Consider the following 109,829-nt stretch of genomic DNA (forward strand, 5'->3'; position numbering starts at 1 on the left):
GCGAAAAGATCGACATGCCTTATCCTGTTTCGCCCGCCGTCCCCTCGCGCGCGTGCCGGGGCGAGGCGGTATCCTGGTTCGCTGGTCCGTGGCCCCCGCTTCCTTGCCCCTTGCAGCGCAAAAAATATGAGGTTCGCGGCTCGCGGAAAGCGCTCGCTTGGGCTAGTCCCTAATCAATGTCAATACGCCGCCTGCCCGAACATCTGGTCAATCGTATCGCTGCCGGTGAAGTGGTCGAAAGACCCGCCAGCGCGCTCAAGGAAATCGTTGAAAACGCGCTCGATGCGGGTGCGACTCGGATAGCGGTGCGCTTGTCGAACGGGGGGCTCGACCGGATCGAGGTGAGCGACGACGGCTGCGGCATGGATTCCGCCGAGATGGTGCTGGCCCTGGAACGACATGCCACCTCCAAGCTGCCCGACGACGCGATAGAGAATGTCGCGACGCTCGGATTCCGGGGAGAAGCGCTACCGTCCATCGCCAGCGTCGCGCGCCTTTCGATCGACAGCCGTCCGCGTGGAGGCGAGGGGTGGAACCGCACCGTCGACAACGGCCAGCTGGTCGCCGAGGGGCCTGCCGCCTTGCCGCCCGGCACCCGTATCGCCGTGGAACAGTTGTTCGCAAGAGTCCCCGCGCGGCGCAAATTCCTGCGGTCGCCCAAGGCCGAATATGCCGCCTGCCTCGACGTGATGCGTCGTCTCGCCATGGCGCATCCGGCGGTCGCGGTATCGGTCGAGCATGACGGACGGCGCGTGCTGGGCGTGCAGGCCGGGGAGGCGCGGGAGGATCGGGTCGCGGCGCTCACCGACCGCCAACTGGCCGACAATCATGTCATCGTGTCGCTTGAGCGGGAGGGGATTCGCCTGTCGGGCGTGGCGTCGCTGCCGACATACAACAGGGGCGTGGGCGATCATCAATATCTGTTCGTAAATGGCCGTCCGGTGCGAGACCGCCTTTTGATCGGCGCGGTGCGGGGGGCCTATGCCGATATGTTGGCGCGTGACCGGCACCCGGTGGTCGCACTGTTCCTCGACGTGCCGGCGCAGGAGGTGGACGTCAACGTCCACCCCGCTAAGACCGAAGTGCGCTTTCGCGATCCCGCGCTGGTGCGCGGCATGATCGTATCGGGCGTGCGGCGCGCGCTCGACGCCGAGGGATTCCGCGCTGTTCAGATGGCGGACCCGGCGGCGCTGGCGGCGTGGCGGCCCGAGCCGGTGTCGCCCACGCCCATCGGCGCGATGCCGATCTTCGAGGCGGCGGCCCAGCCCGTCAGCTACAATCCGCTGTTCCCATCCGTCGTGGCGGATCGCAGGCCCTCCTTCATGGCGCCCCCTCCGCAGGCGCGCGCGGAACCCGCCGCCGCGCCCGCGCCCGAGGGCAACAGCTTCCCCTTGGGCGTGGCGCGAGGGCAGGTTGCGCGCACCTATATCGTGGCGGAGGCGGAAGACGGCCTCGTCATCGTCGATCAGCACGCCGCGCACGAGCGGCTGACGCTGGAGCGTATGCGACGCGCGATGGAGGGGCAGGGCGTCGCGAGCCAGGCGCTGCTGCTCCCCGAAGTGGTCGAATTGGACGAAACCGCTTGCGACCGGTTGGAAGCCCGCATTGCCGAACTGCGCGATTTCGGGCTGGAGCTGGAGCGGTTCGGGCCGTCCGCCATGCTGGTGCGCGCCGTGCCCGCGATGCTGGGGCAGTCGGATGTGCAGGGGATGGTGTCGGACTTGGCGGACGATCTGGCAGCTTACGATACCGCGCTTTCGCTGAAAGAGCGGCTCGACCTCGTCGCCGCCACCATGGCCTGCCACGGGTCGGTACGCGCGGGGCGAATACTGAGCGTGGCGGAGATGAACGCTCTGCTGCGCGAGATGGAAGTGACGCCACGGTCGGGCCAATGCAATCATGGCCGTCCGACCTGGGTCAAGTTGGGCCATGGCGATATCGAAAAGCTGTTCGGGAGGAAGTAGAATGATGGGTCCGCTCCTGATGCTAGCCGCTGCGTCCGGCGCGGTCGATTGTGCGGCGGCGCCGCCACTTGCCGAACCGTGGACGAGCTGGACGCAAAGCTGGACAGCCATGGCGGGAACGCAGCAAAGCGGCGCGCCGCCGCTGCTGCTGGGAAAGCCGGTGACGGCCATGCTCAACCCAGCGGACTATGTGCATTTCGCCGCCGATCCGGGAAAAGACGGCAAGCAGGGTTTCGGCGGCATCTTTACCCTTTCGGTAAAGCAAGCCGCGCGCGTCGGCATCGCGCTGTCCGGTCGGGCGTGGGTCGATGTGGTGAGCGGGACGGAAAAGCTGACGTCAGTCGATCACGGCCACGGGCCGGACTGTTCTGAAATGCGCAAGATCGTGTGGTTCGACCTTCCGCCCGGACGCCATATAGTGCAGGTCGCTGGAGCGAAAGCGCGGGAAATCCGGATTATGGCGGCGGACGCAAACGCCAACCGGTAGCGCCGCCTTAGGCCGGGCGGGTGCGCCACATGGCGATGGGGATCATCGTCAAAACCGGTTCGTCCAGCTGATTGACGATGGTGACCTTGTTCCGGACGATGCCCATTTCCGGGCGGCTTCTCGAAACTTTCGTTTCCAGGACGACGCTCGTTCCCCGCAGCGTGTCGCCGGGGCGCACCGGGCGCAGCCAGCGCAGTTCGTCCACACCCATCGCGCCGAGGCTTGCGGCCTGACGACCGGGTTGACGCTGCATTTCGGCGACGAACATCTTCATGAAAAGCGCGGTCGTGTGCCAGCCGCTCAAAGAAATCGTCCCGAAATGCGTGCCCGCAGCCGCTTCGTCCGACAGGTGGAAGGGCTGGGGATCGAATTCGGCGGCGAAGGCGACGGCCTCCTCCCTCGTAACCGTCGCAGGGCCGAAGTCGAAGCTGTCGCCGACGCGGATATCTTCGAAATAGACGATGTCGTCGACCATGGCTCTCTCCGTCGGGTGGCTGGAGCGAGCCTTATAGTCGGTTTCCGTTTACGTCAATGTCAGGTGATAGCGATAGAGGGCTGTCCGCGCGGGACCGTCAATGTCGCGCGGGTGCTGATCGCCCCGCCGGGCGTCGAAACGCGGTCGATGACGCGCATCTGGCTGGCCCACGCGTCCGGCGTCACTTCGCAAATCATATAGCCGCGCTGGTCGTTCAGGAATTTGAGCTGCGGATTGTTCTTCATCATGATGTCGCTGCCAGCCCGCAAATCCGACCCGTCGCCCCCCGACGCGATCGAGGTGGAAACGAATTCAACCGCCACCGGCTTGCCCTCGCTTTCCAGCAGACCGGCGAAATTCTGATGCTCGTCCCCGGTGAGGACGATCACATTGTCCAGCCCGCGCATCCTTGCCAGCAGCCGCTTGCGCGCAACTTCATATCCGGCCCAGCTGTCGAGATTGTAGATCTTGACCTTCTCATCGGCGTAGCGGCGGCGGTCGAGCGACATCATCATCACCTGTTGCGCGACGCAGTTCCACTTCGTCTGGCGGCGGGTCAGGTTGCGGTCGAGCCAGCTTTCCTCATCGGGCGACATGACCTGCGCCTTGGGATCGTCGATCCCGGCGCAGAACGTCTTGAACCCGTCATCGCAAGGCTGATCCGACCGGAAAGAACGGGTGTCGAGGAAGTCGATGGAGAGAAGGTCGCCGAAGCGGGCCTCGCGATACATGTTGGTGATGATGCCGTTCTTCGGCAGCATAGCGGCACGGACCGGCATATATTCATACCATGCCTGCAACCCGGCCTGGCGACGCAGGCGGAACACATCGGACGGCGCATCTTTCCAGTCGAAGTCGCTGACCCAGTTATTCTCGACCTCATGATCGTCGAAGGTTGGGAACCATGTATGCCGCGCTCGGGCGGCCTGAAGGTCGTAATCGCTCAGATACTGCGCATAGCGCAGGCGATAGTCGGTCAGGTCGAAACAGTCCTGCCCGACATGATGGCGGACCTGATCGACCGGCAGGTCATCCTTGTCATAGTCCGGCGCGCGCTGCTGATATTCGTAGATGAAGTCGCCATAATGGAACACGAAGGCGAGATCCTCCTCCCGTGCCAGATGCCGGAAGGCGGTGAAATAGCCGTCCTCGTAATTCTGGCATCCCGCCACGCCGAATTTGAGAGTGGAGAGGCTGGCCGACGCGAGCGGCAATGTGCGTGCCCGACCGCGCGGCGACCGGTCGCTTCCCACCGCGAAGCGATACCAATAGGGGCGGTCGGGTTGCAGGCCCGCCACCTCGACATGGACGCTGTGGCCCAGTTCGGGGCGGGCGGTCGCTTCCCCTGAGGCGACGACGGTCTTGAAGCGATCGTCGCTCGCGACTTCCCACTTCACCGGTAGCGGAGTCATCGACATCCCCCCGTGCGGCTCCAGCGGTTTCGGCGCGAGTTTGGTCCAGATGACGAAACCGTCAGGCGCCGGATCGCCGGATGTGACGCCGAGCGAAAAGGGATAGCCGGCAAACCAGGTCTGCGCCTTCAGGATGGCGGGTGCAGCGAGGGTGGGCGCGATGGTGGCGCTAGTCAGGATCTGGCGGCGGGTGAACATGGAGCGACCTTCGGATTCGGAAATGGTTGATCGGTGTCTTAGCCCGGTGTCTTAGCCGCGCAATATGACAGGATGGCGCACGGCTTCAGGCGACCCAGCCGCGCAGCGCGGCCCACGCTTGCGCCTTCCTCTCGCGAGTCATGCTGGCATAGGCGCCGCTGGAGGAAGGAAGGTCGATAAGGGCGAGGCCGGGGCGTTCGCCCAACTGCCTGCGGCCATGCGTCGCGGCGGTCCTGCCGTTGAACGCGACGGCCCGGAGCGCGGGAAGCCGGGCGACGAACAGACCAAGGTCGCGCAGTTCCGCGTCGCGAATGCTGCTGTCCAGGCTTCCTTCCCGCTCGGCGCTTTCGATCGCGTCCCACAGGCCGACACCGCGCGTGCGCATGCGCTTTAGCCGCATGGCGTAGGGGAGGGCGCGCAAATCCTCGTCCAACACTCCGCCCAGAAGATGCCAGAACGCATTGCCGCGATGGGCGTAATATTCGCCCTGTCGGATCGACGCTTCACCCGGCAGGCTGCCCAGGATCAGCAGGCGCGTGTCGGCATCGACGCTGGGCGGAAACGCTGCCTTGCGCTGGGCTGGCATCTGGCCGGGGCGCAGCGCCACGACGTCAGACGTTGAAACGGAACAGCATGATGTCGCCGTCCTGCGTCACATACTCCTTGCCTTCCGAGCGCCACTTGCCCGCTTCCTTCGCCCCGGTTTCGCCGTTGAACTGGACATAGTCGCCATAGGCCATGGTTTCGGCGCGGATGAAGCCTTTTTCGAAATCCGAATGGATCGCGCCTGCCGCCTGCGGGGCCTTGCTGCCGCGTGCGACGGTCCATGCCCGTGCTTCCTTGGGGCCCACGGTGAAGAAGGTGATGAGGCCGAGCAGTTCGTAGCCTGCACGGATGATGCGGGCGAGACCCGCTTCGGTAAGGCCCAGCGCCTCGAGATATTCGGCGCGTTCCTCCACCGGCATGGTGACGAGTTCCGCCTCGATCGCGGCGGAGACGATAACGGCCTTCGCTCCTTCGGCTGCCGCCTTTTCGAACACGCGGGCGGAATGGGCGTTGCCCTGAGACGCGGCGTCCTCCTCCACGTTGCAGACGTAAAGGACGGGCTTGGCAGTCAGCAATTGCGCCTGCGCGAAGATACGCTCTTCCTCGACATCGCGGGGCTGTGCCAGGCGGGCGGGCTTGCCTTCGCGCAACAGGTCGAGCGCTTGTCCCAGAACGGCGGCGGCGACCTTGGCTTCCTTGTCGCCCTGCGCTGCCTTCTTGGCGAAGGCGGGGACGCGCTTTTCCAGGCTTTCGAGGTCGGCGAGCATCAGTTCGGTTTCGACCGTCTCGGCATCGGCGATGGGATCGACCTTGCCTTCGACATGGGTGATGTCGTCATCCTCGAAGCAACGCAACACATGGACGATGGCGTCCACTTCGCGGATGTTTGCGAGGAACTGGTTGCCAAGGCCCTCGCCCTTCGACGCGCCGCGCACGAGGCCCGCAATGTCAACGAAGCTGAGCTGCGTTTCGATGATCTTGGCCGATCTTCCGATCTTCGCGATCACCTGAAGCCGTTCGTCGGGTACGGCGACGCGGCCCTCATTGGGTTCGATGGTGCAGAAGGGATAGTTTGCCGCTTGCGCTGCCTGCGTTTCGGTGAGCGCATTGAACAGGGTGGACTTGCCCACATTGGGAAGACCGACGATACCGCAACGAAAACCCATCTGATTGCCTTACACGATACGAGAATGACTGGATGCCGCGCCGATAGCGCTTCCCCGCGCGAAAGGCCAGCCTTGGGTCAGGCAGGCAAGCGTCCCGGCGCGGGGTGGACAAAAGGCGCAATTGCAATGGGCCATCGCGTCCCGACATGGGGGCGGACAGGAGAATATATGGACGATCACGGCGAACAATGGTGGACGGACGGCGCAGGCAAACGCTGGAAGAAGCGTCCGCCGTACGAGACGGGCGTCCTCGGCCGCTGCCCGCGATGCGGTGAGGGGCATATCTTCAAGGGGTTCCTGACGGTTCGCGATCATTGCGAGGTGTGCGGCCTCGATTACAGCTTTGCCGATCCGGCGGACGGTCCCGCGGTGTTCGTGCAATTGTTCGCCTGCGTGCCTGGCGTCATCTTCATCCTGATGCTGGAGATTCTGGCGCGTCCGCCGATATGGGTGCATATCGTCGTAGGCGTGCCCGTGGTGATCCTGACCACCGTTCTGCCGTTGCGCCCGATCAAGGGATGGCTGGTCGCGGCGCAGTTTACGACCCGCGCGCGGGAGGCTGGCACCAGCGCGCTGTGGAAGAGGCTGCACGGCGACGGGCGGCCCGATTAGCCGCCCTCCAACCTATATGTCCTGCGCGATGCGGGTGTAAAGTTCGGGGCGGCGGTCGCGGAAGAAGCCCATGCCCGCGCGGTGCGTCCTGGCCCTGACGAGGTCGAGCGTGGCGACCAGGGCGCCATTGTCCTTCGCATCCGCTTGCGCGAGAAAGTCGCCCCACTCGTCCGTGATGAAGCTGTGGCCGTAGAATTTCTGGCCTTCCTCGTCCCCGATGCGATTGGCCGCGATGACCGGCATGCAATTGCTGACGGCGTGGCCGATCATGGCGCGCCGCCACATGCGGCTGGTGTCGAGGTCGGCGTCATAGGGTTCCGATCCGATGGCGGTCGGGTAGAAGAGCATCTCCGCGCCCATCAGCGCCATGACGCGGGCGGTTTCGGGATACCATTGGTCCCAGCAGATGCCGACGCCTACGGTGCCGTAGCGCGTGTTCCACACCTTGAAGCCGGTATTGCCGGGGCGGAAATAATATTTCTCCTCATAACCCGGCCCGTCGGGAATGTGGCTCTTGCGATAGACACCCATGATCTCGCCCTCGTCGTCGATCATCGCAAGCGAATTGTAATAATGGTGGCCGTCGCGTTCGAAGAAGCTGGTCGGGATGTAGACGCCCAGGTCCTTCGCCAGCTTGCGCATTTCCTGCACCGCCGGGTGGCTGTCGACCGGCTGGGCGGTGGAGAAGAGCGCTTCGTCCTCGACCCGGCAGAAATAGGGGCCTTCGAACAGTTCGGGCGGCAGGATGATCTTCGCCCCGCGTATGGCCGCCCGGCGCACATGGTCGGCGACCATGGCGATATTGTCGTCCATGTCGTCCGAAAAGGCGAGTTGCAGGGCGGCGACGGTTACCTGGGTCATTCTTCGGGTCCGGTGAGGTCAGAGGGAAGGCATCTGCTGGCTGCAACAATGGAAGCTGCCGCCGCCCGACAATATGGCGTCGCTGCGCAGTCCGACAATGTCCCGCCCCGGAAAGAAGGGCCGAAGCGCGTCGAGCGCCGCCTGGTCGTTAGGCCGACCGTAGACGGGAACGATGACAGCAGCGTTGCCCACGTAGAAGTTCATGTAGCTGGCCGGAATCGCTTCGCCATCCACCTCGACACGACCGGGCGAGGGGATGTCCACCACCTCAACCCCATGCGCCTTCGCGCGGGTGCGGGCGTCGGCGTAGATGGCGGCGTTGGGATCGTCGTGCGTCGTCGCGACCGGAAGCGCGAGCTTGCCCGGCGCGACGAAACGGGCGAGGTTGTCGACATGGCCGTCCGTATGGTCGTTGAGCAGACCGTCGCCCAGCCATAGCATGTCGGACAGGCCGAGCGATCCGGCCAGCAACGTTTCGATCTTGCCGCGATCGAGGTTCGGGTTGCGGTTTGGGTTGAGCAGGCATTGTTCGGTCGTGACGAACAGGCCAGTGCCATCGGTGTCGATCGCGCCGCCCTCGAACACCCAGTTCTGCGTTTGCACGGGAAAGCCCGTGGTCGCCGCCAGCCGCGCGCCGATATCCTCATCGCCCGCCATCCGATATTTGCCGCCCCAGCCGTTGAAGCCGAAATCGACCAGCGCACGTGCCTTGTCCGCTGTTCCGTTCATCACGGCGATGGGGGCGGTATCCCGCAGCCATACGTCGCCCAGATGCGCGACAACGATGTGGACAGCTGCATCGACCATTGCACGCGCCGCTAAGGCGTCTTCTTCGTTGTCGACGACAAGTCGCACCTCCTCGCCCTTGCCGCCCGCGTGAAGCGCGTTGGCGAAAGCGGCGATCTGCTGCCGGGCGGCGTCGAACGCGCCGGGCCATTCTGCAGGATCGGTCGGAAACCCGATCCAGGTCCAGTCGTGCGGTGCCCATTCGGCAGGCATACGGAATGTCATCGGAACGGCCTTTTCATAACGGAACGGGGTGACGCTCCCTTTAGCAGCCGCAGGCCGCCAGGGGGAGCGTCTTGTCGTCGCTTATTTGCCAGCGCGGTCCTTGTCGCGAATGGCGCGGAACTCGTCGCCCGGGACCCAGTTGGGCCAGTCCGCTGAGGTCGCCAGATCGCGTCCGACCGCATAATAAAGCTTGAGGTCGGCCAGCACGCCGCTCCAGTCCCAGTTGGGATCATATTCGTCCTTGGGGCCGTGGTAGCGGTTTTGGGTATAATCCTCCGCCGCGGCGATGCCCGCTGCCGTGCCGCCCTTCACCAGATCCTCGCCGCCCTCGAAATAGAGCATAGGCACGCCATGCTTGGCGAAGCTGAAATGGTCGGAACGATAGTAGAAGCCCTTTTCCGGGGTCGGTTCCTCCGTCGCGACACGGCCCTGCGTCTTGAGAGCACGGTCGAGATAGGCGTCGAGCTGCGACTTGCCCTTGCCGATCACGACGACGTTCCTCGCAAGGCCAGCGACACTGAGCGCGTCCATGTTGACGCCGCCCACGGTCTGGCGGAACGGAAAGACGGGATGATCGCCATAATAAGCGGAACCCAGCAGGCCCGATTCCTCACCGGTGACGGCCAGGAACACCTGGCTCCGGTCGGTCGGTCCGGCCTTCACATTGGCTTCTGCCAGCGCGACCAGCGCCGCCGTGCCGGTCGCGTTGTCCACCGCGCCGTTGCAGATATCGTCACCGTCGGGCGCCGCCTTGCACCGGCCGAGATGATCCCAGTGCGCGCTGTAGAGTACATACTCCTGGGGACGCGTCTTGCCCGGCAGCAGGGCGACGACATTCTTGCTGTTGTGTTTGCGCAAGGCGTTGTCGAAGGACACGCTCGCCTTGACGCTGGCCAACGGCACGGCCCTGAAGCCCTTGCGCTTGGCGGCCGCCATCTGCTCTTCGAGATTGAGACCGGCGCTGGCGAAAAGAGCGGCGGCCTTGTCCTTCTGAATCCAGCCGATCGCCTTGCTCTGACCCGCATTGCCGTTGGCGCTGTCGGCGACCTGCTGCGCGCCGGTCCAGCTCGACTGGACGACGTTCCAGCCATAGGCGGCGGGGACCGTGTCATGGACGATGATCGCGGCGGCGGCGCCCTGACGCGCCGCTTCCTCGAACTTGTAGGTCCAGCGGCCATAATAGGTCATCGCGCGCCCGTTGAAAGGACCGGTCAAGCCCTGCGTCTCATAGTCCGGATCGTTGACGAGGATGACGACCGTCTTCCCTTTCACGTCCAGTCCGGCATAATCGTTCCAGCCCTTTTCGGGCGCATTGATGCCGTAGCCTACAAAGACGACGGGGCTGTCCTCGACCTCGATATGCGGTTGCGCGGTGCGGTAGGTGCCGATCACCATCTCCGGCCCGTAGGCGGCGTTCACCGTGCCCTTGCCCCCGGAGAAGGTCAGCGGCGACACATTCTTCGCCGCGATCTCCACCAACGGCACGTCCTGAAACCAGCTGCCCTTGTTGCCGGGCTTGAGGCCGAGCCTGCCGAATTCCGCCGATAGCAGGGCCAGTGTCTTTTCCTCGCCCGGGGTGCCCGGAGCGCGGCCTTCGAACGCGTCGGAAGAAAGCTCCTTCACCAGCCGCTTCATGGTGTCGATGGAAGGTTCGGCACCAGTCGCGGCAGCGGGCTTTTTAGCAGCCGGGGCCGCAAGGGCCGGCGAGGAAAAGGCGAGAATGGCGGCGATGGCCGCGACGGAGCTGCGCATGAGTGGTCCCCTTGTTCTACAGAGGGCAGGTGATGCCACCGCGCGTGCGGGCGCGCAAGATTGTTGCGCGCAGGAAAAAGGGCGGCTCCCTTGCGGGGCCGCCCTTCCTATATTTCGTGCGTCCGAGAACTTAGCGCGAATAGAATTCGACGACGAGGTTCGGTTCCATCTTCACCGGATAGGGCACTTCGTCGAGCGTGGGTACGCGGACATAGGTGACCTTGGCGGTGCCATCCGGCGACACATAGTCGGGGATGTCACGCTCGGGCAGGCTCTGCGCTTCGAGCACCAGCGCCATTTCCTGCGCCTTCTTGCCGAGCGTGATTTCGTCGCCGGGCTTCACCAGACGCGAGGCGATGTTGCACTTCACGCCGTTCACATAGATGTGGCCGTGCGAAACGATCTGACGTGCGGACCAGATGGTCGGCGCGAACTTCGCGCGGTAGACGACCGCGTCGAGGCGACGCTCCAGCAGGCCGATCAGGTTCTGGCCGGTGTCACCCTTCATGCGGGCGGCCTCGACATAGTTCTTCTTGAACTGCTTTTCGGTGATGTCGCCGTAATAGCCCTTGAGCTTCTGCTTGGCGCGCAGCTGGATGCCGTAGTCCGACATCTTGCCCTTGCGGCGCTGACCGTGCTGGCCGGGGCCATATTCGCGCTTGTTGACCGGGCTCTTAGGGCGACCCCAGATGTTTTCACCCATCCGGCGGTCGAGTTTGTACTTGGCGCTGGAGCGCTTCGACATGATAATTCCTTACAAAAGCTTTTGACGTTCGTTCACCGTCCGAAGATGGCGAATGTGGTTTCCGGTATCGCCTGCTTGCCATGTTTCAGGGGCAGGGCCGCCGCTTCACCGGAGTTCGGAGCCCATTGCGAAGGCGCGCCTATGACGAGGCGGGACCGTGCTGTCAACCCCTCGACATGCCGTCGTACGGGGCTTAATTCAGCTTATCATGAACCCCGAAAACTACTCCACCATGGAACAGGTGCGCGCAGGCGTCGACAATCTCGACCGTCAGATCGTCGCCCTGCTGGCCCAGCGCTTTGCCCATATGCGCGCGGCGGCGCGGATCAAGAACGGGCGCGAGGCTGTGCGGGACGAGGCGCGCAAGGCCGAAGTCATCGCCAACGCCAGCGCCGAGGCGGAGGCTGCTGGCCTGCCGGGCGACATGATCGCGCAGCTATGGGACCAACTGGTCGAACTGTCCATCGCCTATGAAATGGAAGAGTTCGACCGCACGCGGACCTAACGTCGGCGGGGCGTTCCCAGCGAGGACAGAACCCCGCGCAGGGTGCGCACCTCCAGATGATTCCAGCCGGGCTTGGTCAGCAGGTTGCGCAAAGTCCGTTTCGTGGCGGGCGCGCGGTCGGGCGGGAAGAAATAGCCCGTGCCCTCCAGCAGCGTTTCGAACTGGACGATCATGCCCTCCAGTTCCTCCTGCGGCGCAGGTTCGCCAAGGTCCGTGAGCGTGGGTTGGACGAGGCTGGCCTGTTTCGACCATTCGTAGGCGCACAGGATGACGGCCTGCGCCAGGTTGAGCGAGCCGAACTCGGGATTGATGGGCACGGTCAATATCTTGCGAGCGAGCGCGACATCGTCGGTTTCGAGCCCAGAACGTTCCGGCCCGAAGACGTAGGCGCTGCGGCCCTCGACACTATGGATTTCCCGCGCGGCTTCCTCCGGGGTCACGACCGGTTTGGTGACGCCGCGCTTGCGCACGGTGGTCGCGTAGACATGCGCGCAATCGGCCACCGCATCGGCCAGTGACGCATATACCTGCGCATTGTCGAGCACCATATCCGCCCCTGCCGCAGCGGGGCCTGCGTCGGGGTTGGGCCAGCCATCGCGGGGCGTGACGAGGCGCATTTCGGTCAGGCCGAAATTGAGCATCGCACGCGCCGCCTTGCCGATATTTTCGCCCAGTTGCGGGCGGACAAGGACGATGACGGGCGGCGGGGTCACGGCATCATTCACGCGCGACCTCCTGCACCGTGCCGGCGAATTCCTCGAAATCCTTGGCGTCGGTGAAATCCTTGTAGACGCTGGCGAAGCGTATGTAGGCGACGCTGTCGAGGCGCTTCAGCCCCTCCATCACCATTTCGCCGATGGACCGCGCTGGCACTTCGCTCTCGCCGCTGGTTTCCAACTGGCGTTGTATGCCCGAGATCAGCTTTTCCAGACGACTGGGGTCGATCGGACGCTTGCGGCAGGCGATGCCGATGGAGCGGGCCAGCTTGTCACGGTCGAACGCTTCCTTGCGGCCTTCGCTCTTCACCACCCATATGTCGCGCAGCTGGATGCGTTCGAACGTGGTGAAGCGCGCGCCGCATGCTTCGCACTGGCGGCGACGGCGGATGGCGGCACCATCCTCCGTCGGCCGACTGTCCTTCACCTGGCTGTCTTCATGCGAGCAAAAAGGGCAGCGCAAGGGCGATCAGCCCTGATAGATCGGGAAACGTGCGGTCAGTGCCAGCACCTTTTCGCGCACATGCGCCTCGACCTGGCCGTCGCCTTCGTCCCCGTTGCGGTTGAGGCCCTCCACGACTTCGGCGATCAGGCGGCCGACTTCGCGAAACTCCTCTTCGCCAAAGCCGCGCGTCGTGCCCGCAGGCGTGCCGAGGCGAACGCCAGAGGTGACGAACGGGCTGGCGGTGTCGAACGGCACGTTATTCTTGTTGCAGGTGATGTAGGCACGGTCGAGCGCCTTTTCCGCCGCCTTGCCGGTCGTATTCTTGGCACGCAGATCGACAAGCATCAGGTGGTTGTCGGTGCCGCCCGAAACGATAGAGAGGCCCGCGTCGGCGAGCGTTGCCGCCAGCGCCTTGGCGTTGGCGACGATCTGGTGGGCGTAAGCCTTGAACTCGGGCGTCAGCGCTTCCTTGAAAGCGACGGCCTTGGCCGCGACGATGTGCATCAGCGGACCGCCCTGGAGGCCGGGGAAGATCGCGCTGTTGAGCTTCTTGGCGATGGCTTCGTCGTTCGAGAGGATGATGCCCGAGCGGGGACCGCGCAGCGACTTGTGCGTGGTGGTGGTCGTGACATGCGCATGCGGCACGGGCGAGGGGTGCGCGCCGCCCGCAACGAGACCCGAAAAGTGCGACATGTCGGCGAGCAGATAGGCGCCCACTTCGTCGGCGATCTCACGGAAGCGTTCGAAATCCCATACCCGCGAATAGGCGGTGCCGCCGCAGATGATGAGCTTGGGCCGGCTTTCGCGCGCGATGCGGGCGACTTCGTCCATGTCGATGAGATGGTCGTCCTTGCGCACGCCATAGGCGACCGGGTTGAACCATTTGCCGCTCATATTGACAGGCGAACCGTGCGTCAGATGACCGCCAGAGGCCAAGTCGAGCCCCATGAAGGTGTCGCCCGGCTGGAGCAGGGCGAGGAACACGGCCTGGTTCATCTGGCTGCCGCTGTTGGGCTGAACATTGGCGAAGTTGGAGCCGAACAACTGCTTCGCCCGGTCGATGGCGAGGTTTTCGACGATGTCGGCATATTCGCAGCCGCCATAATAGCGCTTGCCCGGATAGCCTTCGGCATATTTATTGGTGAAGATCGATCCGGCGGCTTCGAGAACCGCCTTGGACGCGATATTTTCGGACGCGATCAACTCGATCTTGTCCTGCTGGCGCTTCAGCTCCTTGCCGATCGCGTCAAAGATTTCGGGGTCCGCGTTGGCGAGATTTTCGCTGAAGAAGCCTTCCTGGCGGATGGCGGGCGAGAGAGTGTCGGTGCTCATCGAAAATCCTTTCAGAGCGCGGGATGGGATAGCTTGTCGACGCGGGGTCCGTGGCGACCGCCGCCGAAATCGGTGGAAAGAAACGCGGAGACGCAGGCTATGGCCATGTCGATCCCGGTCAGACGCGCGCCCATGGCAAGGACATTGGCATCATTATGTTCGCGCGCCAGCGCGGCGGAGAGCGGTTCGCCCACCAGCGCGCAGCGGCAGGCGGGGTTGCGATTGACCGCGATGGAAATTCCGATGCCCGATCCGCACAGCGCGACGCCGCGCTCCGCCGCGCCGGACGCGACCGCCGTCGCAAGCTTGTAACCATAATCGGGATAATCGACGCGGTCGGCGGTCGCCGGGCCGAGATCGTCCACGTTATGCCCTTCGTCGCGCAGCCACTGCGCCAGTTCGGCCTTCAATGCGATGGCAGCATGGTCGGAAGCGATGGCGATGCGCATGGGATACTCGCGACAGGTGATTCGGGTGCTGGCGCCTATCTAGTGTCGCGGGCGGCATTTGACCACGATGTCTTGAGGGGACGGCCCGTTCGGGCGCACGGAGCAGGGACGATGACCCGATGGGCAGCTTCAACGCGCGACCGTGCCGTCCTATGCGGTTGGGATGATCGAACCGCGTCTGCCCCGCCTGCTGGGGTTCATGGGCCTGTTGCCGCAGGTATTTGCGCTCTTCATCCTGTGGCTCGACGACCCGGCATGGTCGTTCGCGGCGCTGGCGCTCAGCTATTTTTATGCAGCCACGATTCTGTCTTTCCTCGGCGGCATGTGGTGGGGGATGGCCGCCCGCGCCGATCGTCCGCCGGGCTGGATTTTCATCGCCGCCGTGCTGCCGCAACTGATCGCCTTCTTTTCGGCGTGGCCGTGGGTGGTGGGCGCAGCCTGGCCGCAGCCTTCGATGATCCTGTTGGGCTTTGCCATCGTCGCCACGTTACCGGTCGACTGCGCCCTCTACCGAAGGGGAATTGCGCCCCTCTGGTGGATGAGCCTGCGCATGCCACTGTCGATAGGGCTTGGCCTTCTGACCGTCATCGGTGCATTGCTGCCCGCACCATGAGCGATATCATCCTATCCATCCTGATGCTGGCGGGGATCGTCCTGACCGGCGGCGGCATCCATGTCATCGTCAAGCGCAAAGACCGCAAACGCGGAGCTTTGATGATCGTGGCCGGGTTGGTCATGTTCGGTAACGTCGCCATCGGCGCCATACCGGGACGCGACCTTCCCGTGCTGGAGCGACGCCCTTAGAGCACGTCGCCGAACATGAACCAGATGAGGGCGAGCCATGCGATAAGCCCGACGACGCCTATAATGATGCCGAAGCGGGCGCGGATCGCGGGCCAGAGGCCGCCCTGTTCGTCTTCGGCATCGTGCTGCATCCCTGTCGCCTAGCGGCAGGGCGCGGCGGGTTCAACCCGCCGTCGCCTCGGGCTCCGCCGCGGCGGCCTGTCCGGCGGCGGTGAGGCGGCCGGTGAAGGCTTCCCGCCACCAGCGTATGTCCTGTTGCTCGACGCTGTCCATCATCGCGCGCCAGCGGCGCTTGCGCTCGTCCAGCGGCATGGCGAGCGCGCGAAGGATGGCGTCGGACATTTCCTCGGGACTGTACGGATTGATGAGCAGCGCATCGCGCAATTGCATCGCCGCCCCGGCGAACCGTGACAGGATAAGAACCCCGGGATCGTCGGGATCCTGCGCCGCCACATATTCCTTCGCGACGAGGTTCATCCCATCGCGCAACGGCGTCACGAGGCCGATACGCGCCGCGCGATAGATGCCCGCCAACTCGTCGCGCGGGTAGCCCTGGTTCACGTAGCGGATCGGGGTCCAGTCCACGTCGCTATATTCGCCGTTGATCCGCCCGGCCAGCGCATCGAGCGTGGCGCGGATATGCTGGTAGCTCTGCACGTCCCCGCGCGAGGGCGGCGCGACCTGGGTCAGCACGATCTTGCGATGATGTTCGGGATGGTCTTTCAGGAAGCGGGCGTAGCCGTTGAAGCGTTCCTCCAGCCCCTTGCTGTAGTCGAGCCGGTCCACGCCCACGATCAGCGGGCGGTCCTGAAGCGAAGCGCGGACCTTGTCGAACATGGAGCGTGCCGTTTCGCTGGCGGCGGCGTCCTTGAAGTCCTGCGCGTTGATGCCGATGGGACAGGCGATGGCCTGGATCGTCCGGTCGCCGACCGTCACATAGTCGCCGTCCACGGTCCCGCCCATTTCGCGTTCCACATAATGGCGGAAGGATTCGAGCCATTCTTCGGTGTGGAAACCGACCACGTCATAGGCGAAAAGCGTGCTGACCAGTTTGCTGTGATGGGGCAGCGATACCAGCAGGCGGGTCGGCGGCCAGGGGATGTGGAGAAAGAACCCCATGCGGTTCTTGAGGCCGCGATCGCGCAGCATCTGGCCGAGCGGGATCAGGTGATAATCATGTATCCACAGAATGTCGTCGGGTTCGATGAGCGGACTGGCGGTTTCGGCGAACCGTTTGTTTACGCGATTATAGCCGCCTTCGAAATCGCGGGCATATTCGGCAATGTCGATACGGAAGTGAAACAGGGGCCAGAGCGTCTTGTTCGCGTAGCCGTTATAATATTCGTCGACATCCTGTTCCTCCAGATCGATCGTGGCGGTCTTGACGCCCTGATCCTCGGAAAAGGCGATGTGGCCGGTGAAGCTGTCCGTCGTTTCCCCCGACCAGCCGAACCACATACCCCGGCTTTCGCGCAAGGCCTGCGCAAGGGCGACCGCAAGGCCGCCCTGATTGCCGGCCTTGTTGGGCCGGCTGACACGGTTGGATACGACGATCAGGCGGCTCATCGTATGGCGCTCCATGGTTTGCTCAGCAAGACGGCGCAGTTGATGATGCCGACCAACGAATAGGTTTGCGGGTAATTGCCCCAGAGTTCCCCGTTCTGGGGGTCGATGTCTTCCGAAAGGAGACCGGCGGCGGTGCGGCGGGACAGCATTTCCTCGAACAGGGTGCGCGCTTCTTCCGTCCGGCCGGTGCGGTACAGTGCCTCGATCAGCCAGAAGGTGCAAACGTTGAACGCGGTGACCGGCTCGCCGAAATCGTCGGGCGCGCTATAGCGCAGCATGTCATTCCCGCGCCGCAAGTCAGCCTCCAGCGCGGCGAGCGTGCCGACGAACTTGGGATCGTCCGCCGTCAGGAAGCGCAGGTCGAGCAACTGGAGCAGCGAGGCGTCGCGAGCGTCGTCCTCGAAATTGGCGGAGATGGCCTGGCTGTCCTCCCGCCATGCCTTGTCTAGGATGCGCGCCTTCATCGTCTCGGCGCGGTTCTGCCAATGGACCGCGCGTAGGTCGAGGCCAAGGGCGGTCGCCGCGTGGGCCAGCCGGTCGCACGCCGCCCAGCACATGACAGCGCTATAACTGTGGACATGGGCGCGGGTGCGCAGTTCCCACAGGCCCGCGTCGGGCTGGTCATAGACCTGCCAGGCCCGTTCGCCCACAGCTTCCAGCGCTTCGAAATCGGCATGGCCCGCCATGCGCAGAAGGCGGCGGTCGATGAACCCCTGGACCGAGGACAGGACGATCTGCCCATAGGCGTCGTGCTGGACCTGGCTATAGGCGGCGTTCCCGACGCGCACCGGCCCCATGCCGCGATAGCCGGGCAGACTTTCGGCCTCCCATTCCGTCAGCGTCGCGTTGCCGCGCACGTCGTAAAGCGGTTGGATATGCCCGCCCTTGGCACCGTCGACGATGTTGCGCAGATAGACGAGGTAGGTTTCCAGCACGTCGAGCGCACCGAGCCGATTGAGCGCCTCCACGGTGTAATAGGCGTCGCGCACCCAGCAATAACGATAGTCCCAGTTGCGCCCGCTGTCGGCATGTTCGGGAATCGACGTGGTGAGCGCTGCGACGATGGCGCCGGTTTCTTCATGCTGGCACAGCTTCAGGGTAATGGCGGACCGGATCACCGCTTCCTGCCATTCGGCGGGGATCGCGAGGCCGCGAACCCATATCTGCCATTCGTTGATCGTATCGTCGAGCATCCGCTCGATCGCCGGGCGCAGCGCGTCGGAGAATCCTTCGTCCGGCCCCATGAAGAAATGCATGTCCTGTTCGAGGCGGAACCAGCTTTCCTGGCTAATGAGGCCGATGGGCGCGTTGGTGGACACCCGCATCGCCATGTAGGACAGCACCATACGAATGTGGTTGGAGCCGTAGTTGATCGGCACCTTGTCTGCATTCCAGCTGGTCGAGGGGCGCAATTTCACCCGGATGCGTGCGGACCCCGATACCGGGCGGACGATGCGCGCGAAGGCGACCGGGCGATACATCCGCCCCTTGTGCCGATGGCGAGGGCAGAAATCGATGATCTCTATCGCGTTGCCTTGCGCATCGGACTGTCGAGTGACGAGGATCGGCGTGTTGCGGATATAATGCTGTTCGACCGCAACGCAGTTTTCCAGCTCGATGGCCCAGAATCCGCGCGATTGCTCATCATCCCAGTGTTTGTCGTCGAGCAGGGCGGAAAATACGGGGTCTCCATCGACCCGGGGGACGCATGCCCACACCATGCGCCCGGCACGGTCGATAAGAGCGGAGGCCTGGCAATTGCCGATGGGCCAAAGGTCCAGGGTGCGGGCGGCATCGCCCATCGGTCCTGCGGATGAACTTTCGGGATTGGTGCTGATAGGTCTGCCCCTTGCGCGGTGTTCAAGCGTATGGGCCGCCTATCGGCCGAGCCGGGCAGCCTCCTGCCCCAGATAATGCCTGACGGCCTCAACCTGTTCCAGCGAAAAGCTTGCAGCCGTATCGCGCGACGGGCCGACCAGGATGCCGTAACCACCGAGGCCCGTCACCGCATCGAAGCCTTCCTCGTCGGTCACGTCGTCCCCGAAGAAGACGGGAACGCCGTCCGTGAAAGGCGCACGCCGCATCAGGCTAAGCACTGCGCTGCCCTTGTCGGCTCCGCCCGGCCGTACTTCGAACAGCATCTTCCCGCGCTGCACCACCAGGTCATGTTCTGCAGCGAGCGAAACGGCGAGCGCTTGCGCGGCATCGGCGCTGGCGGGCGCGCCGCGATAATGAAGGCCAACGCTGATCGACTTGCGTTCCACCAGCACGCCCGGCCAATCGGCGGCGAAATCCCTGAACCGGGTTTCGATGGTGTCGATCGCCGTCAGCCGGTGAGGCGCCTCTACCGCCCCACCGGGCGCCGCGAATTCGAGACCGTGTGTCCCGGCCAGCATGAAATCGCCAAGCCCCATCGCGCGCAAGGCATCTACCGACCGTCCGCTGACGATGGCGAGGCGGCCTGCCAGCCCTTCTTGCAGCACGGTCAACAGGTCCAGAAGGGCTTGGTCCGCCGCGACATCGTCCGGACTGTCGGCGATGGGCACCAGCGTTCCGTCGAAATCGAGGAACAGCGCCGCACCGTCAAGGAGGGCGGGCGGCGGCAGGGGAAGGGTGAGTGTCGGCAAGGGGGAGGATGAGGTCACGGGGGCAAAGTGGCATCCCCGCCCGATTTGACAACCCCCGTTCTGACCCGACCGGCAATTTCCTTGCGACCGCGGCATCCAGTGGCGAAACCGTTTCCGTTTCGCCCCCGCTTTGCTATCCGATCCGCGATGAGTGATTTTCGCGACCCGTTCGACGCTATCAAGGACCATCCCTTCGACGAGGCGCTGTCGCAGCGCTACCTCGTCTATGCGCTCTCGACCATCACGGCGCGATCATTGCCGGACCTGCGCGACGGGCTGAAGCCGGTGCACCGGCGACTGCTCTGGGCGATGCGCCTTCTGCGGATGGAGCCGGGCGGCGCGAACCCGGACGTGCTGGTCGCCAATCCCGCACGCAATACGACGCCGTACAAGAAATGCGCGCGCGTCGTGGGTGACGTGATCGGCAAGTATCACCCGCATGGCGATGCGTCGGTGTATGACGCGATGGTGCGGTTGGCGCAGGATTTTTCGCTGCGCACGCCGTTGGTCGACGGGCAGGGCAATTTCGGCAATATCGACGGCGATAACGCGGCAGCGATGCGCTACACAGAAGCGCGCCTGACGCAGGCCGCCGCCGATCTGATGGCGGGGCTGGACGAAGGCACCGTCGATTATCGCCCGACCTACAATGGCGAGGACGAGGAGCCGGAGGTTTTTCCCGGCCTCTTTCCCAACCTGCTCGCCAACGGTGCAAGCGGGATCGCGGTCGGCATGGCGACGAGCATTCCGCCGCACAATGTATCCGAACTGATCGACGCCGCCAACCTGCTGATCGACGATCCCGATACCGATCATGCCGCCTTGATGCAGGTGGTGCGAGGCCCCGATTTCCCGACCGGCGGCGTGCTGGTGGACAGTCCGTCCATCATATCCGAAGCCTATACCACCGGGCGGGGCGCGTTCCGAACGCGGGCGCGCTGGCACAAGGAAGATGGCGGGCGCGGCACCTGGATCGCGGTCGTCACCCAAATTCCCTATCAGGTGCAGAAGTCCAAGCTGATCGAGCAGATCGCCGTGCTCATCAACGACAGGAAGCTGCCGATCCTGGCCGATGTACGCGATGAGAGCGACACGGAAATCCGCATCGTCATAGAGCCGCGCGCCCGGACCGTGGACGAACAGGTCCTGATGGACAGCCTGTTCCGGCTGACCGATCTGGAAACGCGTTTCCCGCTCAACCTCAACGTATTGGACGCGACCCATACGCCGCGCGTGCTGGGCCTTAAACCGCTGCTGATCGAATGGCTCAAGCATCAGATCGACGTTCTGGTGCGCCGGGCGCAGCACCGGCTTGCCAAGATCGCGGATCGGCTGGAACTGCTCGACGGCTATATCATCGCCTACCTCAACCTCGACCGAGTGATCGAGATCATCCGCACCGAGGACGAGCCCAAGGCGGTGATGATGGCTGAGTTCACGCTGACCGATCGGCAGGCCGAAGCGATCCTCAACATGCGCCTGCGATCGCTGCGCAAGTTGGAGGAGATGGAATTGCGGCGCGAACATGATGCGCTGCTCAAGGAAAAGGACGAGCTGGAAAAGCTGGTCGAAAGCCCCGCACGGCAGCGGACGCGCCTGAAGAAGGACCTCGCTGCCCTGCGCAAGCGCTACGGTCCGGAAACCGACATGGGTCGGCGGCGCACGCTGGTGGAAGAGGCCGCGCCCGCGCGCGAAATTCCGTTGGAGGCGATGATCGAGCGCGAGCCGATCACCGTTATCCTGTCGGAACGCGGATGGATCAGGGCGATGAGCGGGCATCGGGATCTGGCGGCGGCCGACACCCTCAAATTCAAGGAAGGCGACGGACCGCAATTCGCTTTCCACGCCTACACGACCGACAAGCTGTTGATGGCGACCGTGAGCGGGCGCGTCTACACGCTGGGGTCGGACAAGCTGCCGGGCGGACGCGGCTTCGGTGACCCGGTGCGGTCGCTGGTCGACATGGACAATGAAGGATCGATCGTCGCGCTGATGCCCGCGCGCGTGGGCGGCGAGTTGCTGCTGGCGTCATCGGACGGTCGCGGCTTTATCGCCGCGACGGGCGACATCATGGCGGAAACCCGCAAGGGCAAGCAGGTGGTCAATATTCGCGCCGGCGCGACGCTCAGCGTGATCCGGCCCGTTCCCTCCGAGGCGGACAGCGTCGCTGTGATCGGCGAGAACCGCAAGCTGCTCGTCTTCGCGCTGAGCGAAATGCCCCGCATGACGCGGGGACAGGGCGTGCAGATGCAGCGCTACCGCGACGGGGGACTGTCCGATGCGATTGCGTTCCGCCTGGCGGACGGCCTGAGCTGGACGATGGGGGGAGACACGGGCCGTACCCGAACGGAAAGCGATATGCTGCCGTGGAAGGTTGCGCGCGGGGCGGCGGGGCGGATGCCGCCCACGGGCTTCCCGCGCGACAATAAATTCTGACGCGCACGCAAGCGTGTAGCGTTTCCCGAAAATTTACTTCTTGCCGATAAAGCGGACGGATGGATTCCGTTTCGGTCCGCAATTGGACGGTCGATCCGACCGACGATACGCCTCTGCCCGGGGAGGTGGAGGCGCATCCTGACCAGAGCGCACCCTTCGCCGATTGGTTGGGAGCCTTGCCGCAGGCCGCCGCAATCCTGACTTGCGACGACCGCGGCATCACGTCGCTGAACGGCAACAAGCGGTTCCGTGCCGCAGTCGGTGAATCTGCCGGTCGTCGTCAGGCGGACAAGGCGGCAACCGAATGGCGCGACCGCATTCTGGCGTTCGCGCGGTCGGAGCGGGCGTCCGACAGTTTCGAAATGCGTCGCGAAGGCAAGCTGGGTCCGGAATATTTCCTTTGCACGATCGGGCGATTGCCGGGAACGCAAGGGGGCGAGACGCAATATCTCTTTACTGCCATCGACCGCACGACCGAGCGCACGATCGAGAAGAATCTCCGCCGTGAGCTGTTGTCTGACGGGCTGACCGCTCTTCCCAACCGCACCGGTTTCGGGGAGGAGATCGACGACCGGATCGCCAATTCCGCCTGGCCCGAAAATGCGCAGTTCGGGATCATCGCCATCGACCTTAGCCGCTTCAGCCGGGTGAACGAGTCGCTGGGCCCCATGGCAGGCGACGAATTGCTCATCACGGTGGCCAAGCGGCTCAAGTCCAGTCTGCGGCAGGGAGACGTGCTGGCGCGGATCGGCGGAAACGATTTTGCGATTTTCGCGCGGCTCAACAACGGGCTGTCGGACGCGCTGCATATCGTCCAGCGGATCCGCGAATCGATGAGCATGCCGATCCGTCTCAGCGATCTTCAAATCCGGGTCGACTGCGCCATCGGCTGCGCGCTGTCGATCAACCAGGACGACGACCCGGATGATGTGGTGCGCAAGGCGCAGGCCGCGGTGAAGATCGCCAAGCGCACCGGCAAGGTCGAAATATATCGTAACGGGGTTCTTAAGGAAGCACAGCGGCGTTTCTCCATCGAGAGCCGGTTGCGCGACGCGCTGGCGCGGGGCGGGCTGACGCTTGCGTTTCAGCCCCTCATTCACCTGCCCACGGGCGAGATTACGGGGTTCGAGGCGCTTGCGCGCTGGCAGGACGAGGAATTGGGCTTCGTGTCGCCTGCCGAATTCATACCGGTAGCGGAGGAAAGCGGCCTTATCACGCCGCTCGGACGCTGGGCGACCTATGAAGCGGCGCAGGCCTTGTCGCGCTGGGACGCAAAGTTCGGGCAGGTGCTGCCGGTCGGAATCAACGTCAACCTGTCGCCCATCCAGATGGCGCGCGACGATGTGGCGTCGATGTTCGAGGAAGCGCTGCGCTATTCGGGCGTAGCCGGCAATCGCCTGACCGCCGAAATTACCGAAAGCGCAATCGTCGCCGACCCCGACAAGGCGCGCAAGCTGCTGGTGGCATTGAAAGACCTGCAGATGCCGATCGCCATGGACGATTTCGGCACGGGCTTTTCCAACCTCGCCAGCCTGCACAGCCTGCCCATCGACATTCTGAAGATCGACCGGAGCTTCGTCACGTCGATGCTGGAGGATCATGACAAGCGGGTGATCGTCCGCACGATCCTGTCGCTCGCCGAATCGCTGAACCTCAGGGTAACGGCGGAAGGAATCGAGACACAGCAACTGGCCGACGCTCTGCAACAAATGGGCTGCTGGCAGGGGCAGGGCTATTATTTCGCAAAAGCCATGACCGAGGCAGAAGCCTATGACTATTGGCGGGCGCGCTGGAATTTCGAGACGATCTGATCCGCGATAGCATCGACCCGGTTCGCATCGGGAAAGCCTTCCGCAACCCAGGTCCGTTCAACCTCCTGCAACGCTTTCGCCACGTTCGGGCCAGGCGCTATCCCGCGCGCGATCAGCGCCCCTCCGCCTATGGGTAGCTGCGGCGGAATCCAACCATCGATTTCGGCGGCTTGCGCCGGATCGCGCGCCGGGTCCAGCAGGATACGGTCAACGGCACTCTCCGTCCCGATGCGATGGGCCAGCGCGCGGGCAGGTTCATAAGCGTCCAGGCCAACCGCAAACACGAGCCGCTTGCGCGCCTTGTTCGATAATTTGAGACGCGCGCCGACATGATCCGCGACGATGGGATCGGCGGGAAGGAGGGCGGCGAGGCGGCGGATGGCGGACCCTTCCGCTCCGGCAGCGCTTTCGCGTGCGACGAGGCGGTCCAGTCGCGCGACGCCCTCCGCTGTCACTTCGGGCAGGACCGGGGCGAGGATCGCCCCGTCGACCATCAGGCGGATGGCATGCACGGGGCTCTTGCCACCCAGCAGTTTAAGCAGTTCGTCCGCAATTCGCTCACGCGACAATGCCATGAGGCTGTTCGCCGCCTCCTTGCACGCATCGTAGGCGGCGGCGTCCAGTTCGTCTCCGCCGTAACGGGCGAGGAAGCGGAAATACCGCAGGATGCGCAGATGATCCTCCGCGATGCGCGCGGCTGCGTCTCCGATGAAACGCAGCCGTCGGGCCTTGAGGTCGTCCACGCCGCCGAAATAATCGCTGATGGCGCCGCTGACCGGATCGGCATAGAGCGCGTTGACGGTGAAGTCGCGCCGCGCGGCGTCCTCCCGCCAGTCGTCGGTGTAGGCGACGGTCGCGCGTCGTCCGTCGGTGCTCACATCGCGCCGCAGGGTCGTGATCTCGACGGGGCCGTCCGGCAGAATCGCGGTCACGGTGCCATGATCGATCCCGGTCGGCACAGCCTTGATACCGGCGTCCTTCAGGCGGTCGACAACGGCATGCGGATCGAGCGTGGTCGCGATATCGACATCGTTGACGGGAAGGCCGAGCAGGCTGTCGCGCACCGCTCCGCCGACAAAGCGCGCTTTGCCGGCCGGAGCGTCCAGCGCGGCCAGCAGGCCGTCCAGTCCGGGGCGATGCCGCCAGGGCATGTCAGGCAGGCGGTCGGTCATGGCCCAGCCTCCGCGACAGGTTGGCGAGAATGGCGGCGGTAATCCCCCAGATGCGGCGGCCTTCCCACATGATCTCGTAATAATGGCGCGTGCTGCCGCCAAATTCCATTTCGCGCCGGACGCGATTGGCCGGATCGAGCGCATAGGCGAGCGGGAGTTCGAAAAGGTCGGCGACTTCATCCTCCTGCGCGCGCAGCGGCAGGTCGGGGGGGATGACGCCGAGCACGGGAACGATATCGAATCCGGTAAAGGTCGGATAGCGGTCGGACGTGCCGACGATGTCCACGCATTCGGGGGGAAGGGCGATTTCTTCCTGCGCCTCCCGCAGCGCGCCTGCGATCTCGTCTGCGTCTCCGGCGTCGACACGGCCCCCGGGAAAGGCGATCTGACCAGCATGTTTGCGCAACGAGGATGACCGCTCTGTCAGGATGAGGCCGGGGTTCGTTCGGTCCGTCACGGCCACGAGCACCGCCGCGGGCGCAAGCGCGATGTCGCCGGTAATGCGGGGATCGCGCAGTTCCTCGGGTGGCAGGCTGAACCTGCTGCCTTCCCTCAACGCGGCACGCAGCCGGTCGGCGAGGGTCATGCCGCTCCATCCAGGGGGAAGAACGCGCCGCCGCTCCACAGGCCGACATGTTCACCCTCTTCGTCGAGGGCGAGGTTCATGAGTTCATAATAGACGCTGCGGACGATCAGCGCCTCCATGCCGCCCCTGACATGGAGATAGGGGTGCGGGCCATCGGGCGTTTCGCGTAGGACAAGCCTGTGATCGGACCCGGCGGTCACGAAATCGCCGCTGTTGAGGCGAAAGGCGAGCGTCCGGTCGCGGCCTTCGCCCTCGCTCCTGAGTTCGACGGCAACGAAGGGCGCGTCGTCCACCGCGATGTCGAGCTTTTCGACGGGCGTCACAAGGACGTGGCGACCGTCCGGCTCCCGCCGCAGGATGCTGGAAAAGAGGCGCACCATCGTTTCCCGTCCGATGGGCGATCCCTGATGATACCAAGTGCCATCTCGCCCGATCCGCATTTCGCTGTCACCGCAATGGGCAGGATTCCATTGTTCCACCGGCGGCAGGCGTTTTTCCTGCGCCAGCCGCGCGATGTCGGTCAGGGACAGAGTGGACAGGTCGGGGAGGGGCTCCATGGGCATGGGGCGGAGATAGGAGCGTCCTTGCCCGAACGCAAAGGGGGAATCAGGCGACGACCGCGATTCGGGGCGCAAGCATTCCCTGCCCGCCGACCGCACGTCCGTCGACAGACAGGGCAAGCAGGCGATGCCGCTCGAACGGGCCGGGTGCGTCCCAGCCGCCTGTTTCCGCCGCCGAAAAGCCCCAGAAGCGACCGTAATATTCGGGATCGCCGATCATCATCAGCGGCTCTGTGCCAAGGTTTCGGGCGGTATCGACCACCGCGTCCATCAGGGCCCGGCCATGGCCGCCTTTCTGGTGCGCGGGTGCGACCGCGACGGGCCCGACCATGATGAGTGGAACCTGCCTGCCCGCTGCGTCGGTCAGCGCCACGGGCCAGCTTTGCAGCGTTCCGACCAGCCCGTCGATATCGTCCGTCATCGCAAAGGAAAGGGCAGGGAGCCATGGCATTCCCGCCCGGATACGATAAGCGGTGCGGCCATGGCGATCCGGTCCGAACGCGCTGTCGAGCAACGCCTCGATCGCCGCGTCGGGCTGACTGTCCAGGGGCAACAGGTGAGACACGACTTGCCGTTCCGCCATTGATGGCGCATGGGGCAGCGCCGGAGCGGGGGGCTTTAGCGCCCCTTCCGCAAAATGAAAGATCAAAGAGGCCCTGCTCCCGATGACGGGCATGGGCCGCATGTGGCAGGCTATGCAGACTGGATTTGACGATTTTCTGACGCTGGAGGTCAATGACCTGCATGTCGACGTACTGACCGGCATCTATTCGGAGGAGACCCATCTCCCTCAGCCGCTACGCATTTCGATCCGTGCGCGATTGCGAATCGCCGATCATTACGAACCGACAACGCCGCTCAACCAGTCCAAAAACTATATGGACCTGAAGCACGCCGCGTCCACCGCTCTGCCCGAGGGCGTCCACTTCACGCTGATCGAGGCGGTGGCCGACCATATCGTCGACACGATCTTCCTGCAGGACGACAAGGTCAGCCATGTCGAGGTGAAGATCGTCAAGCTGGCGCTGTCCGAGCGTGGCGAGGAAATCGGCATCACGCTCGGACGCGGGCGGAAATAACGATCAACCCTTTTTGATGAGGCCGATCTCGATCAGCCGCTCTGTCAGATAATCGTGCGCGCTGATCGGCGGGTCGCGGCGCGGATTGTCGTCGCTCACGCACTGGGGCAGCGCATCGATCATGAAGTCCGGGCGCAGGTGGAGGAAGAACGGCATCGAATAGCGCGAATGTCCGCGCCGCTCCGGCGGCGGGTTGACGACGCGATGGCTGGTCGACGGGAGCACATGATTGGTGAGCCGCTGGAGCATGTCGCCGACATTGATCGCAAGTGCGCCGGGCGGCGGCACGACCGGCAACCAGTTGCCATCGCGATCCTTGAGTTCCAGCCCGCCTTCCTCGGCCCCGAGCAACAGGGTGATGAGGTTGATATCCTCATGCGCGCCTGCCCGGATGCCGGGCGCTTGCGGCGATACGGGCGGATAGTGAAGCAGGCGAAGGATCGAGTTGCCGTTTTCGACCGGACCGTCGAACCAGCGTTCGGGCAGGTCCAGATAGAGTGCGATCGCGGAAAGCAGTTCCGCGCCCACCCGATCGAATTCGCGATAGAGCCGATCGAAAACCGGCCTGAATTCGGGCATTTCGGTAGGCCACATGTTCGGCGGCATCGTGTCGGCCAGCGGGTCGCCGGCAGGCAGGTCACGGCCCACATGCCAGAATTCCTTTAGGTCGTTTTCGCTCGCGCCCTTTGCGATTTCCGTCCCGAAAGCGGTGTAGCCGCGCTGGCCGCCATTGGCCTTCGCATCGTAGCGCCGCTTCACATCCTCAGGTAGCGCGAAGAAACGCCGCGCCAGCGTCCACCCTTCGTCGATCAGATCCATGTCCATGCCGTGATCCCTGACCATGGCGAAGCCGAAGCGTTGGAAGGATTGGCCGAACGCCTGAGCGAAATCCGCTTTGGGCAAGTCCGCCATGGACAGGACGGGCACCTGTTCCAGCACCGTTTGCGACACGTTTCTATCTCCAGATTCCAGGGTCGGGCTCGCCCGCCAAAGATGCGGACGCCCGTGCATGGCCGCATCCTTGATCGCGGCGGGCCGCTGATGCAAGGAGGCAAAATGAACTACTGGCTCATGAAATCCGAACCCGATGTCTTTTCCTACGACGATCTGGTCGAAAAAGGGAAAGCCGAATGGGACGGCGTGCGCAACCATGCCGCCCAGGGACATATGAAGGCGATGCGGAAGGGGGATCTTGCCTTCTTCTACCATAGCAATATCGGGGTCGAGGCCGTGGGCATCATGACCATCGTCGAGGAGGCGGCCCCTGACAGCACCGACGACACCGGGAAGTGGATCGCGGTCCATGTCGCGCCCAAGGAGAAGCTGGCAAAGCCGGTCACGCTCAAGGCGATGAAGGCCGATTCGGCGTTGGCCGACATGGTCATGTTGCGCCAATCCCGGCTATCGGTATCGCCCCTTACCAAAGCGCAGTTCGAGCATATTGTAGGTCTGTCAAAGGCTTAGTCTTCGGTTTTCGAGCGGTTGCGCGCGATGCAACCGGCGCGACGCTGTTTGCGATTGTGGCCTTCGGGCAACGACCTAAACCGGGTGGCAAGAGAACAAGAAGATTCAGAGGTGTTTGATCGGCATTCACAAGGAGAAAACCCATGCGAATGCTGTCCAAGTTCATGATCGCGACCGTTGCCGTCGCTGCTTCCACCACCGCCGTCCGTGCCGAAGATGCGCCCAAGCAGCGCTTCACGCACGAGGGTTACACCTATGTTTATCAGGTGAAGGATACGAAGACCGGTCGCGTGATTTCGGGCCGTCGCTATCCTGACGCCGTGGCGTTCAATCTCGCCGTCAAGGGCGACAAGGTATCGGGTGTTTCGGGCGGCCAGCAGGTGCGTTTCGATGTCGAGGATGCGCGCGGCGCGGCTTCGAACTGACGCTCGTTTTGTTGAATGGAAAAGGGGGCGGAGCCATACGGTTCCGCCCCCTTTCTTATGACTTCGCCATCAGCGGCAGCGGCGCTTGCTGTCGATGGACTTGCCCAGAAGAGCGCCGCCCGCTGCGCCCAGCACAGTGCCGGTGGTGCGGTCGCCCCTGGAGTCGATCGCGCGTCCGACAAGAGCGCCGCCGACGCCGCCCACGATCAGGCCGGTTGTGCCGTTCGATTTGCGGCAATATTGACGACCGTCGCGGCCGCGCCATTCCTTGTAGCGATAATCGCGGCGGGCCTGCGCTCCATCGGTGGGGACCACCATCGAAACGGGAACGGCCAGCGAAACGGCGGCCAGTGCCATAAGGGTTTTACGCATAATATCTCCTCCATCAGCGCAATTGTCGTTTGAACCCCCCAAACTTGACCGAGGTTGCATGAACCTGCGGCAACGAGCCGACAAACCGAAATATAGGCAGGAGGCGTTCGGGTTGGGAGCGCGGCGAGCAGGGCACGCCGATGACTTATCCACAACTATCCACAACTTTGTCGAAGCGTTCTCCCGCCGGGCGTGTCTTTTCGCTTTGCACGACTCACGGCGGGTGACAGCATCGCTCTATCGGAACGGGGACGGACCAGTCCAGCCCAGGGCAAGAAACTGAGAAATCAGGTTTTTCCCAGCGTTCCGATCGTCGGAGCCGGGACGTTTTTCAGACGCATCAGAGCGAAGACGGGTCGTTGAAGACCGATGCCGGGTACGCGCGAAAGTGAACGTCGGGCAACGGAGGGATAGGACCGGCGAAGGGTAAGAAGCCCATACTTCGAACCCTGAGCGAAGCCCTGACCGCGCCCCTCCATGAGGCAAAGGAATGGGATACGCCGAGCCGATGATCGCATTCCTTCACAGGAACGCGGATCGCTAGACTGGGCGGAAGTGGGGACCGGCAGCGATGCCGGCCCCCATTTTGTTTCGGGGGCTGACCGGTCGTGCCGCGCAAGGAACTTTTCGACATGGTGCCGGCTGACCGGCATTGCCATTAAAGCCCCTCGTATTGCTGTCTTGCTAGGTTGATAATCTCGGCCATGCGGCCTTTCACTTCGACATCCACGCCTCGTCCTGCCGCTTTGGGAGTCAGGACGATCACGTCGATCAGGGCGCGGATCGCGGCAGCGGCTTTCTCGCGCGCCGGGCCGTCAGTCGCCAGGGCGGCGTCCAATTCAGCCACGAACGCGCGGTAGCGCTCGCCAAGATCCACAGGAGCTTGGATAGGGGTTTCAGCGACCAGGCTGGCCAGTTGGGCTTCAGCGTCGGCCAATTCTGCCTTTGCGGTGCGAAGCCGGTCGCGGATCTCGGGAAATTCGTTGCCGCCATCGGCGACCGCGTCGATCAGTCGGCGAACGCGCGCGCGCATGTCTTCCATCTTGCGCTCAAGCGGCGCCCGCATTGTCGCTGCTTCGGCCAGTCGACGCTTCAGGCTCGCATTGTACCGATCGAGGAAGAGGGCCGTTGCGTCCGTATCGAGCAGGATTGCCTGCAGCTGGCCGAGGACGCGACGTTCATATTCCAGCGCGGAAATAGACCGGCTGTTGGAACAGCCGCCACGCGTCTTCCAGTCGGAGCAGCCCCATTTGTCTTTCGAGTAGACAATCCAGTTCGCGCCGCACACGCCGCATCGGCCGAGGCCGGACAGCAGGCGCTTGGGTCTGCGCTGCTTGGAGGCGATCACGCCGTCGAACTGGGCGAAGCGGTGCTGCACGTCTTCCCACTGCTCGTCGGAGACGATCCGCAGATGAGGGACGTCGATAGAGCGCCATTTCGCCAGCGGATTGGAGCGGATCAGACGCCGGCGGGTCTTGTGATGGTAGACCTTGTGGGTCCGCTCGTAGACCATCACCCCGCGATAAAGATTGTTGCGCAGGATCCCGTTGGCACGCACCCGGTCGCCGTTGATCGTGCTGACCCGCCACTTGCCGCCCGAGGGCGACGGCACGCCCTCACCATTCAACCGCTTCACGATCGCATAAGCTGACATGCCCGCGACGATCTCGTCGAAGATACGACGCACAATCGCCGCCTCTTCCTCGTTCACCTCCAGCATGCCGCGTATGACTTCGCCGTCCGGGCCGATCGGCTTGATCACGCGATACCCGTAGGCCCGGCCGCCGGTGTTGAAGCCCCGGCTGTGCTGCCCGCGCTGGCCGCGCCTAATGCGGTCAGCCAGATCCTTGAGGAATCGGGCGTCCATGAGCCCTTTGATCGTGCCTACAATCTCGTCGACATGCCCGTCCGCCAGCGTGAACAGGCGCGCGCCATGGAATTCCAGATGCTCGCGGACGGCGTGCGCGTCGCCGGGGTGGCGCGCGATGCGGTCGGTCGCCTCGGCCAGTACCTGATCGATGTCGCCGCGCTCGATGCGGCCCAGCATGGCATTGAGGCCGGGACGCTGCATTTCTTCGATGCCGGCGCGACCGCTGATCTCGTCATCGAAATAGGTGTCGACGATCGCCCAGCCTTCGCGATCGGCGCGTTCACGAAGCGACGAAAGCTGATCAGCTGTGGATCGCGGGTTCTGCAGGTCGCTGGAATATCGGGCGTAGATGATCGTGCGCATGGGTCAGGCCCGTCCGCGCAGCGCGAAGATCGCGTTCTGCCATGAGATCGGCAAGCGCTTCCACAACCCGCGCGAGCGCGGGATCAATCCGTTGGTGCTGTCCCATTGGTGGGCTCCTTCCTTCAAAGTCGGCGCGCTCCCGCCGATCGTGCATTTCGCCGGGCGCGAAAGGCGGTGCTGTGCTCCGGGCAAAGATGCTTCTCCGGGGCTGGCGTCGTGGCGCAGTTCACGCAGATCGGCGCGTCGCAGGTGCCGCTGCGGCGTGTGCTGACCTTCCAGTCGCAGAGGAATGGCGCGCGGCCGCCGCAGGCACAGCGCTTTGCCCTGCCTGACGAGCAGACGATGGCGTTGCCGCCGCCCGCGAGAGGCAGAACCTCACATGGCATGGTGCGGCCTCGATGCCGGTTGCCGCTGGTGGCGGCAGCCGACGTCGCCGCGCACCCCGCATTTGAAGCAGGGGTCACGGTGGATCGTGAGCGGACCCGCCTCCGGCTGGGGCACGGTCTCACCGCGTCTGCTTGGCACCGGCGTGTCGATACCCTGGCGGCGTGCGATGGCGCGTCGTTGGCCGTTGGCAAGCGCCTCCAACCCAGTGTCCCGTTGCAAGCCCCCGCTCATGCCGGTTGCCTCCGGCGCAGGTGCTGCAACTGGTCCACCCAATCGGCGTCTTCGGCACCCTTCGTATCGGGTTCGACCTTGCGGAAGTTGACGGCGAGCCAATGGCGGGTTTCGGGCTTTCCCTCGAAATGCAGGAAAAGCCCGTCGCAGCACACATGATGGACCCGCAGTAGATCATGCTCTTTCGGGTCCCATTCGTCGCGCATCGTTCCCTTGGTCGTCACGCAGATCGCGAGATCGCCCGATTTCCAATCCTCCGGGGAGCGGGGGAGACCGGCTAGAATGACGGCGCGGATGATGTCGAACAGAGAGCTCATTCCGCCGCCTCCCGAAATTCGGCCGCAGGAAGTGGCGGGCGGGGCGCAAATTGCATCAAGGGATGGACCCACCTCTTCGCCCTGCGCAGGGCGCGGGTGACGGGGGCGATGAGTTCGCCAGCCTTCAGCTTGTCCCAGCTGGCAAACGCCATCTTGTCGACATGCGGCTTGGCCAACGCGAGGCGATGGGAGCGCGGGAAAAGGTCGACGATTTCCTCGGTCGGTTCCACGTAGGTCGCGATTTCACGATCGCTGAAGCCGGTGCCGTCAGCGAGGACATCGTGCAGCGGCACCTGGTAACCAGGCGCATTCAGGCTCCGCTCAAGCATCAAGCCTGCCAGCAGCGCCGCCGCCTTGTTCTTCCAGATCGACGTTTCGTCGTGAAATGCCTGAAAGGCTGCGGGCAAATCGTCGAGAGCCATGGATGAATGCTCGCGCATCTGCGCGATCTCTCGGCTCCAGCGCATCCCGGCGATGGCTCGCTTCACATGGGGGCCTACAGCTTCGCTGACGCTGACGTTCGTTTCATAGCCGCCAGCCAAACGGCGCGCGCCCAGTGCGTAACCGCTCTCACCTTTCAGGTCGGCCCGCAGGAGGGACCAGACAGCATAGTCGCTGCCATGCGTACCCTGACCGGCGGCGTCATCGAGGAGCGCGCAGCGGAGCGCCTCCCGACGGAGCGCGCGCATGATCTGCACACCGTCGGCCGTGAGCCCATATTCATCCTTGATGGCCGCATCGGCAGTTTGCCTTGCTCCGTATCCGTAGCTCTGATCGATGGCCTGACCGCCAGTTGGCGGTTTCGGCATCAGGCTCCGCCCCGGTTCGGGCACTTCAGGTTTCGGGATAGGACCTAGAGACGCGGGTCTTGCAGCGACCGGCGGCTTTTCCGCCGCCCGCTTCGCCTTGCGCGATGCCCACCAGAACCGCACGTCCAGTTCGCCGTCCTGCTCGATTTCCAGCGTCGCGAAGATATCGCCATCGGGCAGCGCGAGCGATCGGCGCGCATCGATGGCGGCCAGTTCCAACTCCAACGGGTTGTAGTCGACGTCGATCGCCGCGATCGCCGCATCCTTCGCGGCACGATCCAGGGCCTCGTCGGCGAGAATGATGGTGGCGCGCTTTTCGAGCTCCGCCATTTCGTTCTGGACGTATGCCGACCGTTCGGCGTCAGCGGGATCTACGTCAGCGGCCTCGACCGCGATCTCAAGATCGCGCGCGACGCCGCCATAATTGCCGTCGCGGGGCGGATTGGATTCGAAGCGAAGGTCGCGATGGGCGGCATGGTTCTTCAGCTGCTGCCGCAGAAGCGTGCGGGTTTGCTCCAGCTTCGCCTCGACCAACTTCATCAGCAGGCCTTCGTCGCATACGCGGCCGCGCTCCTCCGATTGGTCTGCGAACAGGTCGAGCTCATATCGGCCGCCTGCGTCCGTGTAGGTTTTCTCGCCCACGAAGTGCAGCAGCTTGGTCTGTTCGCTGTCCCCGACTTTCAGCAGCCTGCGGATGATGGCCGGAGCATGTTGCTGATCGCGATCGCCGCGCTGCATGAAGGCGGCGAACGCGTGCAGCTGCATGTCCTGGTCGTCCGTCGCGCCGAACGCCATCGCGTGGCGTGTGCCGATCTCGCCCGCCTCCAGCGCGGCGAAGATGGGCTTTGCGAGATTGCCCAAACGATTCCACTGGCGAATGACTTCGACCGTCTGCCCGTTGGTGTCGGCAATTTCCTGAAAAGAGCGACCCTTGCGATGGGCGGCGGCGACGGCGGCATATTTCTCGTAATCGCGCAGATCGCGGCGGACGATGTTCTCGGCGAGGCTGAGCTCGCGCAATTCGCCTTCGTCGCTGATGTCGCGGACGATGACGTCGATCGGATGGCTCACAGGCAGTTTTCCCTGCGTGATGAGCAGGCTGAAGGCACGGTAGCGGCGTCCGCCCGCGAGCGCGCCGTAGGTTTTCTTCCTGCCGCTTTTCGCGGGCATGGGGTGAACCACCAGCGGATAAAGCTGGCCCCGCGTCAGGAGCGATTCCGCCATGCCGGCGATGGAATTCGCATCGGCCTCGTTCGTGCGGACATTGTAAGGCGAAACACATAGCTCGCCGATCGTCATCGTCTTAAACATGGGACTTCTCCTGAGTTGATTCTCCTTGGTGGGGAGGTTTCGAAGGGAGGGTTCCCCGCGCCGGGACAGGGCACACGCCCGGCGCGGGGTCGCATCGCCTGCCGTCGACTTCGGGGGGAGGGCAGGCGAGCGATCAGGGCGGGCCGCGATCAGCGCCAGCTGACGGCCCTCGTTCGGAAATTCGGCGTCGAGCGCGCGGCATTCGGCGCAGACGCAGACAGCGGGCGCGATCGTTCGGGCCCTCGGCATGGCTACATGCCCTCCATCTGCGCTTCGATGGACTGAAGTCCGGCGATCAGCCCGCGCAGGCCGCGGCGGCTCATGAGCAGGGCAAGGGCTTCGCCGGTCGGGGCGAACGGGTTGCCGCCCCAGATTGCGATCAGCGCCTTGTTAAATTCCGGTATCGGTGCCCATCCCAGCGCCGCGCCCTCGCACAGGGGCAGATGCTGAAACAGCCCGGGACGGAAACCGTCCGGGATCCACGCGAAGCCCGCCTCGTCCAGCAGGATCGGAAATGGAAACGGCTCGACGGGTGCGTCCTCGATGGGGGGGAGCAGTTCGACGGAGGGGGTCATGGGCGCGCGCTTTCCTGACGGGCCGCGCGCCGGGCGAGCGTGAACAGGCGATTTCGGACGCTGCTGGGCGCGCGGCTCAATCGACGCCCGATTTCGCAGAGGGATGCCCCCGCCGCCTCGAGCTCCAGCAGCGTGCGATCGTCCTCCGGCGTCCATGGCCGCACGAGGCGACCACTGCGCCGGTAGGTGGCCTGGAGGTCGAAGCAGCGTCCACGCAGCCGGGGTGGAACGTCCGCGCCGAGCCGCTTGCAATGCCATGCGACCGAAGATCCGCTGATCACGATGCCGACCGTCGCAAAATGATCGACGATGCGACCGATCCCCCACCCACGCTCACGCATGGCGGCCATGTCGTCCAGCTGATCCGGAGAGAGGATCGACGGGCGCCCCTTCATGATTGCCCCCGCGCTACGTTCGCGCGCAGCTGCCGGGGCATGGTTTCGATCAGGCGGTCGCGGGTTTCCGTTTCCAGTACGGAAAGGGCGGAGGCGAGGCCGTCGACATGAAATTGAACGATGCCGAGCGCGACGGCGACCGGGCTGATCTGCGGATCGTTGAACAATGGCGTCAGGATCGCGTCGCTGGCGTGGCCGAGCCCGGTTCGAAGCGCCTGGCTGACGACGATGACGGATTGGGCCTCCTGTCGGGTGAGGGGCGTGGTCACCGGGCAGTCATCCAGTAGAGGACGCTTGGGCCATATTTGCCCGCAGCAAGGATGCCCGCGACCCACATCGCAGCCACAGCGCCCTTTTGCATGGCGCTGATTTCGTCCGGGCCGGTAAGCCGGTCGGCGAAGCGGACGGGGGCGATGTCGACGCAGCGGACGCAGCTGCATTGCATGGAATGGATGACTTCATGCCGCATGAGGAAGATCCTTTTCTGTGCAGGCGGTGCAGCTGTCGGCGCCGGACCAGGCGCAATTGCGTTGGGCCTGTTCATCGCGACAGGCGTCGAGGTCCGTGCAGCCGCACAGGTGGCAGATGCGCGGCTCCTCGCCCGCGTCGGGGCCGTAGCTTCGCAGGGTGATCAGCTTGAGCAGCACCTGCCGGGAAAATCGGAAGGCGTCGGACAGCGTGGCGATGACGTCGGGGCTGAGCGCAGCGATGTCCCGCTCGATCCGGTCAATCCATGCAACCTTGTCGATTTCCCCATAGCGGGGATTGGTCGACACCATCGCCGCCACGTCCATGATCGTCAGGCCAGCGGCCACGCGGCGCAATTTGAGGTAAGTGCCGGGTGTCATCATGAGCACATCTTTCCGGGCAGCACGAAAGCCCTCCCGGAAGCGCATCAGACGCTCACCAAGCTGGCTGGTTCTTTTGATCCGTTGGTGTCGATCCGGCTGCTCGCCCGCCTAAAATGGCGGCTTTTTGGGCTTTGCCGTCATTGATCGGGTTTTGATCGGCGGCGTCCCGCCCGTCAGTCAGGGAGGCGCGCGTTGGCGTCCGGCGAGGCGAGCGAGAATGCGCTGTCCCCATTGAACGACTTGAAGGAGCTCACGCTGCGCGATGGCTTCTTCGGCAGCACCGGCGCCTGGCATACTGGCTTCCAGCAGGGCGGTTTCGGCCTCGCTGTTTTCCTTCATGAAGGCGATGGTGTCGCGTTGCAGTTCCTGCCGGTCGCCGAACGCCGCGCTTTCGGCGACGTCGACGAGCAGGCCGTAGGCTTCGAAGATCGGACGTCCGATGCCGCCCGCCGCCTGATAGGCGATGTCCAGCTTCACGGCCGCGCGCATGGGAATGTCGCGTGCGTCGTTGTCACCCGGTTCCGCGATGTCGAACGCGCCCCATTTCTCGCATTGGCGAGGATGGGCGTAACCGGTCACGCGCGCGACTTCCGCCCAGCTGCCCAATTGCCCCATGATGCGGGCGATCGCGGCGTCGAGCGACAGGGGCGGGCGCGGGATCGTCATTGTCCGGCTCCCGCGCCCAGGTCTGGAGAGGCGTGAGGGCGCAGGTTGGACGTCGCGCGCGGCCACGCAGCGTTCGGTCCAGGGCGGCCGGAGCGCCCAAGAAGAAGGACCGCCGCCGGACAGTTGTTCACGGGTTTTCCGGCGGCGGCAGGTTGCCCGGCGGAGTCTGCATGGGAGCCGGGGGTGCAGGGGTTTGGGGCGGAACGCGAAATCGAATGACCGGGACACGACCGTGCGAGCTGGATAGCAGCAGGACATGACGGGATCATGGCCGCGCCTCTTCGAACGGATCGCCGTCCCGGACGGGCAACACGCCTTCCCGCGGGTAGATGTCGGGGCGCAGGTCGTGGCGGGAAATGCCGGTGGCTTCCTCGACGGTGAGTACGTTTTCGGCGGGCAAGGGGCGTTCGGCTTTGAGCATTTTTGAAACCGCGCTTTGCGTGCGACCGATGAGACCCGCGAACAGTACCTGTCCGCCAGCGATTCTTACGGCTTCACGAAATGCCGCAGCCATTGAATCATCATCACTCATGACTGCTGGAATATTCCTAAAGGAAATCCTTTGTCAATTCCGAAAGTGCGGTAGCGGAATATTCCGCTAGTTATATTCTGCAGTCATGATCCTAAGCGAGCGAGTCCGTGATCGTATCACAGCCGCAGGCTTGACGCAGGCCGAACTCGCGCGCCGAGTTAATGTGACGCAGGGCGCAATTGCGAAGATCGCGAAGAATAACCCGTATCGTTCGTCGGTCCTTCATCTCGTCGCTCGCGAGTTGGGGACGACGCCAGCCTACCTGACTGGCGAAACGGATGATCCTACGTCCGATGCGCCTCAACCTCCGTCCATGAATTCGGAAGAGCGCGAGTTGTTCGATCATTTCGGCAACCTCGCTCCCGCCGATCGCCGCGCCATTCTCCAGATAGCCCGTTCACTGGCGGGAGGTGCACCGCCGTCGGAGACGGTTCACGCCCGCGGCGGAGGGGGAAATGCCGCTGTGCAAGAGAAGATGTAGGATTTCAGGGGGAATGATTGGGTGCGTACGATACTAGAGCGCGGTGATTTCGTTGCGATAGACGTAGAGACCGCCAACCCTGACATGGCCAGCATTTGCCAAATCGGTATGGCGAAATTTGTCGGCGGTGTGGAGGTCGATAGCTTTGTTTCATTGGTGAACCCGCTTCAGTATTTCGATACCTATAATGTCCGTCTTCACGGCATCGAATATGAGCATGTCCAGGGCGCTCCCTACTTTTCAGAGATTTATCCTGTCGTAGAGGAATGGCTCTCGAACACCATAGCGGTTTGTCACACGCATTTCGACCGCGTTTCATTGGGCCAAGCGTGCGAAGCCAACGGCTTACTCTTCTCATCAAGCTTTTGGCTCGACAGCGCGATGATGGCGCGCCGCACATGGCGGGAAGTTGCCACCAGCGGATACGGCTTGCGCGATGTCGCAGACATGCTTGGGATAGAATTCCGCCATCACGATGCGCTGGAAGATGCGCGGGCTGCCGGACAAATACTGCTGGCCGCTATGAGCGAAAGTGGAATGGACCTCGCTGGTTGTTTCGAGCGCTGTTCTCAGCCTCTTTCATCGGCGGCGGCGATCCGCCACGAAAGTGGGAAGGGGCCTCTCGCTAAGGAAAGAATCGTATTCACAGGATCGTTGACTATACCCCGCGTCGAAGCCGCCGATCTTGCAAATTCGTTTGGTGCGGCGGTTGATACCGGCGTCACGAAACATACCACGATGCTGGTGGTCGGGGATACCGATGTCATTCGCCTACGCGGTGCAGAGAAAAGCAACAAACATCAGAAAGCCGAGAAACTTATCGCAGCGGGACAACCTATCCGAATTGTTCGTGAGACTGATTTTGCCCGTCTTTGCGATGCTACATACCTCGCATCGAGCTAACGGCGTCGATCTGGCGCGTTGCATATCATTCATGGACTGAGGAGTATCTTAAGCCACAGAAGACCTGAAGCCGTGGCAATCCCGCCAATCAGGGCGCCGATGAGCAGGCAGAAGATGGCAAGGTAGCCCTCGCGAACTCCATGACGCGTTACGCCGTCGCTCGGATTGCTGTCGGTCCTTAGCTGTGGCGGCTGCATTCTGCTGAACTCCGTCCGACGACGTTTGAATGTCTTTACCGCGCAGACTGTCGACACGGCAAGCGTTCGCTATCAATCGAGAGTTATCTGGATAGCGGAGATCATATGCCCCGCAATCCTGACATGGTCACCTGGACGGGATAGGGGGGGAAATCCCCGCTTCTTCTTGCGGTGAGACCGCATCGTGTGGAAGAATTCCGCAACGGCCTGTTCCGCGCCATAATTCGGATCGAACAGAATTTCGTCGCCCGGCGCTGGCGGGGGCGAGGCGGGGAGCAGAATGACGGCAGTGGCCGTTCGGCAGCCGCTGCACCGGAGACGGGCAACAGCTTCTGCCAGTGGCAGCGATGCGAAGATCGGCGGGATTTGGCCAGCGACAAGTTGGCGGCCCCTGGCGCAGCGCAAGCACCATATGCGCACTTCCAGCCCGGCGGCGGCGATATCGGCGATGGAAGCGAATCGAGGCATTGCGCGATGGTAGCGCGGTGCGAACAAGACAAGAACACGCATTGGAAGCTGGGTTATCCGGCGAATCCGCTTGGTCGGCAATTCGGCGCGGCGAGAGCAGCTGCGGCATTATCGCTTGATCGAGGAGATGGAGATTGATCACCGCGCCCGTGGGTGCGATGGAAAGCGAGCCGGAACGGGACGGCAATCCCGCACCGGCTCTAACCGAGAACGTGTAGGAGCACGTCATGGCTGACCAAGGCAATAAGATAGCCAGCTTCGGGTTGAAAGTGGCTGACCCGACCATTCCCTGGCCCCAAAAAGCGGAAACGACCCTCGCAGACCGACCGGGCTGGACACGAGGCAGGCTGAAGGTCCGGGTTGCCCCAGGAAGTCCCGACGAGGTCGATGCGATCCTCCGCCGTGAGTTCGCGGTGCATCGCATGATCGATGGCGAAGGCTTCGCGACGACGTTTGTCGCTGACGGCAAACGGATACACTGTGGCGGCATGGTTTTCGCGCGAAGTGCCGACGCGATGACGCTAGTTGAAGAGCTGCAGGAGCTCTGCCCCGACTGGCACGCTGCCTTTGCCAGCGGCATCACGCCTCAACTGCGCCGCGTCTTTGTCGACGCGCACGAGCGAGCAGAGCGCGATGGCAAGATCATGCTCAACATTGTGACGCACGCCAATTTATGAATTGATACGTTCGACGAGCGCTACATGATCGGCTCCGGCTTCGACCCATCAATCTTGGCGGCTGATCTGGAGGCGGGCACGTTCGACGCTCCATCAAGCGGATTCGCCGGATAACCGGAAGCTGTGGCTTTTTTCGCTGTTTCTCCTATGTTCCCTCATCACAGGGAGGCATCAGGGGATGCAGGTCGAGGCGATACGGCTCACGCCGACGATGGGCAGTCGCAAGTTGCAGCTGCTGGCCTTCATTCGCGCCTTCTATTCCGTGCATGGCGTCGGACCGACGATCACCGAAATGGCGAACGCCCTCAGCTGCGCGCGGTCCCGCATCCAGGACGCGGTGCGCAAGCTGGAAAGGGAGCAGCTGATCAACCGCGTTCCGTTCAAGCCGCGAGGGATCACGCCGATCAGCGGCCATGAGGAAGCGATCCGCAAGCTTCAGGCGATCGGCTATATCGTCAATCCCGTTGAGATGATGCTGGAAGGGCCGATGCCGCCACTGCTGGACTTGGACGAGAGCGGGCGGCTGACTATCCGCTGAAGCGGACGCGGGGCGGTACGGAAGCGGTCCTGCCCGATCCGCGCCCGCGCGCGTATCCCTGCCGGGATGATGGAGCATATCCCCGCCGCCCACGCCACCGCCGATCGCGCGGCCGCTGTCCGCAAACGCACAGACGTCGAGCAGCGCCGACTGCGCAAGGAGCGCGCCGACATGCTGAAGCGCTGGTCCCACAAACGGGAGGGGACAGCCGAAACGCACGAGGCGCATCGCCGCCAGCGCGCGGGCGCGATCGCGCGGCTGCACACGTCGGGCTATCTGAGCGACGATGAACTGGCTTGGTCACAGGAGATCGCTGCGGCTGCCGAGCGGATCATGGCGGACGCCGGCGTGCGGACCGCCAGCCTCGAAACGCGAGTGGACACGTCACGGCATGGCGATGCATTCCACGAGGCGCTGTTCAGCGTCTGGATGGAGATGGCCTATTCGCGCTGGCGCGCGCAGTTGCGCCCGGATGTTGCAACGATGGTGCTGGACATGATCGTGCGCGATGTCGGCCTGACGCAAGCGGCGGCGTCACGGGGCATGCACAAGCGGCGGGCGCGCAAGCTGCTGGCCGAGGCGCTCCATCACTGGGCGCGCATCTTCCACGACGTCCGCAGGGACGTCACGGCGGCCGACCTGGTGGCGGCGCATGCGGGGTTGATGTAAGGCGTAGAGTACGAGCGACATGGAAGGGCTGAAGGGCCGCACTCTTGGCAATGTCAGCCGGTCACGCGACTTCGCCTATGCGGACGCCGCCGATCGCGTTCGCTTTCAGGCCAGCTTCGCAGAGAAGATGCTCAACGCGCTCATGGTTGCCAACGGAGGCGCGATCGTGGGCCTCTTTACCTTCATCGGAAATCTGGCCGGAAAGAAGGACGCGCCCATCCATGTGAACGCCGCACCGCTGTGGATCGCCTTCGCCTGCTTCGTCATCGGCCTGGCGCTCACCCTCGGCGCTCATATCCTCGCCTTTCTTTCGCAGCAGATGTTCTATTTCCAGGCGATGGACGAGGTCGAGCGATATGACCGCACGCTCTCCATGAACGAGTTGCAGACAGATCGCACGTCGGAGCGGGCGAACAACGCACGGGGTAACCGCTACTATGCCACAGGCTTGGCTCTCGCGGCTGCCGGCATTATCTTTTTCGTCTGCAGGAGCGGGTGCGCGCTTTTCGGCCTGCTTCCCTGAGCAGGAGCGACGCGGGGGCTTAAGCTGCCTGCTCCACGCGCATGCGCAGGCCGAGCGCCGGCAGCACCTTCAGCACCGTTTCGAGCGTCGGATTGCCCTTGTCGCTGAAAGCGCGATAAAGCGCCTGCCGCTTAATGCCGGTTTCGTTCGCAAGTTGGGTCATGCCGCGCGCGCGCGCGGGCGACGATGCCGATGGCGGCCGCGATCACGCCAGCATCGCCGGACGCGAAGGCGTCGGTCAGCAGTTCGGCCTGATCGTCAGGATCCTTGAGATATTTCGCCGCATCAAACGGCTGTAGATCCCCGCTCATCAGCTTTGTGCCTCGATCTCGCGCCGGGCGGCCTCGACGAGAAACCCGCTGCGGGTCATGTTTCTGCTCGCGGCGGCCTGATCAATCGCTTCCAGCATCGCCCGGTCGAGGGACACATTGGTGCGCACCAGCTTCCCGGCCATGCCGATCCATGGAACGCGCACTAGGAACGCACCTTCGCCCAGGTCCTGCCCGGCCAGTTCCACTACGCGGGACAGCGGACTGGGTTCGACTTCGGGCTGATCCTCAAACCAGAGGGTCAGGGCTTCGACCGCCTTGCCGACGATATCGTCTTCCCGATCGGCGGCTGAAAAGCAGCCGGGCAGATCAGGAAAGCTGATCCCGTAAGCGCTGTCGTCATCCTTGTGGACGATCCCATAATAATATTTCATCGCATTTCCTTCCGATGCTCGTGGCTGGCTCCTCTCAGAGCCAGCCCGCCATTTTCGCTATCGACCGGGCCGTGCCGAATGGCAGATCCTTCTTTGGGTGCGGGACGATCACAGTGACGGCGCCCTTGCGGAATTTGTGGTGCGATCCCGCCGCGCCGACATGCTGGAAGCCTTCTGCGAGGAGGCGCTTGACGATCTTTTTACTGTCCCGTTCCATGTGTAATTTTATACACACGATCTTTTTTGCTTGCAAGGGCAATGTGTATTTTTTTGCGCATTATCTCTCATTCGCGGACGAAAATAGAGAGCGGTACAAAAACGGGCCTGCCAAAGTGGCTCCGATACTGCCAGAAACGACCCCGCGCTAATTGCGTCCCGAGCCCGCTGGTCCCCACGCCAGCGGGCTTTTTGCGTCGATGGAGGTCCGCCATGGCCGTTTCGCCACCCCGGCCTTCGATCCCGGACAGCCTTGAACTTGCCTGCGATGCGCTGGACCGGCTGATCCGCGATGCCCGCCTTCCCCCCCGTGGCCGTCATGACCTTGCTCATGAAGCCCTCGAAGAGCGCGCCCAGGCCATCGCGGCCTCCATCGTCGCCCCCTTTCGCGGAAACAGCGCGCCACCAGCGCGCCTCCTCGCGAGCGGGACGGAAGGCAACAAGGCGTGGGCGGCCTGGTGAAGGAGCGGTGATTTGAACGAAGTCGATATCGCCGCGCTGGAAAGCATGGCTCAGGGCAGCGGCGAGGTGCGCATGTCGAAACGCCTGCTGCGCGGCATGCTCGCCAAGCTGCGAGCCAGCGAGGCATCTGGCCGCAGCCGTGGCATGGTTGATCGCATGGTCGGGACCGTTGCGGCATGAGCGGCGTAGATGGCCACGACACAGCGAGCGCCGGGCCCGGCGACGGCGTTGTGTCGCCGGCGGATCGTGATGTCCGGGCTTCCATCAACCTGGATGCCAATGGGCACGTCGTGGGTTTCCTTATCTCCGACGATCAGATGACGCCAAGGCTCGTCACCGCGAGTGGCGCTACCGGCACACGTGAAATCGACGGCACGACATATTGGGTCAACGCTGATGGCGGCCTGATCCCCGACGTTGCAGTGAAGGCCACGGACAAGCTTCAGGACGAACTGGTCCGGCGCATTGTAGGCTTCGCTCTTCCGCTTTCCGCGCAGGTTGCGCGTTTCCGCCAGCACAGCTTCGACGACGTTGACGCCTTCGTCGCGCTGCTCGAGCAGGAATATGACGCCAAGCGCGGCGGGGCGAAGGGCAACCTGACCTTCATCAGCTATGACGGGCTGCTGAAAATCACGGTCGCCGTTGCAGAGAATATTGAGTTCGGGCCGGAGCTTCAGGTCGCCAAGGGCATCGTCGACGAATGTTTGCGCGACTGGTCCAAGGAGAGCCGCGTCGAAATCCAGACGTTGATCACGCGCGCCTTCGATGTCGATAGCCAAGGTCGTATCAATCGCGCCGCGCTCCTTTCCCTCCTGCGGCATGAGATCCCGGATGAGCGCTGGCAACGCGCTATGAAAGCGATCCGGGACAGCATGCGCGTCGTCGGGTCGAAGCGCTACCTGCGCATCCACCAGCGCGACAATGCCCAAGCCGCGTGGCAGGCGATCACTATCGACGTGTCCGCCGGATGACGCCGCACCTCGTTGCCGGCGAACGGCTGAAGCAGAGCCTCGGTCGTTCGGCAGAGGTCGCAGGATGCAGCGCTAGGGTGACGGAAGAGGCGCACAAGCCATGGGATGCCGCCATGTTCATGGGTGGCCTGCATGAGGTGACGATCGCCGTCGATGGTGAGACCGCCCGCTGGTGGCTCGATGGGCTGGACGAGTATGCCATCCATCTGCCCGGGTTCGTGCTGTCAAAGCTCGAGGTGTCGACCGTCGAAGTCATCGCCGGCCAGCTGCTCGCCACGATCGAGGCCGAGACGGTGAAGGAGGCCTGACATGCCGATGTGTGACGACTGGCGGGCTGCCATCCTGATCAACGATCTGGACAGCATGGTGCTGCGTATCGAGGCGCTTTCGGCACATCCGCAATACACGACCGCCCTGTGCGCCGTGCAGCAGGCTAAGGCTGCCCTGATCACGGGACGCAGCGAGATCCACGCGCGCGAAATGCGAGCGCGCCTATCCCCTGAAGGAGTGCGCTCATGACGCGAGGTCTATTGATGTTGGCGGCGTGCCTGCTCGCCATCCCACTGGCTGCCTGCGAGAGCGTGGCGGAGCAGTGTGCCAAGGCAGCCAACCATGCCGAATGCGTGAAGGTGGCCGACGCTGGCGGCGATGTGAACGACTATCTGCTGTATGGCATGGCAGGCTACATGCTCTCCAGCGCTATGACCGGCGGGCAGCGGCAGACCGTGATCGTGCCCGATCCCAGCTATCACGGCTATCGTCGCCCCATCCCGAGCTACCAAGCCAGTCGAGAGTATATGCGGTCGAAGACCGTGACGACCACCACGACCAAGGGTGGGCTGTTCGGCGGATCGAAGACCACAACGACCGTCACGCGATATCGCCCGTTCCGATCTTCGTCCGGTTCGTCGAGCTTCCGCTCCCGTCGTAAGTGACAGAGCGCCTTCGCGGTCGAGCCGGCCAGCGCCAGCGCCAGCGCCGCCTGAAGCGCACCAATGGCCTCTGCGAAATGTGCTTACGCGAGGGCCGCACCGAAGCCGCCACGGTGGTCGACCATATCAGGCCGCTGGCCAAGGGTGGTAGCGACGAGGACCGCAACACCCGCAACCTCTGCGATCCGCACCACAAGCAGGTCACGGTAGAGCAGTTCGGGCATGCCACCTCGACGCACCTACGGGGATGCGACGCCTCGGGTCGCCCGGTCGACCCGGCCCACCCCTGGAGCCGCCGACCGGCCTCCTGACCCCCCCGGGGGGGGCGAAAGTCCGGAGAGCGGCTGCCCCGGACACCGGACGCCCCCTCCGTGCGCATCGTGATCGTTTTCAAAGTAAAAAGTTCGGGATTTGATTTATGGCGCGATCGTCCGCAAAGGCGAAGGACCGGTTCCCCGAACCGGACTGGAAAGCGCTGTGCGAGGATAGGGTCGAGGTCGCCGCGGCGAAGGCGCACTGGACGCGCATCATCACCGAGATGGAAGCGCGCGAAACCTTGGCGGAGGCCAACGGCCATTCCGTGCAGCGGCTCGTGCTTGCCTATCTGAATTATGATCGCGCTGCCGCCAAGGTCGCCCAGCTGGGCGTCGTCGACACGCCCGCCGCCGATAATCCGCGCGCGATTTCGCGTCTGTCGATCCATTTTAAGGCGCAGAGCGAGGCGGAAAAGACTGCCGAGCGGCTAGAGGCCCAGCTTGGCCTGTCCCCGCAGCGACGCGGCAAGGTGGCGAAGGTGACCAAGAAACGGAGGAGCAGCGCCGGTGCGGACGCGTTCCTCGGTCAGCAGGGTTAGCGCGTCCGATCCGACGACCGAATGGGCCAGGGCGGCGGTTCGGGGCGACTTCATCGTCGGCGATATCGTCAGGCATGCCGCCGAACGTCATCTGCGCGATCTGCGCGACGCGGAAAAGCGGGGATATTTCTGGCGGCCCGAGCTCGCCAACCGGGCGCTGGATTTCTTTCCGTCGCTGTTTTCGATCACGGATGGACCGGCAGCTGGGAAGCCGTTTCACCTGTTGCCCTACCAGACCTTCTGCGTCGGTTCGCTGATGGGGTGGGTCAATGCCGACGGGCGTTGGCGCTTTCGGTCCGGGTTCATCGAAACCGGCAAGGGACAGGCCAAGTCGCCGATGATGGCGGGTCTTGGACTCTATGCCATGGGCTGGTGCGGGTTTTCGCGGTCGCAGATCTATTCGATCGCCGCGAACAAGCAGACAGCGTTCGTGCTGTTCAAGGATGCGGTGGCGATGTGCCGCGCCCAGGTGCCGGGCTATGACGAAGGTGAGACGCTCGAAACGCTGGGGCATATCGTTTGCAGCGGCGAGGGCGACAACACCTGGAAGCTGCAACATCCGTCGTCGCAGTCTTTCTTCCTGCCCCTTGCCGGTGGCGCGCAGCAATCCGGCCCGCGCCCGCGTATGGTGCTGGCCGATGAAATTCACGAGTTCAGCGTCGATACCCAGATAGAGATCTGGAAGCGGGCGATCACCAAGGTCGCCGGCAGCGCGATGATGGTGCTGGGCACCAACACCCCGGCGACGTCGCAGCTGGTCGGATCGTCCTATTCCGACACGGCGATCGCGGTCGCGAAGGGCGAGGTGAAAGACGACACGGCCTTCGCTTTCGTGGCGCGGGTGGATCGCAAAGATCGGGACACGGTCTTTGAAAATGAGGCGTGCTGGCAGAAGTCTCTTCCCGCGTTGGGCCTGACCTATCCGGTGGCCAACATCCGGGAAGAGGTCCAGACGGCGAAGACGCGGCTTTCGACCGCGTCTTCTGTCAAACGCCTGTATTTCGGTATCCCGACCGGCGCGGCGGATTTCTGGATCGACGAGGATCGGTTCGGCGCGGTGCTGGCACCGATCGACGACGAGACGATGCAGGCGCTGCGCGGATGCAAGTGTTGGCTCAGCCTCGACCTGTCGAAGAAGAACGATCTGACAGCCCTGACCGCCACCTGGATCGATGGTGCGGGCATCATGTGGCAGAAGACCTGGTACTGGACGACGCGCGACGGGCTGCCCGATCGGGCCAAGGCGGACAATGCACCCTACGACGAATGGGTGGAAAAGGGTTATCTGACCGCCGTGCCGGGCGCAACGATCGACAAGACGTTCGTCGCGGCCCGCGTTGCGGAGATCAGCGCCGAACATGATGTCGTCGAACTCGTATTCGATCCGGCGCAGATGGCCGATTTCGAGACCGCCTGCGAGGACATCGGCTTTGCCGCATGGAAATTCGAGGGACCTGACAAGCCCGCCGGGACCGGCCTGAAGCTGGTGAAGCATGCCCAGGGTCCGAAGGTCATGTTCGAGGACCGTCAATATTGCATGCCGCGCTCCATCGAGCGGTTCGAGGATCGCATCCTCAAGGAGACGATCGTGATCGACAACTCGCCCGTCACATACATGTGTGCGGCCAATGCGGCGCTGACCCATGACGGCCAGAATAATCGCGCATTCGACAAGAAGCGGTCGCGTGGCCGCATCGACGGCCTGGTGACGAAAGCCATGGGCGCGGGCGCGGCCGATAATGTGCCGCTGGAAGGCGAACGATACGAGGGGACGTTTATCGTCGACCTGGACGAAGACGACGACGGAGCCGCCGAATGAGCGCCGGCACCTATCCCCTTTCGGCGCGGGCCGCTGCGGCGGAGGCGCGCTGGCGTGGTTCGACCCCGGTTCAGGCCGCGTTGGACAGCATACCGGTCATCGCCGGGGATGCGTCGGTGTTCGAATGGTATGGCGGCGGGCAAAAGGCGGCAGGCGTCACCATCACGCCCGAGACGTCGATGCGTTCGACGACGGTCTGGCGGTGTACGACGCTGATCAGCGGAACGATGATGTCGGCACCCATGGGCGTTTACGAGCATCTGCCCAACGGTGCGCGCCGCGCTATGCCGGACCATCCTTTCAACCGCTTCCTGCAGGTCGAGCCCAACGAGGAAATGTCCGGCCCGGAGTTCATCGAGCTCCAGGCGATGGCGATGCTGTTGCGCGGCAACGGCTATGCGCTGCTGCGCCAGGCGCGCAACGGCACGATCACGTCGATCGACTATTACCATCCGGCGCGGGTGATGCCGTTCCGCTCCACCGATCGGTCGATCTGGTATCGATTCACGAACGAGGACGGATCCACCGAGGATCATCACAACAGTTACGTGCTGCACTTCCGGGGGCCGGGTCGCGACGCGGGGGGCATAAAGGCGTTGTCGGCGATCGCGCATCATGCGCAGTCGATCGGCATCAACCTCGCCACCCGCGAATATACCGCCGGTCAGTTCGAACGCGGACTGATGACCAACGACTATTTCCAGTTTCCGACCGGGATGGCGGTATCGAAGGAGCAGCGCGCCGCCTTCAAGGAATATCTGCGCAAGCGGGCGCAGGGCGTGGCCAATGCCCATAATCCCTTGCTGCTGGAAAATGGCGGCGAATGGAAGCGGGTGTCCGTCACCGCGAAGGACGCGCAGCTGCTCGAGCTCCTGCAATACTCGGTCGTCGACGTGGCGCGGATCTTCGGCACACCGCCGCACATGATCGGCGAAACGAGTGCAGCCACCACCTGGGGCACCGGCATCGAGCAGATGACGATCGGGTTCAAGCTCTACACGGTCATGCCGCACATGCGGCGTTTCGCGAAGGAACTGACCCGCAAACTGTTCCCGATCGTGGGAGCGCGCCCGTCGAACCTGTTCGTCGATTTCGATGCCGAAAGCCTTCAGGTCGGCGATTCCAAGGCGCAGGGCGAGTATTTCCGTATCGCACTGGGTGGCAACCAGCTGCCCGGCTTCATGAGCCAGAACGAAGTGCGGCGTATGAAGAACCTGCCACCCGACCCGGATCCCGAATCCGACAGGATCTATCGGCCGCCACCGATCGGCCACAATGGCGGTCCCGCCCTCGAGGATCCTGCGTCAGACCCGAAAAAGGACGAAAATGCACCGGAAGATATTTGATCTGGCCCATGCCAACCAGGGCAAGGGCGCGCCGCTGCGTGCCGAGGTCGCCGGCGACACCGCCACGATCTACGTCTACGACGTCATCGACGCCTATTGGGGCGTGTCGGCGGCCGAGATGGCGAAGACGCTGGCCGGCATTACCGCGCCCAACATCGCCCTGCGCATCAACAGTCCGGGCGGTGACGTGTTCGAAGCGCGCGCGATGATGGCCCAGCTGGTCGCTCATCCCGCGACCATCACCGCAAAGATCGACGGTCTCGCCGCATCGGCTGCCTCATTCCTCGCGCTGGCAGCGGACACTGTCGAGATCGCGGAAGGCGGCTTCTTCATGATCCACAAGGGCTGGACGTGGATGATGGGCAATGCCGACGATTTCCGCGACGCCAGCAACCTGCTCGACAAGGTGGACGGGTCTATCGTCGACACCTACGCCTCCAAAAGCAGCAAGTCGGCCGACGAGATTGTCGCCTGGATGACGGACGAGACCTGGTTCAGCGCGCAGGAGGCGGTTGAGGCCGGTTTCTGTGACCAGATCATGCCGACCACCGCCGCGGGCAAGGCCAATGCGCGCGCCTTCAATCTTGGCGTGTACGAAAAGGCCCCCAAGGCCCTGATTGCAGCGGATGAAGCGGTGATCGACGCCGCTGCCCGCGACCGGATGATGGCGCGCCTCAACCTCTACGAGCGCACCTGACCCAATCCCCCCGATCGGCGCCGGTCCCCCGGCTGCCACCCCAAGGCTCCGCTTCGCGGGGCCTTTTTTGTTGAAGGACGCCTGTCACATGCTGAACATCAAAGCGCTCCGGGACCAGCGCGCCGAAAAGGCCAAGGAAGCCCGCAACCTCCTCGACACCAACACCGGCGACAAATGGTCGAAGGATATCGAAAAGCAGGTCGACGATATCTATGAGGACATCGACCGGATCGACGCGCAGATTGCGCGCGCGGAGCGGCAGGCGAGGATCGATGGCGATGCCGCCGCCGACGACCAGGCCGGCGATCGCCGTGATCGCCTCAACGCCAGCCTTTCTCCCGAACAGCGGGAGCAGGCGCAGAATTACGACAGTGCCTTCCGCAATTTTCTGGTCCGGGGCGAGCGCGGCCTGACCGACGAGGAGATGACCACGCTCCGCACGGGCCGTCCCCAGAATGCGCAGTCCGTGGGCACCGGGTCGGCTGGTGGGTATCTGGTCCCCGCAGGCTTCGGCGGCGAATTGCTGGAGGCGTTGAGGGCCTACGGCGGCGTCCGTTCGGTCGCCGAAGTCATCCAGACCGCATCGGGCAACGACCTGCCCTGGCCGACCGTGGACGAAACCGCGCAGGAAGGCGAGATCGTCGGCGAAAATCAGCCCGCCTCCAGCCAGGACGTGACCTTCGGTACCACGTCGATCGGCGCGCAGAAATGGTCGTCGAAGGTCTTCACGCTGCCGTTCGAACTGCTGCAGGATCAGGGTCCGGGCATCGACATCGAGGCATTCGTCCGCCGTGCCGCCGCGACGCGCATCGCGCGCATCCAGAACAAGAAGTTCACCAACGGCAGCGGTACGAACGAACCCCTGGGCCTCGTCACGTCGGCGGTCGCGGGCAAGGTGGGGGCAACCGGCACGTCCACGACCCCCGGCTACGAAGATATGGTCGACCTGGAGCATTCGGTCGACCCGGCGTATCGCACGATGCCGGGCGTCGGCTGGATGTTCCATGATTTCATGCTTCGCAATTTGAAGAAGCTGAAAGACACTACGGGATACCCGCTGTGGTTGCCCGGCCTTTCGGCCAAAGATCCCGACACCTTCCTGCGGTATAAATATACCATCAACCAGGATATGCCGCAGCCCAGCGCCAACGCTAAGTCGATCCTGTTCGGCGATTTCAAACAGTATCTCATCCGCGACGTGATGGAGGTGACGCTGTTCCGTTTCGACGACAGCACCTTCACCCGAAACGGACAGGTAGGCTTCCTTGCCTGGGCACGCGGGACCGGTAAGCAGATCTCAGCCGGTCAGCCGGTGAAATATTTCCAGAACTCGGCTTCGTAAGCCGGTTGCGACGTTCGCCGGTCGCGACCTTCGCGACCGGCCTTTTCTTCTGGAGATAAGATATGGGTACTCCCCGCAATCGAACGCCGGTTCCGGCATCGGCACTTTCCGAGCAAAGCGCGCCCGCCGACGCTCAAGCGGTCGTGGATCAATCCTCGGCATCGTCCCCCGATGGCCCCGAAGTTGCAAAGGCCGAAATTCCGGCGGCTCAGCCTCCTGCTGAAGATAGCGTCGAAGGGCGCGTTCTGCGGGCCTTCGAACATTATTTGCCGAACGATATCGACAGCTGGTCGGTCGATGACGCGGAAGCGCTCGAGAAGGGCGGCTTCATCGACACCCACGCGAAGGCCGTGGCCTACGCCAAGAGCCTGATCGAGGGCTGATCGATGGCCGAGCCCGTCACGCTCTCCGAGATCAAGGTCCACCTCCGCATCGATGAGGACGTGACGGACGAGGACGAGGCGCTGGAGGCGATGATCCTCGCCGCTCGCCGAACGGTCGAACTCCGCACCAGGCGGACGATCGTCGGCGCGGCGCCCACGCTGATCGAGGCCGATCTCGAAACGGCGCGGCATGCGATCAAGCTGCTGGTCGGCACCATGTACGCCGATCGCGAAGGGGGCAGGGAACCGGGCCTTGTGCAATGGCTGCTCGATCCGCTGATTGCCTTCGACGACGGCAGCGAGCCCTGATTCCATGGCGCTGAAGGCGGGAGAACTCAACCGGCGCATCTTTCTGCAGATGCCGGTTCGCGCCCCCAACGGTCGCGGCGGTTTCACCAAGGGGTGGAGCGCCCCGCGGCCCGTCCGTGCGAAGATGGTCATGCTCAAGGGCGACGAGGCCCTGCAGCACAATCTGGTCCGCAAACGTCAGGTCTGGCGGGTGACGCTCCGATATTGGCCCGACATCGATGTCGAGTGCCGCGCAACCTATCGCGGGGAAGTGCTTGCCATCACGTCTTGCGACGATCCCGATGGAAAGCGCGAGCGGATCGAGATGATCTGCGAAACCGGGGTGCCTGCGTAATGGGTCGTTCCTCGTGGAAAGGCGTTGCACGCGTCCGGCGAATATTCCGCCAGATGCCGCTCGCGGCGAAAGCCGAGATACAGGAAGTCCTCGATCGGGGCGGACGAAACATCGTCGCCTACATGCGCGGACGCGCGCCGCGACAGACGGGTGCGTTGCGCGCGGGCATAAGCTACCGGGTGATGGCCGGCCTTAAGCTGCGGGCAGGGCTGCTCGGCACGAAGAGGGGCCGGGCGCGCCTCTTCTACGGACGCATTCAGGATCTTGGCCGTCGCGGTCAGGAAGTAACGGTTCGGCGTCGGCGAGGCGTGATCAATTTCGGCAGCCGCAAGGATGCCGGCGGCAGGATGATCGGCGTCTATCGTCTTCGCGTGCGACCGATGCGTCCGAAACGCTTCGTCACCGGCAGGATGCCGGACCTTCGCAACATGCTGAGCGCCGATCTGAAGCAGGTCTGGTCCCGTATCCTGATGCGGATAGGAGGGGTGTGATGGCGGGAGCGCTCAATGCGGCCGAGATCGCGATCTACGGCGCGCTGGCCGACATCGACGATTTGTATCAGCATCCGCCGCAGGACACGCCCCTACCGCTCACGATCATCGGCGACATGGATGCCGCAGTCCCGGTGGGCGGGCCGGACGATCCCGACCGCAAAATCCCGCTTACCATCGTCTGCATGACCGAGGGCGAGGAACGGCAACCGTGCCTCGACCGCATGGAGGCGGTTGCCTCCCGGCTCCGGGACAAAAGTTTCGTTGCGGCAGGCTTTACCGTCACCGCACACTTCCAGTCCGAGAGCGCGTCCGTCGACGAAAGCGGCGGCGGGTACAACGGCATCATGACCTACATGGTTTTCGCGCTGGCCGACTGACGCCGGCGCGCCCCCTTCAATCCACCACTCCGCCCCGCCTCGCCAGCGGGGCTTTTTCATTTGAGGAGAAGCACGATGGCGAAGAAACTGGGCAACGACTACCGCCTCTGGATCGAGAGCGCGACCGCCGGCACCTACAACGAGATCAAGGGCGGCACGTCGACCAAGATCAGCCGCCAGGCGAGCACGATCGACACGTCCACTAAGGACGACTTTCCCTACGGTACGCAGGCCCCCGGCCTCAAGTCGCTGACCATCGACGCGGAAATTTTCCCCAACCTGCCCGATGCGAACGGTTATGGCCGCCTCGAAACCGCTGCGTCCGGCAGCAATCCGGTCAACTTCCAGATCCGCAAGGGCGGATCGACGGGTGCCGCCGGCGACGTAGTTTTCCAGGCGTCGATGTATATCGGCAACTTCAACACGGATTTCCCGAAGAACGACGTGGTGAAGTGCGACTTTCAGCTGACGCTGGCCTCGCCGCCGACCACGGACACGCTGGGCTAAGCCGATGGACGACGCCAACGCGCTCCGTGGCGAGGTCGATCTGATACTGGAAGGGCAGACCTATGTGTTGCGCCCTTCGCATCAGGCGATCATCGCCATGGAGAAAAAGACCGGGCGATCGCTGATCGAGCTCGCGTCGCTGGCCGAACAGTCGATGCTCGACCAGGCTACACAGGCGATTGTCGTTACCGAACTGATCCGTGCCTGGGGGCGGTCGATCCAGATCGACGAATATGCCTCCGGCGCGGAGAAGGCCGTGGCGACGGCGGCGAAAGGGGCGAACGTCGATATCATCGGCGAACTCCTCTATTCGGTCGGTGTCCTATCGGTGCAGCCGCGCGTGGCGATCGTGCTGGGTTTGGCGTTGACCGGTGGATGCCTCCCTTCGGGGGAAATGAAGGCGACGGGGACGACGACGAGCGAGATCCCCGCCGCCGATTGATGGGCATCGCCTCGGCCGCGCTCGCTTGGCCGCCGGGGCAGTTCTGGAATGCGACGCCACATGAATTCTGGGCCTCCTACGAAGCGTGGAAGCTGATGAATTGCGCGGAGCAGGAAAGCTGATAGGGCAGGGGCATGCGCCGCATGCTCCTCTCTCTTTTTGTTCTGGCTTCAGCGTGCAGCCCGCATCGCGCCGAGATCGACCCTGCCGCGGTGTCGATGATGACGCCAGCTGTTTGGCCCAAAATGTATGCGGCCCTCGGGCCTGAATCCTTTGCGCGGGCCAATGCAAAGATGAGGGCCGCTGCCGAATATGCCGCTGCCGATCGTGCCTGCGGTCGGGTCGAATATGTCGGTGTGTCACCATCGGCGTCTACGCCCCAACGAATCGAATGGTTCGTCGATTGCACGCCGGAATATCGAATTCGGCTTTCCGAAGATGACCTGACCTAGACGGTCGGGTACATAGTTTCTTCCAAGGGTGGTCAAGCGATTGGCCGCCCTTTTTCGTGTATCGAGGTGCACATGGCCGACGTCGATGTGAAGCAGCTGATGCTGCAGGTCGACGCCAGCGTCGAACTGCTGCGCACGAATTTGGTGCGTGGCGATCGCGAAGTCGCGCGCTTCACCAGCGAGACGCAGCGTCGCCTGGATGCAACAGATCGCCGCTTCTCACAGCTCGGCCGCCCGCTCAGCACAGTTGCGGCCGGCGTCCAGCGCGCCAATGCGCAGATCGCGACCATCGGCGCGACAGCAGCGCGTGTGCAGGCACAGGTGGCAGCGGCGTCAAATGGCATCCGCACCACGTTGCTCGCAAGCACATCGACCATCGCCGCAGCGCTGAGCGCCAACCAGATAGCCGACTATTCCGACAGCTATACGCGCTTCACCAACCAGTTGAAGGTCGCAGGACTGGAGGGTGGCAAGCTCGGTACGACGCAAGAGCAGCTGTATCAGATCGCTCAGCGATACGGCGTCCAGTTGGAAGCGCTTGGCCAACTTTATGGGCGAACTTCGCAAGCCGCGAAGGAGCTAGGCGCTTCGCAGAGCGAACTCATGCAGTTTACGTCCGGTATTGCCGCTGCTTTGAAAGTGCAGGGTGGCAGTGCCGATTCCTCGCGCGGCGCGCTTATTCAGCTAACGCAAGCCCTGGGCGGCGAGATCGTGAGAGCCGAAGAGTTCAATTCGATGAACGAAGGCGCTCTTCCGATCCTGCAGGCGGTTGCGAATGGGGTTGACCGATTTGGCGGCTCTATCACCAAACTGCGGGCGGAAGTCGTCGCAGGCAAATTGAAGAGCGCCGAGTTTTTTCAAGGCTTCCTGCGCGGTTCGTCGGATCTCGAAAAGCAGGCCGAGAAGGCCACGCTTACGATCGGCAACAGCTTCACCGTGCTCAACAACGCTTTGGGCAAGTATATCGGGGAAGCAGGAGCGGCATCGACGGCAACGGAAAAAGTTTCCGCCGGCATCCAGGGTCTTGCCAACAACCTCGATGTGATTGGCCCGGCGCTGGCTGTCATCGGCGCAGGCTTTGCGACGCGTGCTCTGGTTCCCGGCATCGCGATCGCTACGACGGAAGTCGGTCTTTTCGTCAAAGCGCTGGATCAGGAACGGGTCGTCATGCTGGGGGGTAAAGTCGCCGCCGCGCAGAAGGCCCAGGCCGTAGCCACTGCCGCACAGGCGGAGGTCAGTGCGATCGAGGCGACGATTGCCGCACGTCGGGCTGATGCCGAGATTATCGCCGCCAATTTGGCGCTTATCGACAAGCAGCGTGCCGAAGCGCTTCAGGCGCAGGCTGCTGTTAGAGCAAACGCTGCTGCGGGCTTTGGATCGGTAGGTGTGACACGCAGCTTCCCTGATGCCGCGCGGGCGCAGAGAGATTTTGAATCGCAGATTAGGCTCCGGGAAAGACTCCGGGTCGCAAACGGGGAGATCGCTGCGAGCGAGCTCACCCTTGTGGGGGCGCAGGCGCGCGCAACTGCGGCGACCGCCGCTTCCACCGCTGCTACGACCGCCGCCACGCTTGCCGCTCGGGCAGGTGCAGCCGCCGGCAAGCTGTTCGCCGGCGCGCTCACCTTGATCGGCGGTTCCGTCGCTGGCGGTGCCGCCGTGCTCGCAATCGGTGCGATCGTCGGCGCGATCATGCTGTATCGCGACAGTGTCGCCGAGGCGAAGCGCCGTGACGAGGAGTTCGTCCAGTCGGGTAAAGACCTTTCCGCCTTCATGAAAGAGGTGGCTTCGCTGTCTGGTTCGGCTGCTGCGCAGATCGGCGGAGTAGGCGCGACGGCTTCGGGGGCAGTCGGTGGCGTGAACAGCCTCACCGCAGCGGCGGGAAAGCTCGCAACGTCATTGCGTGACGTCGCCGAAGAGGCCCGGCGCAGCAAGCTGGAAACAGCGAGGGCATTCGAGGCCAAGGCCGAACAGGACGAAGCCTACTATAAATCCAAGTTTGAAAGTCGCCAGCAGTCGACATCGTCGGTTGCCCGCTTCGGATATTTTGAAAAGTCAGACGAGGATAAAGCAGCCGACAAATTTTATCTGGACCGATATAACGAGGCCAAATCCCGGCAGGCCGCAGCCGAACGCACCCGCCATGCTATCGAGCGCGAGCCTTGGCAGAGCTTCACGCCATCGGCAAACCGCACAAAGCAAACCGATATCGACATGGCCGACCGCGGCCAGACGGTTACCCGCGATCTGACCATCGCGCGGCAGAGCGGCAACAAGGCGCAGATCGCCGATCTCAAGGCGCAGAAATTCGAGATCGACCAATATAGCAAATACCGGAAAGACGGCCTGTCCGCCGAGGCGGCGTCGGCGCAGGCGTCGAAGGACAAGGCGAAGTTCCAGGCCGCTAGCGGCGAGAAGGAGGCGGCCGCCGACAGCGCCAGATCGGCGCGCGGCGCTGCCGCCGCAAAGCGTCAGGAAGCTGCAGCAGTCCGGGATGCCGCCGCCGACGCTCGCGCCTATGCCTCCGCAAGCCGTCAGGCGGATAACGATATCGCCGCCGCACGGGCTCAGCTGACCGGATCGGCGGAAGAGCGCGCCAATATCGAAAAGGCACGGATCGAGGCGGAGCGGCTCAACCGCGATCAGGAGATCGCGTCACAGGGGCCGAACGGGTCAAAGCGGTTCACGGCGGCGGAAGTCGATGTGCTACAGACCAAGAACCGGCAGCGCGCCGAACTGGAGGCCGAAGTCGTCGATCTGGGCGAGCGCCGCCGCTTGGCGCAGGAGGCTCTGGACGCGACGCTGGATGGCCTCGCGACGCAGCAGGACATCGCCACGCTTCAGGCCAGTCTTGCGACCACCACCGGCTTGCGTCGGGATCTGGAGCTTCGTCTGCTGGACATACAGCGCGAGGAGGAGGAAGCGCGCCTGCGGGCCATCACGGTGGTGAATGGCGCTACTGCGGCCGAAGAGCGGAAGGCCAAAGAGCGCCTGGCCGCGCTGCCGCAGATTTACGACCTGCGACGCCAGCAGACGGAGCGCGACAACGAAAGTCCGATGCAGCGTCGTCGTCGTGAAACTGCCGATCGCGCGGCGAACCTGGGCGATCAGCTGGAAACGATCGAGGTCAGTTTCCTCGACAATATGAACGACCAGCTGGCCGAGGGCGCGACCCGTTTCCTGAAATTGAAGGGGGCGGCAGGCGATTTCTTCAACCAGCTGATCGAGGATGTCATCCGGCTCAATATTCAGCAGGCCGCAGGCGGATCGGGTGGCCTGCTGGGCGGCCTGCTTAAACTGACCGGGCTGGCCACCGGCGGAAATGCGCTGGCGGGATCGATTTCGACGGCCAATTCCAATGTGGCATCGCTTGCCGCCGGGATCGAAGCCCGTAACCTGAAGGGCTTTTCCGGCGGCGGCTACACCGGCGATATCAATCCTGGCAAAGTGGCGGGCGTGGTGCACGGACAGGAGTTTGTGTTCGACGCCGCCTCCACGGCCCGGATCGGACGGTCTCAGCTGGAGGCGATGCGGAACGGATCGTTCAGAACGCCCAGCGTTTCCCGCACCGCGCTCGCAGGAGCAATGTCGGGCGGGGTAGTACGGATCGAGATCGCGGAAGGCGCGCTGTTCGAGCCCCGCATCGCTGCGGTGTCCGGTAACGTGGCCGCGCAGATGGTCGCAACAGCGGCGCCCGCGATGGTCGGTGCCGCGAGCGGCGACGCGCAGGCTTCGTTCGCCCGCCGGGCACGGAGGCAGATTTCGTGAGCTCGATCATGCTGCCGAACACTCCGGGCGTGCGCAACGTCCGTATGATGGTGCTGTCCTTCGGGTCTGTTCTCACGCCGTTCCTTGGCGGGCCTAGCCAGCGTATCAACCGCTTGGGAACGCGCTGGGCCATGCGCGTCAGCATGCCGCCGATGCGGGCCGAAGCGGCGCGTCCCTGGATCGATGCGCTGGCGCGCGGGTGCGAGGACGGCGTGATCATGCGGATCCCGCAGGACATCGATATCGGCGTTCCCGGGGCACCTCTCGTGTCAGCGGCGGTAACCGCGGGCATGATCCTGCCGATCAAGGGCTTGGCCCCGGGCTATGCGGTGAAGCGCTCGCAGCGCCTGAGCGTCATTCACAACGGTCGCCGCTATAACCATGTTTTCAGCGCCGACGCCGTCGCAAACGGCAGCGGCGTCCTGAATGCCGCAATCTGGCCGATGATCAGGACCGGTCTGTCGGTGAACGACACGATCGAGATCGCCGCCCCGATGATCGAGGGCTGGCTCGACGGCAATTTCGAATGGGACGTGCTCACCATGCCGTGGGTGCAGCTACCCGACTTCACCATCAGCGAAGCCGCGTAGGAGCCACCCCATGGACGCTGCCCTGAAAGCGGCGCTGGCGATGCCGGCGCCGACGCTGTTCGGTGCCATCAAGATCGAGTTTCCCGATTACACGCTGCGTTTGCTCGACGGATCCGCGCAGCTGCAGGTGGGCGGTGAAATATATGTCGGCAAGGATGAGACCTTCGGCACGCTCGCCAGCATTTCGGAACTGAGCGAGGAACTGGACGACAGCGCGCCCGAGATCACGATCAGCCTGTTTCCGCCAGACATCAGCGCCACCGCGGCGCTCGCGCATCCCGACATGCAGGGCAGCGTCGTCACGGTCATGGTCGGGGCGGTCGATCCGGTCAGCGGATCGGTAATCGGGGCGCCGGAAATTCTATTCCTCGGTGAGATCGACGTGCCGACGATCGATGTCGATGGCGATGGCAAAAGGACCCTGTCCTATACCGTCGTCAGCGTCTTCGAGCGGCTGTTCGAAGTGGAGGAGGGGCAACGCGCCTCCAACGGATTTCACCAATCCATATGGCCCGGCGAGCTCGGCCTCGAATTCATGACCGGCACGGACGTCAACCTTTACTGGGGCGCCAAGCCCCCGGCAGGCCAGACCGCGAAGGGCTGGGCCGCCGCCGCCGCGAGCATCGCAGGCGCTTCCACGGTGAAACTGAAATGACCCCGCTTCAGGTCCGCCACGCCGCCATCGAGGCGACGATGGCCCGTTATCGCGACCAGCCCTTCGCATGGGGGAGCGTCGACTGCGCGAAGATCGCGGCATTCCATCTCACCCAAATGGGTTATGCCGTGCGGATCGCGAAGGCGGGCAGCTACAAGACCCCGCTCGGCGCGCGCCGTGCTTTGCGCCGGATGGGCTACGCGACGCTCGCCGACATGGCGGACGGCATCGGCCTGACGCCGATCGCGCCCGCGCGAATGCTGCTGGGCGACCTGGCCGAAATTCCCGGCGATAATCCCATGGGTACGATCTGCCTCTACGCAGGCAACGGGAACCTGTTCGGCTTCCATCAGGATCATCCGGCGCTGGTGACCTTGCAGCCGCAACAGATCCTGCGCGCCTGGAGCGTTCTCTAAGATGGCAAAGGCACTCCGCACCGCAGCACTGGTCGTCGGCGCGGTCGCCCTGGTCGCGACCGGCGTCGGCGCACTGGCAGGGGCGGGTGCGCTGGGCGCTGCTGCGGCCGGGACGACGGGAGCCGTCGCAGGCATATCCACCGCCACCATCGCGGCGGTCGGTACCTATGCCAGCCTCGCCGCAGGCGCGCTCTCGCTTGCATCGGCCGCAGCCATGCCGGGCCAGACGGTCCAGGGCAGCTCCACGACTTTTGCAACGAACCCGCAAAGCGGATTGCCCTATGCAATGGGGCGGACCCGCATGTCCGGCCTGCGTTTCTTCGCCGCGACGTCTTCCCGCCCGGGTTATACGAAGTTCAACGACCTGCTGTGGTTCGGCGCGCTGCTGAGCATCGGCGGCGCTATCGACAGCATAGAATCCTTCAAGGCCGATGGCGTTGCGGTGACCTTCGACGCGGGAGGCAATGCCGTTGGCCAGTATCGCGATTACATGGGTCAGGCGGTGCATCTGGGTGGCCCGCAATCGACGGCGCTCAACCTGGTCGTGGGCGGCGGTACTGCGCCTGGCTGGACCAGCCAGCATCGCCTGTCCGGCATCACTCACGCCATGTGGTGCCTCCGCTTCAACAAGGAAGGGGAAATGTACGGCGCGGGCGCGCCTGAGCCCGCCTGGATCGGGAAATGGGTCAAGGTCTACGACCCGCGCCTCGACAGCACCTATCCCGGCGGCTCGGGGCCATGCCGGGCGCTGGACGAAACCACCTATGTGTGGTCGGACAATCCCGGCCTCCACGCGCTGACATGGGCGCTGGGCCGCTGGCAGAACGGCAGGCGGACGTGCGGGATCGGCGCGCCCATCGCCAATATTCGCGTCGCCGAATTCGTCGAGTGCGCCAACATCTGCGACGCGAACCGCTGGAAGGTGGGCGGCGTCGAGTGGACCACGGACAGCAAGTGGGCCACGATGAAGCGAATTCTTCAGGCGGGCGGCGCGCGGCCGACCAAGTCACGGGGGATGATCGGCTGCCTCGTGTCCGCGCCGCGCACGGCGATCGCGACGATCGAATCCCGCCACCTGCTCGACAAGCTGCAGCTGAACGTCACGAAGACGCGACGCGATCGCTACAACACTGTGATCCCGCGCTACGTCGACGAAAATAGCGACTGGGCCGTGATCTCAGGCTCTGCCGTGCAGGTCACGACCTACGTGGCAGCGGATCGCGGCCAGCGAACGAAAGAGATCGACTACCCGCTGGTTCAGGTGTTCGCCGGCGAGGAAGCGAAGCAGCCGGCGGAACTCGCCGCCTACGATATCGTCAACAGCCGCGAGGGAGGACCGTTCACATGGTCGACCGGTCCGGAATGGATCGGCATCAAGACCGGCGACGTCATCAACCTGAACGTCCCGGAGGAAGGACTGGTCAACCAGCCCATGCTGGTGACCAAGGCGACGCCCGATCCCGCGACCGGCAAGATCAGCTTTGCCGGGGAAACCGAAACCCACAGCAAGCATGACTTCGCCCTGGGCCGCACCACCACGCCGCCCGCGCCATTCACGCTGACGGCACCCGACCTGAAGCCGCCGCCGCCGGCGACGTCCAGCTGGGCGGTGACGGGCGCGACGACGGGCGAGGGCCTGCCCGCGATCATCGTCATCGGCACCAGCGATATGCCGTCGGCCGACGCAATCCTCCTCGAATATCGAAAGGCGGGGGAAGATGCCTGGAGCCGTCCGGCGATCCTGTCGGCAACAGGACAGATCCTCCACGTCATTTCGCCGCTTGAATCGACCACCGTGTATGAAGTGCGGGTCGGCTATCGCGTCGGACCGATCGACGGCAGCTTCGCGACCATCGGCACGGTCACGACAGGGACCGGACGGCTGACCCAGATCGGCAACGATATCGTCGAGATCAAGGACGATATCGGTACCGTCAAAGCCGACCTAAACATCCTCACCCCCAACGTCTTCGACCTTACCCAGCTGCTCGGCACTTACAACGCCATCATGCAGACCCGCACGACGCTGGAGGGCATGCCGATCGGCACGGTGGTGACCAATGTCCGCACGGTTGCCGACAGCGCGGTCGAGGACCTTAGCCTTCTCGGCGCGAAGAATGCCGAAGGCACCGCCTGGAACCTCTCCATGAGCACCGTCTATGTCGGCGGCGGGAAGACGTTGGCCCAGCGGTTCAACGAAGTGGAAGCCAAGGCCGCCAATGACCTCGGCGCCAAGGTCACCGACCTCACCCAGGCGATCATCGACGGCGACAAGGCTGCGGGCCTGCGGCTGACCACCGTCGAGGCGACGTTGAACGGAACCGGCGGACAGCCCGGCCTCACGGCTTCGGTTGCTGCGCTGATGCAGGCCGCGGTCGATGCCGATGGCAACGTGCTGGCCAAATATGTGCTGGCGCTGAAGGCGAACGGGCGCGTGGGCGGCATCGTCGGCACTAACAACGGGACGCTGGCCCGGCTCGACTTCGATTTCGACGAGGTGAGGTTCTTCCTCCCCGATGGGTCGGTCATGCTCACGATCGGACCCAACAGCGAGGTCTATGCGCCCAAGCTTCGTGTCGGCAAGCTGATGGTCGGCGCGATGGATGAGGAATTCATCGCCAATCAGGATTGGGCTGCGGACGAAGTGACGCAGGTCTTTCCCGGTGGCCTGATCATCAAAACGGGCAAGTATCGCGCCCAGATCAATAACGAGACGCAGTTTTCCATCGTTTTCAGGGACCCGTTCCCAACGGTCTGCGTGAGTTTGGTGCCCGTTCCCTATCTGGCCACCTTCTCGATCTACCGCGACCTCTGGTTGCAGCGCGTGGGCGAACCGAGCCGCTTTGGCGCGACCGTCGGTACGCAGTCGTCGACTGGCGACGATCAGCGCCTCGACGGCTTCGACTGGATTGCCTTCGGGCGCTGAGCATCAGGAATCGACATGACTGAATTGGTAGATGCAACCGCCGCCCTGGTGGCGGCGACGGGGCATCTTGTCACCACCAAGGCGCAGGTCACCGACTGGGCGACCGGCACGGCCACGGGCGGTCCCCAGAATAACGGTCGCTATCCCTTCACCGCAGCGGACGGCACCGATGTCTTCGTGCCCAGCCCGGCGCTGCTGGCGGCGACCTTCGATAAGGGCCGCAACATCAGCACGGACGAGTTCTGGTACTTGGCCGAGCCTGCCGACCGTATTCAGGCGGCGATCGACAAGGCCTTCGTCGAGGGGAAGGACGTGTTCATCCCCCGCAGGGCCGATCCCTACGTCTTCAATCATCCCGGCCTCTATTATCCTGCGGAGGATGGCGAGTGGCGTCGCGGCATGGTGAAGCTGCGCAACGGCGTGTCAGTGCGCTCGAACGGCGCGGTTCTCAAGCATGCCGATGGGCGTATCAACCCGCCCGGCTTCTTCATGCAACGCTACGTCGACGATTCGAGCCTCGAGAATATCGAGATCGACGGCATCATGTTCGACGGCGGATGGCGGATGATCGATCCCAACATCGCCGATCTGCGTCAGCGCTACTCCTTCGACAACTATGTCCAGAAGGTAAACCTTAGTTCCGGCACCCCGTGGGATGTGACCCAGATCGGTCACGTCATCTCCATCTGGCGGGGGCGGAACATCACCGTTCGCCGTTGCCGCTTCCAGAATGTGCTGGGTTATGGCGTGGCATTGGGCACGACGACGTGGGAGGGCATCGCCAATCAGACCTATCCGCGCTTTCACGGTGTCGGATACAGCCATGTCGAGGAGTGCCAGTTCCACAATTGCTACCATGGCGGGGTGTTCTTCCCCGCATCGTGGGAATGCTCGGTCAAGAAGTGCTTCTTCGACGGCGACGGCTATTATGTCGCGGCAATCGATTGCGAACGGCACCACGCGAACGACGAGGTGACCAACATCACCATCGACGACAACACGTTCGATTTCTCCAATGGATACGGCCCGCTTTCCGAAGGCCACGACAGCAACGGGAACCGGATCACCTACGACAAGGCCTATGGGCGGACCTACCTGTTCCGCACGCGCCTCGCCTGCTCGATGGGCTGGTTCGCAGGCGGCGACAACGAGCTCTCGCGCGGCCATAAGTTCGTCAACAACAGGATCGTCCAGGGCCAGTTGCAGGTGTTCGGCCATCGCGATGTGGCGATCGACAACAACACCTTCGATGCTGAGTTCGAAGATATGTCCGAGAGCGTGGCCTACCCGCCTTGGTATAATCTCGTCGCCGAACAGCTTTTCATCCGCATCTACAGCAACGGCAAGGAAACCGACCTGACGGGCGTGACCGTCACCAACAACACCATGCGCGGCGACATTCAAAGCTGGGGCATCCATGCCTACCGCTACGAGGGGCTGATCGACGCAAGCAATACGATCATCGGACCTCGCCGGGGCGCGATCCGCCGCCAGCATTGCAGCGGTTCATCGACCGGGTTGTTTGTCCGCAATATCGGAACGGAGGCGGCTCCTGCGCCAGTGATCCAGCTGGAGGGTGGGCGCGGCCCCACCACGATCATAGCGCCCGAGGTCGAAGACGACCGCGTTACGGTCATTCCCGGGCCAACGCCCACATCACCGCCGACATCGATCACCACACACTATGGCATCGCCAGTCTCGTGCGAATGGTCGACTCGATGTATAACCGCGTGAAGGTGTTCGGCGCGTCGGGCTTCCAGCAATATACGGTCAAGAAGTTCGACACGCAGCCTGCGAACGCCAACTATCTGGAGGAATGGGGTAACGGCGGCAACGCCACCTTCACAACGCCAAACCTGATCATCGGCAATGGCGACGCCGACATCTCCGCGCACTTCATGACGGGGGTCGACAAGTCGGGCTTCATCCAGTGGTGGAACGGCAGCTACCAGCAACCGCGCATGTTTGCCGGTGCACCCTCGGGCGACAAATACGGCTTCGTCATGCTGTCGTTCAAGGATGCCGGCGGCGCGGATGTAGTGGCGCAGTTCAACGGCGAGACCAGAGCCTGGAATTTCTTTGGCGGCGGCTTCAATATCCGAGGCCAGTGGGACAAGCCGCTTGGCTTTATCGGCGGCAAGAAGCTCTGGATCGACGGTGATGGCGTCATGCGCACCAGCTGGAACAACCCGACGTGGGCGGGCGAAGGCGATCCCTTCGTGCAGCGTGTCGCACCACCTGCTGTCTGGAACTCCCCCGGCTTCGCAGGTCAAATGGCTGCGGACGCCAACTACAGCTACCTTTGCGTAGCGAACAATAATTGGAAACGCTGGCCCCATAGCAGCTGGTGACAGCTTCATCACAGCACCACCCGGCGGCCATTGGCCGCCATTTTTATATGCGGACCCACTCATGAATATCCATGATCACGACGCGGCGCGGTACGTCGCGGACGGCCTTTCGCTGGGCGCGCTGATAGGCGCGATCGCTAATTTGCTGCCGTCGATCGCCAGCCTCCTGACCGTGATCTGGATGCTTATCCGCATTTGGGAAACCGAAAGCGTCCAGCGCTGGACCCGCCGAAAGGACTGACATCATCATGAGCAAGGGCAAGATAGCCGCCGCGGTATCGACTGCGGCGCTGGGGATCATCGCGTCCACGATCGGGCTGGAGGGCGGCTACGTCAATCATCCCAACGATCCGGGCGGCGAAACGAACAAGGGCATCACGAAGAAGGTGGCGATCGCGCGCGGCTATACCGGGCCGATGCGGACCATCCCCGACGATGTGGTCTACAGCATCTATTACCAGGATTATCTGGTCGGGCCGGGTTTCGAGCCCCTGATCGCACTCGACCCGGCGGTCACCGAGGAACTGTTCGATACGACGGTCAACATGGGGCCGGCGCGCCCCTCACGCTTCTTCCAGCAGTCGCTGAACGAGATCTGCCCGGCGCTGAAACTCAAGGTCGACGGCAAGGTTGGCCCCGCGACGATAGCCGGCTTTGCCCGCTGCCAACGCACGTTGCTGTGCCAGGCCATGCTGCCCAGGCTCGATGCCAAGCAGCTGGCCGAATATGACCGGCTCGTCCGGACCAATGCCAACCTACGCGTTTTCTACCGGGGGTGGGTGAACAAGCGCATCGGCAATGTCTCTGCGGAGAAATGCGCATGAAAATCCCCCTGAAGCCGATCCTGAAATGGGTGGGCACCACCCTCATCACCGCCGCCCTTCAGGATCTGCTCGGGCGCATCGCATCGGCGCCTGCGCCGGTCGCGCGACCCGAACGCGATCCCGTTCAACCATCGGAGGCCCCATGACCACCAGCCTTGCCAACATTCCGCTCGACCCCGCCGACTGGACGGACGTGTGCGCCCTCTATCCAAAGACGGTCAGCGCTGACGTCGTGATCCGCTACCTTTCCGCCAGCGGTGCGCGCGTAGTTCATGGCGGCGCAAAGCCCACCTCGTTGAACGAAGGTGACGCCCTCAATCCGCGCGAGGCGATCTACGCGAACACCGATCACCTGTGGGTGACGGGCGTCGGCGCGATGTCCGTCACGCTGCTCTGACAAAGGAATACTGACCATGGGACTCGATTCCGCAGCGCTGGCAATCGCAGCGCGCACCAGAAAGGCCCAGCAGGCGGGCGGTGTGCTCACCAACCCGCGTGGGCTGCGGCGATTCCGGGCGCGGCTCGGCAACGCCTTGGGCGCACCGGTTCACATTTCCTGTCATGGCGACAGCATCACACAGGGCGTCGGCACGGAAAATTCGAACGGTGTTGCCAACAATCAGATTGCCGATGTGCAAGGCTGGCCCGGGCAATTGCGTGCGCTGTTCGCCGCACGCTACGGCACCCTTGGGGGCGGCGCGATCACGCCGTTCTTCAGCGGAACGGACAGTCGCGTCGCCCTGACCGGCGGCCCAACGGCGGACCTTACAATCGGGCCGTGCAACTGGGGCGCGCGGATCCGCACCGACCGTTCCATCCAGGTCACGACGCCGGCCTGCACCGCCATCGACATCCTCTATTATGCAGGCGGGATCGCTGACGGATCGCTGATCGGGGGATTTTCCTACCAGATCGATGGCGGCGCCGTGACGTCCGGTCTGCCCGCCGGTCAGAATTCCACCCCCGGTTACAAGGTTCTGACGATCAGCGGCCTTTCCAATACGGCGCACACCATCAACCTCGTCGGGCTGCATGCCACCAACTTGCAGCACATCACGGCCATTCGGTATCACAACAACCAGGGCGTCGTGGTCAGCCGCTGGGGCAGGGCAGGGTGGACGCTGCTCGACTATCTCGGAATCGGGGAGATGTCCCGCAACAACTCGGCGGTCAGCGACGCTTATGTCCGCTCGCGGATTGCAGCGCAGTTCGGAGCATGGGGGGAAAGCCTCACTATCGTTTCGCTCGGCCAGAACGACGCGTCGTTGCAGCAGACGCCGATGGGCGGGGGGACCGGGGGCGGCGCGATCGGGACCGTCTATCCTACGGTGGATGTCTATGAGAGCTACCTAAGGGCCATTGTCGCAACCGTCGCCGCCAATGGCGGTTGCACTTTGCTCCTGAATACGGCGCTGCCGCCTGCGGGAGGCGTCACGGTTCCTGGCGGTGGGCAACCCTTTTACGCCTACCATCTTGCTGCGCGCCGGATCGCGAACGACACGGATCATGTCGCGCATCTGTCGATCGCCGACCGGTGGGGCACTACCGGTGACACGACCTCGGCCGAAAATGTGTCGTTGGGAATGTTGTCGGCCCCGATGTCCGTTCACCCGTCCCGACAGGGCTATGGCGACATAGCCAGCGGCCTTATGCAAACGCTTTTGCGGCCAGATTTGACGGCGTAAGTCGGGGTATCGCGTGGGGTATCGCCCCAACGCGACATCCTTTCGGAAGCGAGGTTTTCAGCCGGTTTCCAAGTTTGATCGACGGAGGGGTTGTCCGTCGATCAAACGCCACGAACGAAGTTAACTTCCGCTAGTTCAACCGAGGCATGCGTTCCTTGGCCACCCGCTGAACAGTTATGGGAAATATGCACGCGGTCGCCAATGATCTCTGCTTGGCGCACCCCGCAGTTCTGGCAAATCTGGTAAATTGTTGGCTTCCCGGCTGTCTGAGCCGGCGCGCTGCCTAACAGGTTTAACATGAGCATCCGTCCTTAAAGTGGGGTGGGTGAGGTTGCCCCATAGCAACCAAGATCGAGGGCCTCGCGAGCCGTATCCATCCTTTCGCCACCCCGTAGCTGCCGTGGGTATGACGCATCTGTGCAGCCGCTATCGGCTGCAAATCAAGTCCGGAAAATTATAATGGCCCTATCCAACGCCGCGGTGAAAGCCGCGCGGCCGTCGTCGCGCGCCTATAAGAAATTCGACGAGCGCGGGCTTTTCCTGTTCGTGAAGCCCAACGGTCTGAAAAGCTGGCGGCTGCGCTATCGCATCGATGGGCGCGAGAAGCTGCTCACCATCGGCCAGTGGCCCGACGTGCAGCTGATCGACGCGCGCGACCGGGCCGAGGAAGCGCGGGGCCTGATCGCGCAGGGCGTCGACCCGTCGGCCACGAAGGTTGCCGTGCAAATTTGCACGTTCGAAAGCGTCGCGCGGCAATGGCATTCGGTACAACTGGAACGCTGGACCGACCGGCACGCGGCCGACGTGATCGACAGCCTGGCGCGCGACGTCTTTCCCGATATCGGCGCGTTGCCGATCGGCGCGATCGGCGCGCCGGCGGTGCTCCAGGTGCTGCGCGACGTCGAGGCGCGCGGATCCATCGAAACGGCGCGCCGAATCCGTCAGCGGATCTCGGCGGTCTTTTCGTTCGCGATTGCCGAGGGCCTCGTCGACCAGGATCCCGCGTCCGTCGTGTCCCGCGCGCTTCGCCCGGCGCCGATCGCGCGCCGCCAGCCCGCGATCACCGACCTTGAGGAATTGCGCAAGCTGCTGGCCGCCTGCGAACGGGCAGGGGGCTTGCCGATCGTGCGCCTGGCGTCGCGCTTCCTCGCGCTCACCGCCGTGCGCATGGGCGCGCTGATCGGCGCGACGTGGGACGAGATCGAGCAGCTGGACGGCGATGCGCCCGTGTGGCGAATTCCTGCGGCCCGCATGAAACTGAAGAAAGCGCGCAAGGCCGACCCGGGCAACGACCACCTCGTGCCGCTCAGCGCGCAAGTCGTCGCGGTGCTGAAACAGGCGCGTGAGAATGGGTATGATACCCGTTCTTCCTCCGCGCTTTTCCCCATTAACGAGGCGGCAATCGGCTGTCTCTATAAGCGGGCGGGCTTCAAGGGCCGGCACGTCCCGCACGGATGGCGCGCCAGCTTTTCGACGATCATGAACGAACGCTTCCCGCACGAGCGCGCCGCCATCGACATGGCGCTGGCGCACACGCCCAAGGGCGCGAGCGAAAGCGAAGCCGCCTACAACCGCGCCCAGCTGCTCGATCAGCGCCGGACGCTCTTTGCCCGCTGGGGAGAGATGATTATCGAAAGGTGACGGGACGTCAAAGTCCCGCCATCTTCCTTAGCGCTTCATTCATGCGGGTTTGCCAGCCGGATCCTGATTGTTTGAACCATTCCACGACGTCGGCATCTAGCCTTAAAGAAATTGCTTGCTTGCTATTGTCAGATTTAGGCCTGCCACGACGAACAACCTTGTCACCATCGCGGATTTCAGCCCGGGCGAACCAATCACGGTCGAGGCTAGGAGCTTCGTCCGGATCTTTCCAACTCTTCGTAATATCCTTCTCGCTCATTTTTATTCGCCTTCCTCATCGATACGATGCGGCGGCTACCATTGCGTTCCGTCCAAACAACCACCAAGACCAAAGTTTCGCGAATTACCCCAATCGATATTTCACGAATTTCGCCATAGTCTTGTCGGTCATCAATTTCGGTGAAATAAACGCCAGAAAAAAGAATGGCCGCATCTTCAAAATCAAGGCCACGTTCCCTAAGCGTAGTCTCCCGTTTTATCGGGTCATAAGATATATCCATAAAGTGTTATTCCCAAACTGCGGATTTGCTGGTTCAGCGTTTGCAAAGACATCTTTATCTGCTCCGAACTATACCACCGGCCCATCCGGCAGAATTCACATCGCCGGTTATCAATCGGCATTTCCGTATATACGCTTATTTTATCTCGACGCAATAGTCGTATATACAATTTATGCGTATTGGAGGTTGTCAGGGGGCCATACGCGGCCACCGCGGGCCTCCGTTGGCGCAATACGAGGATTAATTAGGGGCACTTTGTATACACTGGCTGAAGGGAGAGACGTCGATCAACCAGCGTCCTGTTCATCCAGTCCAGCGAAAACTTCCGCAAAGCGCGGATCGTCCCGCAACTCAACGAGCTTGTTCGGATTGATCCCAATCGAAAGCCGCTCTGCAGCAGGTGCGGCTTTTCCACTGGCGATCGATCCGTCCGCCCGACGCCGTTTCTTGCTTCTTGCTCCCATTTCAGTTCCTTCCTTTGATTGGCACACTGGGGCCAGCAAAGCGGCCGGTCTGGATAATAGCGCCGCATGCGATGCCGAACACATCGAAGATCGAGGCGAGATCGTGACCATCGATGGTTTCCGGAACGGGCTGGGAGGGCATTTCCTCCCCCCGGGCCAGATTGGCCACAGCCCGGAGGCCATCGCGCAGTATGCGAAGCTGCAATTCCGCTTCCTCCGACAGCGCATAATGGCGCTCGTTTACGGGATCGACGATATGAATCGTCGTCCAGTTCTGCTCATGCGCGGCCATAGGTTATGCCTCCCCAGATTTAACGGGGGGCACGTAAACCGTGCGGGGTTCACCAAAAGGGGAGCGCATGCTAATCGCGCGGACAGCTTGTTCCATCGGGATACTCCGTGGTTCGAGTTAGGCCCGGCGCGAGGGTTCCAGCCTTGCGTCGGGCTGATTTTTTCAATATCGACAAATAATGACGCGCGCAATAGATGATATTGGAAAATCTCGGCGAGGCCGTCCGGCAACCAATGCGACCCCAGTAATGGTTCGGCTTACACCAAAGATGCTCGAGGCAATTGACGGGTGGGCGCGAATGCACGAGTTCGGGCCAATCACCCGGCCAGAAGCAATTCGCCAGTTGATTACAATCGGCCTGGGCGTTCCTCACGACGAAGACTGATTTAGCTTCCCGACCTGTCCACCGTGCCCCCAAAGTCGGAGAGGGCACGAAAGCGGGCGAGCTCCTCATCGCCAATTTCCCGCTCGACGGGGCCGCGGGCGCCGCGCTGGGCATCGACGCGCCATCCTGACCTCTTGGCGCCCCTGGGAAGCCAAGCGGGGAGACAAGCGTCTCCCCGTCCACGGGCGCGATAGGCCACCGTGGGTGCAGGTTGTGCGTGTGTGGGTGCTTCTTGATATGGCCGACCAGGCCATTCCTTTCCTCTTAAACCCCTGTGAGGGTAAACATCACTATTTCCAAACTCGCGCCTCTCCGGCGGCTTCCGCCCGTTTGAGGGCGGCCTCCAGCGCGGGATCGATCGCTCTCCGGCCCAGCGGGGCCGCCTGGGGCGCAGGGCTGGCAGGGGTGGGGGTTTTTGCCGCGCGGCGGCGGCGCGCCTCCCGGAGGTTCAGGAAGCGCGCTTTCACAGCCTTCCCGGCATCGCCGACGGCGCGGCCGAGGCGACCGATGTCGAAGTGGTAGGCGTTCGTGGCCTGGACGCGTTGCGGCCCGGCCTCGCCCACATTGGTGGTCCGTTCGCTTCGCCGCACCCAGTCGAGGAAGCCATGTTCGCGCAGGCGCTTCAGCGCGTCGACGACAGCGTTCTTCGACAGTGCCGTTAGCTTCATCAAAGCTGTGATCGCTGGATCGCATTTACCGGATTTGAAATCGGTACATTTGTATAGCATCGTTTCTAGAACACGTATTCCGTTAGCCATCAGCGGGCTGCGCTCGCCCTTCTTCTTGTGGACCAGGTCATATTCCTTCGCCGCGCGGAGCCAGTCATCGGCCCATGCGAGCCCGCCCGCCTTCGTCCCGTCCGCGATCGGGCGGAAGACGTCCGCCTGTCGGCTGTCCACGTCGAAACTGTGCCGCCAGACGGGGTCCGCGCCGCGGCGCTTGCCCCCCAGCTTGCCGCCCGCATCCCTGAGGAGCTTGCGCGTATCGCGAGCAATTGCGCGCGCGTCGGCAGCGGCGCTCATGCGCAGGATGTCCGGCAAAATATTGAGGCATTGAGCCCAAGGTGACATGACCGCCCGCACGAGTGATTCGCGCGATGCCCCCATTGATTCTTACACTGCTCGAGCACAAAATGCCCCCTTGTCAGTGCAAGACAGCCCTTAAAGGGCTTTAATGGCGGTGCCGGCTGAGGGGATCGAACCCCCGACCTTCGGTTTACAAAACCGCTGCACTACCGCTGTGCTAAGCCGGCGCGCCATGTCGGCTGGCCCCTTACTATCAGATCACGCCAAAGGTCCAGCCCTCCGTGCACGCAATCTGTCGCGTCAGCGCAGGAGGATTCCACAAGGCAGGATCGTCGGCGACATGGCGCAGCCACGCCGTGGTCAGGATCGCGTCCGTGGAATGGTCGTCATAGCGGGGAAGCGGGCTGTGCGGTACGCTGCCGAAGGCTGCGAGGGCGGTGTCGAGCGAAACCCCATCTCGCATCTTCGACCGGCCCTTCGGCAGAAGCGCGGCGCGGGCGGCGAGCGCGGTGTAGATTTCGACGATCAGCGGCCCCACCTCCGGCACCGGGTCGAAGGGCCAGACGGGCACCTTCCCCCGCAGCCGGTGGAGCGTGCGCATTCCGGTAAGGCTCGATTTTCCTACCTGCGCCGCTCCGACGAGGTTGAAGCAACTATAGGGGGACAGGCCCATCGCCGCCTGCCCGGTTTCGCACACGCGCAGCCGACCGCGGCCCACAGGGAACAGGTCGCCGCAATCGCGTAACTGGCGGAAATGCCGCTTGACCTCCGCATGGCTCAGCAAGCTGCCGACCGAAAGATGCGGGTCGTTTTGGGCCATGGCCTCCACCATCGCCCATAATCGCTTCGCATCGCCGGGTGATTCGTCCCATCCGGGGAAATAGCTGCCATGGTCGAGGAAGGGGAAGGCGGGCGAGAGGTCCAGGCCGATGAGCAGGCGCGTGCGAGCCTGCGCGTGGGCGCCGAGCCAGTCGGTGATCCCCTGCCGGGTCCATCCGCGATCCGGGCGGAGCAGTATAGGTGCGCGGTCGTCGCGCTTGGCGATGGCGAGCGCCAGCCCCCTGGGATGCTCGACCGCTTCGCCCGACCAGTCGATAACGGCGAAATGGTCGAATCGCGGCGTCACTCCGACCGGCGTTCGGCGCGCAGCCGGTTCCAATAGGCGATGCGTTCGGCCACCCGCGCTTCGTAACCGCGGTCGGTCGGCGCGTAGAAGGTCTGCGGCGTCATCTCGTCCGGCCAATAGTTCGCGCCCGAAAATCCTTCTTCGGTATCGTGGTCATATCGATAGCCCTTGCCGTAGCCGACCTGCTTCATCAGCTTCGTGGGCGCGTTCACGATATTCATCGGCGGCATCAACGATCCGGTTTCCCGCGCCGAACGGAACGACGCCTTCATCGCTGCGTAGGCGGCATTCGATTTGGGCGCGGTCGCGCAATAGAGGCACGCCTGCACGATCGCCAGTTCCCCTTCGGGAGAGCCGAGAAATTCATAGGCATCCTTGGCGGCGAGGCATTGCACCACCGCCTGCGGATCGGCGAGGCCGATGTCCTCCGTCGCGAAGCGGACGAGGCGGCGCAGCACGTAGAGCGGCTCCTCGCCCGCCGTCAGCATTCGCGCGAGATAATAGAGCGCCGCCTGCGGATCGGACCCGCGCAACGACTTATGCAGCGCGGAGATGAGGTTGTAATGCCCCTCCCGATCCTTGTCGTAGACCGCGACCCGGCGATGAAGCAGCGCCGACAGCCCGGCGGGGTCGAGCGGATCGGCGATGTCGATGGCATAGAGCGTTTCGACCTGGTTGAGGAGAAAGCGCCCGTCGCCGTCCGCGCTCGCCAGCAACGCTTCCCGCGCGGCGGGGTCGAGGGGGAGGGGGCGCTGCACCAGCGCCTCTGCGCGGTCGAGCAGCAGGCCGAGCGCTGCGGCGTCGAGGCGGCGCAGGATCAGCACCTGCGCGCGGGAGAGCAGGGCTGCGTTCAGTTCGAAGCTGGGATTTTCGGTCGTCGCACCGACAAGCGTGACGGTGCCGTCTTCGACGAAGGGCAGGAAACTATCCTGCTGCGCGCGGTTGAAGCGATGGATTTCATCCACGAAGAGCAGGGTCTTTTCCCCCCGCCGCGCATGGTCCCTGGCAGCGGCGAAGACCTTCTTGAGGTCGGCGACGCCGGAAAAGACGGCGGAGATCGGTTCGAACCGCATCCCCACGGCATCGGCGAGCAGGCGGGAGATCGTCGTCTTGCCGGTACCGGGCGGTCCCCAGAAGACGATCGAGGACAGGCGCCCCGCCGCGACCATCCTGCCGATCGCGCCGTCCGGGCCGGTCAGATGCTCCTGCCCGACCACATCGGCGAGCGTGCGAGGGCGCAGGCGGTCGGCGAGGGGCGCTGTATCCGCGCCGTCGTCGGTGCCGGGAGGTTCGTCGGGCGCGAAAAGATCAGGCATCTTTGGCGATATAGGATGGCGCGCGGTCAGGGAACAGGGCTGGACCGGGGCGCAAGGCCCTGCGCGCGCTGACGGATGACACGCAAATAGGTATCGACGAGCGCCTGGTTGACCTGATCCCACCCGTTGCGTTCGGCGCGCGCCTGCGCGGCCCTGCCCGCGTCGGCGCGGGCGCCGGCATCGGTGCAATAGGCCTGAAGCGCATCGGCGAAGGCCCCGATCGCGCCGGGGCGGATTAGGCGGCCTGTCACGCCCTGCGTCACGAGGCTTTCGCTGCCGGTCGCGCGCGCGGCAACGGTGGGCAGACCGCAGGCCATCGCCTCCAGCGTCACGTTGCCGAATGTTTCGGTGACCGACGGGTTGAAGAGCATGTCCATGCTGGCAACGGCACGGCCCAGGTCGGGGCCTTTCTGAAAGCCGGTGAATACCGCGTCCGGCAGGCGATTTTCAAACCACTGGCGGGCGGGGCCCTCCCCCACCACCAGCACCTTGTGCCGGACGCCGCGTGCGGTGAGTTGGTCGATGGTGTCGGAAAAGACGTCCAGCCCCTTTTCCATCACCAGTCGACCGATGAACCCGATGACCGGCACGTCGTCCGCGATCCCGAGTGCCTGCCGCCAGCCAAGGTCGCGGCGAGCCGGGTTGAAGATGTCGCGGTCGATGCCGCGCGTCCAGATGCCGACATCGTAGCTCATCCGCTGGTCGCGCAGCAATTGCGCCATCGAATCGGACGGCGCGACGATGGCGTCGCAGCGGCGATAGAAACGGCGCAGCATCGATTCGACCAGCGGCTCGAGGAAGGCGAGGCCATAATAGCGCGGATAGGTTTCGAACCGCGTGTGGACCGATGCGACGGTCGGCAGATTATTGTCCCGAGCCCAAGTGACGGCGCGGTGGCCCAGCGGGTCGGGGCTCGACACATGGACGAGATTGGGCGTGAAGGCGTGCAAGTCCTTTCTGAGCGCCCCCGACAGCCGGTAAGGAACGCGATATTCCTTGCGCCCCGGCACGGCGAAGGACGGCGCGCTTACCAGATCGCCCGCCGGTTCGAAGGCCGGAGTGGTGACGGTCGGCGAATAGACGCGCACCGCCGCGCCCTGGCTCAGCAGATAGCCCACGAAGCGGTTAAGCGCCTGGTTCGCGCCATCGCGCACATAGTTGTAATTGCCGCTGAAGAGCGCGACCCGCAGACCCGTGACATCCATCAGCCGCCCCTTAACGCAGGATTGGGTAAAACCCAAGAAAGCAAGAAGGCCGCCACTTGCACGCAATAGGCCGTCGCGTCACCTGTACGAACATGGCATGGCGCAGCGCATGACGACCCCTTTCATGAGTGTCGAGGCCCTGCTGGTGGGCATGCCGCGCCCCTTTCGCGGAAAGGATCACAGCGCCATCGCCAAGCAGCCGGTAGCAGGCCCGGTCCGCATTGCATGGGATGGCTTTGCGGGCGATGCCGTTGCCGACCGCATCCATCATGGCGGCTGGGACAAGGCGATCCACCTTTATCCGCAGGACCATTATGGCTGGTGGCTCGACCGGCGGCCCGGCGATCCGCTGCTCGCCGCTCCCGGCGCCTTCGGGGAGAATGTGGCGTCGCGGGGAATGACCGAGGAAGACATTTGCCTGGGCGACCGCTTTTCGCTCGGCACCGCCATCGTCGAGGTCAGCCACGGGCGGCAGCCCTGCTGGAAGCTCGACCACCGGTTCGGCGGGCGTGACGTGATGGCGACGATCATCAAGACGGCGCGCTGCGGCGTTTATTTTCGCGTCGTCCGCGAGGGGGAAGCGCAGGCGGGCGGGCGGATGGAACTGCTGGAGAGGCCTTTGCCGGACTGGAGCGTGGCGCGCCTTTTCCGCCTGCTGATCGGCGGAGGGCACCGGCACGATCCCGACGCTGTGCGCCAGCTGGCCGATATGAAGCTGCTGGCCGAAATATGGCGCGACCGGGCGCGCAAGCTTTCGATCTAAGGCGCCGGGTGAAGGAGTGCCGGGCCGCCATGCCACTGGCGCCGGGCGCGGCGCGTCCCTATAGCCACAAAGATGGCATCGACCCAAAAACACAGGAAGCCCGCCAGGGTGCGGCCCGCCGGATTTCCGACCCGCGACCAGATCATCGCTTTCATCGCCGAATCCGACACGCCCGCAGGCAAGCGGGAAATCGGAAAGGCGTTCGGGCTCAAGGGGCAGGAGAAGATCGCGCTCAAGGCGTTGCTCAAGGATATGGCGGACGAAGGGCTGATCGACATCGGCCCGGCGCGCGCTTTCCACAAGATGGGCGGCGTACCCAAGGTCACGGTGTTGCGGATCGTCGACGTCGACGACACGACGCTGATCGCCACGCCCGAGAAATGGGAGGCCGAAGGGCAGCCCGCGCCGCGCCTGCGCGTGATCGAGCGGGGGAGAAAAGGCGCGTTCACTATCGGCGACCGTATCCTGGCTCGCACCGAGGAGGCCGGGCGCGGCTGGATCGCGCATCCGATGAAAAAGCTCGCCAAGGCCAGCGAGGAATTGCTGGGCGTGGTGGAGGAGATGGCCGACGGGAAATTGTGGCTGCGCCCCGTGGACAAGCGCATCCGCAAGGATACGCCGATCAGTGACGTTGGCGAGGCGAAACCGGGCGATCTGGTGCTGGCCGAACCGCATGGCCGCCCGCCGCGCATTTCGGCGCGGGTGACCGATATATTGGGCGACCCCTTCGCACCGCGCAGCTTCAGTCTGATCGCGATCCACAAGCATGGCATTCCCCATGTCTTCCCCGACCGGGCGGAGGAGGAGGCGGAGAAGGCGTCCGTCCTGCCCCTGCATGAGGACAAGCGCGAGGATCTGCGCCATTTGCCCATCGTCGCCATTGATCCGGTCGATGCGCGCGATCATGACGATGCCGTCTGGGCAACACCCGACGACGATCCCGCCAATCCGGGCGGCTACAAGGCTGTCGTCGCGATTGCCGATGTCAGCTATTATGTCAGGCCGGGCAGCGCGCTCGACAAGGAAGCGCGCAAGCGAGGCAACAGCGTCTATTTCCCCGACCTCGTCGTGCCGATGCTGCCGCATCAGCTGTCCTCCGACATGTGCTCGCTGCGGGCGGGGCAGGATCGGGCGGCCATGGCGTGCCACCTGACCGTCAACGCGGAGGGAAAGGTGACGGCATGGCGCTTTACCCGCGCGGTGATCCGGGTGGCGGCGGTGCTGGCTTATGAGGATGCGCAGGCGGCGATCGACGGGCAAAAGGATAACGATCTGCTCGAACCGGCGCTGAGGCCGCTCTGGGCCTGCTGGGCGCTGTTGCGCAAGGCGCGGCAGGCGCGCGATCCGCTGGCGCTCGACTTGCCCGAACGACGCGTGGTGCTGGACGAGAGAGGGCATATCGTCAGCGTCGCGGTACGTGAACGGCTCGACGCGCACATGCTGATCGAGGATTATATGATCGCCGCCAACGTCGCGGCGGCCAAGGCGCTGGAGCAGAAGAAGTCCCCGGTCATGTACCGGGTCCACGAACCGCCCAGTCGCGACAAGCTGGTGGCGCTGAAGGACTATCTGGCGACCTTCGACATCGCGTTCGCACTGGGGCAGGTGGTGAAGCCGTCGACCTTCAACCAACTGATCGCAAAAGTCGGGGATGCCGAGGAAAAGCCGCAGATCATGGAGATGATCCTGCGCAGCCAGACCCAGGCCTATTATAGCCCACAGAATATGGGGCATTTCGGGCTGGCGCTGGGCAGTTACGCGCATTTCACTTCGCCCATACGCCGCTATGCCGACCTGCTGGTACACCGTGCGCTGGTCGGGGCCTACGGGCTCGAACTTCCCGCGCCCAAGGGGAAGGACATTCCCGAGCGAACGGCGCTGAGCCAGGACGACTACGAGAATATGGGCCGCGTCGGCGAGATGATATCGGGTCATGAGCGTCGGGCGATGGAGGCCGAGCGCGACACGGTCGACCGCTATGTCGCCGCCTACCTCGCCGCGCATGTCGGCGAGGTCATGCCCGCTCGCATCACCGGGGTGCAGAATTTCGGCTTTTTCGCCACGGTCGAGGGGCTGGGGGGCGACGGGCTGGTGCCGGTGTCGACCATGGGCGCGGAGCATTTCTTCTACGACGAGGCGGGACGCGCGCTTCAGGGCGTTGAGAGCGGGGATCGCTATACGGTCGGACAAAGGCTGGATTTGCGGCTGGCGGAGGCCGATCCGGTCACCGGGTCGCTCCGCTTCGAACTGCCCGACAGTCCCGCGCCGCGCGGCGGGCCGATGAAGCGGGACCGCACGCGCCCCGGTACCCGGCGCGGGCGTCCCGCAAACATCCGGCACATGGGATCGAAGCGCGGCAAGCAGAAACGGTAGCGCTATTCCGCCGCCAGCGTGACGACCAGCGCGTCGCGCCAGGCAGGGAGCGCCGGGTCGACCGGGTGTATCGCGGTGACGCCGTGCAGGATGCGGCGGTCGTCGATCAGCATCGCGTCGCCGGGATCGGTGAGGGTGAATTCGCCCAGCGGCGACCCGTTCGCCGCGCCGATGCGTGTGACGCCCTCGCGCACATTGTGCCGCTCGATCAGCATCACCAGCACATGATCGACGCCGTCGCGGTGCATTCCCTCGGGCGTGGGCTGGCCGCTTTCGGCGGCGCTTGCCTCGATGCGGAACTGGTGCATTTCGACATGGCGTCGGCGGGAGGGGGACGCTGGGAAACCGGCGTTGCAGAAGGCGAGAATCGCCTGCATCGCGGGCAGCGCGACGGTGTCGTCCGCCACCGGATCGAACCAGCGCTGCACATCGCCGTTCAGCCGGTTATAATCCCGGCTTTGATAATGGGGCTGGTGCGGCTTGCGGACGAAGCGCCCCCGATCCAGCGCGAAAGCGGCATGGCGGCGGCGGCGATAGCGCCCACCGTCCGCCATGTAGAGATCGGGACCGAGGTCGTTCCAGCTTGACGCCAGCGCACGCCACGCGCCGGCGTCGATGGAAAGATGGCGCAGAAGGTCGCGACCCGCGATCCGGGCGTAGCCCTCCATCGCCAGCGACCGGTGGAGGGGGGGAAGGCAGTCCGTGTCGTTCATCGCGTCATCCTTATGCCGATGAAGAAACGAACGGCAGGGCCGCTTTCCCCACGGTGGATCAGGCGATGGTGGGGACGATGCCGCCTTCCACCCGGAGCGCAGCGCCGTTGGTCGCGGCGGCAAGCGGGCTGGCGAGGTAGGCGACCATGGCGGCGACCTCATCCGCTTCGATCAATCGCCCGATGAGCGAAAGCGGGCGCAGGGCGGTGAAGAATTCCGCTTCCCGATCCGCCTCGGGCGCGTCCTTGTCGGCGACGACCGAGCGGATGAAGTCGACGATCCCCTCCGACCGGGTCGGTCCGGGCAGGACGCTGTTCACCGTGACGCCGGTTCCGCGAGTCTGTTCGGCAAGGCCGCGCGAGATGGAAAGCTGGGCCGACTTGGTCATGCCGTAGTGGATCATTTCCGGCGGAGGCAGGAGGCCGCTTTCGCTGGCGATGAAGAGGATGCGGCCCCAATCGGCTTTCAGCATCCGGGGAAAATAATGGCGGGCGAGGCGCGCACCGCTCACGACATTGACTTCGAACAGGCGATGCCAGTCATCGTCGCTGATCTGGGCGAAGTCCTTCGCTTCGTAGATACCGAGATTATTGATGAGGATGTCGGTGTCCGGGACCGCCGCGATGAGCGTGGCAGCCCCTTGCGCCGTCGCAGGATCGGCCAGCACCGGGTTCACCGCGCCGCCGATTTGGGTCGCTGCCGCATCGAGTTTGGCGCGGTTGCGACCGGTGACGGTGACGGCGACGCCCTCCTGCGACAGGCGCTGGGCGATGGCGAGGCCGATGCCGGCGGTGGAGCCGGTAACGATGGCGGTCTTGCCGGCGAGCTTGAGGTCCATGGGCTTTCCTTCCTCATAAAGAGACAGCGATGTGGACAACAGATAGCATGTGTGAAATTGATGATTAGAGGGACGTAATGAACTTCAGAAGTGAATCCGGCGCATGAATAACCATCTGGCGGACGTGGAGAATTTCCTGGTCGTGGCGAGCGAGGGCAGCTTTGCACGCGCGGCGCGGACGTTGCGGCTGACCCCGTCGGCGGTGAGCCGGTCCGTCGCGCGGCTGGAAAAGCGGCTGGGCGTGTCCCTCATCCGGCGGACGACCCGTTCGCTGGCGCTGACGCGCGAAGGGCTTGCCTATCGCGACCGGATGCGCGCGATCCTGAGCGACATGTTCGATCTGGAAGCGGCGCTGACGGAGGCGGCGCAGGGGCCGCGCGGGTTATTGCGCGTCAACGCGTCGCCTTCGTTCGGCGTGGAGTGTCTCATCCCGTTGCTGCCGCGCTTTGCCGACGCCTATCCCGCGATCACCGTCGACCTGACGCTGACCGACGCGATCGTCGATCTGGTCGAGGAACGGGCGGACATCGCCATCCGCATAGGCCCGCTGCGCGACACGCGGTTGCGCGCGAAGAAGCTGGGACGCAGCCGCATGGTGCTGGTGGCGAGCCCGGACTATTTGGCGCGGCGGGGAACGCCAGGCAGCCCCGACGCGCTCGATGCGCACGACTGCCTGCGCTTCAGCTTCCGCCGGTCGGTGGACAGCTGGCCCTTCCTGATCGACGGGCAACTGATCCATCGACCTGTCGAAGGGCGCTTCTTCGGCAATTCGGGCGAGGTCGTGCGGCAGATGGCGGTGGCGGGATGCGGCATCGCGCGGCACGGGCGCTTCCATGTCGCGTCGGACCTGCGCGCCGGGCGATTGGTCGAGGTGCTCGCGCAATATGACGCGGGCGACGGCGAGGATATCCACGCGCTCTACGCGCCGGAGGACCGGGCGGCGGCGCGGATCAGGGCGCTGCTGGATTTCCTGGAGGCGGAGATGCGGGTGGAGGGGTGAGGGGAAGGTGCACGCCGTTGCCACAGGTGTGGTGCGGGTGCGTGGGGTAACTGACGACCATTTGCGGCCCTTCACGTTCGGGAAATGCGTGCCCGATTGCAGGCATAACTGGTGCGTGGTTATGTAAAGCGATGAGCGACAAGAATCTTACGTTGGAGCAGATGGATACTGAGGTGATTTTTTATCACCTTGCAGACGAACGAGCTTACTTCGAATGGCTGGAACGCATTTCTTGCGTCGAAAGCGTGAAGGGCGACGGTGCGAGAGGGCTGGTGGTCACTTTAAAGAAGGGGCCAGACGAAGACGATTTGAGGCAGTTTCTTGCCTTGGCTCAGCGCTATGGTCTGGATATGCGCAAGTTCGCTAAGTTTGAAACTGAGGCAAATCGGGCATGGTTCCGCGATCCAAAAATGTATTGGTTCGACGGTGTCTTTAGTGAGGAAAAACCTTCCGACTGAACGGCAGCTATCTAATAAATCCGGCGTTAGAGCAGACAGTCCTCTACCCACCCATCTCTCCCCCCTCACCCAATCCAATATGGCACGATCTGGCGGTTGTCGGGGTCGACGTGGATGGGTCTGTCCGCCGGGGGGAATGCGCGCTGGTCGCAGCTTTGGCGGGGGCAGAGGCGGCAGGTGATGCCGATGGGCGTGGCGGCACCCTCCACTTCCAGTTGCAGGCCGTCGGCATAGACGAAATTCGCCGCATGCGCCGTCTCGCAGCCCAGCACCACGGCGAAGCGGCGCGGGGTGCGCTTGTAGCTGCCCGACGGTTTCACCAGACCCTTCGCCATCGAGACATAGCGCACGCCATCGGGCGTTTCGCCGAGTTGCACGTTGATGCGGTCGGGGACGGCGACGGCTTCGTGCACGTTCCAGAGCGGGCAGGCTCCGCCGAAGCGGGCGAATTGCAGGCGGGTGGCGCTGTGCCGCTTGGTGATGTTGCCCGCCATGTCGACGCGGCAGAAGAAAAAGGGAATGCCGCGCAGTCCCGGCCTTTGCAGGGTGGACAGGCGATGGCAGGCCTGTTCGAAACTGACACCGAAGGTGCGGGCGAGCCGGTCGATATCGTGGCGCATCGCGCGGGCGGCTTCGCGGAAGGGGGCATAGGGCATCAGCAGCGCGCCCGCGGCATAATTGCCGAGCCCGATGGCGAGCAGCCGGTCCGCGCCGGGCACGGGCAGCGCCGCCTTGCCCACCACGTCGCCGATCACCGCCTGCCCCTCCAGCATCATGAGCTGATGGGCGAGCATGAACTTGCGGCTTTCGGTGGGGAGCGCTGCGTTGATGAACAGCTGGCGGTCGGCGGCGCGATAGGCGCGCAGGGCACTGTCGGGGGTTTCGGCGATCAGCGTCGCGATGCCGTGGCGGCGGGCGAGCGCTTCGACCAGCATCCCTTCGTCCAGCACCTGCCCCTGGGTGAAGCTTTCCGCCATCTCCTCCGCCAGGCAGTCGAGTGCATGGACGTAATTGCCCGCTTCGTGGAACCAGTCGCGCGCGGCCTCCCAGGGGAGGCGGGCCTGCACCTCATGATCGTTGCCGATCGCTTCCTCGATCATGTTGATGCGCTCGTTGGCGCGCATATGGGCGTTGTAGAGGTCTACATAGCGTGCGGCGAATTCGGGGAATTGCAGGTGCAGCTTCTCGATCCGTTCGGGCTCCATGGGCGGGCCGGGCAGTTCGGGGTGGCCAAGTGCGTAGGTGAAGGCGCCGAGCAGCTGTTCCTCCTCGCGCGCGTCGAAGCTCGCCCAGTCGGTGGGGAAGGCGCTGGCGACCGCGGCCTTCACCTTGGCGGTAAGGGGGCGGTCGTCATTCTCCAGCTGCGACAGATAGGAAACGGATATGCCCAGCGCGTGCGCCATCGTCGCCTGATCCATGCGATGATCGAGGCGCAGCTGGCGCAGGCGGGGACCTGCGAAGATTCGATTGCCGCGTGCCATATTCCGCACCCTATTTTGCGAAGTTGAGATTTGCAAATTGGCAAATTTGCATTTGCGAAAAATGTGGCAGACTGAAATGAGCAGCCTCAACAGTTTTGGGAGAGCCAAGCGACCATGTCGAAACTCGCGATCATCGAACAGCTCGAAGCGAAGCGCGAAGCGGCGCGGATGGGCGGGGGACAACGCCGCATCGATGCGCAGCATGCCAAGGGCAAGCTGACCGCCCGCGAGCGGCTGGACGTGCTGCTCGACGAAGGCAGCTTCGAAGAGCTGGACATGTATGTCGAGCATAATTGCGTCGATTTCGGCATGGATGCCGAACATGTGCCGGGCGACGGCGTCGTCACCGGATCGGGCACGGTCAACGGGCGGCTGGTGTTCGTGTTCAGTCAGGACTTCACCGTCTATGGCGGCGCGGTGTCGGAACGGCACGCGATGAAGATCTGCAAGATCATGGACATGGCGATGAAGGTCGGCGCACCGGTCATCGGCCTCAACGACAGCGGCGGCGCGCGCATCCAGGAAGGCGTGGCGTCACTGGGCGGATATGCCGAAATCTTTCAGCGCAACGTGATGGCATCGGGCGTGGTGCCGCAGATCAGCGTCATCATGGGGCCGTGCGCGGGCGGCGCCGTCTACTCGCCCGCGATGACCGACTTCATCTTCATGGTGAAGGATTCGAGCTTCATGTTCGTGACCGGACCGGACGTGGTGAAGACCGTCACCAACGAAGTCGTGACGCAGGAGGAACTGGGCGGCGCGGTGACGCATACGACCAAGTCGGGCGTTGCGGACGTGGCGTTCGAAAACGATATCGAGGCGCTGCTGGCGGTGCGCGACTTCGTCGACTTCCTGCCTGCGTCGAACCGCGAACCGGTTCCCGAACGACCGAGCGCGGACCCGTGGGACCGGGTCGAGGAAAGCCTCGACACGCTGATCCCCGCCAACGCGAACCAGCCCTACGACATGCACGAACTCATCCGCAAGGTGGTGGACGAGGGCGATTTCTTCGAAGTGCAGCCGGCACATGCGGGCAACATCCTGTGCGGGTTCGGTCGGATCGAGGGCAAGACGGTGGGCATCATCGCCAACCAGCCGATGGTGCTGGCCGGCGTGCTCGACATCAATTCGTCCAAGAAGGCCGGGCGGTTCGTGCGCTTCTGCGACGCGTTCGAAATTCCGATCGTCACTTTCGTCGACGTGCCGGGCTTCCTGCCGGGAACGCAGCAGGAACTGAACGGCATTATCAAGCATGGCGCGAAGCTGCTGTTCGCCTATGCCGAAGCGACCGTGCCCAAGATCACCGTCATTACGCGCAAGGCCTATGGCGGCGCCTATGACGTCATGTCCTCCAAGCATCTGCGCGGCGACCTGAATTACGCCTGGCCTACCGCGGAGATCGCGGTGATGGGCGCGAAGGGCGCGGTGGAGATCATCTTCCGCGGCAAGACGCCCGAAGAGATCGCGGAAAAGACGAAGGAATATGAAGACCGCTTCGCCAACCCCTTCGTCGCGGCGGGCAAGGGCTTCATCGACGAGGTGATCCAGCCGCACTCGACCCGCAAGCGCATCGCGCTCGGCCTGCGGAAACTGAGGAACAAGAGCCTCGAAAATCCGTGGAAGAAGCACGACAATATTCCGCTTTAAGGGGCGATGACCATGAAACTCGGACGCCTCAACCATATCGGCATCGCCACGCCGTCGCTCGAAGCGAGCCTCGCTTATTATCGCGACGTGATGGGCGCGACGATCGCCAATGAACCGTTCGACCTGCCCGTGCAGGGGGTGAAGGTGTGCTTCGTCGATACGCCGGGCGAGGGCGGGACTGCGGGCACGCAGATCGAACTGATCGAACCGCTGGGCGAAAACAGCCCGATCCACGGCTTCATCGCCAAGAACCCCGCCGGGGGCCAGCACCATATGTGCTACGAGGTGCCCGACATCCACGACGCCAAGGCGTGGTTCGAAAGCCTGGGCAAGAAGGTGCTGGGCGAACCGCGCATCGGAGCGCACGGCACGCCGATCTTCTTCGTCCACCCCAAGGACATGAACGGGGTGCTGACCGAGATCATGGAAACGCCGAAGGACGGGGCGCACTGACGATGACCGACGACGCGAACAAGGCCGGACCGACCCTGGACCAATGGGCCGCCGCCGCCGCCAAGGAAGTGAAGGGCAAGGATCTTCACTGGGAAACGCCCGAAGGCATCACGGTAAAGCCGCTCTACACGGCGGAGGACGTGACGGTCGACCCGGGCCTGCCGGGCTTCGCGCCCTTCACGCGCGGCGTGCGTGCATCGATGTATGCGGGGCGGCCCTGGACGATCCGCCAGTATGCGGGCTTTTCGACAGCCGAGGAATCCAACGCTTTCTATCGCCGGAATCTTGCCGCCGGGCAGAAGGGTCTGTCGGTCGCCTTCGACCTTGCGACTCATCGCGGTTATGACAGCGACCATCCGCGCGTGGTGGGCGATGTCGGCAAGGCAGGCGTCGCGATCGACACGATCGAGGACATGAAAATCCTGTTCGACGGCATCCCGCTCGACAAGATGTCGGTGTCCATGACGATGAACGGGGCGATCATCCCCGTGCTCGCTTTCTTCATCGTCGCGGGGGAGGAGCAGGGCGTGGATCGCAAGCTGCTCGACGGAACGGTTCAGAACGACATCCTCAAGGAGTTCATGGTCCGCAACACCTATATCTACCCGCCCGAACCGTCGATGCGGATCATTTCGGACATCTTCGGCTATACCAGCCGCGAAATGCCCAAGTTCAACAGCATCTCCATTTCCGGCTATCATATGCAGGAAGCGGGCGCGACGCAGGTGCAGGAACTGGCCTTCACCATCGCCGACGGCATCGAATATGCGCGTTACGGCGTCGCATCGGGCCTTGACCTTGACAATTTCGCGGGGCGGTTGTCCTTCTTCTTCGCCATCGGCATGAACTTCTTCATGGAAATCGCCAAGCTGCGCGCCGCGCGCGTGCTGTGGCATCGTGCCATGACGAAGCTGGGCGCGAAGAGCGAGCGGTCCAAGATGTTGCGCACGCACTGCCAGACCAGCGGCGTGTCGCTGACCGAGCAGGACCCGTACAACAACGTGATGCGCACGACCATCGAGGCGATGGCCGCGATGCTGGGCGGCACCCAGTCGCTGCACACCAACGCGCTCGACGAAGCGATTGCGCTGCCGACCGACTTTTCCGCCCGCATCGCCCGCAACACGCAGATCGTGATCCAGGAAGAGACGGGCATGTGCAACGTCGTCGATCCGCTGGGCGGCTCTTATTATGTCGAGGCGCTGACCCGGCAACTGGTCGACGCCGCGCAGGAGATCATCGACCGGGTCGAGGAAGACGGCGGCATGGCGAAGGCCGTGGCGGCGGGCTGGCCCAAGGCGATGATCGAAACGGCGGCAGCCGCACGGCAGGCGCGCGTCGACCGGGGCGAGGACGTCATCGTGGGCGTCAACAAATATCGCCTTGCGAACGAGGATCTGCTCGAAACGCTCGACATCGACAACAGCAAGGTGCGCGAGGCGCAGATCGCGCGCATCAACCGGGTGAAGGCGGAGCGGGACGAACAGGCGTGCCAGGCGGCGCTCGACGCGCTGCGCAAGGCGGCTGCGGCCCCGCAAAGCATCGAGACCAATCTGCTCGCCCATGCGGTCGAAGCGGCGAGGGCGCGCGCAACGTTGGGCGAAATCTCCTCTGCCATGGAGGACAGCTTCCAGCGTTACGGCACGCAGCCCACGCCGGTGAAGGGCGTCTATGGCGCGCCCTACCAGGATGACAGTCGCTGGAAACAGGTTCTCGACGGCGTGCAGGCCGTCGAACGGCGCCTCGGTCGTAGGCCCAAGATTCTTGTAGCCAAGATGGGGCAGGATGGACACGACCGGGGCGCCAACGTCATCGCTTCGGCCTTCGGCGACATGGGATTCGACGTGGTCTCGGGGCCGCTGTTCCAGACACCCGAAGAAACGGTGGTCCTGGCGCTCAGCAACGAGGTCGACGTGGTGGGCGCGTCCAGCCTCGCGGCGGGGCACAAGACGCTGATTCCCGAACTGATCCAGCAACTGCGTGACAAGGGCCGCAGCGACATCAAGGTGATCGCAGGCGGTGTGATCCCGCCGCAGGATTATGACTTCCTCCGTGACGCGGGCGTCCAGGGCATTTATGGACCCGGCTCCAATGTCGTGGAATGCGCCGCCGATGTGCTGCGCCTCCTCGGCCACAACATGCCCCCCGCCGGGCTGGAGGAAGCCGCTTGATAGAATATGCCCCCCGCACCGACTGGACGCGCGAGGAAATCGCCGCTCTGTTCGACCTGCCGTTCAACGACCTGATGTTCGAAGCGCAGTCCGTCCATCGCGCCGGTTTCCCGCGCAACGAAGTGCAACTGTCCACCTTGCTGTCGATCAAGACCGGCGGGTGCCCGGAGGATTGCGGCTATTGTTCGCAATCGACCGAGGCGGACAGCGGCCTTAAGGCCACCAAGCTGATGGATGTGCAGGCAGTGCTGCAAACCGCTGCGCAGGCGAAGGATCATGGATCGGGCCGGTTCTGCATGGGGGCCGCGTGGCGCAACCCCAAGGAACGCGACATGCCCAAGCTGGTCGCCATGATCGAGGGCGTGCGGGCCATGGGCATGGAAACATGCATGACCCTTGGAATGCTGGACGAAAAGCAGGCGCGGACGCTGGCCGACGCCGGGCTCGATTATTACAACCACAATATCGACACGTCGCCCGAGAATTACGCGAACGTCATCACGACGCGCACCTTCGCCGACCGGATCGAGACGCTGGAGAATGTGCGCAGCGCGGGCATCAACGTGTGCTGCGGCGGGATCGTGGGAATGGGCGAGACGCGGAGCGACCGCATCGGTTTTCTCCATGCGCTCGCCACCATGCCGCATCCCGAGAGCGTTCCGATCAACGCTCTGGTGCCGGTGGAAGGCACCGTGCTGGGCGACATGCTGAAGGACACGCCGCTCGCGAAGATCGACGAGGTCGAGTTCGTACGCACGGTCGCGGTGGCGCGGATCGTGATGCCGCAATCGATGGTCCGGCTGTCGGCCGGTCGCGAGAGTATGAGCGAGGCGTGCCAGGCGCTCTGCTTCATGGCGGGGGCGAACAGCATCTTCACCGGCGACAGGCTGCTGACCGCGGCCAATGCGGGCGATGACAAGGATGCGGCGCTGCTGAACAAGCTGGGCATGACGCCCATGGCGGCGCAGCCCCACGGGCATCTGGAGGCAGCAGAGTGATCCTGCTGTTCCTCGCCGCCACAGCAGCGACGTCCTGCGCGAATGCGCAGACGCAGGCGGACATGAACCGCTGCGCCGGGCAGGATTATGCCCGCGCAGATGGGGCGATGAACCGGCAGTGGAAAACCACATACCCCTATATGAAAAACCGCGATGCGCGCGGTGGAAGCTTTGCGGCGCAGCTGCTCGACAGCCAGCGGGCGTGGCTCAAATATCGCGACGCGCAATGCATCATAGCAGGCGCGGAGTTCGAAGGCGGTTCGTTGCAGCCGATGGCTGTCGCGCAATGCAGGGCGCGGCTGACCGATCTTCGCACGAAGGAATTGCAGACACTGGTCTGGCAGCGTTGAACCGGCCCTGAAATGGGCGAGAGGAATGGACTGGGGCAAGGACAGATAATGGCAATCACCAAGATCCTGATCGCGAACCGTGGCGAGATCGCATGCCGCGTCATGCGCACGGCCAAGAAGATGGGCATCAAGACCGTGGCGGTCTATTCCGATGCCGACGCGCGCGCACCGCATGTGCTGATGGCGGACGAAGCCGTCCATATCGGCCCGTCGCCCGCCGCGCAGTCCTATCTGCTGGCGGACAAGATCATCGAAGCGTGCAAGCAGACCGGGGCGGACGCGGTTCACCCAGGCTACGGCTTCCTGTCCGAGCGGGAAAGCTTCCGCAAGGCGCTGGACGCCGAAGGGATCGTCTTCGTCGGGCCGCCCGCCAACGCGATTGCCGCGATGGGCGACAAGATCGAGTCGAAGAAGCTCGCGAAGGAAGCGGGCGTCAACGTCGTGCCAGGGTATGTCGGCGTGATCGACGACACCGAACATGCGGTGAAGATTTCCAACGAAATCGGCTACCCGGTGATGATGAAGGCATCGGCGGGCGGCGGCGGCAAGGGCATGCGCCTTGCCTATTCCGAACAGGACGTGCGCGAAGGGTTCGAAGCGACGAAGCGCGAAGGGCTGGCGTCCTTCGGCGACGACCGCGTGTTCATCGAGAAGTTCATCGAAAGCCCGCGCCATATCGAAATCCAGGTGCTGGGCGACCAGCACGGTAATATCGTCTACCTCAACGAACGCGAATGTTCGATCCAGCGCCGCCACCAGAAGGTGGTGGAGGAAGCCCCTTCGCCCTTCGTCAGCCCCGAAATGCGGCGCAAGATGGGCGAACAGTGCGTCGCCCTGGCGCGCGCGGTCGGCTATTTCAGCGCGGGAACGGTCGAACTGATCGTCAGCGGCGAGGACAAGACCGGCGACGGTTTCTACTTCCTCGAAATGAATACGCGGCTTCAGGTCGAACATCCGGTCACCGAAGAGATCACCGGCGTGGATCTGGTCGAACAGATGATCCGCGTCGCCAATGGCGAGGCGCTGTCCTTCACGCAGGCCGATGTGAAGATCAACGGTTGGGCCATCGAGAACCGCGTCTATGCCGAAGATCCCTATCGCGGCTTCCTGCCGTCGACGGGGCGCCTGATCCGCTACAATCCGCCCGAGGATGGCACGGACGGAACGGGCGCGAAGGTGCGCGTGGACGATGGCGTGACCGAAGGCGGCGAAGTGTCGATGTTCTACGACCCGATGATCGCCAAGCTCATCACCTGGGCGCCGACCCGGATCGAGGCCATCGACAAGCAGATCGAGGCACTCGACCGGTTCGAGATCGACGGACCCGGCCACAATATCGATTTCGTATCGGCGCTGATGCAGCATGAGCGGTTCCGTTCGGGCAACATCACGACCGGCTTCATCGCCGAGGAGTATCCCGAAGGGTTCAAGGGCGCGCCCGCGTCGGCGGACCTTGTGAAGCGGCTGTCGGCCATCGGCGCGTTCGCCGCCATGGCGCAGGCGGACCGCGCCCGCCGGATCGAGGGACAGCTGGGCAAGCGGCTGGCTCCGCCGACCGGGTGGCAGGTGAAGATCGACGATCATGTCCACGATGTCGTGATCGACGGCGACGACGTGACGGTCGACGGCGAAACCGTGGATATGGCGCTGGAATATACGCCCGGCGACCGCCTGATCGAAGCGGAGTTCGGCGACGATCGGCTCGCGGTGCGGATCGCGCCGGTGCGGTCGGGCTTCGTCCTGACGGCGCATGGTGCGAGCCATAAGCTGCGCATCCTGCCCGCCCATGCGGCGCAGCATGCGGTGCATATGATCGACAAGGTGCCGCCGGACCTGTCGCGCTTCCTGATCTGTCCCATGCCTGGCCTGCTGGTCGCGCTGAACGTCAAGGAAGGCGACAAGGTCGAAGTGGGCCAGCCGCTGGCGGTCATCGAAGCGATGAAGATGGAAAATATCCTGCGCGCGGGCAAGGCTGGCACGGTCAAGAGCGTGTCGGCCAAGCAGGGCGAAAGCCTGCCGGTCGACGCGGTGATCCTGGAACTGGAATAGGATCGAAGGCCGCGTCCGTTCCAGGCGGGCGGGACGCGGCTTTCGCCATTGCGTATGGCGCGCTGGACGGAGCGCATAGCGGCTGTCAGAATGCCATATGGACGCGGTTCAGGGGGCAGGATGAGCGAAGCGGCGGCAGGCGATTATGTGATGGACGCGCGACGGGACCGGTTGGTCATCACCGCGTCCGCGCTGGGCACCGTGTTCGAATGGTATGATTTCTATATCTACGGCGTCCTTGCGCCCATCATCGGGCGGACTTTCTTTCCTACCGACAATCCGACCGTCGAATTGCTCTACACGCTGGCGGGCTTCGCCATCGGGTTCGCGTTTCGCCCGCTGGGCGCTGTGCTGTTCGGATATCTGGGCGACCGGCTGGGTCGCAAATACACGTTCCTTGCGACCATCGTCCTGATGGGCCTGGCGACGGCGGGAGTCGGGTTGACGCCCGCCGCCGCGAGCATCGGCGTTGCGGCACCCATCATCCTTATCCTGCTGCGCATCGCGCAGGGGCTGGCTCTGGGCGGCGAATATGGCGGGGCGGCGATCTATGTCGCGGAACACGCACCGGCGGGTAAACGCGGTTTCTATACGAGCTTCATCCAGGCCGGCGTGATCGGTGGGTTCATCCTGTCGTTGATCGTCGTGGTGGCTACGCAGGCGGTTGTGGGTGAGGCGGCGTGGGATGCGTGGGCGTGGCGTATCCCCTTCGTCCTTTCGCTGGCGCTGCTCGCCGTTTCGCTGTGGATGCGCCTGATGCTGCGCGAGAGCCCGGTGTTTCTGGCGATGAAGGCGGCAGGCGCGCAGGCGAAGAACCCCCTGCGCGAAGCCTTCTCAGCGCCGGGCAACGTCCGGCGAATGCTGGTGGCGATGATCGGCATTGCGGCGGGCTTTACCGTCATCGCCTATACCGTGATGTTTCAGGCGCTTTATTTCCTCCAGAGCGGGCTGCATGTCGCGCCCGGCGTGGCGCAGACGATCGTGGGGGGCAGCGCTTTTGTGGGGATGGGCGCATTCATCTTCTTCGGCTGGCTATCCGACAAAGTGGGGCGGCGAAAGCCGGTGATCATCGGCTATGCGGCGATGCTGGCGCTGGCGCTGCCGGTCTATCAATTCATGGGGGCGACCGCGAACCCTGCGCTGGAACAGGCGGCAGCGCGCGCGCCCGTGGTCGTGAGCGGACCGGATTGCCGCTTCGATCCCTTCGCCAAGGTGCAACCGACCGCGTGCGGCAAGCTGCTCGATCATTTTTCGAGGCGCGGCGTTCCTTATGACAAGCGCGCGGGGGATGTGGCGGGGGTGACGGTGGGCGGCATGGCGATAGCAGACCTGACGCCCGGCGGTCTCGATGCGGCGCTGGGCGCGGCGGGCTATCCCACCGGCACGGTGACGCCGGACTGGCCGCGCGCGGCGCTGCTCTTCCTGGCGATGCTGCTGCTCTGGTGTATTTCCGGCGCGACCTACGGGCCGGTGGCGGCGCTGTTGTCGGAATATTTTCCCGCGCGCATTCGATATTCCTCGCTGTCGATCCCCTATCATATCGGCACCGGATATTTCGGTGGATTCCTGCCGCTGGTCAGCCAGTATATCGTGGCGCGGACGGGCGATCCCTATGCGGGGCTGTGGTATACGCTGGCGGTGGTGGCGGCGGCGCTGTTGACGTGCCTCGTCGCGCTGCCCGAAACGAAGGGCCGTCCGCTCGACGCGTAAGGGCTGTCGGGCAAGGCGACGTCGAGCCCATCGACGAATGAGGGAGGATGTGTCGCGGTGAACGGGCGAAAGCGGGACTGATGCCGAACGGTGTCGCGAAACGCGACCTGCCGACCAAGACATGCCCGGCATGCGGGCGGCCCTTCGCCTGGCGCAAGAAATGGGCGCGGGACTGGGAAAATGTCGTCTATTGCTCCGACCGGTGCCGACGCGCGAAGGGCCAATAGAAAAAGGGCCGCCGGTCCTGCGACCTGCGGCCCCCCGTCATGCTACGACCGCGATCAGCGTTCGATGCACATGGCGACACCCATGCCGCCGCCGATGCAGAGCGTGGCCAGCCCCTTCTTCGCGTCGCGCTTGCCCATTTCGTAGAGGAGGGTGGTCAGCACGCGCGCGCCCGATGCGCCGATCGGATGGCCGATGGCGATCGCGCCGCCGTTCACGTTGAGCTTTTCCGGGTCGAAACCCATTTCCTGCCCGACCGACAATGCCTGTGCGGCGAAAGCCTCGTTAGCCTCGATAAGGTCGAGGTCGGCGACCGACCAGCCCGCCTTCTCCAGCGCCTTGCGGCTGGCGGGAACGGGACCGATGCCCATGATCGAAGGGTCTACGCCGCAGGTCGCGAAGCCCGCGATCCGGCCAAGGACGACCGAACCGCGCCGGGCGGCTTCGTCGGCGGTCATCAGCACCAGCGCGGCGGCGCCGTCGTTGATGCCGCTGGCGTTGGCGGCGGTGACGGTGCCGTCCTTCTTGAAGGCGGGTTTCAGAGCGCTCATGGCTTCGATGGTCGCGCCATCGCGGATATATTCGTCGGTATCGACGATGGTGTCGCCCTTGCGGCCCTTGACGGTGACGGGAACGATTTCGTCCTTGAAGCGGCCCGATGCGCGGGCGGCGGACGCCTTGTTCTGGCTGCCGACGGCGAATTCGTCCTGCGCTTCACGGCTGATCTGGTATTTTTCCGCAAGATTTTCCGCAGTGACGCCCATGTGATAATTGTTGAAGGCATCGGTCAGGCCGTCATGGATCATCGTATCGAAGAGGGTGACCGCGCCCATTTTCGCGCCAGCGCGCAGGAATTGCGCATGGGGTGCCATGGACATGCTTTCCTGCCCGCCGGCAATCATGATGCGCGCGTCGCCGCTGCGGATCGCCTGGGCCGCCAGAGCGACCGAGCGGAGGCCCGATCCGCACAATTGGTTGATGCCGATGGCGGTACGGTCGACCGGGATCCCTGCATTGACGGCAGCCTGACGCGCGGGATTTTGACCCTGACCCGCGGCGAGGACCTGCCCCAGAATGACCTCGTCCACCTCTTCCGGCGCGACGCCCGCCTGCGCGAGCGCGGCGAGGATAGCCTGGCGGCCAAGCTCATGCGCGGGCGTGGACGCGAATGCGCCCAGGAAGCTGCCGACGGGCGTGCGCTTGGCGCCAATGATGACGATGTCTGACAAGTGCCTGATCCTCATATCTGGAATTTTCTCTTCGCAGGCGCACATAGCATCAGCCGCCGACGCTGGAAAGCCATAGGGAAAGCGGCTGCCAAAGCGTCTCGCAAGCGCGTCCGCCGACCACCATCCCCACATGGCCGAGCGCGAGGCGGCGTTCTTCGGCCAGCACCGGCCCGGCGGCGGCGGGCACGATGCGGTCGGTGGTGGAGACGATGGAGAGGGAGGGGATGCCGATGGTTTCGGGGGTGACCTGCCTGCCCTTTACGCGCCAGCGGCCCTGCCCCGTGGCGTTATCCGCATAGAAGAGGTCGAACAGGTCCCGTCCCGCCGCGAAGGTGAGGGGCGCGCCCTGGTTGGCCCAATCCTCGACGGTCAGGAACGCGTTTTCCCCCTGCGAACCGGGCTCCATGTCGGCGAACGCCGCATATTTGCGAATGGTGCGTGCCGGGTCCATCGCCCAGAAGCCCGATTGCAGCACTTCCATCGGGACATAGTTCAGCCGCTCGCATACCGGCCTTGCGTCATGCCAGAGTTTCGCGACGAGCGCGCGATCTTCCGCCCTGAAACCGTCGAACCGCCACGGCGCCGCGATCGTCGCGATCGCCCTGGCGGCGATTGCGCCGACGGCTCCCAGCGCAAGGCTGCCCCCAAGGCAATAGCCCACGAGGATGGGAGGACGCGGCAGCGCGGCAAGGAGGGGAAGCAGCCTTTCCGTCACATGCCCGTCGAGACCGAGGGCCGCATCCTCCACGCCGGGTGCGCCCCAGTCGACGAGATAGGCGTCATGTCCTGCCGCAGCCATGTGGCGCAGCATGGACCTTTGTTCGGACAGGTCGAGGACGGCGGGCGGGTTGATAAGCGAGGGAATGAAAACAACGGGATGACGCCCTTTGTCCTCGCCGAAACGCAACATGCGCGCAGGGCCTGCCTGCGCGGCGCAGGCAGGTGCGGGGGCAGGGCGGGGGCGGATCGCTTCCTGATATCGGCGAAGGCCGGCCAGCGCCTTTTGCCGCAGCATGGGATCGCCTTCCGTCTCGCGCCACAATATGTTGAGGAACAGGGGTAAAGGGCGTGGCCCATGTTGCGGTGCGGCAACGCCTTGTGCTATCGCGGAAGATGCAGGTGAGGGAGAGGAATGCATGACCAAATCCAAGACCGCCAATCAATCGGAGCCGGTCGTCATCAAGAAGTACGCCAACCGGCGTCTCTATAACACCGAAACCTCCAGTTACATCACCCTCGACCTATTGTCCCAGATGACGCGCGAGGGGCGCGAATTCACGGTGGTCGACGCCAAGACCGGCGAGGATATCACCCATAATGTCCTGACCCACATCATCATGGAGGAAGAGCAGCGTGGCAAGAACATGCTGCCGGTCAATTTCCTGCGCCAGTTGATCGCGATGTATGGCGATTCCATGCAATCGATGGTGCCGCAATATCTCGAGGCGTCGATGGACGCGTTCCGCAAGAACCAGCAGCAGTTCCAGGAAGCGATGAAGGGCGCGTTCGGCGGCGGCCCGCTGGCGGAGATCGCCAAGCGCAACATGCAGATGTTCGAAGCCGCGGCGAGCGCATTCGGCAACGGCGTGCCGGGGATGCCGGGCATGCCTACGCCTGCCGCCCCCGCCTCGGACGGCAGCAAGGACGATGAGATTAACGACCTGAAGGCGCAGCTTGCGGCCCTGAATGCCAAGATCGACAAGCTGAGCTGACCTTCCCCCACCCAAAGAGTCGACACAGGTGGCGCGTCTGGCCTATGGCGCGCCATCTTTTTTGTCCTGAGATCAAGGTTGCCATCCTGTGAAACATGCCCTTTCCGTCACCCGCGAACAGGATTTCGCCGCCTGGTATCAGGCCGTCATTGCGGAAGCCGACATGGCCGAGGAAAGCGGCGTGCGCGGATGCATGGTCATCCGCCCGTGGGGATACGGCATCTGGGAACGTATCCAGAAGCTGCTCGACGAACGGATCAAGGCGACGGGGCATGAAAATTGCTATTTCCCGCTGTTCATCCCGCTCTCCTATTTCGAAAAGGAAGCCGAGCATGTCGATGGCTTCGCCAAGGAAATGGCGGTCGTCACTCATCACCGGCTGATCCAGAAGGACGGGAAGATGATCCCCGATCCCGAAGCGAAGCTGGAAGAACCGCTGGTCGTGCGCCCGACGTCCGAAACGGTCATCGGCGCAGCGTTCAGCCGATGGGTGCAGTCCTGGCGCGATTTGCCGGTACTGATCAACCAGTGGGCCAACGTCGTCCGTTGGGAAATGCGCACGCGCATGTTCCTGCGCACCGCTGAGTTTCTGTGGCAGGAAGGGCATACCGCGCACGCCACGGTGGACGAGGCGATGGAAGAGACGCTCAAGATGCTGGAAGTCTATCGCAGCTTCGCCGAAGAGTGCATCGCGCTGCCGGTCGTGGCGGGCGAGAAGCCGGAGAATGAGCGGTTCCCCGGCGCGGTGGCAACCTATTCGATCGAAGCGATGATGCAGGACGGCAAGGCGCTTCAGGCGGGCACGTCGCATTTTCTGGGCACGACCTTTTCGTCAGCCCAGAATATCCGTTTCCAGAATGCCGAGGGCAGCCAGGAACTGGCGCAGACGACCAGCTGGGGCGTGTCGACCCGCATGATCGGCGGCCTCATCATGGTGCATGGCGACGACGACGGCCTGCGCGTGCCGCCCAGGGTCGCGCCGTATCAGATTGTCGTGGTGCCGATGCTCCGCGACACGGACGAGGATCGGGCGATCCTCGATTACTGCGACGAACTGGTGGCGGCGTTGGGCGAACTGGACGCTTTCCGGGAGCCGGTGCGCGTGCTGCTGGACAAGCGCCCGGCGAAGGCGGCGACCAAGCGCTGGGGCTGGGTCAAGAAGGGCGCGCCGATCGTGATCGAAGTGGGCGGCCGCGATGTCGCAGGCGGCAACCTGTCCGTCATTCGCCGCGACCGCCTCTACCGCGAGGATGGCAAGCTCGACAGCCGGATCGTCGCAAAAACGGAGTTCGTCGAGAGCGCGGTCGCCATGCTGGAGGATATCCAGGGGGCGCTCTTCGCCGATGCCAAGGCGCGGCTGGACGGCAATATCGATGCCTCTATCGGCGACATCGAAGGGCTCAAGGCACATTTCAAGGCCAGCGCAAAGCCCGGCTGGGCGCTGGTTCAGTGGAGCAAGCCGACCGGCGAGGCTTTGGACAAGGTGGTGCAGTGGCTCAAGGGCGAGAAGCTCACCCTGCGCAACGTGCCGCTGGACGCCGCGACGGCGGACGGAACGTGCATCTTCACCGGGGGGAAAGCGGTCGAGCGGGTGCTGGTCGGGCGAAGCTATTGACGTCGCGTCCGGCCCCGGCATCGACCGGGGCCGGGCCGCTTACAGCACATATTTGCTGAGGTCGGTGTCGCGCGCCACGGCGCTCAACTGCTTTTCCACATAGTCTGCATCGATCACCAGCGTTTCGCCGCGGCGATCCTCAGCGTCGAAGCTCACATCCTCCAGCAGCTTTTCCATCACCGTCTGAAGGCGGCGGGCACCGATATTTTCGACCTCGCCATTCACTTCCGCCGCGATCTTCGCGACCGCGCGGATGCCGTCCGTCGTCAGGTCTATCGTCACCTCCTCAGTCGCGAGAAGCGCGCGATACTGCGTAACGAGGCTGGCCTTCGTGTCGGAAAGGATCGCGACGAAATCCTCCTCGGTCAGCGCCTTCAGCTCCACGCGGATCGGCAGCCGTCCCTGGAGTTCGGGGAGCAGGTCGCTGGGTTTGGCGACATGGAACGCGCCGGACGCGATGAAGAGAATATGGTCGGTCTTGAGCGGACCATATTTGGTCGCAACCGTCGTACCCTCGATCAAGGGAAGGAGGTCGCGCTGCACGCCCTCCCGACTGACGGAACCGCCGCGCACGTCGCTGACCGCAATCTTGTCGATCTCGTCGAGGAAGACGATGCCGTTCTGCTCGGCGCTGGCGATAGCGACGCGCGCGACATCGTCCTGATCGAGCCGCTTGTCCTGCTCTTCTTCCACCAGCTTGTCCCAGGCTTCGGCGACGCGCATCTTGCGACGCTTCTTCTGGGTCTGGCCGAACGCTTTCGACATCATGTCGGACAGGTTGATCATGCCGACCTGACCGCCCATGCCGGGAATTTCCATCGGCATCGACGGGCTGTCGGCGACTTCCACCTCGACCTCGACATCGTTCATCTGGTTGCCTTCGATCCGCTGCCGGAAGGACAGGCGCGTGGCTTCGCTCGCTTCCTTGCCGGTGAGCGCGTCGAGCAAGCGCGACATTGCGGCTTCCGAAGCGGCTTCGCGCACCGCTTCGCGGCGACGGTCCTTTTCGAGGCGCACGGCCTCCTCGACCAGATCGCGCACGATCTGTTCGACATCGCGGCCGACATAGCCGACTTCGGTGAACTTGGTGGCTTCGACCTTCACGAAGGGGGCGTCGGCGAGTTTGGCGAGACGGCGGCTGATCTCCGTCTTGCCGCACCCGGTCGGGCCGATCATCAGGATGTTCTTGGGCGTCACTTCGTCACGCAGATCGGCGGACAGGTGCTGGCGGCGCCAGCGGTTGCGCAGCGCAACCGCGACGGCGCGCTTGGCGTCCTGCTGGCCGATGATGTGCGCATCGAGCGCCGCGACGATGGCTTTGGGCGTGAGATTGTCGTTCATAAGTCTTGTCCCGAAGGGAGGGGGGGCGTCAGGCGGCGCTGTCGAGCGTTTCGACGGTCAGCTGGTCGTTGGTATAGACGCAGATGTCGGCAGCGACGGCCATCGCCTTGCGCGCCAGCGTTTCGGCGTCCTGCTCGTAATCGACCAGCGCGCGCGCGGCGGCGAGCGCGAAGTTGCCGCCCGATCCGATTGCCGCGACCCCGCCCACGGGTTCCAGCACGTCACCGTTGCCGGTCAGGATCAATGTCACATCCTTGTCGGCAACGATCATCATCGCTTCCAGATTGCGGAGATATTTGTCGGTGCGCCAGTCCTTTGCGAGTTCGACTGCGGCCCGCATCAACTGGCCGTTGTGCCGCTCCAGCTTGGCTTCCAGACGCTCGAACAAGGTGAAGGCGTCGGCGGTCGCCCCAGCAAAGCCGCCGATGACCGATCCGTCATGCAGGCGGCGCACCTTGCGAGCGTTGGGCTTCATAACGGTCTGACCCATCGAAACCTGACCGTCGCCAGCGACGACGACCTTTCCGTTCTTGCGGGCCGACATGATGGTGGTGCCATGCCAGACGGGCATGGCGGACGAAGATGGGTTGTTCATGGCGCGGCATATGGGACCAAGGGGTCGGCGCTGCAAGACGAAGGCCGGGGCGGAGGCGGGCCGTGCGCTATCCGGGGTGGATCCGCGATCTGGCACGGCGGAACAAACCGGCGACGATTGACATTGTGCGGTGCACAACGGATCATGAAGGATATGTGACGAGATGGAGTGCGACGCGTGACTCTGAAATCGATGGCTCAGGAAAAGGTCGAGCGCGCGGGGATTTCCAATTACAGCTTCGACGACGAGGTTCTGGTGATGTGCGGCGTGCGCTACCTGATCGAGGCATGCAGTTGCGGTGGGCCGGATTGCGACGGTGTGCGCTTGACGCGCGACAGCGCGCCCGTTCTGCGTGCGGTGCAATAAGCGGCGGGAATTTTGCCCTGATCGCTTGACAGCGATCCCGCGCGATGCCAATGGCCGCCTCCTCCTTACAGGGGGCGCGTAGCTCAGCGGTAGAGCACACCCTTCACACGGGTGGGGTCACAGGTTCAATCCCTGTCGCGCCCACCATCAACTGCGGTTGATGGTGAATGGCTATTAATTATTACCGCACATACCTTATGCCTAACATGCCCCTGCCCCACTCGCGAGGAGCGGGGCAGGATTTTATCAATTGAATGGATTAGAAGGATACTTGCCTTTGTAATCGCCGCCCGAATATTCATGGCTGTATATCAGCGGGTAGCAATACTGGGATGCAAGGTTATCGTCTCCAAAGCGGTCGCGGATGAAGCGCTCTTTGCAAGCCAAATAAGCCGCGTCCATTTGCTCCCATTCTTCTGAAGTTTGGCCACTTGCAAAATTAGGGAAACAGAGCGCCGCAGCGACTGATAAATATCCTAGCATTTTGATTTTCATGTCGTACTCCTTTTCCCCTCTCGCGCTGCATCCTGAGGAAAAGACCGCAAAAAGAAACGAAAAAGGTCCTAGAAACAGTTTATTATCGTTTGGTTAGTTGTTGTTTACAAATGCTGCTCCGCGTCGAGGGTGGTTCGTTGCCACCGGCGATTTTTAGCGCGGTTGAAGACATAATATTTCTCTTCCTTGATCTTTTCCGTCTCCTCGCGCTAAGCCTGCGCGGGTGATTTGCGGCGTCGGGCCGCGCGGAAAGGATGACGATGTCCTCTTATTGGAAAGCCGGTTCGGCGCTTATGCTGATGGGGGCGATCCCTACCGTCGCGCAGGGGCAGCCGACGTTGACGCTGGAGCGCGTGTTCGCCAGCCCCGACCTTGCCGGGCCGCAGCCCCGCGCGCTCAAATTGTCGCCGGACGGATCGCTCGTGACGCTGCTGAAGCCCCGGGCGGACGAAAAAGAGCGGCTCGACCTCTGGGCAATCGACACGCAGACCGGGCAGGAACGGATGCTGGTCGATTCCAAGAAGACGGGCAGCGGCGCCGACCTTTCCGAAGCGGAAAAGATGCAGCGGGAGCGGGATCGTTCGGTCGCGGGCAGCACCGGGATCGCGACCTATGACTGGTCCCCGGATGGGAAAAGCATATTGGTGCCGGTCGATGGCGACCTCTACCTTGCCGGGCTGGACGGCAAGGTCACGCGGCTGACCGATACGCCCGATGGGGAACTGAACGGCGTCGTCAGCCCCAAGGGCGGCTTCGTCTCCTACGTACGTGGCGGAAACCTATTCGTGCAGCCGATGGGCGGCAAGGAGCGCCAGTTGACGCAGGGTGCCAGCGATACGGTAAGCTGGGGCGTCGCCGAGTTCGTGGCGCAGGAGGAAATGGACCGCCGTACCGGATATTGGTGGTCGCCCGGTGACGCACGGATCGCCGTCGCCCGCGTCGACGAAAGCCCGGTCGGCACTGTCACCCGCACCGTTATCGGCGGCGAAGGGACGAAGGTCTATACCCAACGCTATCCCGCTGCCGGGACGCCCAACGCCATCGTCGACCTCTACGTCATGCGCCCGGACGGTTCGGGCCAGGTGAAGGTCGATCTGGGGCCGGATCGGGACATCTACGTGGCGCGGGTCGACTGGTCGGCGGACGGGCGCACTCTTTATGTGCAGCGGGAGACCCGCGACCAGAAGCGGCTCGATCTGCTGGCGGTGGACCCGGCGACGGGGCAAGCGAAGACGGTGCTGAGCGAAAGCGCGAAAAGCTGGATCAACCTGTCCAACAATTTCCACGCCCTTAAGGACGGCAGCTTCCTTTGGTGGTCGGAAAAGTCGGGCCATGGGCATCTCTATCGCGTCAAGGACGGCAGGTGGACCGCACTGACGAGCGGCGCGTGGGAAGTGCGCGACGTGGTCGGCGTGGATGAGGCCAAGGGCCTGGTCTACTTTACCGGCAACCGGGAAACCCCGCTGGAGCAGCAACTCTATATGACGTCGCTCGCCAAGCCGGAAAAGGCGCGCACGCTGACGCAGCAGGGCTGGTGGAACGATGCGGTGATGGACCGCGCCGCCACCCGCGTGGTCGTCACGCGGCAGAATACGGACCAGCCAAAGCAGGTCTACCTTGCCGACGCCACGGGCAAGCAGATGCAATGGCTGTCGCAGAACGCGCTGACGGGCGATCATCCCTATGCGCCCTATCTTCAAAGCCATGCGAAGACGACCTTCGGCACGGTGAAGGCCAGCGACGGATCGACGCTTTATACAAGGATGATGACCCCGCCGCTGCAACCGGGGAAGCGCTATCCCGTGTTCATGATCCATTATGGCGGGCCGGGCGCCGGACGTCAGGTGACGAACACATGGTCGGGCGCGCTGAACCAGTATCTGGTGGACAAGGGATGGATCGTCTTTTCCATCGACAATCGCGGCACGCCCGATCGCGGCAAGGCGTTCGAGGACCAGATCTATCGCGCGATGGGAACGGTGGAAGTCGAAGATCAGCTGAAGGGTGTCGAGTGGCTGAAGGCCCAGCCCTTCGTCGATCCCAAGCGGATCGCGACCTATGGCTGGTCCTACGGAGGTTATATGTCGCTCAAGCTGCTGGAGAAGGCGCCGGGGGTCTTTTCCGCCGCCATATCAGGCGCGCCGGTGACGAAATGGGAATATTACGATACCCATTATACCGAGCGCTATCTGGGCCAACCGCAGGACAAGGCCAGCGCCTATCCCGCTTCGGACGCGGTGGACGACGCCGTCAGGATCAGCGATCCACTGCTCCTGATCCATGGCATGTCGGACGACAATGTGGTGTTCGACAATTCCACCGCCCTGATGGCCAAGATGCAGGGGGCGGCCGTGCCGTTCGAGTTGATGGTCTATCCCGGCCAGACGCACCGGGTGGGCGGGCCTAAGATCAGCGTTCACCTCTGGCGCACGATCGAGGGGTTTCTGGCGCGGCACGGGACGGCCCCTGACGCGCAATAAAAACACATAAATAGGCGGGGTTGGACGCAACAAAGCGCATGTGTCTGGACAAATGGCGCAAGGGCGCTATGCGCCGGCCCCGCAGATCATTGCATTTGAGTGGAGTTTATTGTCATGGGTTATAAGGTCGTCGTCGTGGGAGCCACCGGGAATGTGGGCCGCGAGATGCTGACCATTCTCGCCGAGCGCGAGTTCCCGATTGACGAGATCGCGGCAGTCGCTTCGCCCCGGTCGCACGGCACCGAAATCGAATTCGGTGAAACCGGCAAGATGCTCAAATGCAGGAACATCGAACATTTCGATTTCACCGGGTGGGACATCGCCCTGTTCGCGGCGGGCAGCGGCCCGACGGCGGAATATGCGCCCAAGGCGGCAGCAGCCGGGTGCGTGGTGATCGACAATTCGTCGCTCTATCGCATGGACCCGGACGTGCCGCTGGTGGTCCCGGAAGTGAATCCGGACGCCATCGACGGCTACAAGAAGAAGAACATCATCGCCAACCCCAACTGCTCGACCGCGCAGATGGTCGTGGCGTTGAAGCCGTTGCATGATGCCGCAAAGATCAAGCGCGTCGTCGTCGCAACCTACCAGTCGGTGTCCGGCGCGGGCAAGGCGGGCATGGACGAGTTGTTCGAGCAGAGCCGCAACATCTTCGTCGGCGACCCGGCCGAGCCCAAGAAATTCACCAAGCAGATCGCCTTCAACGTGATCCCGCATATCGACGTGTTCCTGGACGACGGTTCGACCAAGGAAGAATGGAAGATGGTCGCGGAAACCAAGAAGATCCTCGATCCCAAGGTCAAGGTCACGGCGACATGCGTGCGCGTGCCTGTATTCGTCGGCCATTCCGAAGCGATCAACATCGAGTTCGAGAACGAGATTTCGGCCAAGGAAGCGCAGGACATCCTGCGCGAGGCGCCGGGCATCATGCTGATCGACAAGCGTGAGGACGGCGGATATGTGACCCCGGTCGAATGCGTGGGCGACTATGCGACGTTCATCAGCCGCGTGCGGGAGGATTCGACCGTGGACAACGGCATCAACCTGTGGTGCGTCAGCGATAATCTGCGCAAGGGCGCGGCGTTGAACGCGGTGCAGATCGCGGAACTGCTGGGCCGCCGTCACCTCAAGAAGGGCTGAGCGCGATGACGACCGACCTGCCCCTCGAAAGGCATGAGATCGAGGGCTTCGACGGCCTGCCGATCGTCGTGCATGTCGTGGGGCAGGGCCGGGACCTGATGCTGATCCACGGCTATTTTTCCAACGCCTGGACCAACTGGATTCGCTACGGTCATGCCAAGAGACTGGTGGAGGCGGGATTTCGCCTGATCCTGCCCGACCTTCGCGGCCATGGCGAAAGCGCCAAGCCCCACGACCCCGCCGCCTATCCGCCCGACGCGCTGACGCACGACAATCTGGCGGTGGTGGAGCAGTTGGGCCTTACCGACTACGATCTGGGCGGCTATTCGCTGGGCGCGCGGACGACGGTGCGGATGCTGGCGCACGGCGCGAGCCCGCGCCGCATCATCCTGTCCGGCATGGGGCTGCGCGGCCTGACGCAGACGCTGGACAATGGCGGCTATTATACCAACGTCCTCACCAATCTCGGCACGTTCGAGCGAGGCACGTCGGAATGGATGACGGAAGCGTTCCTCAAGACAACGAAAGGCGACCCCATCGCGCTGTTGCGCATCCTGCGCACGTTCGTTGATACGCCCGAAGAGACGATTGCCGGTTTTACGCAGCCCGCTGCCATCGTTTGCGGCAAGGTCGACGACACCAACGGCAGCGCCCGCGAACTGGCGGACGCGATGCGCGACAGCCGCTATTTCGAAGTGCCGGGCAACCATATGAACGCGGTCACGCGCAAGGAACTGGGGCAGGCGATCGCCGAATTCCTGACCGCTTGACTGCGGCGTCCCGCCCGGCCACGCTCCCCCGATAAGCCATAAGGGGATTCCCATGAAAATCGCACTTTCGCTGGCCGCGCTCGCGGCCGCTCTCGCCGCGTCGCCCGCGATCGCGCAGCAGGCGCCCGCCGCAGCGCAAGCAACAGCCCCCACCGCTGCCGACGCCGAAGCGTTTCTCGCGCGGGCGGAAAAGGCATTGTTCGACCAGTCGATCGTCAGCAGTCGCGCGGCGTGGATCAACGCGACCTACATCACCGACGATACGGACGCCATATCCTCCTATTTCGGGGCCATCGACACCAAGCAGCGAGTCGATTTCGCACTGAAGGCCGCCCGCTTCGCCACCGCACCTGGCCTCAGCGAAGAAACGAAGCGCCGCCTGACGTTGCTGCGCACCGCGCTGACGCTGCCTGCGCCGACCGCGCCGGGCGCTGCCGAGGAACTGAACGACCTCGCGACGAGGCTCCAGTCCGCTTACGGCAAGGGCAAGGGAACGCTGAAGGGACAGCCGATCAACGGCAGCGATATCGAAGAGCAGATGGGAGCCGATCGCAACCCGCAGGAACTGCAAGAGATGTGGGTGAGCTGGCATGACAATGTCGGCGCGCCGATGCGGACGGACTATGCCAAGCTGGTGGGCATCGCCAATGCCGGGGCCAAGGAGCTGGGCTTTGCCGATACCGGCACGATGTGGCGGTCCAAATATGACATGCCCGCCGACGATTTCGCGAAGCTGACCGACAAGATCTGGGCGGAGGTAAAGCCGCTCTACGACGAACTGCATTGCTATACGCGCACCAAGCTCAACGAGAAATATGGCGACGCGGTGCAGCCCAAGACCGGCCCGATCCGCGCCGACCTGCTCGGCAATATGTGGGCGCAGGAATGGGGCAACATCTACGACATCGTGGCACCGGCAGGCGCGGGCGATCTGGGCTATGACGTCACCGACCTCCTGAAAGCGAAGAATTACGACCCGGTGAAGATGGTGAAGGCGGGCGAGGGCTTTTACAGCTCGCTCGGCTTCGATCCCTTGCCCCAGACATTCTGGGAACGGTCGCAGATCGTGAAACCGCGTGACCGGGAAGTCGTGTGCCATGCGTCGGCCTGGGACATCGACAACAAGAACGATATCCGCATCAAGATGTGCACGATGGTCAACGGCGACGACTTCGTGACCATTCACCACGAACTCGGCCACAATTATTATCAGCGTGCCTACCAGATCCAGAAGCCGCTGTATCTGGACGGCGCCAACGACGGTTTTCATGAGGCCATCGGCGATTTCGTCGCCTTGTCGATCACGCCCGACTATCTGGTCAAGATCGGCCTGCTCGATCCTGCAAAGGTGCCCGGTGCCGACAAGGATCTGGGCCTCCTGCTGCGGCAGGCGATGGACAAGGTCGCGTTCCTGCCATTCGGCCTGCTGGTCGACAAATGGCGCTGGGGCGTGTTCGACGGATCGATCCCGCAGAGCCAGTACGAAAAGAGCTGGAACGACCTGCGCCTTCAGTATCAGGGCATCGTCCCGCCGGTGGCGCGCGACGAGACGAAGTTCGACGCGGGCGGGAAATATCATATCCCCGGCAACACGCCCTATACCCGCTATTTCCTGGCGAGGGTCCTGCAATTCCAGTTCTACGAGGCGGCCTGCCGGCAGTCGGGATGGAAGGGGCCGCTGCATCGTTGTTCCTTCTACGGCAACAAGGCGGTGGGCGAGAAGTTGAACGCGATGCTGGCGATGGGCGCGTCCAAACCGTGGCCGGACGCCTTGCAGGCCTTTACCGGAAGCCGCCAGATGTCGGGCAAGGCGATGGTCGATTACTTCGCTCCGTTACAGAAGTGGTTGATCGCACAAAATAAAGGCAAGTCTTGCGGCTGGTAAGCCAGAGTAAAAATTGATAGGCGACTGGCGCATGAGTGCGCCAGTCATCCTTCTTTCCCTTCTTTTTGGCACAGCCGTCGTCATGACGGTGGCGCTTGCCGTCGCGTGGCAGCATTTCGGGCGTCAACGGCACGTCCTGACATGGACGGCCTCTTATGCCGTCGGCGCGCTGCAATGGGTGGCCAATGCAGGCGGATTCTTTTTCAAGAGCCCGGGTTTCTTCATCCTGACCGGCATCGGCCTGATCGCCAGCGGATCGTTACTGGCGATCGGTGTACGGCAACGGTCGGGAAAGCCTTTGCGAATCGTCTTTTTCGCGGTTCCCGGCGTTGCGGTCATCGTGGCGATGGCTATCGCCATCGGCACCATCGGTAGCGGATTGTTGCAGGGGCTTATCATCCCCACCTATGTCGGCATCTTATTGACGGTCAGCGCCCTGTCGCTCCGGCCCAAAGATCGTTGTTTCACGCCGCCTGAACTGGCTTTCTTCGCCGCGCTAATGCTGTTTGCCGTGTTGCAGTTGACGCTGGCGGCGTCTTCGCTGCTGATTCGGGGGCCGGAGGACGGGAAATACCTCTATCGTCTCATCTTCAGCATCCTGACGCCCACCGCCTATGTCGCGACGGCGGTCACCGGCGTGCTGCTGGTCGCGGGCGATCTGGCGCAACAACTGGGCCGCGAAATCCGGCACGATCCGCTGACGCAAGTGCTGAACCGGCGGGGGCTGGACGAAGCGGCGCAGCAGGCGATGGCGATGGCGTTGCGACACGGTCGCCCGTTGGCGCTCGTCGTGTGCGACCTTGACGGGTTCAAGGCGCTCAACGACGGCCATGGGCATATCGTGGGCGATCAAGCGCTCACCGCCTTTGCCCAATTGCTGAGCAGTTCGGTCCGCCGCGGAGATGTCGTCGCGCGTCTGGGCGGGGACGAATTCGGGCTGTTGCTGATGGACACGCATGCCCACGCTGCCGCCGATGTGATGGAGCGCGTGCGGCTGGAAGTCGCCAACCTGTCGCTGGAGCAACTTTCCCAGCCGGGCTTGAGGGCAAGTTTCGGGGTCGCGGAACTCAGCCCATCCGATTCGACACTGGAAGACATGGTCGCACGCGCAGACACTGCGCTCTATGTGGCGAAGAACGGCGGCAGGGACCGCGTCGCCATCTGGCGCGCGGCCGCCTGATCCGCCCGCTTACCGGAACGGCGGCTCGTTGAAGGCGCGCAGCTTGCGACTGTGCAGCTTGGGCCCTTCCTGACGCAGCAGTTCGCACGCCATCAAGCCGACACGCAGATGACCCGCGATCGCTTCCTCATAGAAACGGTTCGCCTGACCCGGCAACTTGAGCTCGCCGTGGATCGGTTTGTCCGACACGCACAGCAACGTGCCGTAGGGCACGCGGAACCGATAGCCCTGCGCCGCGATGGTCGCCGATTCCATGTCGATCCCGACCGCGCGCGACAGGCTGAAGCGCAAGGCGGAACTGGAATAGCGCAGTTCCCAGTTGCGGTCGTCGGTGGTGACAACAGTGCCGGTACGCAGGCGGCGCTTGAAATCCTCCGGATCTCCGCTGCCCAGGATCGCTTCGGCGGCGTTCGCCATGGCAACCTGCACTTCGGCGATGGCGGGCACCGGGATTTCGGGCGGCAACATGTCGTCCAGCACCTTGTCGTCGCGCAGATAGGCGTGCGCGAGGACATAGTCGCCAATCCGCTGGCTGGGTCGCAGGCCGCCGCAATGGCCGATCATCAGCCATGCTTCGGGCCGCACGACCGCCAGATGGTCGCAGATGGTCTTTGCGTTGGACGGCCCGACGCCGATATTGACGAGGGTGATGCCGCTGCGGTCCGGGGCGACGAGGTGGTAGGCGGGCATCTGATGCTTGCGCCAGGCACCTTCCGCGATGGCGCCGTGCGGGTCTGCGGTTTCCCGCGTGACATGCACGCCGCCTGCGCCCGACAGCGCGGTGAAGCGGCTCCCCTCGCGCTGCAACTCGCCACAGGCCCAGGCGACGAATTCATCGACATAGCGGTGATAGTTGGTGAAGAGAATGTAGCGCTGCACATGTTCGGGCGGCGTGCCGGTATAATGTTTGAGCCGCGCGAGCGAAAAATCGGTGCGCAACCCGTCGAACAGCGCCAGCGGGCGATCGCCGTTGGCGTCGGGGATAAACAAGCCGTCGGCGATCTCGTCACCGATTTCGGCCAGTTCGGTCGCGGGGAAATGGCGCGCGAGTTCGGTCGGCGGCGTACCGTCCAGCGCGCTGATGTCGAGGCCGTCGAGCACATAGGGGAAGGGGATTTGCTGCGTGCTGAGGCCCACATCGACCTCCACCCCATAATCGCGGACCAGAAGGTCGATCTGCTCGGCAAGATAATCGCCGAACATGGCGGGCCGGGTGATCGTCGTCACATAGCGTCCCGGTTTCGACAGGCGCGCGAAGGAACGCCCCGGCGGCGGCGTATTGCCTTCGTCATGATAGGTGATGCGCAGTTCGGGATAGCAGAAGCGGCGGTCGGTGCGTGCTTCGGGCGGCGGGATGCTGCCGTCGCGGGCGTAGAGGCGCATCGCGTCCCGGAGCGTTTCGATAGAAGTCTGGTAGATGCGGTCAAGTTGCGCGACCGCGGCGCTGCCGATGCTTTGTGTCATCGCCTCCTGCTACCGCCTTTGGATGACGGAAGGAAGACGGGAACGACGCGCCGGCGCAGGATGGCCGGCACGTCGCTTGGAAATCAGAGCTGGCTGAGCAGATGCTCGGCAGACGACACCTTGAAATCGCCCGGTTCCTCGACATTCACCTGCTCGACGACGCCGTCCTTGACCAGCAGGG

122 protein-coding genes, 2 tRNA genes and 1 pseudogene (1 of these 125 running past the window's edge) are annotated in these 109,829 nt (G+C 63.7%); 72 read left to right on the plus strand and 53 right to left on the minus strand.

The window, feature by feature from the left end:
* The first annotated feature begins 176 nt into the window (after positions 1-176).
* Positions 177-1,964: a DNA mismatch repair endonuclease MutL gene (gene mutL, locus DI606_RS04105; protein ID WP_293979993.1), complete on the plus strand. Its 1,788-nt coding sequence runs from the start codon at positions 177-179 to the stop codon at positions 1,962-1,964.
* Between the two features lies 1 nt (position 1,965).
* Positions 1,966-2,451, plus strand: a complete 486-nt coding sequence (locus DI606_RS04110; RefSeq protein WP_293979995.1) for a hypothetical protein — start codon at positions 1,966-1,968, stop codon at positions 2,449-2,451.
* A gap of 7 nt (positions 2,452-2,458) precedes the next feature.
* Here the strand turns inward: DI606_RS04110 and DI606_RS04115 are convergent, their stop codons facing one another.
* The 4 genes from DI606_RS04115 to ychF form a co-directional block, all read right to left on the minus strand.
* Positions 2,459-2,926, minus strand: a complete 468-nt coding sequence (locus DI606_RS04115) for a MaoC family dehydratase (RefSeq protein WP_293979997.1) — start codon at positions 2,924-2,926, stop codon at positions 2,459-2,461.
* Positions 2,927-2,985: 59 nt separating this feature from the next.
* Positions 2,986-4,536, minus strand: coding sequence for an alkaline phosphatase D family protein (locus DI606_RS04120; RefSeq protein ID WP_293979999.1), 1,551 nt, complete (start codon positions 4,534-4,536; stop codon positions 2,986-2,988).
* 85 nt (positions 4,537-4,621) lie between these two features.
* Positions 4,622-5,122, minus strand: a complete 501-nt coding sequence (locus DI606_RS04125; protein WP_293980212.1) for a DNA-deoxyinosine glycosylase — start codon at positions 5,120-5,122, stop codon at positions 4,622-4,624.
* A 25-nt stretch (positions 5,123-5,147) separates the two neighbouring features.
* Positions 5,148-6,248 carry a redox-regulated ATPase YchF gene (gene ychF / locus DI606_RS04130; RefSeq protein ID WP_293980001.1) on the minus strand — a complete coding sequence of 367 codons (1,101 nt, stop codon included), beginning with the start codon at positions 6,246-6,248 and terminating at the stop codon, positions 5,148-5,150.
* 168 nt (positions 6,249-6,416) lie between these two features.
* Here ychF and DI606_RS04135 point away from each other — a divergent pair, with 168 nt between their 5' ends.
* Positions 6,417-6,860, plus strand: a complete 444-nt coding sequence (locus DI606_RS04135; RefSeq protein WP_293980003.1) for a DUF983 domain-containing protein — start codon at positions 6,417-6,419, stop codon at positions 6,858-6,860.
* 12 nt (positions 6,861-6,872) lie between these two features.
* Here DI606_RS04135 and aguB read toward each other — a convergent pair whose 3' ends face one another.
* The 4 genes from aguB to rpsD all read right to left on the minus strand — a co-directional run bounded on the left by aguB (position 6,873) and on the right by rpsD (position 11,229).
* The gene (gene aguB / locus DI606_RS04140) at positions 6,873-7,721 is read right to left on the minus strand and encodes an N-carbamoylputrescine amidase (protein WP_293980005.1); all 849 of its coding nucleotides are present in this window, start codon (positions 7,719-7,721) and stop codon (positions 6,873-6,875) included.
* An 18-nt stretch (positions 7,722-7,739) separates the two neighbouring features.
* Positions 7,740-8,732, minus strand: a complete 993-nt coding sequence (locus DI606_RS04145; RefSeq protein ID WP_293980007.1) for an agmatine deiminase family protein — start codon at positions 8,730-8,732, stop codon at positions 7,740-7,742.
* A gap of 81 nt (positions 8,733-8,813) precedes the next feature.
* Complete coding sequence (locus DI606_RS04150) at positions 8,814-10,484, minus strand: M28 family metallopeptidase (RefSeq protein ID WP_293980009.1); 1,671 nt, start codon at positions 10,482-10,484, stop codon at positions 8,814-8,816.
* 130 nt (positions 10,485-10,614) lie between these two features.
* Positions 10,615-11,229, minus strand: coding sequence for a 30S ribosomal protein S4 (gene rpsD, locus DI606_RS04155; RefSeq protein WP_066700900.1), 615 nt, complete (start codon positions 11,227-11,229; stop codon positions 10,615-10,617).
* Between the two features lie 208 nt (positions 11,230-11,437).
* On the opposite strand from rpsD, the gene DI606_RS04160 reads away from it, so the two are divergent.
* Positions 11,438-11,734 (plus strand): chorismate mutase, encoded by a 297-nt coding sequence (locus DI606_RS04160; RefSeq protein WP_293980018.1) that lies wholly within the window; start codon positions 11,438-11,440, stop codon positions 11,732-11,734.
* On the opposite strand, the pseudogene DI606_RS04165 reads toward DI606_RS04160, so the two are convergent.
* From DI606_RS04165 to rpiB, 4 genes and pseudogenes are all read right to left on the minus strand, one after another.
* Positions 11,731-12,441, minus strand: a pseudogene (locus tag DI606_RS04165) (RNA methyltransferase); the annotation flags it as partial. The gene DI606_RS04160 and the pseudogene DI606_RS04165 overlap by 4 nt on opposite strands.
* 10 nt (positions 12,442-12,451) lie before the next feature.
* The gene (gene nrdR, locus DI606_RS04170) at positions 12,452-12,913 is read right to left on the minus strand and encodes a transcriptional regulator NrdR (protein ID WP_066700902.1); all 462 of its coding nucleotides are present in this window, start codon (positions 12,911-12,913) and stop codon (positions 12,452-12,454) included.
* A gap of 6 nt (positions 12,914-12,919) precedes the next feature.
* A complete protein-coding gene (gene glyA, locus DI606_RS04175; RefSeq protein ID WP_293980019.1) occupies positions 12,920-14,227 on the minus strand; it encodes a serine hydroxymethyltransferase in 1,308 nt (435 codons plus the stop codon).
* A gap of 11 nt (positions 14,228-14,238) precedes the next feature.
* On the minus strand, positions 14,239-14,676 hold the full coding sequence (gene rpiB, locus DI606_RS04180) for a ribose 5-phosphate isomerase B (protein WP_293980020.1): 438 nt from the start codon (positions 14,674-14,676) through the stop codon (positions 14,239-14,241).
* A 163-nt stretch (positions 14,677-14,839) separates the two neighbouring features.
* On the opposite strand from rpiB, the gene DI606_RS04185 reads away from it, so the two are divergent.
* On the plus strand, positions 14,840-15,289 hold the full coding sequence (locus tag DI606_RS04185; protein WP_293980022.1) for a DUF3429 domain-containing protein: 450 nt from the start codon (positions 14,840-14,842) through the stop codon (positions 15,287-15,289).
* Positions 15,286-15,480 (plus strand): hypothetical protein, encoded by a 195-nt coding sequence (locus DI606_RS04190; RefSeq protein WP_293980024.1) that lies wholly within the window; start codon positions 15,286-15,288, stop codon positions 15,478-15,480. The genes DI606_RS04185 and DI606_RS04190 overlap by 4 nt, the downstream gene beginning before the upstream one ends.
* On the opposite strand, the gene DI606_RS04195 is transcribed toward DI606_RS04190, so the two are convergent.
* The 4 genes from DI606_RS04195 to otsB form a co-directional block, all read right to left on the minus strand.
* Positions 15,477-15,611 carry a hypothetical protein gene (locus tag DI606_RS04195; RefSeq protein WP_293980026.1) on the minus strand — a complete coding sequence of 45 codons (135 nt, stop codon included), beginning with the start codon at positions 15,609-15,611 and terminating at the stop codon, positions 15,477-15,479. The two genes, DI606_RS04190 and DI606_RS04195, sit on opposite strands and share 4 nt — an antisense overlap.
* Before the next feature lie 31 nt (positions 15,612-15,642).
* Complete coding sequence (otsA, locus tag DI606_RS04200) at positions 15,643-17,046, minus strand: alpha,alpha-trehalose-phosphate synthase (UDP-forming) (protein WP_293980028.1); 1,404 nt, start codon at positions 17,044-17,046, stop codon at positions 15,643-15,645.
* Positions 17,043-18,848, minus strand: coding sequence for a glycoside hydrolase family 15 protein (locus DI606_RS04205; protein ID WP_293980029.1), 1,806 nt, complete (start codon positions 18,846-18,848; stop codon positions 17,043-17,045). Before DI606_RS04205 ends, otsA begins: the two co-directional genes overlap by 4 nt.
* A gap of 75 nt (positions 18,849-18,923) precedes the next feature.
* The gene (gene otsB / locus DI606_RS04210) at positions 18,924-19,691 is read right to left on the minus strand and encodes a trehalose-phosphatase (protein WP_293980030.1); all 768 of its coding nucleotides are present in this window, start codon (positions 19,689-19,691) and stop codon (positions 18,924-18,926) included.
* A 129-nt stretch (positions 19,692-19,820) separates the two neighbouring features.
* On the opposite strand from otsB, the gene parC reads away from it, so the two are divergent.
* Both parC and DI606_RS04220 read left to right on the plus strand, forming a co-directional pair.
* Complete coding sequence (gene parC / locus DI606_RS04215) at positions 19,821-22,109, plus strand: DNA topoisomerase IV subunit A (RefSeq protein WP_293980032.1); 2,289 nt, start codon at positions 19,821-19,823, stop codon at positions 22,107-22,109.
* Positions 22,110-22,168: 59 nt separating this feature from the next.
* Entirely contained in the window at positions 22,169-23,920 is a 1,752-nt protein-coding gene (locus DI606_RS04220) for a bifunctional diguanylate cyclase/phosphodiesterase (protein ID WP_293980034.1), read from the plus strand.
* Here DI606_RS04220 and DI606_RS04225 read toward each other — a convergent pair.
* Genes DI606_RS04225 through DI606_RS04240 form a run of 4 tightly spaced genes read right to left on the minus strand, consistent with a single transcriptional unit; the run spans position 23,884 to position 26,821 of the window.
* Positions 23,884-25,092 carry a CCA tRNA nucleotidyltransferase gene (locus tag DI606_RS04225; protein ID WP_293980036.1) on the minus strand — a complete coding sequence of 403 codons (1,209 nt, stop codon included), beginning with the start codon at positions 25,090-25,092 and terminating at the stop codon, positions 23,884-23,886. The genes DI606_RS04220 and DI606_RS04225 overlap by 37 nt on opposite strands.
* On the minus strand, positions 25,073-25,678 hold the full coding sequence (locus DI606_RS04230) for a CoA pyrophosphatase (protein ID WP_293980037.1): 606 nt from the start codon (positions 25,676-25,678) through the stop codon (positions 25,073-25,075). Before DI606_RS04230 ends, DI606_RS04225 begins: the two co-directional genes overlap by 20 nt.
* Complete coding sequence (locus DI606_RS04235) at positions 25,675-26,241, minus strand: DUF1285 domain-containing protein (protein ID WP_293980038.1); 567 nt, start codon at positions 26,239-26,241, stop codon at positions 25,675-25,677. Before DI606_RS04235 ends, DI606_RS04230 begins: the two co-directional genes overlap by 4 nt.
* A gap of 43 nt (positions 26,242-26,284) precedes the next feature.
* Entirely contained in the window at positions 26,285-26,821 is a 537-nt protein-coding gene (locus DI606_RS04240; protein WP_293980039.1) for a GNAT family N-acetyltransferase, read from the minus strand.
* A gap of 112 nt (positions 26,822-26,933) precedes the next feature.
* Here DI606_RS04240 and DI606_RS04245 point away from each other — a divergent pair, with 112 nt between their 5' ends.
* Positions 26,934-27,317, plus strand: a complete 384-nt coding sequence (locus DI606_RS04245; RefSeq protein ID WP_293980213.1) for a dihydroneopterin aldolase — start codon at positions 26,934-26,936, stop codon at positions 27,315-27,317.
* Positions 27,318-27,320: 3 nt separating this feature from the next.
* Here DI606_RS04245 and DI606_RS04250 read toward each other — a convergent pair whose 3' ends face one another.
* Positions 27,321-28,268 (minus strand): 2-oxoglutarate and iron-dependent oxygenase domain-containing protein, encoded by a 948-nt coding sequence (locus DI606_RS04250; RefSeq protein WP_293980040.1) that lies wholly within the window; start codon positions 28,266-28,268, stop codon positions 27,321-27,323.
* A 105-nt stretch (positions 28,269-28,373) separates the two neighbouring features.
* Between DI606_RS04250 and DI606_RS04255 the strand changes: the two genes are divergently transcribed.
* On the plus strand, positions 28,374-28,781 hold the full coding sequence (locus tag DI606_RS04255; protein WP_293980041.1) for an EVE domain-containing protein: 408 nt from the start codon (positions 28,374-28,376) through the stop codon (positions 28,779-28,781).
* A gap of 149 nt (positions 28,782-28,930) precedes the next feature.
* Entirely contained in the window at positions 28,931-29,206 is a 276-nt protein-coding gene (locus DI606_RS04260) for a hypothetical protein (protein WP_293980215.1), read from the plus strand.
* A 69-nt stretch (positions 29,207-29,275) separates the two neighbouring features.
* Here DI606_RS04260 and DI606_RS04265 read toward each other — a convergent pair whose 3' ends face one another.
* The 11 genes from DI606_RS04265 to DI606_RS04315 all read right to left on the minus strand — a co-directional run bounded on the left by DI606_RS04265 (position 29,276) and on the right by DI606_RS04315 (position 37,885).
* Entirely contained in the window at positions 29,276-29,578 is a 303-nt protein-coding gene (locus DI606_RS04265) for a glycine zipper 2TM domain-containing protein (protein WP_293980042.1), read from the minus strand.
* A gap of 658 nt (positions 29,579-30,236) precedes the next feature.
* Positions 30,237-31,811, minus strand: coding sequence for a recombinase family protein (locus tag DI606_RS04270; protein WP_293980043.1), 1,575 nt, complete (start codon positions 31,809-31,811; stop codon positions 30,237-30,239).
* A 614-nt stretch (positions 31,812-32,425) separates the two neighbouring features.
* Positions 32,426-32,746 carry a hypothetical protein gene (locus tag DI606_RS04275; protein WP_293980044.1) on the minus strand — a complete coding sequence of 107 codons (321 nt, stop codon included), beginning with the start codon at positions 32,744-32,746 and terminating at the stop codon, positions 32,426-32,428.
* Complete coding sequence (locus DI606_RS04280) at positions 32,743-34,866, minus strand: ParB/RepB/Spo0J family partition protein (RefSeq protein ID WP_293980045.1); 2,124 nt, start codon at positions 34,864-34,866, stop codon at positions 32,743-32,745. The genes DI606_RS04275 and DI606_RS04280 overlap by 4 nt, the downstream gene beginning before the upstream one ends.
* Before the next feature lie 251 nt (positions 34,867-35,117).
* On the minus strand, positions 35,118-35,441 hold the full coding sequence (locus tag DI606_RS04285; protein WP_293980046.1) for a hypothetical protein: 324 nt from the start codon (positions 35,439-35,441) through the stop codon (positions 35,118-35,120).
* Entirely contained in the window at positions 35,438-35,836 is a 399-nt protein-coding gene (locus tag DI606_RS04290; RefSeq protein WP_293980047.1) for a helix-turn-helix domain-containing protein, read from the minus strand. Before DI606_RS04290 ends, DI606_RS04285 begins: the two co-directional genes overlap by 4 nt.
* On the minus strand, positions 35,833-36,105 hold the full coding sequence (locus tag DI606_RS04295) for a hypothetical protein (protein ID WP_293980049.1): 273 nt from the start codon (positions 36,103-36,105) through the stop codon (positions 35,833-35,835). Before DI606_RS04295 ends, DI606_RS04290 begins: the two co-directional genes overlap by 4 nt.
* Complete coding sequence (locus DI606_RS04300) at positions 36,102-36,305, minus strand: hypothetical protein (protein ID WP_293980051.1); 204 nt, start codon at positions 36,303-36,305, stop codon at positions 36,102-36,104. The genes DI606_RS04295 and DI606_RS04300 overlap by 4 nt, the downstream gene beginning before the upstream one ends.
* Positions 36,295-36,687: a helix-turn-helix domain-containing protein gene (locus DI606_RS04305; RefSeq protein ID WP_293980053.1), complete on the minus strand. Its 393-nt coding sequence runs from the start codon at positions 36,685-36,687 to the stop codon at positions 36,295-36,297. Before DI606_RS04305 ends, DI606_RS04300 begins: the two co-directional genes overlap by 11 nt.
* Before the next feature lie 177 nt (positions 36,688-36,864).
* The gene (locus tag DI606_RS04310) at positions 36,865-37,353 is read right to left on the minus strand and encodes a hypothetical protein (RefSeq protein WP_293980054.1); all 489 of its coding nucleotides are present in this window, start codon (positions 37,351-37,353) and stop codon (positions 36,865-36,867) included.
* 265 nt (positions 37,354-37,618) lie between these two features.
* On the minus strand, positions 37,619-37,885 hold the full coding sequence (locus DI606_RS04315; protein ID WP_293980056.1) for a YdaS family helix-turn-helix protein: 267 nt from the start codon (positions 37,883-37,885) through the stop codon (positions 37,619-37,621).
* An 85-nt stretch (positions 37,886-37,970) separates the two neighbouring features.
* Between DI606_RS04315 and DI606_RS04320 the strand changes: the two genes are divergently transcribed.
* The 6 genes from DI606_RS04320 to DI606_RS04345 all read left to right on the plus strand — a co-directional run bounded on the left by DI606_RS04320 (position 37,971) and on the right by DI606_RS04345 (position 42,341).
* Positions 37,971-38,366, plus strand: a complete 396-nt coding sequence (locus tag DI606_RS04320) for a helix-turn-helix transcriptional regulator (RefSeq protein ID WP_293980057.1) — start codon at positions 37,971-37,973, stop codon at positions 38,364-38,366.
* Between the two features lie 21 nt (positions 38,367-38,387).
* Positions 38,388-39,269 carry an exonuclease domain-containing protein gene (locus tag DI606_RS04325; RefSeq protein ID WP_293980058.1) on the plus strand — a complete coding sequence of 294 codons (882 nt, stop codon included), beginning with the start codon at positions 38,388-38,390 and terminating at the stop codon, positions 39,267-39,269.
* 892 nt (positions 39,270-40,161) lie between these two features.
* On the plus strand, positions 40,162-40,611 hold the full coding sequence (locus tag DI606_RS04330) for a hypothetical protein (protein WP_293980059.1): 450 nt from the start codon (positions 40,162-40,164) through the stop codon (positions 40,609-40,611).
* Positions 40,612-40,789: 178 nt separating this feature from the next.
* Positions 40,790-41,149 (plus strand): hypothetical protein, encoded by a 360-nt coding sequence (locus tag DI606_RS04335; protein ID WP_293980060.1) that lies wholly within the window; start codon positions 40,790-40,792, stop codon positions 41,147-41,149.
* A gap of 66 nt (positions 41,150-41,215) precedes the next feature.
* Positions 41,216-41,818 carry a hypothetical protein gene (locus DI606_RS04340; protein ID WP_293980061.1) on the plus strand — a complete coding sequence of 201 codons (603 nt, stop codon included), beginning with the start codon at positions 41,216-41,218 and terminating at the stop codon, positions 41,816-41,818.
* Between the two features lie 19 nt (positions 41,819-41,837).
* The gene (locus tag DI606_RS04345; protein ID WP_293980063.1) at positions 41,838-42,341 is read left to right on the plus strand and encodes a hypothetical protein; all 504 of its coding nucleotides are present in this window, start codon (positions 41,838-41,840) and stop codon (positions 42,339-42,341) included.
* A gap of 19 nt (positions 42,342-42,360) precedes the next feature.
* Here DI606_RS04345 and DI606_RS04350 read toward each other — a convergent pair whose 3' ends face one another.
* Entirely contained in the window at positions 42,361-42,504 is a 144-nt protein-coding gene (locus tag DI606_RS04350; RefSeq protein WP_293980065.1) for an addiction module antidote protein, read from the minus strand.
* Here DI606_RS04350 and DI606_RS04355 point away from each other — a divergent pair.
* A complete protein-coding gene (locus DI606_RS04355) occupies positions 42,503-42,640 on the plus strand; it encodes a hypothetical protein (RefSeq protein WP_293980067.1) in 138 nt (45 codons plus the stop codon). The genes DI606_RS04350 and DI606_RS04355 overlap by 2 nt on opposite strands.
* Before the next feature lie 11 nt (positions 42,641-42,651).
* On the opposite strand, the gene DI606_RS04360 is transcribed toward DI606_RS04355, so the two are convergent.
* Complete coding sequence (locus DI606_RS04360) at positions 42,652-43,044, minus strand: type II toxin-antitoxin system HicB family antitoxin (RefSeq protein WP_293980069.1); 393 nt, start codon at positions 43,042-43,044, stop codon at positions 42,652-42,654.
* A 34-nt stretch (positions 43,045-43,078) separates the two neighbouring features.
* Positions 43,079-43,261, minus strand: a complete 183-nt coding sequence (locus DI606_RS04365) for a type II toxin-antitoxin system HicA family toxin (protein WP_293980071.1) — start codon at positions 43,259-43,261, stop codon at positions 43,079-43,081.
* Between the two features lie 212 nt (positions 43,262-43,473).
* Here DI606_RS04365 and DI606_RS04370 point away from each other — a divergent pair, with 212 nt between their 5' ends.
* From DI606_RS04370 to DI606_RS04525, 33 genes are all read left to right on the plus strand, one after another.
* Positions 43,474-43,722 carry a hypothetical protein gene (locus DI606_RS04370; RefSeq protein WP_293980073.1) on the plus strand — a complete coding sequence of 83 codons (249 nt, stop codon included), beginning with the start codon at positions 43,474-43,476 and terminating at the stop codon, positions 43,720-43,722.
* A 12-nt stretch (positions 43,723-43,734) separates the two neighbouring features.
* Positions 43,735-43,902 carry a hypothetical protein gene (locus DI606_RS04375; RefSeq protein WP_293980075.1) on the plus strand — a complete coding sequence of 56 codons (168 nt, stop codon included), beginning with the start codon at positions 43,735-43,737 and terminating at the stop codon, positions 43,900-43,902.
* A gap of 110 nt (positions 43,903-44,012) precedes the next feature.
* A complete protein-coding gene (locus DI606_RS04380; protein WP_293980077.1) occupies positions 44,013-44,693 on the plus strand; it encodes a DUF3164 family protein in 681 nt (226 codons plus the stop codon).
* Positions 44,690-45,001, plus strand: coding sequence for a hypothetical protein (locus tag DI606_RS04385; RefSeq protein WP_293980079.1), 312 nt, complete (start codon positions 44,690-44,692; stop codon positions 44,999-45,001). The genes DI606_RS04380 and DI606_RS04385 overlap by 4 nt, the downstream gene beginning before the upstream one ends.
* Before the next feature lies 1 nt (position 45,002).
* Positions 45,003-45,212 (plus strand): hypothetical protein, encoded by a 210-nt coding sequence (locus tag DI606_RS04390; RefSeq protein WP_293980081.1) that lies wholly within the window; start codon positions 45,003-45,005, stop codon positions 45,210-45,212.
* Positions 45,209-45,628, plus strand: a complete 420-nt coding sequence (locus DI606_RS04395; RefSeq protein ID WP_293980083.1) for a hypothetical protein — start codon at positions 45,209-45,211, stop codon at positions 45,626-45,628. The genes DI606_RS04390 and DI606_RS04395 overlap by 4 nt, the downstream gene beginning before the upstream one ends.
* 74 nt (positions 45,629-45,702) lie before the next feature.
* Entirely contained in the window at positions 45,703-45,936 is a 234-nt protein-coding gene (locus tag DI606_RS04400; RefSeq protein WP_293980085.1) for an HNH endonuclease signature motif containing protein, read from the plus strand.
* Between the two features lie 107 nt (positions 45,937-46,043).
* Positions 46,044-46,478 (plus strand): P27 family phage terminase small subunit, encoded by a 435-nt coding sequence (locus DI606_RS04405; protein WP_293980087.1) that lies wholly within the window; start codon positions 46,044-46,046, stop codon positions 46,476-46,478.
* Positions 46,447-48,297, plus strand: a complete 1,851-nt coding sequence (locus tag DI606_RS04410) for a terminase TerL endonuclease subunit (RefSeq protein WP_293980089.1) — start codon at positions 46,447-46,449, stop codon at positions 48,295-48,297. The genes DI606_RS04405 and DI606_RS04410 overlap by 32 nt, the downstream gene beginning before the upstream one ends.
* Positions 48,294-49,643 (plus strand): phage portal protein, encoded by a 1,350-nt coding sequence (locus DI606_RS04415; protein WP_293980091.1) that lies wholly within the window; start codon positions 48,294-48,296, stop codon positions 49,641-49,643. The genes DI606_RS04410 and DI606_RS04415 overlap by 4 nt, the downstream gene beginning before the upstream one ends.
* Positions 49,624-50,340 carry a head maturation protease, ClpP-related gene (locus tag DI606_RS04420; protein WP_293980093.1) on the plus strand — a complete coding sequence of 239 codons (717 nt, stop codon included), beginning with the start codon at positions 49,624-49,626 and terminating at the stop codon, positions 50,338-50,340. The genes DI606_RS04415 and DI606_RS04420 overlap by 20 nt, the downstream gene beginning before the upstream one ends.
* Before the next feature lie 88 nt (positions 50,341-50,428).
* Positions 50,429-51,682, plus strand: a complete 1,254-nt coding sequence (locus DI606_RS04425) for a phage major capsid protein (RefSeq protein WP_293980095.1) — start codon at positions 50,429-50,431, stop codon at positions 51,680-51,682.
* Positions 51,683-51,744: 62 nt separating this feature from the next.
* Complete coding sequence (locus DI606_RS04430; protein ID WP_293980097.1) at positions 51,745-52,065, plus strand: hypothetical protein; 321 nt, start codon at positions 51,745-51,747, stop codon at positions 52,063-52,065.
* Positions 52,066-52,068: 3 nt separating this feature from the next.
* Positions 52,069-52,374, plus strand: a complete 306-nt coding sequence (locus DI606_RS04435) for a head-tail connector protein (protein WP_293980099.1) — start codon at positions 52,069-52,071, stop codon at positions 52,372-52,374.
* 4 nt (positions 52,375-52,378) lie between these two features.
* Positions 52,379-52,708, plus strand: a complete 330-nt coding sequence (locus tag DI606_RS04440; RefSeq protein WP_293980101.1) for a phage head closure protein — start codon at positions 52,379-52,381, stop codon at positions 52,706-52,708.
* Entirely contained in the window at positions 52,708-53,199 is a 492-nt protein-coding gene (locus DI606_RS04445; RefSeq protein WP_293980103.1) for a hypothetical protein, read from the plus strand. The genes DI606_RS04440 and DI606_RS04445 overlap by 1 nt, the downstream gene beginning before the upstream one ends.
* A complete protein-coding gene (locus DI606_RS04450; protein WP_293980105.1) occupies positions 53,199-53,579 on the plus strand; it encodes a hypothetical protein in 381 nt (126 codons plus the stop codon). Before DI606_RS04445 ends, DI606_RS04450 begins: the two co-directional genes overlap by 1 nt.
* Before the next feature lie 75 nt (positions 53,580-53,654).
* Positions 53,655-54,086, plus strand: a complete 432-nt coding sequence (locus tag DI606_RS04455; protein WP_293980107.1) for a phage tail tube protein — start codon at positions 53,655-53,657, stop codon at positions 54,084-54,086.
* A 4-nt stretch (positions 54,087-54,090) separates the two neighbouring features.
* Positions 54,091-54,528: a hypothetical protein gene (locus DI606_RS04460; RefSeq protein ID WP_293980108.1), complete on the plus strand. Its 438-nt coding sequence runs from the start codon at positions 54,091-54,093 to the stop codon at positions 54,526-54,528.
* A complete protein-coding gene (locus DI606_RS20315) occupies positions 54,528-54,650 on the plus strand; it encodes a phage tail assembly chaperone (RefSeq protein ID WP_367119458.1) in 123 nt (40 codons plus the stop codon). Before DI606_RS04460 ends, DI606_RS20315 begins: the two co-directional genes overlap by 1 nt.
* A 12-nt stretch (positions 54,651-54,662) precedes the next feature.
* Positions 54,663-54,980, plus strand: coding sequence for a hypothetical protein (locus DI606_RS04465; protein WP_293980110.1), 318 nt, complete (start codon positions 54,663-54,665; stop codon positions 54,978-54,980).
* A 72-nt stretch (positions 54,981-55,052) separates the two neighbouring features.
* On the plus strand, positions 55,053-58,745 hold the full coding sequence (locus DI606_RS04470; RefSeq protein WP_293980112.1) for a tape measure protein: 3,693 nt from the start codon (positions 55,053-55,055) through the stop codon (positions 58,743-58,745).
* Positions 58,742-59,335, plus strand: coding sequence for a hypothetical protein (locus DI606_RS04475; RefSeq protein ID WP_293980114.1), 594 nt, complete (start codon positions 58,742-58,744; stop codon positions 59,333-59,335). The genes DI606_RS04470 and DI606_RS04475 overlap by 4 nt, the downstream gene beginning before the upstream one ends.
* A 10-nt stretch (positions 59,336-59,345) precedes the next feature.
* Entirely contained in the window at positions 59,346-59,990 is a 645-nt protein-coding gene (locus DI606_RS04480; RefSeq protein ID WP_293980115.1) for a hypothetical protein, read from the plus strand.
* Complete coding sequence (locus DI606_RS04485; RefSeq protein WP_293980116.1) at positions 59,987-60,406, plus strand: hypothetical protein; 420 nt, start codon at positions 59,987-59,989, stop codon at positions 60,404-60,406. The genes DI606_RS04480 and DI606_RS04485 overlap by 4 nt, the downstream gene beginning before the upstream one ends.
* 1 nt (position 60,407) lies before the next feature.
* Positions 60,408-63,332 carry a hypothetical protein gene (locus DI606_RS04490; protein ID WP_293980118.1) on the plus strand — a complete coding sequence of 975 codons (2,925 nt, stop codon included), beginning with the start codon at positions 60,408-60,410 and terminating at the stop codon, positions 63,330-63,332.
* A 15-nt stretch (positions 63,333-63,347) separates the two neighbouring features.
* A complete protein-coding gene (locus tag DI606_RS04495; RefSeq protein WP_293980119.1) occupies positions 63,348-65,684 on the plus strand; it encodes a right-handed parallel beta-helix repeat-containing protein in 2,337 nt (778 codons plus the stop codon).
* A gap of 61 nt (positions 65,685-65,745) precedes the next feature.
* Positions 65,746-65,925, plus strand: a complete 180-nt coding sequence (locus DI606_RS04500; protein ID WP_293980120.1) for a hypothetical protein — start codon at positions 65,746-65,748, stop codon at positions 65,923-65,925.
* A gap of 7 nt (positions 65,926-65,932) precedes the next feature.
* The gene (locus DI606_RS04505; RefSeq protein ID WP_293980121.1) at positions 65,933-66,508 is read left to right on the plus strand and encodes a glycoside hydrolase family 108 protein; all 576 of its coding nucleotides are present in this window, start codon (positions 65,933-65,935) and stop codon (positions 66,506-66,508) included.
* On the plus strand, positions 66,505-66,654 hold the full coding sequence (locus tag DI606_RS04510; RefSeq protein ID WP_293980123.1) for a hypothetical protein: 150 nt from the start codon (positions 66,505-66,507) through the stop codon (positions 66,652-66,654). Before DI606_RS04505 ends, DI606_RS04510 begins: the two co-directional genes overlap by 4 nt.
* A complete protein-coding gene (locus tag DI606_RS04515; protein WP_293980125.1) occupies positions 66,651-66,905 on the plus strand; it encodes a hypothetical protein in 255 nt (84 codons plus the stop codon). Before DI606_RS04510 ends, DI606_RS04515 begins: the two co-directional genes overlap by 4 nt.
* A 16-nt stretch (positions 66,906-66,921) precedes the next feature.
* Complete coding sequence (locus tag DI606_RS04520; RefSeq protein WP_293980126.1) at positions 66,922-68,193, plus strand: hypothetical protein; 1,272 nt, start codon at positions 66,922-66,924, stop codon at positions 68,191-68,193.
* A 459-nt stretch (positions 68,194-68,652) separates the two neighbouring features.
* On the plus strand, positions 68,653-69,834 hold the full coding sequence (locus DI606_RS04525; RefSeq protein ID WP_293980128.1) for an integrase arm-type DNA-binding domain-containing protein: 1,182 nt from the start codon (positions 68,653-68,655) through the stop codon (positions 69,832-69,834).
* A 7-nt stretch (positions 69,835-69,841) separates the two neighbouring features.
* On the opposite strand, the gene DI606_RS04530 is transcribed toward DI606_RS04525, so the two are convergent.
* The 8 genes from DI606_RS04530 to DI606_RS04565 form a co-directional block, all read right to left on the minus strand.
* Positions 69,842-70,093, minus strand: a complete 252-nt coding sequence (locus tag DI606_RS04530) for a BrnA antitoxin family protein (protein ID WP_293980130.1) — start codon at positions 70,091-70,093, stop codon at positions 69,842-69,844.
* On the minus strand, positions 70,041-70,334 hold the full coding sequence (locus DI606_RS04535; protein ID WP_293980132.1) for a BrnT family toxin: 294 nt from the start codon (positions 70,332-70,334) through the stop codon (positions 70,041-70,043). The genes DI606_RS04530 and DI606_RS04535 overlap by 53 nt, the downstream gene beginning before the upstream one ends.
* 465 nt (positions 70,335-70,799) lie before the next feature.
* Positions 70,800-71,090: a hypothetical protein gene (locus DI606_RS04540; RefSeq protein WP_293980134.1), complete on the minus strand. Its 291-nt coding sequence runs from the start codon at positions 71,088-71,090 to the stop codon at positions 70,800-70,802.
* Positions 71,091-71,765: 675 nt separating this feature from the next.
* The gene (locus DI606_RS04545) at positions 71,766-72,497 is read right to left on the minus strand and encodes a hypothetical protein (RefSeq protein ID WP_293980135.1); all 732 of its coding nucleotides are present in this window, start codon (positions 72,495-72,497) and stop codon (positions 71,766-71,768) included.
* 158 nt (positions 72,498-72,655) lie between these two features.
* Positions 72,656-72,727 (minus strand) — tRNA-Thr (locus tag DI606_RS04550).
* Between the two features lie 26 nt (positions 72,728-72,753).
* The gene (locus DI606_RS04555; protein ID WP_293980137.1) at positions 72,754-73,626 is read right to left on the minus strand and encodes a hypothetical protein; all 873 of its coding nucleotides are present in this window, start codon (positions 73,624-73,626) and stop codon (positions 72,754-72,756) included.
* A complete protein-coding gene (locus DI606_RS04560) occupies positions 73,623-74,942 on the minus strand; it encodes a replication-associated recombination protein A (RefSeq protein WP_293980139.1) in 1,320 nt (439 codons plus the stop codon). The genes DI606_RS04555 and DI606_RS04560 overlap by 4 nt, the downstream gene beginning before the upstream one ends.
* 26 nt (positions 74,943-74,968) lie before the next feature.
* The gene (locus tag DI606_RS04565) at positions 74,969-76,147 is read right to left on the minus strand and encodes a glycosyltransferase family 1 protein (protein ID WP_293980141.1); all 1,179 of its coding nucleotides are present in this window, start codon (positions 76,145-76,147) and stop codon (positions 74,969-74,971) included.
* A gap of 109 nt (positions 76,148-76,256) precedes the next feature.
* On the opposite strand from DI606_RS04565, the gene DI606_RS04570 reads away from it, so the two are divergent.
* Together DI606_RS04570 and rnr are read left to right on the plus strand one after the other, a co-directional pair.
* The gene (locus tag DI606_RS04570; RefSeq protein WP_293980143.1) at positions 76,257-76,910 is read left to right on the plus strand and encodes an MOSC domain-containing protein; all 654 of its coding nucleotides are present in this window, start codon (positions 76,257-76,259) and stop codon (positions 76,908-76,910) included.
* 72 nt (positions 76,911-76,982) lie between these two features.
* Positions 76,983-79,283: a ribonuclease R gene (gene rnr / locus DI606_RS04575; RefSeq protein ID WP_293980145.1), complete on the plus strand. Its 2,301-nt coding sequence runs from the start codon at positions 76,983-76,985 to the stop codon at positions 79,281-79,283.
* A 2-nt stretch (positions 79,284-79,285) separates the two neighbouring features.
* Here rnr and DI606_RS04580 read toward each other — a convergent pair whose 3' ends face one another.
* The gene (locus tag DI606_RS04580; RefSeq protein ID WP_293980147.1) at positions 79,286-79,996 is read right to left on the minus strand and encodes a 2OG-Fe dioxygenase family protein; all 711 of its coding nucleotides are present in this window, start codon (positions 79,994-79,996) and stop codon (positions 79,286-79,288) included.
* Between the two features lie 58 nt (positions 79,997-80,054).
* A complete protein-coding gene (locus DI606_RS04585) occupies positions 80,055-80,834 on the minus strand; it encodes an SDR family NAD(P)-dependent oxidoreductase (RefSeq protein WP_293980148.1) in 780 nt (259 codons plus the stop codon).
* A gap of 103 nt (positions 80,835-80,937) precedes the next feature.
* Here DI606_RS04585 and DI606_RS04590 point away from each other — a divergent pair, with 103 nt between their 5' ends.
* Entirely contained in the window at positions 80,938-81,834 is an 897-nt protein-coding gene (locus tag DI606_RS04590; protein ID WP_293980150.1) for a LysR family transcriptional regulator, read from the plus strand.
* Between the two features lie 131 nt (positions 81,835-81,965).
* A complete protein-coding gene (locus DI606_RS04595; protein WP_293980152.1) occupies positions 81,966-82,292 on the plus strand; it encodes a hypothetical protein in 327 nt (108 codons plus the stop codon).
* A gap of 65 nt (positions 82,293-82,357) precedes the next feature.
* Here DI606_RS04595 and DI606_RS04600 read toward each other — a convergent pair whose 3' ends face one another.
* Positions 82,358-83,773, minus strand: a complete 1,416-nt coding sequence (locus DI606_RS04600) for a short-chain fatty acyl-CoA regulator family protein (protein ID WP_293980154.1) — start codon at positions 83,771-83,773, stop codon at positions 82,358-82,360.
* A 114-nt stretch (positions 83,774-83,887) separates the two neighbouring features.
* Here DI606_RS04600 and DI606_RS04605 point away from each other — a divergent pair, with 114 nt between their 5' ends.
* The 8 genes from DI606_RS04605 to DI606_RS04640 all read left to right on the plus strand — a co-directional run bounded on the left by DI606_RS04605 (position 83,888) and on the right by DI606_RS04640 (position 93,378).
* The gene (locus tag DI606_RS04605; protein ID WP_293980155.1) at positions 83,888-85,420 is read left to right on the plus strand and encodes an acyl-CoA carboxylase subunit beta; all 1,533 of its coding nucleotides are present in this window, start codon (positions 83,888-83,890) and stop codon (positions 85,418-85,420) included.
* A 12-nt stretch (positions 85,421-85,432) separates the two neighbouring features.
* Positions 85,433-85,873, plus strand: a complete 441-nt coding sequence (mce, locus tag DI606_RS04610; protein WP_293980156.1) for a methylmalonyl-CoA epimerase — start codon at positions 85,433-85,435, stop codon at positions 85,871-85,873.
* Between the two features lie 2 nt (positions 85,874-85,875).
* Complete coding sequence (scpA, locus tag DI606_RS04615) at positions 85,876-88,044, plus strand: methylmalonyl-CoA mutase (protein WP_293980157.1); 2,169 nt, start codon at positions 85,876-85,878, stop codon at positions 88,042-88,044.
* Positions 88,041-89,042, plus strand: a complete 1,002-nt coding sequence (bioB, locus tag DI606_RS04620) for a biotin synthase BioB (protein ID WP_293980159.1) — start codon at positions 88,041-88,043, stop codon at positions 89,040-89,042. Before scpA ends, bioB begins: the two co-directional genes overlap by 4 nt.
* Positions 89,039-89,392, plus strand: coding sequence for a lysozyme inhibitor LprI family protein (locus DI606_RS04625; protein WP_293980161.1), 354 nt, complete (start codon positions 89,039-89,041; stop codon positions 89,390-89,392). The genes bioB and DI606_RS04625 overlap by 4 nt, the downstream gene beginning before the upstream one ends.
* Positions 89,393-89,440: 48 nt before the next feature.
* Complete coding sequence (locus DI606_RS04630) at positions 89,441-91,441, plus strand: acetyl/propionyl/methylcrotonyl-CoA carboxylase subunit alpha (protein WP_293980163.1); 2,001 nt, start codon at positions 89,441-89,443, stop codon at positions 91,439-91,441.
* Positions 91,442-91,561: 120 nt separating this feature from the next.
* On the plus strand, positions 91,562-93,151 hold the full coding sequence (locus DI606_RS04635; RefSeq protein WP_293980165.1) for an MFS transporter: 1,590 nt from the start codon (positions 91,562-91,564) through the stop codon (positions 93,149-93,151).
* A gap of 80 nt (positions 93,152-93,231) precedes the next feature.
* Positions 93,232-93,378 (plus strand): DUF2256 domain-containing protein, encoded by a 147-nt coding sequence (locus DI606_RS04640; protein WP_293980167.1) that lies wholly within the window; start codon positions 93,232-93,234, stop codon positions 93,376-93,378.
* A 54-nt stretch (positions 93,379-93,432) separates the two neighbouring features.
* Here DI606_RS04640 and DI606_RS04645 read toward each other — a convergent pair whose 3' ends face one another.
* Together DI606_RS04645 and DI606_RS04650 are read right to left on the minus strand one after the other, a co-directional pair.
* Complete coding sequence (locus DI606_RS04645) at positions 93,433-94,605, minus strand: acetyl-CoA C-acetyltransferase (RefSeq protein WP_293980169.1); 1,173 nt, start codon at positions 94,603-94,605, stop codon at positions 93,433-93,435.
* A gap of 49 nt (positions 94,606-94,654) precedes the next feature.
* A complete protein-coding gene (locus tag DI606_RS04650; protein ID WP_293980170.1) occupies positions 94,655-95,620 on the minus strand; it encodes an alpha/beta fold hydrolase in 966 nt (321 codons plus the stop codon).
* A 121-nt stretch (positions 95,621-95,741) separates the two neighbouring features.
* Between DI606_RS04650 and phaR the strand changes: the two genes are divergently transcribed.
* Entirely contained in the window at positions 95,742-96,317 is a 576-nt protein-coding gene (gene phaR / locus DI606_RS04655) for a polyhydroxyalkanoate synthesis repressor PhaR (protein ID WP_293980172.1), read from the plus strand.
* Positions 96,318-96,405: 88 nt separating this feature from the next.
* Complete coding sequence (proS, locus tag DI606_RS04660; protein WP_293980174.1) at positions 96,406-97,932, plus strand: proline--tRNA ligase; 1,527 nt, start codon at positions 96,406-96,408, stop codon at positions 97,930-97,932.
* A 39-nt stretch (positions 97,933-97,971) separates the two neighbouring features.
* Here the strand turns inward: proS and hslU are convergent, their stop codons facing one another.
* A complete protein-coding gene (hslU, locus tag DI606_RS04665; RefSeq protein WP_293980176.1) occupies positions 97,972-99,273 on the minus strand; it encodes an ATP-dependent protease ATPase subunit HslU in 1,302 nt (433 codons plus the stop codon).
* A 28-nt stretch (positions 99,274-99,301) separates the two neighbouring features.
* Entirely contained in the window at positions 99,302-99,868 is a 567-nt protein-coding gene (gene hslV, locus DI606_RS04670; RefSeq protein WP_293980177.1) for an ATP-dependent protease subunit HslV, read from the minus strand.
* Positions 99,869-100,045: 177 nt separating this feature from the next.
* Here hslV and DI606_RS04675 point away from each other — a divergent pair, with 177 nt between their 5' ends.
* The gene (locus tag DI606_RS04675; protein ID WP_293980179.1) at positions 100,046-100,234 is read left to right on the plus strand and encodes a hypothetical protein; all 189 of its coding nucleotides are present in this window, start codon (positions 100,046-100,048) and stop codon (positions 100,232-100,234) included.
* A 72-nt stretch (positions 100,235-100,306) separates the two neighbouring features.
* Positions 100,307-100,381: transfer RNA gene (locus DI606_RS04680), tRNA-Val, on the plus strand.
* A gap of 99 nt (positions 100,382-100,480) precedes the next feature.
* Here the strand turns inward: DI606_RS04680 and DI606_RS04685 are convergent.
* Positions 100,481-100,729, minus strand: coding sequence for a hypothetical protein (locus DI606_RS04685; RefSeq protein ID WP_293980180.1), 249 nt, complete (start codon positions 100,727-100,729; stop codon positions 100,481-100,483).
* 260 nt (positions 100,730-100,989) lie between these two features.
* On the opposite strand from DI606_RS04685, the gene DI606_RS04690 reads away from it, so the two are divergent.
* From DI606_RS04690 to DI606_RS04710, 5 genes are all read left to right on the plus strand, one after another.
* On the plus strand, positions 100,990-103,209 hold the full coding sequence (locus DI606_RS04690; RefSeq protein ID WP_293980216.1) for a S9 family peptidase: 2,220 nt from the start codon (positions 100,990-100,992) through the stop codon (positions 103,207-103,209).
* Between the two features lie 114 nt (positions 103,210-103,323).
* Positions 103,324-104,349 carry an aspartate-semialdehyde dehydrogenase gene (locus tag DI606_RS04695; RefSeq protein WP_293980182.1) on the plus strand — a complete coding sequence of 342 codons (1,026 nt, stop codon included), beginning with the start codon at positions 103,324-103,326 and terminating at the stop codon, positions 104,347-104,349.
* Between the two features lie 5 nt (positions 104,350-104,354).
* The gene (locus DI606_RS04700) at positions 104,355-105,119 is read left to right on the plus strand and encodes an alpha/beta fold hydrolase (RefSeq protein WP_293980184.1); all 765 of its coding nucleotides are present in this window, start codon (positions 104,355-104,357) and stop codon (positions 105,117-105,119) included.
* A gap of 52 nt (positions 105,120-105,171) precedes the next feature.
* Entirely contained in the window at positions 105,172-107,004 is a 1,833-nt protein-coding gene (locus DI606_RS04705) for a M2 family metallopeptidase (protein ID WP_293980186.1), read from the plus strand.
* 31 nt (positions 107,005-107,035) lie between these two features.
* Positions 107,036-108,184, plus strand: coding sequence for a diguanylate cyclase (locus DI606_RS04710; protein ID WP_293980188.1), 1,149 nt, complete (start codon positions 107,036-107,038; stop codon positions 108,182-108,184).
* A 9-nt stretch (positions 108,185-108,193) separates the two neighbouring features.
* Here DI606_RS04710 and DI606_RS04715 read toward each other — a convergent pair whose 3' ends face one another.
* Both DI606_RS04715 and DI606_RS04720 read right to left on the minus strand, forming a co-directional pair.
* Entirely contained in the window at positions 108,194-109,648 is a 1,455-nt protein-coding gene (locus DI606_RS04715) for an AMP nucleosidase (RefSeq protein ID WP_293980190.1), read from the minus strand.
* Between the two features lie 83 nt (positions 109,649-109,731).
* Positions 109,732-109,829: the 3' end of a peroxiredoxin gene (locus DI606_RS04720; protein ID WP_293980192.1), read on the minus strand. The gene runs 385 nt beyond the window's last position; the window shows 98 of its 483 coding nt (coding positions 386-483); its start codon lies beyond the right edge, outside the window — the gene reads right to left on this strand; the stop codon is at positions 109,732-109,734.

The sequence above is a fragment of the Sphingobium sp. genome (assembly GCF_003248505.1).
Taxonomy (GTDB): Bacteria; Pseudomonadota; Alphaproteobacteria; order Sphingomonadales; family Sphingomonadaceae; genus Sphingobium.

What these genes read in the sequence shown, in the direction of transcription:
- mutL (WP_293979993.1), top strand. Translation starts at nt 177, where the DNA reads ATGTCAATACGCCGCCTGCCCGAACATCTGGTCAATCGTATCGCTGCC.
- DI606_RS04110 (WP_293979995.1), top strand. Translation starts at nt 1,966, where the DNA reads ATGATGGGTCCGCTCCTGATGCTAGCCGCTGCGTCCGGCGCGGTCGAT.
- DI606_RS04115 (WP_293979997.1), bottom strand. Translation starts at nt 2,926, where the DNA reads ATGGTCGACGACATCGTCTATTTCGAAGATATCCGCGTCGGCGACAGC.
- DI606_RS04120 (WP_293979999.1), bottom strand. Translation starts at nt 4,536, where the DNA reads ATGTTCACCCGCCGCCAGATCCTGACTAGCGCCACCATCGCGCCCACC.
- DI606_RS04125 (WP_293980212.1), bottom strand. Translation starts at nt 5,122, where the DNA reads ATGCCAGCCCAGCGCAAGGCAGCGTTTCCGCCCAGCGTCGATGCCGAC.
- ychF (WP_293980001.1), bottom strand. Translation starts at nt 6,248, where the DNA reads ATGGGTTTTCGTTGCGGTATCGTCGGTCTTCCCAATGTGGGCAAGTCC.
- DI606_RS04135 (WP_293980003.1), top strand. Translation starts at nt 6,417, where the DNA reads ATGGACGATCACGGCGAACAATGGTGGACGGACGGCGCAGGCAAACGC.
- aguB (WP_293980005.1), bottom strand. Translation starts at nt 7,721, where the DNA reads ATGACCCAGGTAACCGTCGCCGCCCTGCAACTCGCCTTTTCGGACGAC.
- DI606_RS04145 (WP_293980007.1), bottom strand. Translation starts at nt 8,732, where the DNA reads ATGACATTCCGTATGCCTGCCGAATGGGCACCGCACGACTGGACCTGG.
- DI606_RS04150 (WP_293980009.1), bottom strand. Translation starts at nt 10,484, where the DNA reads ATGCGCAGCTCCGTCGCGGCCATCGCCGCCATTCTCGCCTTTTCCTCG.
- rpsD (WP_066700900.1), bottom strand. Translation starts at nt 11,229, where the DNA reads ATGTCGAAGCGCTCCAGCGCCAAGTACAAACTCGACCGCCGGATGGGT.
- DI606_RS04160 (WP_293980018.1), top strand. Translation starts at nt 11,438, where the DNA reads ATGAACCCCGAAAACTACTCCACCATGGAACAGGTGCGCGCAGGCGTC.
- glyA (WP_293980019.1), bottom strand. Translation starts at nt 14,227, where the DNA reads ATGAGCACCGACACTCTCTCGCCCGCCATCCGCCAGGAAGGCTTCTTC.
- rpiB (WP_293980020.1), bottom strand. Translation starts at nt 14,676, where the DNA reads ATGCGCATCGCCATCGCTTCCGACCATGCTGCCATCGCATTGAAGGCC.
- DI606_RS04185 (WP_293980022.1), top strand. Translation starts at nt 14,840, where the DNA reads ATGATCGAACCGCGTCTGCCCCGCCTGCTGGGGTTCATGGGCCTGTTG.
- DI606_RS04190 (WP_293980024.1), top strand. Translation starts at nt 15,286, where the DNA reads ATGAGCGATATCATCCTATCCATCCTGATGCTGGCGGGGATCGTCCTG.
- DI606_RS04195 (WP_293980026.1), bottom strand. Translation starts at nt 15,611, where the DNA reads ATGCAGCACGATGCCGAAGACGAACAGGGCGGCCTCTGGCCCGCGATC.
- otsA (WP_293980028.1), bottom strand. Translation starts at nt 17,046, where the DNA reads ATGAGCCGCCTGATCGTCGTATCCAACCGTGTCAGCCGGCCCAACAAG.
- DI606_RS04205 (WP_293980029.1), bottom strand. Translation starts at nt 18,848, where the DNA reads ATGGGCGATGCCGCCCGCACCCTGGACCTTTGGCCCATCGGCAATTGC.
- parC (WP_293980032.1), top strand. Translation starts at nt 19,821, where the DNA reads ATGAGTGATTTTCGCGACCCGTTCGACGCTATCAAGGACCATCCCTTC.
- DI606_RS04220 (WP_293980034.1), top strand. Translation starts at nt 22,169, where the DNA reads ATGGATTCCGTTTCGGTCCGCAATTGGACGGTCGATCCGACCGACGAT.
- DI606_RS04225 (WP_293980036.1), bottom strand. Translation starts at nt 25,092, where the DNA reads ATGACCGACCGCCTGCCTGACATGCCCTGGCGGCATCGCCCCGGACTG.
- DI606_RS04230 (WP_293980037.1), bottom strand. Translation starts at nt 25,678, where the DNA reads ATGACCCTCGCCGACCGGCTGCGTGCCGCGTTGAGGGAAGGCAGCAGG.
- DI606_RS04235 (WP_293980038.1), bottom strand. Translation starts at nt 26,241, where the DNA reads ATGCCCATGGAGCCCCTCCCCGACCTGTCCACTCTGTCCCTGACCGAC.
- DI606_RS04240 (WP_293980039.1), bottom strand. Translation starts at nt 26,821, where the DNA reads ATGGCGGAACGGCAAGTCGTGTCTCACCTGTTGCCCCTGGACAGTCAG.
- DI606_RS04245 (WP_293980213.1), top strand. Translation starts at nt 26,934, where the DNA reads ATGCAGACTGGATTTGACGATTTTCTGACGCTGGAGGTCAATGACCTG.
- DI606_RS04255 (WP_293980041.1), top strand. Translation starts at nt 28,374, where the DNA reads ATGAACTACTGGCTCATGAAATCCGAACCCGATGTCTTTTCCTACGAC.
- DI606_RS04260 (WP_293980215.1), top strand. Translation starts at nt 28,931, where the DNA reads ATGCTGTCCAAGTTCATGATCGCGACCGTTGCCGTCGCTGCTTCCACC.
- DI606_RS04265 (WP_293980042.1), bottom strand. Translation starts at nt 29,578, where the DNA reads ATGCGTAAAACCCTTATGGCACTGGCCGCCGTTTCGCTGGCCGTTCCC.
- DI606_RS04270 (WP_293980043.1), bottom strand. Translation starts at nt 31,811, where the DNA reads ATGCGCACGATCATCTACGCCCGATATTCCAGCGACCTGCAGAACCCG.
- DI606_RS04275 (WP_293980044.1), bottom strand. Translation starts at nt 32,746, where the DNA reads ATGAGCTCTCTGTTCGACATCATCCGCGCCGTCATTCTAGCCGGTCTC.
- DI606_RS04280 (WP_293980045.1), bottom strand. Translation starts at nt 34,866, where the DNA reads ATGTTTAAGACGATGACGATCGGCGAGCTATGTGTTTCGCCTTACAAT.
- DI606_RS04285 (WP_293980046.1), bottom strand. Translation starts at nt 35,441, where the DNA reads ATGACCCCCTCCGTCGAACTGCTCCCCCCCATCGAGGACGCACCCGTC.
- DI606_RS04290 (WP_293980047.1), bottom strand. Translation starts at nt 35,836, where the DNA reads ATGAAGGGGCGCCCGTCGATCCTCTCTCCGGATCAGCTGGACGACATG.
- DI606_RS04300 (WP_293980051.1), bottom strand. Translation starts at nt 36,305, where the DNA reads ATGCGGCATGAAGTCATCCATTCCATGCAATGCAGCTGCGTCCGCTGC.
- DI606_RS04305 (WP_293980053.1), bottom strand. Translation starts at nt 36,687, where the DNA reads ATGATGACACCCGGCACTTACCTCAAATTGCGCCGCGTGGCCGCTGGC.
- DI606_RS04310 (WP_293980054.1), bottom strand. Translation starts at nt 37,353, where the DNA reads ATGACGATCCCGCGCCCGCCCCTGTCGCTCGACGCCGCGATCGCCCGC.
- DI606_RS04315 (WP_293980056.1), bottom strand. Translation starts at nt 37,885, where the DNA reads ATGAGTGATGATGATTCAATGGCTGCGGCATTTCGTGAAGCCGTAAGA.
- DI606_RS04320 (WP_293980057.1), top strand. Translation starts at nt 37,971, where the DNA reads ATGATCCTAAGCGAGCGAGTCCGTGATCGTATCACAGCCGCAGGCTTG.
- DI606_RS04330 (WP_293980059.1), top strand. Translation starts at nt 40,162, where the DNA reads ATGGCTGACCAAGGCAATAAGATAGCCAGCTTCGGGTTGAAAGTGGCT.
- DI606_RS04335 (WP_293980060.1), top strand. Translation starts at nt 40,790, where the DNA reads ATGCAGGTCGAGGCGATACGGCTCACGCCGACGATGGGCAGTCGCAAG.
- DI606_RS04340 (WP_293980061.1), top strand. Translation starts at nt 41,216, where the DNA reads ATGATGGAGCATATCCCCGCCGCCCACGCCACCGCCGATCGCGCGGCC.
- DI606_RS04345 (WP_293980063.1), top strand. Translation starts at nt 41,838, where the DNA reads ATGGAAGGGCTGAAGGGCCGCACTCTTGGCAATGTCAGCCGGTCACGC.
- DI606_RS04355 (WP_293980067.1), top strand. Translation starts at nt 42,503, where the DNA reads ATGCCGCGCGCGCGCGCGGGCGACGATGCCGATGGCGGCCGCGATCAC.
- DI606_RS04350 (WP_293980065.1), bottom strand. Translation starts at nt 42,504, where the DNA reads ATGACCCAACTTGCGAACGAAACCGGCATTAAGCGGCAGGCGCTTTAT.
- DI606_RS04360 (WP_293980069.1), bottom strand. Translation starts at nt 43,044, where the DNA reads ATGAAATATTATTATGGGATCGTCCACAAGGATGACGACAGCGCTTAC.
- DI606_RS04365 (WP_293980071.1), bottom strand. Translation starts at nt 43,261, where the DNA reads ATGGAACGGGACAGTAAAAAGATCGTCAAGCGCCTCCTCGCAGAAGGC.
- DI606_RS04370 (WP_293980073.1), top strand. Translation starts at nt 43,474, where the DNA reads ATGGCCGTTTCGCCACCCCGGCCTTCGATCCCGGACAGCCTTGAACTT.
- DI606_RS04385 (WP_293980079.1), top strand. Translation starts at nt 44,690, where the DNA reads ATGACGCCGCACCTCGTTGCCGGCGAACGGCTGAAGCAGAGCCTCGGT.
- DI606_RS04390 (WP_293980081.1), top strand. Translation starts at nt 45,003, where the DNA reads ATGCCGATGTGTGACGACTGGCGGGCTGCCATCCTGATCAACGATCTG.
- DI606_RS04395 (WP_293980083.1), top strand. Translation starts at nt 45,209, where the DNA reads ATGACGCGAGGTCTATTGATGTTGGCGGCGTGCCTGCTCGCCATCCCA.
- DI606_RS04400 (WP_293980085.1), top strand. Translation starts at nt 45,703, where the DNA reads ATGTGCTTACGCGAGGGCCGCACCGAAGCCGCCACGGTGGTCGACCAT.
- DI606_RS04405 (WP_293980087.1), top strand. Translation starts at nt 46,044, where the DNA reads ATGGCGCGATCGTCCGCAAAGGCGAAGGACCGGTTCCCCGAACCGGAC.
- DI606_RS04415 (WP_293980091.1), top strand. Translation starts at nt 48,294, where the DNA reads ATGAGCGCCGGCACCTATCCCCTTTCGGCGCGGGCCGCTGCGGCGGAG.
- DI606_RS04420 (WP_293980093.1), top strand. Translation starts at nt 49,624, where the DNA reads ATGCACCGGAAGATATTTGATCTGGCCCATGCCAACCAGGGCAAGGGC.
- DI606_RS04425 (WP_293980095.1), top strand. Translation starts at nt 50,429, where the DNA reads ATGCTGAACATCAAAGCGCTCCGGGACCAGCGCGCCGAAAAGGCCAAG.
- DI606_RS04430 (WP_293980097.1), top strand. Translation starts at nt 51,745, where the DNA reads ATGGGTACTCCCCGCAATCGAACGCCGGTTCCGGCATCGGCACTTTCC.
- DI606_RS04435 (WP_293980099.1), top strand. Translation starts at nt 52,069, where the DNA reads ATGGCCGAGCCCGTCACGCTCTCCGAGATCAAGGTCCACCTCCGCATC.
- DI606_RS04440 (WP_293980101.1), top strand. Translation starts at nt 52,379, where the DNA reads ATGGCGCTGAAGGCGGGAGAACTCAACCGGCGCATCTTTCTGCAGATG.
- DI606_RS04445 (WP_293980103.1), top strand. Translation starts at nt 52,708, where the DNA reads ATGGGTCGTTCCTCGTGGAAAGGCGTTGCACGCGTCCGGCGAATATTC.
- DI606_RS04450 (WP_293980105.1), top strand. Translation starts at nt 53,199, where the DNA reads ATGGCGGGAGCGCTCAATGCGGCCGAGATCGCGATCTACGGCGCGCTG.
- DI606_RS04455 (WP_293980107.1), top strand. Translation starts at nt 53,655, where the DNA reads ATGGCGAAGAAACTGGGCAACGACTACCGCCTCTGGATCGAGAGCGCG.
- DI606_RS04460 (WP_293980108.1), top strand. Translation starts at nt 54,091, where the DNA reads ATGGACGACGCCAACGCGCTCCGTGGCGAGGTCGATCTGATACTGGAA.
- DI606_RS20315 (WP_367119458.1), top strand. Translation starts at nt 54,528, where the DNA reads ATGGGCATCGCCTCGGCCGCGCTCGCTTGGCCGCCGGGGCAGTTCTGG.
- DI606_RS04465 (WP_293980110.1), top strand. Translation starts at nt 54,663, where the DNA reads ATGCGCCGCATGCTCCTCTCTCTTTTTGTTCTGGCTTCAGCGTGCAGC.
- DI606_RS04470 (WP_293980112.1), top strand. Translation starts at nt 55,053, where the DNA reads ATGGCCGACGTCGATGTGAAGCAGCTGATGCTGCAGGTCGACGCCAGC.
- DI606_RS04480 (WP_293980115.1), top strand. Translation starts at nt 59,346, where the DNA reads ATGGACGCTGCCCTGAAAGCGGCGCTGGCGATGCCGGCGCCGACGCTG.
- DI606_RS04485 (WP_293980116.1), top strand. Translation starts at nt 59,987, where the DNA reads ATGACCCCGCTTCAGGTCCGCCACGCCGCCATCGAGGCGACGATGGCC.
- DI606_RS04490 (WP_293980118.1), top strand. Translation starts at nt 60,408, where the DNA reads ATGGCAAAGGCACTCCGCACCGCAGCACTGGTCGTCGGCGCGGTCGCC.
- DI606_RS04495 (WP_293980119.1), top strand. Translation starts at nt 63,348, where the DNA reads ATGACTGAATTGGTAGATGCAACCGCCGCCCTGGTGGCGGCGACGGGG.
- DI606_RS04500 (WP_293980120.1), top strand. Translation starts at nt 65,746, where the DNA reads ATGAATATCCATGATCACGACGCGGCGCGGTACGTCGCGGACGGCCTT.
- DI606_RS04505 (WP_293980121.1), top strand. Translation starts at nt 65,933, where the DNA reads ATGAGCAAGGGCAAGATAGCCGCCGCGGTATCGACTGCGGCGCTGGGG.
- DI606_RS04510 (WP_293980123.1), top strand. Translation starts at nt 66,505, where the DNA reads ATGAAAATCCCCCTGAAGCCGATCCTGAAATGGGTGGGCACCACCCTC.
- DI606_RS04515 (WP_293980125.1), top strand. Translation starts at nt 66,651, where the DNA reads ATGACCACCAGCCTTGCCAACATTCCGCTCGACCCCGCCGACTGGACG.
- DI606_RS04520 (WP_293980126.1), top strand. Translation starts at nt 66,922, where the DNA reads ATGGGACTCGATTCCGCAGCGCTGGCAATCGCAGCGCGCACCAGAAAG.
- DI606_RS04525 (WP_293980128.1), top strand. Translation starts at nt 68,653, where the DNA reads ATGGCCCTATCCAACGCCGCGGTGAAAGCCGCGCGGCCGTCGTCGCGC.
- DI606_RS04530 (WP_293980130.1), bottom strand. Translation starts at nt 70,093, where the DNA reads ATGAGCGAGAAGGATATTACGAAGAGTTGGAAAGATCCGGACGAAGCT.
- DI606_RS04535 (WP_293980132.1), bottom strand. Translation starts at nt 70,334, where the DNA reads ATGGATATATCTTATGACCCGATAAAACGGGAGACTACGCTTAGGGAA.
- DI606_RS04540 (WP_293980134.1), bottom strand. Translation starts at nt 71,090, where the DNA reads ATGGCCGCGCATGAGCAGAACTGGACGACGATTCATATCGTCGATCCC.
- DI606_RS04545 (WP_293980135.1), bottom strand. Translation starts at nt 72,497, where the DNA reads ATGAGCGCCGCTGCCGACGCGCGCGCAATTGCTCGCGATACGCGCAAG.
- DI606_RS04560 (WP_293980139.1), bottom strand. Translation starts at nt 74,942, where the DNA reads ATGCCTGATCTTTTCGCGCCCGACGAACCTCCCGGCACCGACGACGGC.
- DI606_RS04565 (WP_293980141.1), bottom strand. Translation starts at nt 76,147, where the DNA reads ATGGATGTCACGGGTCTGCGGGTCGCGCTCTTCAGCGGCAATTACAAC.
- DI606_RS04570 (WP_293980143.1), top strand. Translation starts at nt 76,257, where the DNA reads ATGACGACCCCTTTCATGAGTGTCGAGGCCCTGCTGGTGGGCATGCCG.
- rnr (WP_293980145.1), top strand. Translation starts at nt 76,983, where the DNA reads ATGGCATCGACCCAAAAACACAGGAAGCCCGCCAGGGTGCGGCCCGCC.
- DI606_RS04580 (WP_293980147.1), bottom strand. Translation starts at nt 79,996, where the DNA reads ATGAACGACACGGACTGCCTTCCCCCCCTCCACCGGTCGCTGGCGATG.
- DI606_RS04585 (WP_293980148.1), bottom strand. Translation starts at nt 80,834, where the DNA reads ATGGACCTCAAGCTCGCCGGCAAGACCGCCATCGTTACCGGCTCCACC.
- DI606_RS04590 (WP_293980150.1), top strand. Translation starts at nt 80,938, where the DNA reads ATGAATAACCATCTGGCGGACGTGGAGAATTTCCTGGTCGTGGCGAGC.
- DI606_RS04595 (WP_293980152.1), top strand. Translation starts at nt 81,966, where the DNA reads ATGAGCGACAAGAATCTTACGTTGGAGCAGATGGATACTGAGGTGATT.
- DI606_RS04600 (WP_293980154.1), bottom strand. Translation starts at nt 83,773, where the DNA reads ATGGCACGCGGCAATCGAATCTTCGCAGGTCCCCGCCTGCGCCAGCTG.
- DI606_RS04605 (WP_293980155.1), top strand. Translation starts at nt 83,888, where the DNA reads ATGTCGAAACTCGCGATCATCGAACAGCTCGAAGCGAAGCGCGAAGCG.
- mce (WP_293980156.1), top strand. Translation starts at nt 85,433, where the DNA reads ATGAAACTCGGACGCCTCAACCATATCGGCATCGCCACGCCGTCGCTC.
- scpA (WP_293980157.1), top strand. Translation starts at nt 85,876, where the DNA reads ATGACCGACGACGCGAACAAGGCCGGACCGACCCTGGACCAATGGGCC.
- DI606_RS04630 (WP_293980163.1), top strand. Translation starts at nt 89,441, where the DNA reads ATGGCAATCACCAAGATCCTGATCGCGAACCGTGGCGAGATCGCATGC.
- DI606_RS04635 (WP_293980165.1), top strand. Translation starts at nt 91,562, where the DNA reads ATGAGCGAAGCGGCGGCAGGCGATTATGTGATGGACGCGCGACGGGAC.
- DI606_RS04640 (WP_293980167.1), top strand. Translation starts at nt 93,232, where the DNA reads ATGCCGAACGGTGTCGCGAAACGCGACCTGCCGACCAAGACATGCCCG.
- DI606_RS04650 (WP_293980170.1), bottom strand. Translation starts at nt 95,620, where the DNA reads ATGCTGCGGCAAAAGGCGCTGGCCGGCCTTCGCCGATATCAGGAAGCG.
- phaR (WP_293980172.1), top strand. Translation starts at nt 95,742, where the DNA reads ATGACCAAATCCAAGACCGCCAATCAATCGGAGCCGGTCGTCATCAAG.
- hslU (WP_293980176.1), bottom strand. Translation starts at nt 99,273, where the DNA reads ATGAACGACAATCTCACGCCCAAAGCCATCGTCGCGGCGCTCGATGCG.
- hslV (WP_293980177.1), bottom strand. Translation starts at nt 99,868, where the DNA reads ATGAACAACCCATCTTCGTCCGCCATGCCCGTCTGGCATGGCACCACC.
- DI606_RS04685 (WP_293980180.1), bottom strand. Translation starts at nt 100,729, where the DNA reads ATGAAAATCAAAATGCTAGGATATTTATCAGTCGCTGCGGCGCTCTGT.
- DI606_RS04690 (WP_293980216.1), top strand. Translation starts at nt 100,990, where the DNA reads ATGTCCTCTTATTGGAAAGCCGGTTCGGCGCTTATGCTGATGGGGGCG.
- DI606_RS04695 (WP_293980182.1), top strand. Translation starts at nt 103,324, where the DNA reads ATGGGTTATAAGGTCGTCGTCGTGGGAGCCACCGGGAATGTGGGCCGC.
- DI606_RS04700 (WP_293980184.1), top strand. Translation starts at nt 104,355, where the DNA reads ATGACGACCGACCTGCCCCTCGAAAGGCATGAGATCGAGGGCTTCGAC.
- DI606_RS04705 (WP_293980186.1), top strand. Translation starts at nt 105,172, where the DNA reads ATGAAAATCGCACTTTCGCTGGCCGCGCTCGCGGCCGCTCTCGCCGCG.
- DI606_RS04710 (WP_293980188.1), top strand. Translation starts at nt 107,036, where the DNA reads ATGAGTGCGCCAGTCATCCTTCTTTCCCTTCTTTTTGGCACAGCCGTC.
- DI606_RS04715 (WP_293980190.1), bottom strand. Translation starts at nt 109,648, where the DNA reads ATGACACAAAGCATCGGCAGCGCCGCGGTCGCGCAACTTGACCGCATC.